82 protein-coding genes, 2 tRNA genes and 1 rRNA gene are annotated in these 91,848 nt (G+C 43.4%); 56 read left to right on the top strand and 29 right to left on the bottom strand.

Features of this window, described 5'->3' with window-relative positions; all coding sequences use genetic code 11:
* Nucleotides 1–173 precede the first annotated feature (173 nt).
* From rrf to AC1EK4_RS08210, 24 genes are all read left to right on the top strand, one after another.
* A 5S ribosomal RNA gene (rrf, locus tag AC1EK4_RS08325) occupies nt 174–286 on the top strand.
* Nucleotides 287–760: 474 nt separating this feature from the next.
* Nucleotides 761–1,999, top strand: coding sequence for a nucleotide sugar dehydrogenase (locus tag AC1EK4_RS08320; protein ID WP_062435445.1), 1,239 nt, complete (start codon nt 761–763; stop codon nt 1,997–1,999).
* A gap of 19 nt (nt 2,000–2,018) precedes the next feature.
* Complete coding sequence (locus AC1EK4_RS08315) at nt 2,019–3,380, top strand: lipopolysaccharide biosynthesis protein (protein ID WP_480357812.1); 1,362 nt, start codon at nt 2,019–2,021, stop codon at nt 3,378–3,380.
* A complete protein-coding gene (locus AC1EK4_RS08310; protein WP_480357811.1) occupies nt 3,368–4,060 on the top strand; it encodes a DapH/DapD/GlmU-related protein in 693 nt (230 codons plus the stop codon). The genes AC1EK4_RS08315 and AC1EK4_RS08310 overlap by 13 nt, the downstream gene beginning before the upstream one ends.
* Before the next feature lie 15 nt (nt 4,061–4,075).
* Nucleotides 4,076–5,512 (top strand): NDP-hexose 2,3-dehydratase family protein, encoded by a 1,437-nt coding sequence (locus AC1EK4_RS08305; RefSeq protein WP_480357809.1) that lies wholly within the window; start codon nt 4,076–4,078, stop codon nt 5,510–5,512.
* A gap of 120 nt (nt 5,513–5,632) precedes the next feature.
* Nucleotides 5,633–5,995: a serine O-acetyltransferase gene (locus tag AC1EK4_RS08300; protein WP_480357808.1), complete on the top strand. Its 363-nt coding sequence runs from the start codon at nt 5,633–5,635 to the stop codon at nt 5,993–5,995.
* Complete coding sequence (locus AC1EK4_RS08295; protein WP_480357807.1) at nt 5,995–7,020, top strand: Gfo/Idh/MocA family protein; 1,026 nt, start codon at nt 5,995–5,997, stop codon at nt 7,018–7,020. The genes AC1EK4_RS08300 and AC1EK4_RS08295 overlap by 1 nt, the downstream gene beginning before the upstream one ends.
* The gene (locus AC1EK4_RS08290) at nt 7,017–7,898 is read left to right on the top strand and encodes an NAD-dependent epimerase/dehydratase family protein (RefSeq protein ID WP_480357805.1); all 882 of its coding nucleotides are present in this window, start codon (nt 7,017–7,019) and stop codon (nt 7,896–7,898) included. Before AC1EK4_RS08295 ends, AC1EK4_RS08290 begins: the two co-directional genes overlap by 4 nt.
* Nucleotides 7,895–8,713: a hypothetical protein gene (locus AC1EK4_RS08285; protein WP_480357803.1), complete on the top strand. Its 819-nt coding sequence runs from the start codon at nt 7,895–7,897 to the stop codon at nt 8,711–8,713. Before AC1EK4_RS08290 ends, AC1EK4_RS08285 begins: the two co-directional genes overlap by 4 nt.
* A complete protein-coding gene (locus AC1EK4_RS08280) occupies nt 8,703–9,848 on the top strand; it encodes a hypothetical protein (RefSeq protein WP_480357800.1) in 1,146 nt (381 codons plus the stop codon). The genes AC1EK4_RS08285 and AC1EK4_RS08280 overlap by 11 nt, the downstream gene beginning before the upstream one ends.
* Nucleotides 9,848–11,059 carry a hypothetical protein gene (locus AC1EK4_RS08275; protein WP_480357799.1) on the top strand — a complete coding sequence of 404 codons (1,212 nt, stop codon included), beginning with the start codon at nt 9,848–9,850 and terminating at the stop codon, nt 11,057–11,059. The genes AC1EK4_RS08280 and AC1EK4_RS08275 overlap by 1 nt, the downstream gene beginning before the upstream one ends.
* Before the next feature lie 371 nt (nt 11,060–11,430).
* Complete coding sequence (locus tag AC1EK4_RS08270; RefSeq protein ID WP_480357797.1) at nt 11,431–12,135, top strand: glycosyltransferase; 705 nt, start codon at nt 11,431–11,433, stop codon at nt 12,133–12,135.
* Entirely contained in the window at nt 12,132–13,277 is a 1,146-nt protein-coding gene (locus AC1EK4_RS08265) for a glycosyltransferase family 4 protein (protein WP_480357795.1), read from the top strand. Before AC1EK4_RS08270 ends, AC1EK4_RS08265 begins: the two co-directional genes overlap by 4 nt.
* A gap of 62 nt (nt 13,278–13,339) precedes the next feature.
* The gene (locus AC1EK4_RS08260; RefSeq protein ID WP_480357794.1) at nt 13,340–13,816 is read left to right on the top strand and encodes an LbetaH domain-containing protein; all 477 of its coding nucleotides are present in this window, start codon (nt 13,340–13,342) and stop codon (nt 13,814–13,816) included.
* Between the two features lie 87 nt (nt 13,817–13,903).
* Entirely contained in the window at nt 13,904–14,659 is a 756-nt protein-coding gene (locus tag AC1EK4_RS08255; protein WP_480357792.1) for a glycosyltransferase family 2 protein, read from the top strand.
* Nucleotides 14,660–14,793: 134 nt separating this feature from the next.
* Nucleotides 14,794–15,672, top strand: coding sequence for a dTDP-4-dehydrorhamnose reductase (rfbD, locus tag AC1EK4_RS08250; RefSeq protein ID WP_480357791.1), 879 nt, complete (start codon nt 14,794–14,796; stop codon nt 15,670–15,672).
* A 279-nt stretch (nt 15,673–15,951) separates the two neighbouring features.
* On the top strand, nt 15,952–17,130 hold the full coding sequence (locus AC1EK4_RS08245) for a sensor histidine kinase (protein WP_480357789.1): 1,179 nt from the start codon (nt 15,952–15,954) through the stop codon (nt 17,128–17,130).
* Between the two features lie 199 nt (nt 17,131–17,329).
* Entirely contained in the window at nt 17,330–17,866 is a 537-nt protein-coding gene (locus AC1EK4_RS08240; protein WP_480357787.1) for a YceD family protein, read from the top strand.
* A gap of 6 nt (nt 17,867–17,872) precedes the next feature.
* Nucleotides 17,873–18,058: a 50S ribosomal protein L32 gene (gene rpmF / locus AC1EK4_RS08235; protein ID WP_084589749.1), complete on the top strand. Its 186-nt coding sequence runs from the start codon at nt 17,873–17,875 to the stop codon at nt 18,056–18,058.
* Nucleotides 18,058–19,056, top strand: a complete 999-nt coding sequence (locus AC1EK4_RS08230) for a beta-ketoacyl-ACP synthase III (RefSeq protein ID WP_036899508.1) — start codon at nt 18,058–18,060, stop codon at nt 19,054–19,056. Before rpmF ends, AC1EK4_RS08230 begins: the two co-directional genes overlap by 1 nt.
* Before the next feature lie 119 nt (nt 19,057–19,175).
* A complete protein-coding gene (gene era, locus AC1EK4_RS08225) occupies nt 19,176–20,057 on the top strand; it encodes a GTPase Era (protein ID WP_036899505.1) in 882 nt (293 codons plus the stop codon).
* A gap of 72 nt (nt 20,058–20,129) precedes the next feature.
* Nucleotides 20,130–21,443, top strand: a complete 1,314-nt coding sequence (der, locus tag AC1EK4_RS08220) for a ribosome biogenesis GTPase Der (protein ID WP_036899502.1) — start codon at nt 20,130–20,132, stop codon at nt 21,441–21,443.
* A 5-nt stretch (nt 21,444–21,448) separates the two neighbouring features.
* Entirely contained in the window at nt 21,449–21,847 is a 399-nt protein-coding gene (locus tag AC1EK4_RS08215; protein ID WP_480357784.1) for a hypothetical protein, read from the top strand.
* Between the two features lie 4 nt (nt 21,848–21,851).
* On the top strand, nt 21,852–22,172 hold the full coding sequence (locus tag AC1EK4_RS08210) for a TfoX/Sxy family protein (protein WP_480357782.1): 321 nt from the start codon (nt 21,852–21,854) through the stop codon (nt 22,170–22,172).
* A gap of 57 nt (nt 22,173–22,229) precedes the next feature.
* On the opposite strand, the gene AC1EK4_RS08205 is transcribed toward AC1EK4_RS08210, so the two are convergent.
* From AC1EK4_RS08205 to AC1EK4_RS08195, 3 genes are all read right to left on the bottom strand, one after another.
* A complete protein-coding gene (locus AC1EK4_RS08205) occupies nt 22,230–22,991 on the bottom strand; it encodes an ABC transporter ATP-binding protein (protein WP_036899497.1) in 762 nt (253 codons plus the stop codon).
* 12 nt (nt 22,992–23,003) lie between these two features.
* Nucleotides 23,004–23,750: an MlaE family ABC transporter permease gene (locus AC1EK4_RS08200; RefSeq protein ID WP_480357781.1), complete on the bottom strand. Its 747-nt coding sequence runs from the start codon at nt 23,748–23,750 to the stop codon at nt 23,004–23,006.
* A 77-nt stretch (nt 23,751–23,827) separates the two neighbouring features.
* Complete coding sequence (locus tag AC1EK4_RS08195; protein ID WP_062435430.1) at nt 23,828–25,174, bottom strand: ATP-binding protein; 1,347 nt, start codon at nt 25,172–25,174, stop codon at nt 23,828–23,830.
* Between the two features lie 630 nt (nt 25,175–25,804).
* Here AC1EK4_RS08195 and greA point away from each other — a divergent pair.
* From greA to AC1EK4_RS08175, 4 genes are all read left to right on the top strand, one after another.
* Nucleotides 25,805–26,272, top strand: a complete 468-nt coding sequence (gene greA / locus AC1EK4_RS08190; protein WP_036899485.1) for a transcription elongation factor GreA — start codon at nt 25,805–25,807, stop codon at nt 26,270–26,272.
* Nucleotides 26,273–26,307: 35 nt separating this feature from the next.
* The gene (locus AC1EK4_RS08185) at nt 26,308–26,703 is read left to right on the top strand and encodes an HIT family protein (RefSeq protein ID WP_036899482.1); all 396 of its coding nucleotides are present in this window, start codon (nt 26,308–26,310) and stop codon (nt 26,701–26,703) included.
* Nucleotides 26,704–26,870: 167 nt separating this feature from the next.
* Nucleotides 26,871–29,528, top strand: a complete 2,658-nt coding sequence (locus AC1EK4_RS08180; RefSeq protein WP_480357778.1) for a glycoside hydrolase family 3 N-terminal domain-containing protein — start codon at nt 26,871–26,873, stop codon at nt 29,526–29,528.
* A 90-nt stretch (nt 29,529–29,618) separates the two neighbouring features.
* A complete protein-coding gene (locus AC1EK4_RS08175; RefSeq protein WP_062435457.1) occupies nt 29,619–31,328 on the top strand; it encodes an ArnT family glycosyltransferase in 1,710 nt (569 codons plus the stop codon).
* Here AC1EK4_RS08175 and AC1EK4_RS08170 read toward each other — a convergent pair.
* From AC1EK4_RS08170 to AC1EK4_RS08140, 7 genes are all read right to left on the bottom strand, one after another.
* The gene (locus tag AC1EK4_RS08170) at nt 31,298–32,233 is read right to left on the bottom strand and encodes a glycosyltransferase family 2 protein (protein WP_480357775.1); all 936 of its coding nucleotides are present in this window, start codon (nt 32,231–32,233) and stop codon (nt 31,298–31,300) included. The genes AC1EK4_RS08175 and AC1EK4_RS08170 overlap by 31 nt on opposite strands.
* A 129-nt stretch (nt 32,234–32,362) precedes the next feature.
* Nucleotides 32,363–32,950, bottom strand: coding sequence for a porin family protein (locus AC1EK4_RS08165; protein WP_480357774.1), 588 nt, complete (start codon nt 32,948–32,950; stop codon nt 32,363–32,365).
* A 202-nt stretch (nt 32,951–33,152) separates the two neighbouring features.
* Entirely contained in the window at nt 33,153–33,713 is a 561-nt protein-coding gene (locus AC1EK4_RS08160) for a porin family protein (RefSeq protein ID WP_480357771.1), read from the bottom strand.
* 168 nt (nt 33,714–33,881) lie between these two features.
* Nucleotides 33,882–34,163, bottom strand: a complete 282-nt coding sequence (locus AC1EK4_RS08155) for a hypothetical protein (RefSeq protein ID WP_480357770.1) — start codon at nt 34,161–34,163, stop codon at nt 33,882–33,884.
* A 51-nt stretch (nt 34,164–34,214) separates the two neighbouring features.
* Nucleotides 34,215–34,472, bottom strand: a complete 258-nt coding sequence (locus AC1EK4_RS08150) for a hypothetical protein (protein ID WP_480357768.1) — start codon at nt 34,470–34,472, stop codon at nt 34,215–34,217.
* A gap of 627 nt (nt 34,473–35,099) precedes the next feature.
* Nucleotides 35,100–38,501: a DEAD/DEAH box helicase gene (locus AC1EK4_RS08145; RefSeq protein ID WP_480357767.1), complete on the bottom strand. Its 3,402-nt coding sequence runs from the start codon at nt 38,499–38,501 to the stop codon at nt 35,100–35,102.
* Nucleotides 38,474–38,971, bottom strand: coding sequence for a methylated-DNA--[protein]-cysteine S-methyltransferase (locus AC1EK4_RS08140; protein ID WP_480357766.1), 498 nt, complete (start codon nt 38,969–38,971; stop codon nt 38,474–38,476). Before AC1EK4_RS08140 ends, AC1EK4_RS08145 begins: the two co-directional genes overlap by 28 nt.
* Nucleotides 38,972–38,989: 18 nt before the next feature.
* Between AC1EK4_RS08140 and AC1EK4_RS08135 the strand changes: the two genes are divergently transcribed.
* From AC1EK4_RS08135 to AC1EK4_RS08120, 4 genes are all read left to right on the top strand, one after another.
* Nucleotides 38,990–39,247 (top strand): hypothetical protein, encoded by a 258-nt coding sequence (locus AC1EK4_RS08135; RefSeq protein ID WP_036899467.1) that lies wholly within the window; start codon nt 38,990–38,992, stop codon nt 39,245–39,247.
* A gap of 191 nt (nt 39,248–39,438) precedes the next feature.
* The gene (locus AC1EK4_RS08130; protein ID WP_480357765.1) at nt 39,439–39,891 is read left to right on the top strand and encodes a hypothetical protein; all 453 of its coding nucleotides are present in this window, start codon (nt 39,439–39,441) and stop codon (nt 39,889–39,891) included.
* A gap of 373 nt (nt 39,892–40,264) precedes the next feature.
* On the top strand, nt 40,265–41,083 hold the full coding sequence (gene lptB / locus AC1EK4_RS08125) for an LPS export ABC transporter ATP-binding protein (RefSeq protein ID WP_480357764.1): 819 nt from the start codon (nt 40,265–40,267) through the stop codon (nt 41,081–41,083).
* Between the two features lie 307 nt (nt 41,084–41,390).
* The gene (locus tag AC1EK4_RS08120) at nt 41,391–41,888 is read left to right on the top strand and encodes a thioredoxin domain-containing protein (RefSeq protein WP_480357762.1); all 498 of its coding nucleotides are present in this window, start codon (nt 41,391–41,393) and stop codon (nt 41,886–41,888) included.
* 209 nt (nt 41,889–42,097) lie between these two features.
* Here the strand turns inward: AC1EK4_RS08120 and AC1EK4_RS08115 are convergent, their stop codons facing one another.
* Entirely contained in the window at nt 42,098–42,874 is a 777-nt protein-coding gene (locus tag AC1EK4_RS08115) for a porin family protein (RefSeq protein ID WP_036899455.1), read from the bottom strand.
* A gap of 9 nt (nt 42,875–42,883) precedes the next feature.
* A complete protein-coding gene (locus AC1EK4_RS08110; RefSeq protein WP_480357759.1) occupies nt 42,884–44,014 on the bottom strand; it encodes a PCMD domain-containing protein in 1,131 nt (376 codons plus the stop codon).
* Nucleotides 44,015–44,272: 258 nt separating this feature from the next.
* Between AC1EK4_RS08110 and tig the strand changes: the two genes are divergently transcribed.
* From tig to AC1EK4_RS08080, 6 genes are all read left to right on the top strand, one after another.
* Entirely contained in the window at nt 44,273–45,628 is a 1,356-nt protein-coding gene (gene tig / locus AC1EK4_RS08105) for a trigger factor (protein WP_036899448.1), read from the top strand.
* Nucleotides 45,629–45,793: 165 nt separating this feature from the next.
* Nucleotides 45,794–46,459 carry an ATP-dependent Clp endopeptidase proteolytic subunit ClpP gene (gene clpP / locus AC1EK4_RS08100; RefSeq protein ID WP_036899445.1) on the top strand — a complete coding sequence of 222 codons (666 nt, stop codon included), beginning with the start codon at nt 45,794–45,796 and terminating at the stop codon, nt 46,457–46,459.
* A 12-nt stretch (nt 46,460–46,471) separates the two neighbouring features.
* Nucleotides 46,472–47,719: an ATP-dependent Clp protease ATP-binding subunit ClpX gene (clpX, locus tag AC1EK4_RS08095; protein ID WP_480357757.1), complete on the top strand. Its 1,248-nt coding sequence runs from the start codon at nt 46,472–46,474 to the stop codon at nt 47,717–47,719.
* A 77-nt stretch (nt 47,720–47,796) separates the two neighbouring features.
* Entirely contained in the window at nt 47,797–49,971 is a 2,175-nt protein-coding gene (gene recQ / locus AC1EK4_RS08090) for a DNA helicase RecQ (RefSeq protein ID WP_480357755.1), read from the top strand.
* 49 nt (nt 49,972–50,020) lie between these two features.
* The gene (locus AC1EK4_RS08085) at nt 50,021–51,064 is read left to right on the top strand and encodes a sialidase family protein (RefSeq protein WP_156958394.1); all 1,044 of its coding nucleotides are present in this window, start codon (nt 50,021–50,023) and stop codon (nt 51,062–51,064) included.
* A gap of 13 nt (nt 51,065–51,077) precedes the next feature.
* Entirely contained in the window at nt 51,078–52,217 is a 1,140-nt protein-coding gene (locus AC1EK4_RS08080) for an acyltransferase family protein (protein WP_480357753.1), read from the top strand.
* A gap of 93 nt (nt 52,218–52,310) precedes the next feature.
* Here AC1EK4_RS08080 and AC1EK4_RS08075 read toward each other — a convergent pair whose 3' ends face one another.
* The 3 genes from AC1EK4_RS08075 to AC1EK4_RS08065 form a co-directional block, all read right to left on the bottom strand.
* Nucleotides 52,311–52,736 carry a DUF2147 domain-containing protein gene (locus tag AC1EK4_RS08075; protein ID WP_036897962.1) on the bottom strand — a complete coding sequence of 142 codons (426 nt, stop codon included), beginning with the start codon at nt 52,734–52,736 and terminating at the stop codon, nt 52,311–52,313.
* Nucleotides 52,737–52,772: 36 nt separating this feature from the next.
* The gene (locus tag AC1EK4_RS08070; RefSeq protein WP_036897936.1) at nt 52,773–53,288 is read right to left on the bottom strand and encodes an isoprenylcysteine carboxyl methyltransferase family protein; all 516 of its coding nucleotides are present in this window, start codon (nt 53,286–53,288) and stop codon (nt 52,773–52,775) included.
* A gap of 393 nt (nt 53,289–53,681) precedes the next feature.
* Nucleotides 53,682–53,825, bottom strand: a complete 144-nt coding sequence (locus AC1EK4_RS08065) for a hypothetical protein (RefSeq protein WP_156431113.1) — start codon at nt 53,823–53,825, stop codon at nt 53,682–53,684.
* A 206-nt stretch (nt 53,826–54,031) separates the two neighbouring features.
* On the opposite strand from AC1EK4_RS08065, the gene guaB reads away from it, so the two are divergent.
* The 10 genes from guaB to AC1EK4_RS08015 all read left to right on the top strand — a co-directional run bounded on the left by guaB (nt 54,032) and on the right by AC1EK4_RS08015 (nt 65,668).
* The gene (gene guaB, locus AC1EK4_RS08060; protein ID WP_480357752.1) at nt 54,032–55,516 is read left to right on the top strand and encodes an IMP dehydrogenase; all 1,485 of its coding nucleotides are present in this window, start codon (nt 54,032–54,034) and stop codon (nt 55,514–55,516) included.
* A complete protein-coding gene (locus tag AC1EK4_RS08055) occupies nt 55,467–56,954 on the top strand; it encodes a peptidylprolyl isomerase (protein WP_480357750.1) in 1,488 nt (495 codons plus the stop codon). The genes guaB and AC1EK4_RS08055 overlap by 50 nt, the downstream gene beginning before the upstream one ends.
* Nucleotides 56,955–56,978: 24 nt before the next feature.
* On the top strand, nt 56,979–58,418 hold the full coding sequence (locus tag AC1EK4_RS08050; RefSeq protein ID WP_036897924.1) for a peptidylprolyl isomerase: 1,440 nt from the start codon (nt 56,979–56,981) through the stop codon (nt 58,416–58,418).
* Nucleotides 58,419–58,465: 47 nt separating this feature from the next.
* Complete coding sequence (locus AC1EK4_RS08045) at nt 58,466–60,118, top strand: OstA-like protein (protein ID WP_369793930.1); 1,653 nt, start codon at nt 58,466–58,468, stop codon at nt 60,116–60,118.
* Nucleotides 60,115–60,402, top strand: a complete 288-nt coding sequence (locus AC1EK4_RS08040) for a hypothetical protein (RefSeq protein WP_036897920.1) — start codon at nt 60,115–60,117, stop codon at nt 60,400–60,402. Before AC1EK4_RS08045 ends, AC1EK4_RS08040 begins: the two co-directional genes overlap by 4 nt.
* Before the next feature lie 201 nt (nt 60,403–60,603).
* Entirely contained in the window at nt 60,604–62,415 is a 1,812-nt protein-coding gene (gene mutL / locus AC1EK4_RS08035; protein WP_480357748.1) for a DNA mismatch repair endonuclease MutL, read from the top strand.
* A gap of 187 nt (nt 62,416–62,602) precedes the next feature.
* The gene (locus AC1EK4_RS08030; protein ID WP_480357746.1) at nt 62,603–63,748 is read left to right on the top strand and encodes an OmpA family protein; all 1,146 of its coding nucleotides are present in this window, start codon (nt 62,603–62,605) and stop codon (nt 63,746–63,748) included.
* A 782-nt stretch (nt 63,749–64,530) separates the two neighbouring features.
* Complete coding sequence (locus tag AC1EK4_RS08025) at nt 64,531–64,731, top strand: hypothetical protein (RefSeq protein WP_480357745.1); 201 nt, start codon at nt 64,531–64,533, stop codon at nt 64,729–64,731.
* A 30-nt stretch (nt 64,732–64,761) separates the two neighbouring features.
* Nucleotides 64,762–65,244, top strand: a complete 483-nt coding sequence (locus AC1EK4_RS08020) for a hypothetical protein (RefSeq protein WP_480357744.1) — start codon at nt 64,762–64,764, stop codon at nt 65,242–65,244.
* Nucleotides 65,245–65,254: 10 nt separating this feature from the next.
* Nucleotides 65,255–65,668, top strand: coding sequence for a hypothetical protein (locus AC1EK4_RS08015; protein ID WP_156958373.1), 414 nt, complete (start codon nt 65,255–65,257; stop codon nt 65,666–65,668).
* A gap of 59 nt (nt 65,669–65,727) precedes the next feature.
* Here the strand turns inward: AC1EK4_RS08015 and AC1EK4_RS08010 are convergent, their stop codons facing one another.
* Nucleotides 65,728–66,981, bottom strand: coding sequence for a glycoside hydrolase family 88 protein (locus tag AC1EK4_RS08010; protein WP_036897904.1), 1,254 nt, complete (start codon nt 66,979–66,981; stop codon nt 65,728–65,730).
* Nucleotides 66,982–67,006: 25 nt separating this feature from the next.
* Nucleotides 67,007–68,965, bottom strand: coding sequence for a heparin-sulfate lyase HepC (gene hepC, locus AC1EK4_RS08005; RefSeq protein ID WP_480357813.1), 1,959 nt, complete (start codon nt 68,963–68,965; stop codon nt 67,007–67,009).
* Nucleotides 68,966–69,218: 253 nt separating this feature from the next.
* Here hepC and AC1EK4_RS08000 point away from each other — a divergent pair, with 253 nt between their 5' ends.
* The 3 genes from AC1EK4_RS08000 (at nt 69,219) to AC1EK4_RS07990 (ending at nt 73,686) form a co-directional block, all read left to right on the top strand.
* A complete protein-coding gene (locus AC1EK4_RS08000) occupies nt 69,219–70,583 on the top strand; it encodes a sulfatase family protein (protein WP_052052882.1) in 1,365 nt (454 codons plus the stop codon).
* Between the two features lie 104 nt (nt 70,584–70,687).
* On the top strand, nt 70,688–72,745 hold the full coding sequence (locus tag AC1EK4_RS07995; RefSeq protein WP_480357741.1) for a DUF4962 domain-containing protein: 2,058 nt from the start codon (nt 70,688–70,690) through the stop codon (nt 72,743–72,745).
* Complete coding sequence (locus tag AC1EK4_RS07990) at nt 72,643–73,686, top strand: glycosyltransferase (protein ID WP_480357740.1); 1,044 nt, start codon at nt 72,643–72,645, stop codon at nt 73,684–73,686. The genes AC1EK4_RS07995 and AC1EK4_RS07990 overlap by 103 nt, the downstream gene beginning before the upstream one ends.
* A 473-nt stretch (nt 73,687–74,159) precedes the next feature.
* Here the strand turns inward: AC1EK4_RS07990 and AC1EK4_RS07985 are convergent, their stop codons facing one another.
* Nucleotides 74,160–74,555, bottom strand: a complete 396-nt coding sequence (locus AC1EK4_RS07985; protein ID WP_052052865.1) for a DDE-type integrase/transposase/recombinase — start codon at nt 74,553–74,555, stop codon at nt 74,160–74,162.
* A gap of 469 nt (nt 74,556–75,024) precedes the next feature.
* Between AC1EK4_RS07985 and AC1EK4_RS07980 the strand changes: the two genes are divergently transcribed.
* Nucleotides 75,025–76,188 (top strand): hypothetical protein, encoded by a 1,164-nt coding sequence (locus tag AC1EK4_RS07980; protein WP_480357738.1) that lies wholly within the window; start codon nt 75,025–75,027, stop codon nt 76,186–76,188.
* Nucleotides 76,189–76,385: 197 nt separating this feature from the next.
* Here AC1EK4_RS07980 and AC1EK4_RS07975 read toward each other — a convergent pair.
* The 3 genes from AC1EK4_RS07975 to AC1EK4_RS07965 form a co-directional block, all read right to left on the bottom strand.
* A tRNA-Lys gene (locus tag AC1EK4_RS07975) sits at nt 76,386–76,458 on the bottom strand.
* A gap of 71 nt (nt 76,459–76,529) precedes the next feature.
* Nucleotides 76,530–77,645 carry an AI-2E family transporter gene (locus AC1EK4_RS07970; protein ID WP_036896704.1) on the bottom strand — a complete coding sequence of 372 codons (1,116 nt, stop codon included), beginning with the start codon at nt 77,643–77,645 and terminating at the stop codon, nt 76,530–76,532.
* Between the two features lie 5 nt (nt 77,646–77,650).
* A complete protein-coding gene (locus AC1EK4_RS07965; protein ID WP_036896703.1) occupies nt 77,651–78,238 on the bottom strand; it encodes a thymidine kinase in 588 nt (195 codons plus the stop codon).
* Between the two features lie 93 nt (nt 78,239–78,331).
* On the opposite strand from AC1EK4_RS07965, the gene rsmI reads away from it, so the two are divergent.
* From rsmI to AC1EK4_RS07950, 3 genes are all read left to right on the top strand, one after another.
* On the top strand, nt 78,332–79,030 hold the full coding sequence (gene rsmI / locus AC1EK4_RS07960) for a 16S rRNA (cytidine(1402)-2'-O)-methyltransferase (protein ID WP_036896702.1): 699 nt from the start codon (nt 78,332–78,334) through the stop codon (nt 79,028–79,030).
* Between the two features lie 5 nt (nt 79,031–79,035).
* Nucleotides 79,036–79,890: a Cbp1 family collagen-binding glycoprotein adhesin gene (locus AC1EK4_RS07955; protein WP_036896701.1), complete on the top strand. Its 855-nt coding sequence runs from the start codon at nt 79,036–79,038 to the stop codon at nt 79,888–79,890.
* An 87-nt stretch (nt 79,891–79,977) separates the two neighbouring features.
* Nucleotides 79,978–81,213, top strand: a complete 1,236-nt coding sequence (locus AC1EK4_RS07950) for a serpin family protein (RefSeq protein WP_198025880.1) — start codon at nt 79,978–79,980, stop codon at nt 81,211–81,213.
* 436 nt (nt 81,214–81,649) lie between these two features.
* On the opposite strand, the gene tsaE is transcribed toward AC1EK4_RS07950, so the two are convergent.
* The 8 genes from tsaE to AC1EK4_RS07910 are packed head-to-tail and all read right to left on the bottom strand — an operon-like array spanning nt 81,650 to nt 91,338.
* Complete coding sequence (tsaE, locus tag AC1EK4_RS07945) at nt 81,650–82,063, bottom strand: tRNA (adenosine(37)-N6)-threonylcarbamoyltransferase complex ATPase subunit type 1 TsaE (RefSeq protein ID WP_036896700.1); 414 nt, start codon at nt 82,061–82,063, stop codon at nt 81,650–81,652.
* 30 nt (nt 82,064–82,093) lie between these two features.
* Nucleotides 82,094–82,885, bottom strand: a complete 792-nt coding sequence (locus AC1EK4_RS07940; protein WP_480357737.1) for a hypothetical protein — start codon at nt 82,883–82,885, stop codon at nt 82,094–82,096.
* Between the two features lie 11 nt (nt 82,886–82,896).
* Nucleotides 82,897–84,477, bottom strand: a complete 1,581-nt coding sequence (porX, locus tag AC1EK4_RS07935) for a T9SS response regulator signal transducer PorX (protein ID WP_480357736.1) — start codon at nt 84,475–84,477, stop codon at nt 82,897–82,899.
* 3 nt (nt 84,478–84,480) lie between these two features.
* Nucleotides 84,481–87,657, bottom strand: a complete 3,177-nt coding sequence (gene porW / locus AC1EK4_RS07930) for a type IX secretion system periplasmic lipoprotein PorW/SprE (RefSeq protein ID WP_480357735.1) — start codon at nt 87,655–87,657, stop codon at nt 84,481–84,483.
* Nucleotides 87,658–87,692: 35 nt separating this feature from the next.
* The gene (locus AC1EK4_RS07925; protein WP_036896697.1) at nt 87,693–88,526 is read right to left on the bottom strand and encodes a metal ABC transporter permease; all 834 of its coding nucleotides are present in this window, start codon (nt 88,524–88,526) and stop codon (nt 87,693–87,695) included.
* Entirely contained in the window at nt 88,526–88,912 is a 387-nt protein-coding gene (locus AC1EK4_RS07920; RefSeq protein ID WP_480357734.1) for a hypothetical protein, read from the bottom strand. Before AC1EK4_RS07920 ends, AC1EK4_RS07925 begins: the two co-directional genes overlap by 1 nt.
* Nucleotides 88,913–88,917: 5 nt before the next feature.
* Nucleotides 88,918–90,168, bottom strand: coding sequence for a 3-phosphoshikimate 1-carboxyvinyltransferase (locus AC1EK4_RS07915; RefSeq protein WP_480357733.1), 1,251 nt, complete (start codon nt 90,166–90,168; stop codon nt 88,918–88,920).
* A 24-nt stretch (nt 90,169–90,192) separates the two neighbouring features.
* Entirely contained in the window at nt 90,193–91,338 is a 1,146-nt protein-coding gene (locus AC1EK4_RS07910) for a zinc-dependent metalloproteinase lipoprotein (RefSeq protein WP_036896694.1), read from the bottom strand.
* Between the two features lie 187 nt (nt 91,339–91,525).
* Between AC1EK4_RS07910 and AC1EK4_RS07905 the strand changes: the two genes are divergently transcribed.
* A tRNA-Pro gene (locus tag AC1EK4_RS07905) sits at nt 91,526–91,598 on the top strand.
* Nucleotides 91,599–91,848: the final 250 nt, after the last annotated feature.

The following is a 91,848-nucleotide window of genomic DNA, read 5'->3' as shown; positions in this document are numbered from 1 at the left end:
GACGTTGATAGGGTGTAGGTGTAAAGGCGGTGACGTCAAAGCCGAGCACTACTAATTGCCCGAAACTTTCTTCGTTAGATGCTTTTACTTGATACGGTTATGTGAGAGCTTCATTTAGTTAAGTTTTCATGATTCGTAATAGTTTTTGCTTGTGTGCAATAGTCAACCCCATATTAGGTGGCTATGGCGGCGGTGTTCCACCTCTTCCCATTCCGAACAGAGAAGTTAAGCCCGCCTGCGCCGATGGTACTGCAATGCAATGCGGGAGAGTAGGTGGCCGCCTTCTTTTAACGAGAGCCTCGATTACTGAATGTAGTCGGGGCTTTTTTGTGTATATAAGATAGCGGTCTCTAAGTGAGAACTATGTACACTCAGACGGCTGATGTACTTTTGTACTTGTTGGTTGATTTCATTTGACTCTACAGATGTAACTTTTTTGAGCTTTTATATGGAATATTATTGCAACGTATTAGCTTTTTAGCTAACTTTGCAAAGATTGCATAAGTAAATGATAGGGAGCTATAAAGAAATGTATTATTTATCTGATGTTGTCCCTATATTACGAGCATGTACAGAATGCGACTCTGCGAGTTTCTAACTCTTAGGTGGAGATGTTTGTGTAGATGCTTCCTCTGCACATTAGTCATATTTGATTAATGGAGGAAGTGGAGTATCTGCCGGCATTGATGAGTAGAGTTGTTATATTTAGAATTCAGTACAGTCTATTTGGGAAAGCCAATATAATTATTTGTTTTATAATATGAAAATTGCAGTTGCAGGTACCGGGTACGTGGGCTTGAGTATTGCTACATTGTTGAGTCAGCACCATCAGGTTACGGCTGTGGATGTTGTACCAGGGAAGGTTGATAAAATTAATGCCCGTCGTTCTCCTATTCAAGATGAATATATAGAACGCTATCTAGCAGAGAAACCTCTAGACTTAAAAGCTACTTTGGATGGAGCAGCGGCCTATCAAGATGCCGATTTTGTAGTGATAGCTACTCCTACTAACTACGATCCGGTGAAGAATTACTTTGATACCCGGCATGTAGAAGAGGTTATAGAGCTTGTTTTACAAGTAAATCCCAATGCCATTATGATTATTAAGTCTACCATTCCGGTAGGCTATACTGCTAGTGTAAGAGAAAAATACCACAGTGAGAATATCCTCTTTGCACCTGAATTCTTGCGCGAGAGTAAGGCTCTTTATGATAATCTCTATCCTAGTCGAATTATTATCGGACGGCCAGAAGACGATATTCGTTTAGACCAAGCAGCCCATACTTTTGCTGCTCTGTTACAAGAGGGTGCTATTAAAGAGGATATAGATACGCTCTTTATGGGGTTAACAGAAGCAGAAGCAGTGAAGCTCTTTGCTAATACCTATCTTGCATTAAGAGTAAGCTACTTCAACGAGCTCGATACTTATGCTGAGATGAAAGGACTCAACACCCAATCTATTATTGATGGTGTAGGCCTTGACCCCCGTATTGGCAGTTTCTATAATAACCCCTCGTTCGGCTATGGTGGATATTGTTTACCCAAAGATACCAAGCAACTGCTTGCTAATTATCAAGACGTACCCGAGAATCTGATAGGTGCCATTGTCGAAAGTAATCGCACGCGTAAAGATTTTATAGCTGACCGTGTTCTCCGAATGGCTGGTTATTACGATTATTATAATCGGGGCGATTTTGACGTCAAGGAAGAAAAGCGTTGTGTTATTGGGGTTTATCGCTTAACAATGAAGAGCAATAGCGACAACTTCCGCCAGTCGAGCATTCAGGGAGTCATGAAGCGTATCAAAGCTAAGGGGGCAGAAATTATTATCTACGAGCCAACGCTAGAAGATGGTAGCACTTTCTTTGGCAGCAGAATAGTAAACGACCTGTCTGTTTTTAAATCAGAATCCCAATCCATCATTGCAAATCGTTATGATCCGTCACTTGATGATGTGAAGGAGAAAGTATATACTAGAGATATTTTCCGTAGGGATTAGGAAAATAATTTGGACTTATATGATTCCTCAAATTTTAGGAAATATAAAAAAACTACTCAATTCACATGATACAAGAAGTGCTGCTGTGAAAAAAAACATAGCGGCTTCTTTATTGATTAAGGGTGTCAGCATTATTGTTCAGCTTTTGTTAGTTCCATTAACTTTGGGTTATGTTAACTCTGAGATGTATGGAATTTGGCTAACTTTGTCAAGCATAGTATTATGGCTTAATTTCTTTGATGTCGGTTTTACATTGGGTTTAAAGAACCGTTTAGCAGAAGCTATTGCACTCAATGAATGGGATAAGGGACGCGAATTAGTTTCAACGACCTATGTAATGATGATTTTCATATTTGTTCCCCTTTTAGTGTTATTGGAACTTATTATACCATTGATAGACTGGGCGAGTTTTCTTAATGTTTCTAGAACTTATAATATCGAAATATCGAAGGCTTTATATATTCTTTTTGGTTGTTTCTGTCTACAGATGATAGTAAATGTATTTGTATCTGTAGTCGCAGCTTTCCAAAAGGTAGCTTTGTCATCGGCTTTTCCTGTTATTGGAAATATATTGTCTCTCTTAATCATATATATATTAACAAAAACTTGTTCACCCTCTTTATACTTGTTGGCTATTGCTATATCTTTGATGCCGGTTTTAGTGATTTTGATAGCATCAGTTACACTTTATCATGGGATTTTCAGAAAAATCAAACCTAGTATATCTTCCTTTCGGCGAGAACATGTAAAGGATTTGTTTGGGTTGGGGGTTAAATTCTTCCTAATCCAGATTCAAGTTGTGGTATTATTTCAAGCAACAAATATTCTGATTTCAAATGTATCAGGTCCCAATGATGTTACGGCTTACAATATTGCTTATAAGTATTTAAGTATAGCTATGATGGTGTATAATATTATGTTGACCCCATTATGGCCTGCGTTTACCGATGCTTATGCAAAGGGTGAATTTGGTTGGATGAAGCGCATTTATAAACGTATGAGTAAAGTATATTTGTATTCTGCTTTAGCAATGCTTATCATGGTGATTGTTTCTCCCTTTGTTTACGAATTGTGGGTAGGAGATTCAGCTCATGTTTCTTATATGATGTCAGTTTTGGTAGGTATATATATGATGGTAACTACATGGGACGGTCTGCAAGTGAATCTTATAAATGGTATCGGAGCTATTAAACTTCAAACTTATGTGACATTGTTAGGATTGCTTGTACATATTCCTCTATCATTATTTCTAGGAAGTCTTATCGGAGCTTATGGAGTAGTAGTATCAATGATAACGATAAATATTCTATATTCGACATGTTTCACTATGCAAATTAGGAAACTTATTTCAAACACCGCATTTGGTGTTTGGAAAAAGTAGATATATTACAAATATATAAAGGTATGCTGTATGATTTACTGCGAGATATAGTATTGTATATTAAAAATCTTTGGTGTATATTCAAAGTGCGAAGAAAAGCAGGAGTAGATGTGCATTATACAGCAAGGCTGGGGAAGGTCTTGTTTGAAGGTGGTAATCATGTTAGTCCTCATGCACAATTTAGTGGGCATCTTGGTTATGGATCATATATTGGGCACTATTCTGTTATTAATGCAACAGTAGGTCGGTATTGTTCTATAGGACAGTTTGTTCAATGTAATATGGGTCGCCATACTTATACGGCTCCGTTTGTCTCCACATCGCCTTGCTTTGTTTCTACTAAGAAACAGGCTGGATTTACCTATTGCACAGAAGACTTGTATAATGAGAATTCCGGACCAATAATAATAGGTAACGATTGTTGGATTGGTCAAAGAGTTTTTATAGCCGGGGGGGTAACGGTAGGTGATGGAGCCGTGGTATTAGCACATGCGGCTGTAGTAAAAGATGTCCCTCCTTATGCGATTGTTGGTGGAGTTCCTGCTAAGGTTATTTCATTTCGATACGATAAGGAGACAATAGATTTCCTTTTGAATTTTAAGTGGTGGGAAAAAAGCCCTGATTGGTTGCGTTCTCACCAGAAGGAAATGGTTAATATAGAATTGCTAAAACGTATATAATTTATTTTTCTATATATGAAAAGAGATATAAATGAAATCAAGTTAGATTTTTTAGTATCAGCGTTGCATCATGGCTTTTTTAAGTCTACATCCGATATTTTAAGTTGGATGAAACAACAAAACGAAGAGGTTGTAAGTGAAATTAATCAGATTCCTTTACAGAACCTTCGTGGATGGAGTTACCGTGATGACCGAATTCGCCATAACTCCGGCAAGTTTTTTAGTATAGATGGTATTCGTATCTCTACAAACTATAGAAATGTAAGTAGTTGGGATCAGCCAATAATCAATCAACCGGAAATAGGATTCTTAGGTTTTATAGTGAAAAAGTTTCGTGGAGTGTTCCACTTTTTGATACAAGCAAAGATAGAACCGGGAAATCTAAATGTAGTTCAACTCTCCCCAACTCTTCAGGCAACTCGTAGCAACTATACTAGAGTGCATCAAGGGGCTTCGCCCAACTATCTCGAATACTTCACAGGAGAAAAAGAAGTAGAAGTGTTAGTAGATCAGTTGCAGTCTGAGCAAGGGGCACGTTTCTTACAGAAACGAAATAGGAATATAATTGTGGAGGTGGCAGAGAATGAAGACATTGAACAAAAAGAAGGATTTATATGGGTGACGCTTGGGCAGATTAAAGAACTTCTATCTTTTCCTAATGTCATCAATATGGATACTCGTACAGTCATATCATGTATCCCATTTGGTAACTATTCCGAGCATTCTTTGGATTTGTTGTCAGCTTTCCAGTCGCTCAATACTGACATGCAGTTTAAGCCCAAGTCCTTTATGTATTCAGTATTAAGCCATGACAACCATTTGCATGAGATAACAGACATTATCAAATGGATGACTTCCCTGAAATTCAAATACGAATTGAATGTAGAAAAGATTGGAATTTCGGAAATGAATAATTGGGTCTATGATGGAAATACCATTCAGCATGTAGACCATAAGTATTTTGATGTGATAGGGGTGAATGTACAGATTGGTAATCGGGAGGTTGTCTCTTGGGATCAACCCATGGTGCGCTCTGCCCAGCATGGACTGATGGGTTTTATAGTTAAGAAAATTAACGGAATATATCATTTCTTAGTTCAAGCCAAATTAGAGGCAGGCAATTTTGATGTTGTAGAAATGGCCCCTACGGTACAATGTCTCACCGGCAATTATCGCAAGGGCGAAAATGAATATACTATTCCTTATTTGGATACGATACTCAATGCCCCTAAAGAGAATATATGGTATTCTACCAATCAGAGTGAAGAGGGGGGACGTTTCTTCAAAGAGCAGAACCTCAATATGATAGTAGAGGTTGGTGATGAGTTTCCTATTGATGTAGAGGAAAATTATTGTTGGCTCACTCTCAACCAAATGTTGTCTTTTGTAACATACAATAATTATTTAAATATAGCGGCACGTAGCTTGTTGTCTGCAATAAGATTCTATTAACTCCTTTTATGTTATGAGATGCTCTTGTTTTTTTAAAGCGAGATATAGAGCTCTTGCTATTAATAGATTGTATAAGAATGCCCCCCCCATGTTGTAAAATATTTTTGCAAAGTATATAGTTTGTTAATAGAAGAATTGTATGGGGTAACAATTCCTCCAGAAACTGTTATTGGAGATAATTTAATACTGCCACATTCCGGTCCTATAACAATTAGTCCTTCTTCTATAATCGGTAATAATGTAATTATTCATCCTTGTACATTGATTGGTGGTATGAGAGGGAAAGGTTTTCCTATAATCGGAAATAATGTATTTATTGGGCATGGAGTAAAGATAATAGGTAATGTGAAAATTGGTAATGATGTTTTTATAGCTCCGGGAACGATTGTTGTTAATGATGTTGAAGAAGGTTCCACTATAGTGGGTTGTTCTATGAGGCAAATTAACAAAAATGGAAAGGAGTATGTTAAAAGATATTTGTAATGATAAGAATTGGAATTATATGTCCTTCGGAGATTGCGTTTCGTAGGTTTTCTCCGGCTTTACTACAAAGCAAAGATTTTGTATTTGCCGGTATTGGTATTGCAAGTGCTGAAGAGTGGTATGGTAAGAAAGAATATTATATTACAGAAAATCAGCAGCGTGTTGAAACCGAAAAGAATAAGGCACAGAGTTTTATAGATTTCTTTGGTTGTGGCGAAATTATAGAAGGCTATGAGGCTCTTGTTTCCTCAAACTTAATTGATGCTGTTTATTTGCCCTTGCCACCCGCTTTACATTATAGATGGGCGAAACTCGCGCTAGAGCATGGTAAGCATGTATTTGTGGAGAAACCCTCAACAACAGAAAGCAAGGATACGAAAGCTTTAATCGAGCTTGCAGATTCAAAAAGCTTGGCCTTTCATGAGAATTATATGTTCGTTTACCACAACCAGTTACAGGCTGTAAAAGATATTGTTGCCAGTGGTGAGATAGGAGATGTTAGATTATATCGCATTTCTTTTGGTTTTCCGCGTCGTGCGCAAAATGATTTCCGTTACAACAAAGTGTTAGGTGGTGGGGCGTTGATAGATGCCGGGGGGTATACTTTAAAGTATGCTTCCTATTTGTTAGGCGAAACGGCTAAGCTTACAACTGCACATCTTAACTATCTTCCGGACGTAGATGTTGATATGTATGGTTCGGCTACAATGATAAATGAATTTGGTGTAACAGCTCAGCTTGCATTTGGTATGGACAACGATTACCAGTGTAAGATAGAAATATGGGGAAGTAAAGGTACTATAATCTCTGACCGCATACTGACGGCTCCTGCTGGGTTTGTTCCTACATACCTTATTAAGAAAAATCAAGATGTAGAAACGCGTAATCTTCCTGCCGATGATTCTTTCTTAAAATCTATACAGCGTTTTGCTGATTGTATATCAAGTGACATATTAAGAAGGGAAGAGTATAGTCTCATACAGAGAGAGGCAGACTTGATGACAGAATTTAAGAGGATGGCATGATGAGAAAAATCGCTATTATTGGAGCAAAAGGCTTTATTGGGAGACATTTGGAATGGTTTTTGTCACATGATGTCAATAATCATATCAGTACTTATGATTGTGTAGATGATAGTGCAAGCAATTATCATAAGATTGATATGACGCAATCAAGCTCTGTTGAGCAAATAGATGTTGATGTAGACTATATTTTTATGTTTGCAGGTCTGACAGGAACATTTGCGGGATTTGACAAGGCAGAGACTTATCTTGATGTGAATGAACGAAGTCTATTGTTATTGCTCAATCATATAAGGAAAAGCGGACATAAGCCTAAGGTAATATTCCCATCTACACGTTTGGTATATAAAGGCTGTGACAAGGCATTAACCGAAGAAGCAGAGAAAGAGACCAAAACCATATATGCAGTTAATAAGTTGGCTTGCGAGGGGTATCTTTATGCTTACCGGCAAAGTTTTGACATTCCCTATACTGTTGTTCGTATATGTATTCCTTATGGTAATCTATTAGAAGGAGGATACAGTTTTGGGACTATTGGATTTTTTCATAAAATGGCATCCGAAGGCAAGGATATTACGCTGTACGGAGGTGGTGAGGCTAAACGCACTTTCACCCACATGGAAGATTTGTGTAAGCAAGTCGTTGAAGTAAGTTTCATGAAAGATTCTGATGGTGAAATATATAATATAGGTGGAGAAACTTATTCGCTTAGGGAGGCAGCCGAGATAGTGGCTTCCTTATATGGTACAAAAGTTATTGCAACCGAATGGCCTGAGAAGGATTTGAAAATAGAAAGTGGGCATACCTATTTTGATGATACAAAGATAAAGAAGTTGATAGGAACCTATCAGTACCATTCTTTGATGGATATGACGGTATGAATATCTTTGTAACATATAGCAATGACCTTTATGCTAAAACTAGAGATTTTAGTGCTAAGATGGCAAAAAGGTTTGGTAGATTTGATAAGGTTATAGTCTATAATCCTAATGATATTGATGAAGAATTCAAACGAAAACATCATCATATCTTTGAGAACCCCATAGGAGCTGGTTTGTGGCTGTGGAAACCTTATGTCGTATTAAAGGTTCTTATGGAAGAGGCAAAAGACGGAGATGTTGTTTTCTATGCCGATGCCGGTTCTTTTTTTATACGCCATTGTAGCCATATCATAGACAGTATGCATCAACAGGATATTTGGGTGTCAGACATTCCGTTGGCAGAGTGTGAGTTTACCAAACCTGTGGCATTTGATATCATGAAAGTAGACCGTGAGATTTGGGGGTATACACCGCAGATTCAGGGAAATTTTATTGCTGCTCGTAAGACGGATAAGGGGGTGGACTTTGTGAGACAGTGGCTTGAATGGTGTACCAATTATGAATTAATGTCTCCAGACTCGGCAAATGTTACAGAGGGTGAGTTCGTTGCGCATAGAATGGATCAGTCGGTATTGAGTCTTTTGACAAAAAAAACAGGTCTCACCCCCCATTTGGATCCCACGCAGTATGGAATTTTTCCCTCCAAGTATGGACAAGGTATTCGCAAAATAGAATGTAAGCATACTAAAGAATACCCTGCAAGTATTGTACTGCATCGTAGAAGAGATTTATCTCTCGGAATTGTTTTACGACAGACGATTCTCACTATGTTTCCATGGGTGGGGAAATTGTATTATAGTAGATATGAGGAATAGGACACTTGTTTTTGATTCCACGATTACTGGACATCATCTTGAATATATGCACCATATTTATAAATATGGTGTGGAACATGGAGATTGTGCCGACTTGATCTTTGTGGTTCCTAAAGAATTTAATAAGATGAAGGACGTCTTTGAATGGCAGGAGAGTGCACGCATTGATATTGTGAGACTAACACAAGATGAGTTTTTGAAATGCAATCATCATAATTTGATGATTGCTGCATGGTACAAATCTTTAGTTTTGCGACGATATGTTAAAATGTACCAAGTTACACAGGTTGTTTTGATTATGCTGATGCAGTTTCTCCCTTTTCTTCCTTTTTTACTTCCGTCGAATGTAAAAGTGAATGGCATTATATATAAGATATATCTATATGAATGGAAAGAAATGCCTTTGCTAAAGAAGATACAAGAGGTAATCAAATATCTACTCTTGAAAGGTTCCTCCAAGATCCATACTCCTTTCATTCTAAATGATAATTCTTCGGCAATTTATTTAAATAAATTATATAGAACAAATAAATTCAGAAGTCTTCCAGACCCTATCAATGTTGATTTGATGCAGAGTGCTCAAAATATTAGAGAACAACTTGGCATAAGTGAGGGTGATAAGGTATATCTTCATTTTGGTGGTATGACAAAAAGAAAGGGTACTTTATTGATTCTTGATGCTCTGCATCTTCTTTCTGCGGAGGAATGTCGCGATAAGGTTTTTATCTTTGCAGGGAGAGTATACCAAGATATTCGGACAGAATTCTACGAGAAATTAAATTTACTTCACGATAAGGTGAGGATTATAGTTTATGACGAGTTTTGTTCGTACGACTGGTTGAACAGCCTTTGTTTTTCATCCGACGTTATCCTGCTGCCATATAGTAATTCTTCACAAAGTAGTGGGGTTTTAGGATATGCAGCTTATTATGAGAAACCCGTCATCGGACCAAATAAAGGACTTGTGGGGAAGCTTATCAGAAAGTATAAGATAGGTAAGGCACTGTCTTTGTTAGATGCTAAAACTTTAGCCAATGCGATAGGTATGTCCTGTTTAATAACAGAAAGGTCGTATTGGGAAAACAGTTTGTCGTTCTCTAAGTCTTTAATCTTTTTTACAAATATGAATAAGTAATGAAGAATAGTTTCTATTCTAGTTTACATCATGTAGGCTTATCTTTAGTATTGGTAGGCGTTCCTTATGGAATGTACTTAAATCAGTTTTTTAGAGGAATTGAATGGAGTAGTGTACTAATGGTAATTTCTATATTCTTGATTGCTAATTGGAGGAATTTATTTAAATTAAGTTTTCCTTCTTTTACAAAAAAGTTTTATATAATTTTACTATTTCAGTCTTTGATGATACTATATGGGCAGTTCACTGTTGAAATGGTAGACTCAATGAGGTTTTATGAATTCCATTTGTATGTTATAGCTTTAATACTTTGCATATCAACTATACCTCAAAGTTTTAAGATAGATTCTTTTTCTAAGTATTCCTTTTGGTGCTCCCTTGGATGTACCCTTCTAGGAGCTGCATGTATGTACACTGGGCTTTTAGTTGGTGAAGAAGTATATTATTTAAAGCGTTTTGATCCCGGATATTCTCTTGAGGTGTTTACAGCCTCTTTCGGATGTCTTGTAAATTTCTTTTCGGCATTATGCCTTGTGGGGGAAAGTAGGACTATGCGGTATAAACTTTTTTTAGGTGCTATCATGTTATTAGATATATATTTAATTCTTTTTTGTGGAAAGCGTTCCCCTCTTTTTGCTCTCTTGGTGGGGCTTGTTATCTACGTTTATTTATATAGAATTAAATTATATAATTGGAAAATTATACTTGCATTCATAGTTGTTATATGTGTATTATATAATATCAGTCCTATTATACAGCAACAGTTTCAGGAATTTCTTAGGAATATGTATAATGGAACCCTTAATATGTTGGGTGATAGAACGGTTAGTGATGCTTCTGGCTCGGGCATTCAAAGATATACAGCTCGTTTATGGGCTTATGACTATATAGCCCGAAATTTTTCTTATTTTTCTTATTTTTTTGGAGCCGGTTATATGACAAAGTGGTTGGATAATCCTATTTTACAATCTTTTTTAGATATGGGATTGTTAGGACTATATTTTTATCTTTTGATAATTGTTTATTACCCTCTTCGACTCATGTACAAAAGAATAAAATTTGCTCCGTTAGTTTTGATTGAATTAATTTCTTTGTATGCAATATTGACAATGTTTAATAGTGGGAATCCTTACCAGTATATAAAATATACTCCAGTCGTATTGCTTTTTTATTTTTATAAAAAAAGTGAGGATAAAAGAATTATTAGTTAGTTTTATATATGCGCATCGCTATTATACAGCCACTTGTTCCTCATTATAGAGAAGAGTTTTTTCAAGGCATATCTTCTAGTTTTGAAACAGACATATATGTCTATGAGAGCAGGGTAAGTGCAAATAATTTTAAAGTAGGGACTCTACCAACTTCGTTCATTAAACCTCGGAAAGTAGGCAGATTCCTATTCTTTAATTTTTTCCCATTGATGAAAGAAAACTATGACATAATAGTATATCAATTTCAAGTTATTAGTTTTTTTTCGAGTATATGGTTGGCCATATTATGTAAATTGTATGGCAAAAAACTGGTATTGTGGGGACATGGCATCTCGATATCTCGTTTTCTCAAAGAAGAGCGTACTCCCAATATGTTGTTGAAATTACAGTTGGCTACGGCTCATGGTGCGTGGGTTTACACAGAGAAAGAAAAAGTTTTGTGGCGCACTTTATTCCCCCAAAAGCCTATTGTAGCGTTGGGAAATACTGTTTCAGGTGTTGAGCATATTATCAAGGAAAGTCGTTTGTTCGATAAATATCAGATGCGCAAAAAATATGGTGTGAAAGAAAAGCGTGTTGTTATTTTTTGTGCTCGTTTTAATAATGCATATCGTCGTGTAGATCTTTTAGTTGATTTAATGAGTGGATGTCCTGATATTGGTTTTATTATTATTGGTGATGGCCCGACGAAACCGGATTTGTCTTCTTTTGATAATGTGTATGATTTCGGTACTGTATATGAGCAAATGAAGAAAAATGAACTGTTTGCTATGGCCGATTTCTATTTCCAACCGGCATGGGTAGGACTGTCTATTGTGGAGGCTATGGCTTATGGCAAACCCATTCTGACCTTTAGAAGATCGAAAGATGTTTTGCAATGTGTGGAGTATGCTTATATAGAGCAGGGGAAAAATGGATATATTGTAGATACGATTCCGGAGGTAGTACGAATTATTAGAGAACTCGATGCTGCTAATATTGAAACTTTGAGCGAAGGAGCACGTAGTTATGTTCAAGACCATCTAAAAATGTCCAATATGGTGTCTAATGCTGTTACAATGCTGAAGTCGATATGAAAAAGTTTTTAATCATTGGAAATACTGTAAAGGCAGAGCGAGGTTACGTTACTGGGCAAGCAATCATGATTGATTTTTTTGTTTCTATTGCGCAAAAGAGATTTAATTGCAAGGTTATCTCTTTGTCTCCTATTGTCTCAAATCCAAAAGTTGGGGGATTCTCTATTCTAAGATTGTTAGAATATATTTGGCTTTTAATAAGATGCTGTTGTGGTATCGTCACATTTCGAGCAGATATTGTCTATTTGAGTCCGGCTGCCTCTCGGTTTGGCCTTTGGCGTGATTATATTCTTACTAGGCTTATCGCCTTATGCCATTCCACTTTAATGCTTCAGCAGTTTAATGCACGCTATTCTTCTTTTTATGACAATCTGTCTAAAGTAGACAAAAGAAGAGCTGATTATATATTCAATTATGCAAGTCTGATTACGGTAGAGGGGGAGCTTGAGAAAGCGCAGTTGCCATTTGTGACCGAACAAGATAGAATAAAAATTGTGTCTAATGGCTTACCTGAAAAAAAAATATTTCAGACCAAAGAAGGAAAAACATACGACTTATCGACATTCCATCTGTTGTTCTTGAATAATATGATAGAGTCTAAAGGCTATTGGGAGACACTCGAAGCGGTGGATATATTGGTAAACCAACGAAAAAAAGATATATATTGTCATTTCGTAGGTAAATTTATGACGGCAATTGACGACATGCGTTTTAGTAATGCAAAGGAAGCCGAACAGGCCTTTCTCGACTTCATCCAATCGCGACAGCTAGAACAGTTTGTGACGTATAAAAAATGCGTATTTGGGAAAGATAAGCAAGAATTGTTTGAACAATCTCATGCTTTTTTACTTCCGTCGTATTATGTGATGGAAGGACAGCCTACGGTTATTTTGGAAGCGTTGTCGTATGGCAGTGTTCCTATTACGACACAATATCGTCTTATACCGGAAATGGTAACTGCCCATAATGGTATTTTTGTTAATCCAAAAGATGCTACGGCAATTGCCGATGCTGTAGAAATGCTGATAGATCATAAAGAAAAGTATCAGAACATGTCTCAACAAGGTGTTGACGACTTTCTTAGTCGTTTTACACGTGGGAAATACGAAGAGAGAATAAATCAATGTTTAGACGAAATATGATAGATATATATCCAATATCTCAAGTTCTCATATTTTGTAAAGGAGAATAAAAGCATATTAAAATGAATAATCAGAAGGTAGATTTCTGCAAATTTACAGTAGGTTCATTTGATAAAGGAGCAGGCATATTTAAACAGACTCTTTGGTTTTTTGTTAATGCTTTTGTAGTAAGAGCATCATGGAATCCATTGATGGGTATAAAAATTAGATTGCTGAAAATTTTTGGTGCTAAAATTGGAAAGAATCTTTGCATCAAGAATAATGTGACAATTAAATACCCTTGGAAGCTAAGTGTAGGCGATAATGTTTGGCTAGGAGAGAATTGTTGGATAGACAATCTGGATAAAGTATATATAGGTAGTAATGTCTGTATATCTCAAGGAGCACTTCTTTTAACAGGGAATCATGATTTTACGAAGGTAGATTTCCCTTATCGTAATGCACCAATTACATTGGAAGATGGGGTATGGGTTGGAGCAAAGGCTACGGTTGCTCCCGGTGTAACGATGCGTTCCCATTCTGTCGCAACAATAGGGTAGTGTTGTGACTCATGATACTTTAGCTGATGGAATTTATCAGGGTAATCCGGCTGTGTTGATAAGGCAACGTACGATAAAGTTATAAAAATGAAGGTATCTATTATTACAAGTTGCTATAATAGAGCGGCAACTATCAAAGATGCAATTGAAAGTGTATTGGGGCAAGACTATTCTGATATTGAGTATATCGTAGTAGATGGTGCAAGTAGAGATGGTTCATTAGATGTGATTAATCGTTATAAAGATAAAATCGCGAAAATTATTTCTGAACCAGACCACGGTATGTATGAGGCTATTAATAAGGGAATAAAAGCGGCTACAGGTGATATTATCGGTTTGGTGCATAGCGACGATTGCTTATACGATAACCACACTATCAGCGAGGTTGTTAAAGAGTTTGAACGTACTGATGCAGACTTTGTTTACGGTGATGGTTTGTTTGTCAATAGTGCGGATACCAGTAAGGTTGTTCGTAATTGGATAGGCGGCTCTTATTCAAAAAACAAGGTAAAACTTGGTTGGCTACCTTTGCATCCGACCTGTTATATTCGTCGAGAGGTGATGATGCGCGAAGGGCTTTATAATGAGAAATATAAGATAGCTGCCGATACAGATTTACTTGTGAGATATTTGTATCAAGCGCATTTAAAGGTATATTATTTGAAGCGGTATATCATTAAGATGCGTATGGGGGGGATGTCAACAGATAATGCCAAACGGAAATTGATGTGGCGGGAAGATATTGATGTCTATTCCTCTCATGGTTTTTGGGCTACACCTACCAAAATTATGAAAATGATGTGGAAGATTCCACAGTTTTTTACAGCGAAATTTATGCGCTAATTTGGGACACAAAAGATTATTAATCGAGTAATGATAAATGCAATCAAGGGCAGAAGATATTAAGTTGAATGCTAAGGATACGAAGTATCCACGCTTGAAAGATATGGTTTCACCTTTTGAATTTAAGAAGTGATATGAATATATTGGTAACGGGCGCCAACGGGCAGCTGGGGAATGAGATACAGATAGTCGCCAAGGAGAGTGAGCACGACAAGTATATATTTACCGACGTGTGCGATGGATATATGCATTTGGACATTACTTCTTTGGATGATATAAGGCGGATGGTACGTGAGTATGACGTGAAGTGTATCATTAATTGTGCTGCATGGACCAATGTAGATGGGGCGGAGGCACCGGAAAAGTATGAGTTGGTAGAGAAGTTGAACGCCAAAGCACCGGAAAATCTGGCAATGGTGATGAAAGAAGTAGATGGGTTGCTCGTGCACATCAGTACTGATTATGTGTTTGGGGGCGACCCTTATAACACGCCTTGCAAGGAAAATCAGAAAGGAACTCCCACTGGTGTGTATGGCCGAACAAAGTTGCTAGGTGAGCAATTGATTGCATCTACCGGGGTGAAGCATATCATTCTGCGTACAGCGTGGCTTTATAGTGAATTTGGTAAGAACTTCGTGAAGACGATGATTCAACTCACGGCTACGAAGCCTCAATTGAAAGTTGTATTCGATCAGTGCGGTACGCCGACCTATGCAGGCGATTTGGCGAATGTCATCTTTGACATTGTAGAGAGTCGTAAGTACGAAGGGAATACGGGAATTTATCATTTTTCTAATGAGGGTGTGTGCTCGTGGTATGATTTCACTATCAAGATTGCGGAGTTGGTGGGGAATACTGATTGTGATATTCAGCCATGTCATAGTGATGAGTTCCCCTCGCCTGTGAAGCGTCCGGCTTACAGTGTGCTTGATAAAACGAAGATAAAGGATACGTTTGGAATCAAGATTCCTTATTGGGTAGATAGTTTGGAGAGGTGTATAGCTAATATGTAGGAATCGTATTGTGTTTTCCTTGATTTACTGCCACGCCCTCGCAGCATTGCTGTGGGGGCGTGGCAGTTTTGTTGAAAGGGCGATACAGCGATACTGAGGGGCCATTGCAGGAGCCCCACCCCACTCCAATCGTTTTAGTAGACAAGTTAATAAGTTAACCAGTAAACAAGGTTTTAAGTTGATAAGTAGACGAGTTGGGAGTGAGAAGTAAGGAAATGGGGGTGTGGGTTGTGGCTTGATGAGATATAATATTTCACGAAGTACTGCGTTAGATAGTATATGCTGTGGACAGATAGAATTAGGCAAGTGAAGCTACTGTTGGTTAGTGGGGCTATCGTGATTGCGATAGTGTCGCTTGTCGTGTCGCATATCTTGACGTGTGACCTGTCTATGGAGGAGCGACAGAAGATGGAAGTGTGGGCGGAAGCTATGTCGGCGTTGAACCGAGCTGACCAGAATACGGACTTGGGATTGGTGTTGAAAGTGATGAACGGGAACAATACGATACCGGTGGTCGTGATGGATAATAGGGGAGAGGCGCAACTTTTCCGCAACGTGGAGATGCGAAAGGGGGCGTATGCGGATAGTTTGGAGCAGGCTAAGGTGCTTGGCAGACAACTGAAAGCTGCCGGCCGATGCATTCGTATTCAGTTGAACGACTCTGTAAAAAGTGATTACGTGGATATCTGTTATGGTGAATCGCTGATGCTCAAACAATTACAGCGTTATCCATATGTGCAATTGGGCGTGGTGATGTTGTTTGTCGTGGTGGCTATTTTCGCCTTGTTGACCTCGAAACGAGCTGAACAAGACAAGGTGTGGGTGGGACTCTCGAAGGAGACCGCACACCAGTTGGGTACGCCCATCAGTAGTTTGATGGCTTGGACAGAGATGCTGAAAGAGACTTATCCACAGGATGATTTGATTCCGGAGATGGATAAGGATGTGAAGAGACTGGAACTAATAGCCGATAGGTTTTCTAAGATCGGGTCGCTTCCGGAACTCGTGCCGACGAATATGGCGGAGGTATTGAGTCATGTGGTAGACTATATGGATCGCCGAACATCCAATAAGGTGAGGATAACGATGGAACTGCCCGACCACGATGTACAGGTAATGATGAATAGTCCGCTGTTTGAATGGGTGTTGGAAAACCTGTGTAAGAATGCCGTGGATGCGATGGCTGGCGAGCGCGGAAGCATCGTTTTGCATGTGGAAGAGGACGAGAATAGCGTGATACTCGATGTAACGGATACGGGAAAAGGAATTCGGAAGCGTGATGTGCATAATGTGTTCCGTCCCGGATTTACGACGAAGAAGCGCGGTTGGGGACTGGGATTGTCGCTCGCTCGTCGCATCATTGAGGAGTATCACAAAGGGCGTATCAGCGTGAAAGCATCGGAAGTGGGAGTGGGAACGACGTTTAGAATCGTATTACCTCATCTTAATCTACTCTAATGGATGAAGTAGAAAGACTTTATTCGGTGGTCGTTGCGAGATGAGGTTGTAGTAAATAGCTCTTTTCGGCTTTCTGTTCTTTTGTCTCCTTATATTATATAAAAGAGATGAGAAATGCACATTTTGGATGTTTTGTACATTTAGTTTTTCTCATTTAATTATTTGTATATCAGAATTTATTCGTAACTTTGCAGCCCGTATGGGTAGTTTAGAACCATTTAAGATAGACTTAAAGGGGCTGGAAGAGGGCGATACCAAGCTCGTCTTTCATCTTGACGATAGTTACTTTGAGGCGATAGACGCTCCCGAAGTGAAGCGAGGCGAGTTGCGTACAGACTTTTCCATTCATAGAGTGGGGGACTTCTTTGAACTCGACTTCCACACTGTCGGTACCATACAAGTACCATGCGACCTCTGTTTGGAGGATATGGCGCAGGCCATTGATACCCGGAACAAGTTGGTCGTGAAGTTTGGTGAGGATTATATAGAGGACGATGACCTAGTGACGGTGCCTGAGAATGAGGGTGTAGTCGACGTGTCATGGTTCATATATGAGTTTGTGGAACTCGCCATTCCGTTCAAGCATGCGCATGAGTCGGGGGAATGTGACCCTGCAATGTTGCAACTGCTGAAAGCACACTCGGCTACGGAAGGTGCTCATGAGGATAATGCTGAAGACAATATGGATCCTCGTTGGGCCGGATTAGAGAAAATAAAAACAACAATTAAAGAATAAATAAAAATGGCACATCCTAAAAGAAGACAATCGAAGACTCGTACACTCAAGAGAAGAACGCACGATAAGGCAGTAGCCCCCACATTGGCTGTATGCCCTAACTGTGGCAGTTACCACGTATATCACACAGTATGTCCTACTTGTGGATATTATAGAGGTAAGTTGGCAGTTGTAAAGGAAGTAGCTGAATAATGGAGAAAATTAATGCCATTATCACAGGTGTTGCGGGATATGTACCTGACTATGTGCTCAATAATGAAGAGCTCTCTAGGATGGTGGATACCAACGACGAGTGGATAACGGCACGCACGGGTATTAAGGAACGCCGCATTCTGACAGAAGAGGGGCTTGGTACGAGCTATATGGCGCGTAAAGCTGCTAAACTTTTGATACAGAAGACAGGTGTAGAACTGGATACTATTGATGCGGTAATCGTGGCTACGACCACGCCAGATTATATCCATCCGTCTACAGCATCTATCGTATTGGGCAAGTTGGGATTGAAGAATGCATTCGCATTCGATTTCTCTGCTGCTTGTTGCGGATTTATGTATGCTTTCGACGTAGCCTGCAATATGATTCAGAGTGGACGCCATAAGCGTATCATTGTGATTGGAGCAGACAAGATGTCGGCAATAACCGACTATCAAGACCGTAGCACTTGTGCGCTGTTTGGTGATGGTGCGGGTGCCGTAATGGTCGAAGGTACGACGGAAGATAATGTTGGTTTGATAGATTCTTATCATCGTACAGACGGTAAAGGTCTACCATTCCTGCACGTCAAAGCCGGTGGTTCGGTATGCCCTTCGTCTCATTTTACAGTAGACCATCGCCTACATGCCACTTATCAAGAGGGGCGTATGGTGTTCCGGTATGCTGTAACGGCTATGGGCGATGACTGCATGGAATTGCTGAAACGTAATGGATTGACTCGTGAGGATGTTAGTTATATCGTTCCTCATCAGGCTAATCTGCGTATCATCGAGGCGGTTGCAAAGCGCATCGAATGTCCCATGGACAAGGTACTTGTCAACATCCAGCGCTATGGTAACACCAGTGCCGCTTGCATGCCTTTGGTATTGTGGGACTTCGAGAAGCAGTTGAAGAAGGGCGATAACATCATCTTCACAGCTTTTGGAGCCGGATTTGTGAACGGAGCCAGCTATTATCGCTGGGCTTACGACTCATAGACAGCTTAGATTTGACTCTCCGTTGCGAGGGTAGAAGATTTTTATAATAAATAGAATACGGAGAGACGCATCTTTATATTAGTTAAGGATGCGTCTTTTTGTCCTAAAAGGAGGTAGAAATGCATAAAGCCGGATTTGTTAATATCGTCGGCAACCCAAACGTAGGGAAAAGTACTTTGATGAACCAATTGGTGGGTGAGCGCATCAGCATCGCCACCTTTAAGGCTCAAACCACGCGTCATCGTATTATGGGTATTGTGAATACCGATGATATGCAGATTGTTTTCTCCGATACACCGGGTGTTCTGAAGCCGAATTATAAGATGCAGGAGTATATGTTAGCGTTCTCTGAATCGGCCTTGACCGATGCAGATATCCTGCTTTACGTGACCGATGTGATAGAGAATCCGGAAAAGAATATGGAGTTTCTGGAAAAGGTTAGCAAGATGACAATTCCGGTATTGCTGCTCATTAACAAGATAGATGAGAGCAATCAAAACTCATTAGGCGACATCGTAGAGCATTGGCATCGCTTATTACCCAATGCCGAGATATTACCAATATCGGCTAAGAACAAGTTTGGTGTGGATGTATTGTTGAAGCGCATTAAAGAATTGTTACCCGATTCTCCCCCTTATTTCGATAAAGAACAGTTGACCGACAAGCCCGCGAGATTCTTTGTCTCGGAGATAATACGCGAGAAGATACTGCTATACTACGACAAGGAGATTCCTTACAGTGTGGAAGTGCGTGTGGAAAGTTTCAAGGAAGAAGAGAAACAAATCAATATCGGGGCGGTCATCTACGTTGAGCGCGATTCACAAAAAGGTATTATCATCGGCCATCAGGGTGTCGCATTGAAGAAGATGAACATGGAATCGCGCAAGACTTTGGAAAAGTTCTTCGGCAAAAAGATATTTCTGGAGACCTTCGTTAAGGTTGATAAAGACTGGCGCAGTTCCAAGAAAGAGTTGGAAAGTTTCGGATATAACCCGGAATAGGAGACCCATTAGCTCCTCTCCGTCCCTCCCCAAAGAGAGAGGGTGATATAATTCATGATTTATTATTAATATATGGCAAATTTAGTAGCAATTGTAGGACGTCCGAATGTGGGCAAGTCTACGCTTTTCAATAGATTGACACAGTCGCGTAGGGCGATAGTTAGTGATACCGCAGGCACCACACGTGACCGTCAATACGGCAAGTGTTCGTGGAACGGAAACGAATTCTCGGTGGTTGATACCGGTGGTTGGGTCGTAAATTCGGATGATATTTTCGAGGACGCTATCCGCAAACAAGTACTCATTGCCACCGAAGAGGCCGACTTGGTGTTGTTCCTTGTCGACGTAACTACGGGTGTAACCGACTGGGATCAAGACGTGGCTCAGATTTTACGTCGAGCTAAATTGCCTGTTATCTTGGTAGCTAACAAGGTTGATAACAGTGCAGAATATTATCAAGCTGCCGACTTTTATAGTCTCGGACTGGGCGATCCACAATGTATCAGCGCTGCTACCGGTGGCGGGACTGGTGACTTACTCGACCTGCTTTTGGCGAAACTAGAGAAGAAGGTAGATGAAGTATTGGAAGAAGATATTCCTCGTTTCGCTGTCGTTGGTCGTCCGAATGCCGGTAAAAGCAGTTTGATTAATGCTTTTATAGGTGAGGATCGCAATATCGTTACAGAGATTGCGGGCACCACACGAGACAGTATCTATACTCGTTACGATAAGTTCGGTTTCGACTTCTATCTTGTTGACACTGCCGGAATCCGTCGTAAGAACAAGGTTTCGGAAGATCTGGAGTTCTATTCCGTTATGCGTAGCATCCGTGCCATAGAGAATAGCGATGTTTGTATATTGATGGTTGATGCGCTACGTGGTATCGAAGCGCAGGATATGAACATCTTCCAGTTGGTTCAGAAGAACAATAAATCGCTCGTGGTAGTAGTAAACAAGTGGGATTTAGTGGAGGATAAATCGCAAATAGCCATCAAAACTTTCGAGAATGCGATACGCGAACGTATGGCTCCATTCGTTGATTTCCCCATCATCTTTGCTTCAGCGCTTACCAAACAGCGCATTTTTAAGGTGCTGGAAACGGCTAAACAAGTCTATTTGAATCGTACTTCGAAGGTGGGGACATCCAAGTTGAACGAGGTGATGTTGCCTATTATCGAGGCTACTCCACCTCCATCTATCAAGGGAAAGTATATCAAAATCAAGTATTGTATGCAGATTCCGAACACGCAGATACCATCGTTTGTATTCTATGCCAATCTGCCTCAGTACGTCAAAGAGAACTACCGTCGCTTCTTGGAGAATAAGATACGCGAGAATTGGAGCATGCACGGTTGTCCTATCAATATCTTTATTCGTCAGAAATAAGTGCGATGAAGATACTTCCTGTATTGCTATTGACCTGTATATTGCTCAGTTTTGCAGCCTGTGGTGGCAAGCAAGACGACCAAGGAGAGTTGGCTGCGCGTGCTGCTAAGCTCTATTACGACTATCTATTGCATGGTGATTACGATGCTTTTGTGGCCGGAACGTATCGCCCAGATAGTCTTCCTGCAAGTTATCAGAAGCAATTGGCCGACAACGCGGCCATGTTTATCGGACAGCAAAATGACGAACATCGTGGTATTAAGGATATTCGTATTGTCAGTGGTAAGGCCGATACGGCTAAGCATGTAGCTCAAGTGATGATGCAAATAGTCTATGGTGACAGCACCAACGAGCAGATAGTGGTGCCTATGGTGCAGCATAAGGGCGTGTGGTATTTAAGATAAAGATATGGCCAGTCAATTAGATTATGTACAGTATGTGGCCGACCAAGCTGCTGGAGCAGGCGTAATTACCTTCAGAAAGATGTTTGGTGATTACGGAATCTATTGCGATGGGAAAATTTTCGGCCTTATTTGTGACGATCGGTTCTTTGTGAAACCGACTCAAGCGGGAGCAACTTTGCTTGGAACTCCCGTATTGACACCACCCTATGATGGGGCGAAAGACTACTTCCTTATATCGGATGTGGACGATAGGGATTTTATCTCGGCTTTGGTAAAAGCAACTTGTGCTGAATTGCCTATGCCTAAAGTCAAGAAGAAAAAGTAATATTTGAAATTTTTATTAGGGATGGTATCCGCCAAGCGGATACCATTTTTTGTTTTATTATCCTGTAGTATTAGCGGCCTTTACTTTACGGAAGAGGTCGGAAGCAAACACCAATGCATTGAGTTTCTCGTTCGTCGAGTTCATCACCTCGTCTTTGCTACCCTGCCATTCTTTGTGCCCTTGATAGATAAAGAGAATATTCTCACCGATGCCCATGACTGAGTTCATGTCGTGGGTATTGATGATGGTAGTAATACCAAACTCCTTGGTGATGCCTGAAAGCAGTTCGTCAATGACAAGCGAGGTCTTCGGATCGAGTCCGGAGTTAGGCTCGTCGCAGAACAGATACTTGGGATTCAGCACGATGGCACGTGCTATGGCCACACGTTTTTGCATACCTCCGGATATTTCTCCGGGGAATTTGTTCTGCGCATCCAGCAAGTTTACGCGTGCCAAGCAGTCTTGTGCCCGCTTCTGTCGTTCTCTCAGTGTCATGGTAGAGAACATATCCAGTGGGAACATCACGTTTTCCAATACGTTCAGCGAGTCGAATAGGGCTGCACTTTGGAATATCATGCCCATCTCTCGACGCATCATGACGCGCTCACGCTTTGACATTGTCACGAAGTCGCGTCCATCGTAGAGCACTTGACCAGCTGTTGGTTCGAGCAATCCCACGAGATTTTTCATCAAAACTGTCTTTCCGCTACCGCTTTGTCCGATGATAAGATTGGTCTTACTGTCCTCAAACACCACATTGATGTCTTTGAGTACGGTCTTGTCTTCGAACGATTTAGTGAGATGTTTTACTTCTATCATTGTATGCGGAAATTAAGATAAGAGTTGAGTGAGGAACACATCCGAGAACAATATCAGCACACTGCTGCTCACAACAGCATCGGTACTCGATTTTCCTACTTCAACAGAACCGCCTTCGACGGTGTATCCGAAGTACGAAGACACGCTAGCTATGACGAAGGCGAAGAATGTACTCTTGATAATACTCATCCATACGAACCATGATTTAAATGCATGTTGCAGGCCCAATGTCAAGTCATCGGGCGACAACATGTGCCCTATATAAGCCGTGGCGTATGCACCTATGATACCCATGAACGAACTGAAAATGACAAGAAACGGCATGATGGTCATCAGCCCTAATATCTTTGGCAGGATGAGATAGCTTGCCGAGTTTACGCCCATGATGTCAAGTGCATCGATTTGTTGCGTCACTCGCATTGTTCCCAATTCGGAAGCGATGTTCGACCCCACCTTTCCGGCCAATATCAGACACATGATAGAACTGGAAAACTCCAGCAACATAATCTCGCGAGTAGTATATCCCGTTACCCATCGAGGCATCCATGGACTTTGGATATTCACTTTCATCTGAATGCAAATCACTGCTCCGATGAAGAAAGAGATGAGCAAAACGATGCCAATGGAGTCGATACCCAATTGCGACATCTCCTTCACGTATTGTTTGAAGAACATGCGCATGCGTTCGGGACGGCTGAATGTGCGCCCCATAAGCAGTAGGTATTTACCTAATGTATTGAGATATTTAAAGATAAGCATATCGTTGCAAAAATACGAAATAAAGAGGAAAACGACAAACGAAGCCTTTGTTTTATTATCGTGTTGGTTAATATGTATTATTTATTTTCGTATGAATGTTGGTCTCGGAGATACTTTTTCAGCAAGAAAGTGAGGAAATAAGGAAATGTATAGAACTTTCCGTTAAATCCAATGTTCTTGTTTCCTAGTTTGATTCCGTAGTGAATATCCGGATAGTGTGCACCCTCTATGAGCTTATTGAGTGATGGTGTGGAATTATCATTAGCTTTTACTTCGACAGGGATGAGCGATTTTGTGTCCCGAACAAAGAAATCCATTTCAATAGAGCTTTTATCATTGCGATAAAAATAGAGTTGGTACCCTTGTTTGACAAGCATTTCACCAACGATATTCTCGTAGAGTGCTCCCTTGTAAGTTCCGAAATTTTGGTTTAGGCGCAAGTCGTCTTGTGCCTCATCATCCAATGATGCAACGAGTAGACCGGTGTCATGGAAGTATAGTTTATAACAATTAGGCGAATAATTTCCTTTTAGTGGCAGTTCGGTATTTTCAAGCAGATAACATATATTGATGATTCCTGCATCTGCAAGCCAGTCAATGGTACCTACATATTCCCTGTTACGTGCCCCTTTGGCAATCTTTGATATTTGGAATTTTTTATAGTCTTTAGCTAGGAAAACGGGTATATGGCTGTATACTTGCTTTATTTTTCCTTTGTCCAAACCCTCTGCGTACTTGGTTATATCTTCTTCGTAGTCTCTTAGGAGCTGTCGTTGTAGATTTAGTGACCCGCTAAAATTTCCTTTTTCTATAAATTTGTTGACGACGGCCGGCATACCTCCAAGAATCATATATTCGTGGAATAGAGACATGAAGATATGCATTTCCCCCTCACTAAATGGCGTTAAGGTCGACATGTGTGTATACATGTCGTCGATAATCTGTGCATTATAGCCGCGAGCCCACAGGAATTCTTCGAAGTCCATGGAGTACATATCGTAGTCTTCTTTGTAACCTACGCTCACTGATTCAATCTCTTTGTAGCTGATGCCCATAAGTGAACCGGAGCAGATAACATCGTAGCGCCCATCTATGGCAAAGGATTTTAAGCAAGTCGCACAGCTTGGACAGGCCTGAATCTCGTTGAAGAAAATAAGCGTTTCACCAACTATGAATTGGAATTGTGGATTGCGTAGAGAGAGTTGTTTTAATATTTCGTCTACCTCGTAACCGTTTTCAAAGATAGATTTGAAATGAGGTTGCAAGACGAAGTTAACTTCTATCACACTGCGATAGTTTGCCGTGGCAAATGAACGAATAGAGGTTGATTTGCCTATTTGGCGTGCTCCTTTCACGATAATAGGAAGACGATGCTCCCGTTTGCGCCACTCTGCCAAGTATGTATCAATCTTTCTGTTAAGCATTCTAGATGTTATTAATCACAAAAAAGGAACTGTTTTTAACCGTAAAATCACATTTTATGCATACAAATATAGGTAAAAATCACAAAAATCAGACTGTTTTGGGGTTAAAAATCACATTTTCTGGAAAATAAAAGGCAAGGTATTAGTTTTGTAGAGCCTATCTTTATCTTCTTTAAACTTTTTATTTCTCACTTTTTACTTCTTACTATCAGCGGACTGCAGAGGTGGGGCAACGTTGCTGTTCGGGCTTGTCAGCAAGGCTGTCTAGGCATTGCAGCGTTGTTGTTGCGCCCATGCACTAACTTCTCCTCAGTCTTCTTTCAAGAAGAGGGAGAACTTTTGAGTTGGTAAGTAGGCGAGTTTGGAACGAGAAGTGAGAAGTCTGATTAGACCGAGGAGGATTATGGGAGTGTCACTTTGACTTTGGTAACAAATATGGACAAAAGTTTTAAAAGTGTAAATTTGGGAGAAATAATTGGTTGTTAACAAAATAATGTCTATCTTTGCCAACAGAATAGACATGAAGTAGACAATGGAAAGTAGGATTCCGACAACACAAAGGCTGTCGGAATTCGTCGTTTTTGTTGTATCTCGGAAAAACTTTAAGACAATTTTTAAAATTTATTTTATATGGCATACATGTCACAAGAAGGCTACGATAATCTCGTAGCACAGCTCAAACAGCTAGAAGCTGTAGAACGTCCTAAGGCATCGGCCGCTATTGCAGAGGCTCGTGACAAGGGCGATTTAAGTGAAAATTCGGAGTACGACGCCGCTAAAGAGGCACAAGCTCATCTTGAAGATAAGATTAATAAAATCAAGCTGGCTTTGGCTGAGGCCAAGATCGTAGACGTATCTCGCCTCAGTACTGACGCTGTACAGATTATGTCGAAGGTGGAGATGACCAATCTAGCCACTAAAACCAAGATGACTTACACCATCGTGAGCGAAAGCGAAGCCGACTTGAAAGCCGGTAAGATTTCGATTAAGACTCCGATTGCGCAGGGATTGCTGAACAAGAAGGTGGGCGATGAGGTGGAAATTAAGATTCCACGAGGCACTATCAAACTGCGTATCGACAATATTTCGCTAGACTAAATCGAAAGTTTTATCAACTTATAAACAGACACGCGATGGATATTTTTTCAAAGATTGCAGCCGGAGAGATTCCTAGCTACAAGTGTGCGGAAGACGAGAACTTCTACGCTTTCCTTGATATTAATCCCTTGGTGAAAGGGCATACACTGGTGATTCCGCGTCGTGAGGTAGATTATATCTTCGATATGGACGATGAAGAGTTGGCTGCTTTCCAGCTATTTGCCAAGAAAGTGGCTGCCGCTATCAAGACAGTTTTCCCTTGTAAGAAGGTTGCTCAGGTGGTATTGGGATTGGAAGTGCCCCATGCACATATCCATCTGATGCCAATTAACAGCGAGGCCGATGTGGATTTCCACAAAGAGAAGTTGCAGTTGAACGAAGAGGAATTCAAGGAAATAGCAGCTAAGATTTACGCCGAATTCAAGAAATAATTATCGTTCATAGCCCATCATAGGCAATTAGACCATCATACAAGAGCGGATGTATCAATTTTGATACATCCGCTCTTTGCGTATATACATTTTTCGATAAATTTATTTTGTCATTTTATTTTATTTTCGTAAGTTTGCAGTCAATCCTTATATACATAATAAAAACCATGGACAATACTAAGCAAAAGCAGCATTCCAAACTTTGTAAAAAAACTCTTTCGACCATGATGAACGGTGTCATGGGTATACTGTTGTTGTTTTCTACGACTCTTAATGTACAGGGACAAAGCAAAAAAGTCGATTCATCCATCCCACTATACAAGAATCCACAGGCACCTGTAGAGCAGCGGGTGGAAGACCTTTTGGGTAGGATGACGCTGGAAGAGAAAGTGGCGCAAATGCGGCATATACATTTTAAACACTACAATTCGGACGGACGCGTCGACATAGATAAATTGATCAAATCGACCGATGGTCTGAGTTTTGGATGCGTGGAGGCTTTTCCTTATTCATCGGAGCAGTATCTCAATGCCATGTACCAGATTCAGAAGCACATGCGTTATCACACTCGACTCGGCATACCTGTTATTCCTGTGATGGAAGGATTGCACGGAGTGGTACAAGATGGATGTACTATTTTTCCGCAATCCATAGCTCTTGGTGCGACTTTCAATCCGCAGCTGATACGAAAAGTCGGTCATTTTGTAGGCAAAGAGATGCAAGCCATTGGCGCCAAACAAGCGTTGGCACCCGACTTAGATATTGCCCGCGAACCGAGGTGGGGGCGCGTGGAAGAGACGTATGGCGAAGATCCGTTGCTCATTTCAAAGATGGGAGCTGCCTACATCAATGGGCTTCAAGACAATAAACAGATTCCTACGCTCAAACATTTCGTTGCTCACGGCACTCCGGAAGGTGGTCTGAATCTCGCTTCTGTACGCGGTGGGCGTCGAGAATTGCTGGGATTATACGCCAAACCGTTTGAATATGTCATCCGCGAATGCCATCCGCTCAGCGTGATGAACTGCTATAGTTCGTACGATGGAGAACCTATAACCTCGTCACCTTATTTCCTTAAATCGCTCTTACGCGACAGTCTGCACTTTAAAGGATATGTATATTCCGATTGGGGTTCGGTCTCTATGCTTGAATGTTTCCACCATGTGGCGGGCAACAATGCCGAGGCTGCACAGAAAGCGATTACTGCTGGACTGGATTTAGAGGCTAGTAGCGATTGCTACCAGTATGCATTGGAACTTATCAGACAAGGTAAGATAAGCGAAAAAGACATTGATGATGCTGTGCGACATATACTCTATACGAAGTTTGCATCGGGACTTTTCGAGGATGAGTTGCCCGATACGATGGGGCTAAAGAGGAATGTACACACGCCCGAAGCGATAGAGGTGGCACTCAATACAGCTCGTGAGAGCATCGTATTGTTGGAGAATAAAAATGATTGTCTGCCATTGTCGGCGGATAAACTGTCGAGTATCGCGGTGGTAGGACCTAATGCCGACCACGTACAATTTGGCGATTACTCATGGAGCGACCAAAAGAAAGATGGTGTAACACCGTTTGAGGGCATCCGAAAATTGGTGGGAAAGCAAGTACAAGTGAACTATGCCAAGGGATGCGACCTATGGTCTCAAGATAAAAAAGGCTTTGATGAAGCTGTCAAGGCTGTGCAGAAAAGCGACTTAACCATCGTATGTGTGGGTACGCAGAGCGCACTCTTGGCACGCGCTTCCGACCCTGCTACAAGCGGTGAGGGCTTCGATTTAAGCAATCTTACGCTTCCCGGTGTACAGCAGGAACTCGTAGATGAAATCGCTAAACAGGGTAAGCCGTTCATCGTTGTGCTGGTTACAGGTCGTCCGCTCGTTACGGGTAGTTTCAACAAGCGTTGCAATGCGCTGTTGGTACAGTGGTATGGTGGCGAACAAAGTGGCACTGCATTGGCCGAAGTATTATTTGGTAAGGTGAACCCTTCGGGACGCTTGCCCATCTCTTTCCCCAAGAGTGTAGGTCATCTGCCTTGCTATTACAACTATCTTCCTACCGATAAGGGCTTCTATAATAGAAAAGGTACGCTCGAAACACCGGGACGTGACTATGTTTTCTCCGACCCTTATGCCGAATATAGCTTTGGTTTTGGGCGTTCCTATACTCGCTTTGCCTATTCCAATCTGAAGGTACAGCGTCGTAAATTGGCAGAGAAAGACACGCTAACCGTCACCTTCGACGTGACCAATCAAGGCACACGCATCGGTATGGAAGTCCCGCAACTCTACATTCGTGATCTAGTTGGCTCAGTAACTACGCCTGTTAAGCAACTCTATGCTTTTGAAAAGGTGGCTATTGCGCCCAAAGAGACGAAGCAACTGACATTCAAAGTGCCTGTAGGCGAGTTGGCTTTATACAACAATGAATACAAGAAAGTGGTAGAGCCGGGCGATTTCTCGGTGATGATAGGCAGTTCGTCAGACAATATTTTGCTTACAGATACCGTCACGGTAGGGCAAAACAATCTTACTACGGCAACGGTTAGTAACAGTCAGAAAGGAATCAAGAAGGCCGATTTAGGCAAATCTATTAGCATCGTAGGAGTGGTAAGAGATGTGCAAGCAACCCCGATGAGACAGGTAAAGGTGTCGACCAATGGTGGTAAGACAACGGTGTTGACCGATAAGAAAGGTGTCTATCGTTTGCAAAGTCGCGTGGGAGACGTGCTCGTCTTTGAGGAAAAAGGGTATCAGACGGTCAGGCTCACCGTCACTCTCAATGCTATATACGATATAGAGATGATTTCTGCGGTTCAATAATAAGACGCTGTTTTGCTGCGAATTATAGGTTTATATGCAGCAATGTGGACATAAATGGCTATTTTTGCAGTCAAAATAAGCATTGAAGATATGTCAGAGAATAGAAGCGTATTGTTGTGGACACTCTTATTTGTAGCCTTCGTCACTACGTTGCCTTTCCTTGGTCTCACCGAATTTTATTCTAAAGGTGAACCGCGCGAGGCCGTGGTGGCGTTGAGCATGTTGAAAGATGGCAACTGGATATTGCCTATCAACAATGGTGGTGATATCCCTTATAAGCCACCATTTTTCCATTGGATTATCGCCCTCCTTTCGCTTCCGCAAGGCTATGTCAGCGAGTTTACAGCCCGTTTGCCTTCTGCTTTGTCGCTCATCGCTATGACTGTAGGTGGCTATCTGTTCAATTCGCGCCGCAAAGATGCAAGTATTGCCTTTATGACAGCGATGTTGACACTCTCGGCTTTCGAGGTTCATAGGGCTGGAATGGCATGTCGTGTCGACATGGTATTGACGCTTTGCATGGTCGGCAGTTATTGGTTGCTTTACCGTTGGTGGGAACGTGGTATGCGTGGATTCCCCATTTGGGCCGTTCTGAGCATGAGTGGGGCAGCCTTGACCAAAGGACCTGTAGGCATCATCCTGCCTTGTTTTGTTATTGGCGTGTTCATGTTGATTCGTGGAGTATGTTGGTGGAAGGTGTTTGGAAAGCTCACTTTGCTGGCTATTGCAGCCTGCATCATTCCCTCATTGTGGTATATTGCCGCTTATCATCAGGCCGGTGATAACTTCATCAGTTTGGTGATGGAAGAGAACTTCGGTCGATTCACCGGTACGATGAGTTATTCTTCGCATGAGCATCCCTTTACTTACAATTTCATGACACTGCTTGTGGGGTGGACCCCTTGGACATTATTGGCTGTCTTTTCGCTTTTCTCTATTAAGTGGAAACGTCCGCAAGGAATCGTCAACGGGTTACGCCAGCTTCGTACGTGTGACTCTTTCCAATTGTTCACGTGGTTGGCTTTCGGACTAACCCTGTTCTTCTATTGCATTCCATCAAGCAAGCGCAGTGTGTATCTACTACCCTGTTATCCGTTCATGGCACTACTGTTGGCTCAGTATATCGTCAGTCTTGTTCAACAGCATCGTCGTACTGTGAATACTTTTGTGGCTACACTGAGTGTTATCGGGTTTGTTGTTGTGGTTGCTTTCATCACTATTAGAACCGGCGTTATACCCGATACTGTTTTCCATGGGAAGCATGCCGATGAGAATATATTGATGCTTCGTGCACTGGAGAATGCCCCTCTGCATTTTGGAAACATTCTCTTGCTCGCACTTCCTGTGCTTATAGGGATTCCCGCTTTCTACACGGCGGTGCGCCATTCTCAACCTTATAGCACCCGCCATTTGATGGTGGCACACATGTTTAGTATTGTTTTTGTGATTTTCATGTTGCTTGATGGAGTCATTCTTCCTACTGTACTCAATGTGAAAAGCGAGCGTCCTTTGGCCGAATTTATCAATCATCGTTATCCTAAAGAGCCTGTTTACCAATATCTTGAGACCCCGATGCACCACTTCTTTGGAACTGATTTCTATGCCGGTGACCGCATTCGACAATTTGAACTAGACCGCCCGATGAGAGGTATTGTTATGTTGAAAGCCTCTGAGAAAGATGCTTTTGTGAGCAAACATCAAGATTATCGCTTTGTCAGTGATTGGCATTCGGCACGTCGAATAGCTGAGGTGAGAGATACGATATACTTCTATAGGTTTATGCGCTCGTCTACAAAATAACGTGGGCGGCGCTTTACTTCGGTATAAATCTTACCGACATAGATGCCCGTAACGCCGATACCGGTAGTCACGATGCCGCCAATAAACCATAATGAAGCCAAAAGTGAGGTCCAACCGGCTACCGTTTTGCCGGCTATATGCTCGATAATAGCATATATAATTGCCACCACAGATACTAGCATCATCGCTAATCCGATGACAGTAATCCACTTTAAGGGTGCAACAGAGAAAGAAGTGATGCCGTCTATAGAGAAAGCCAGCATCTTACGGAATGGATATTTCGACTCTCCGGCTACGCGGGCGGTGCGGTCATAATACACAAATCCCTCGTTAAAGCCTAATTGTCTCACCACACCGCGAAGGAATAAGTTGCGCTCGGAATACTGCATGAGCGCCTCAATAGCACGTGATGTCATCATGCGGAAGTCGGCATGATTAAACACAGTCTCCTTGTCTACCTGCTTCATCAAACGATAAAACAACTGTGCTGAGACGCGTTTGAAAGCCGTATCTGTGTCTCTGCGCTTGCGAACACCGTACACAATGTCTTTCCCCGTCTTTACTTGGCGAGCCATTTCAATAATGGCTGTCTCGTCGTCTTGTAAGTCTGCGTCTATCGAAACGGCTGCATCGCATTTTCCAACGGTCTGTTCCAGTCCTGCCCATAGTGCATTTTGATGCCCTTCGTTGTGCGATAGCTTCAGTCCCGATACGTTTTGATATTGCCGAGCATAGTCTGTGATGAGCTTCCATGTACCATCTCGACTACCATCATCGACGAATAAGAGTCGGGCTTCCACTTCCTCTTCTTGTTTGAGGCGTTCGGTGAGCGTCTGCAAATGGTTGATACTCCAAGGCAATACCGCCTCTTCATTGTAGCAAGGAACGACAATATATATTTTCATGCGACCTTAGTATATACGGTTTATCAATTACAAAGATAGCTACAAAATATGAGAAATATAGTTGATAATACCAACAAAAAGAGCTTTCGCATTAGCGAAAGCTCTTTTATATTATTAAAATTGCTGTTTTTAGAGGTCAAATTTATAACCCAATGTAATCTGGAATACGCTGTTCTTGGCTGAACTTTCCTTGATAATTTCTGTCAATCCCCAATTGTAACGAGCATCAACTACAAAGTTGTTGAACTCGTATGAGGCACCTACAGGAACAGAAAAGTCAAACGACTTAATTTCATCTATATCTTTAGAAGCTTTGATTCCGTTAGCTTTACCCTCTAAAGAACTACTTATTTTGAATGCCGGCTGGATTCCAAGTTTTACAGCGAATCCCTTAGCAACATATACATTGGCCATGATAGGGATATTGATATAATTTAATTTAGCTGTGGCTGCGATATTAATTCCATTAACTACCTCTGTTCCTTTTGCTCCTTGCATAGAATAAAGAGCTCCGGCACTGATACTAACCATATCGGTTACTTGGTATTCAAACTCAGCACCAGCTGCCAAACCTACCCTGATATCACCTTCAGATTTTGTAAAATTGGCAAGATTCAAGCCTACTTTTGGTTGAACAGTGATTGAACCGACAGCATGTTGTGCAAACATTGCTACAGAAGATAGCATCATGGCAGCTACTAATAGAGTCTTTTTCATAAGGTTTATAATTTAGAATTAATTGTTGTTACATTCGCAAATATAGTGTAAAGTAGCTTGTGTAACAAATTTTTATACAAATATCGTTACTTTATTTATATCTTTTAACAATAATGGACTGCCCATAGTTAGTGCCCATTATATAAATAAAAAGAGCTTCCACTAATGCGGAAGCTCTCTTATATCAGTATAATTGATATTTTTACAAACCGAATTTATAGCCCAATGTAATTTGGAATACGCTGTTCTTGGTGTCAGAAAAGTCTGAAATCTTGGTCAATCCCCAGTTGTAACGAGCATCAACCACGAAGTTGTTGTATTCGTATGACAGACCAACAGGGATAGAGAAGTCTACTGTTTTCACGTCAATGTCTTTAGTAGAACTTTCATCTCCAACTTTAAGCTTGTATTGGCTGTTCACGTTGAAGCCCGGTTGGATACCCAATTTTACAGCTAAGCCTTTAGCAACATATACATTTGCCAAGATAGGAACATTGATATAGTCGAGTTTAGTCGTCAAGTTATGAACCTTGGCTCCTTGCATTGAATACAACGCACCGGCACTTACGCTGACGATATCAGAAGCTTGATATTCGAGTTCTGCACCTGCTGCCAAGCCAATACGTGCATCGGCGTCTGACTTAGTCAAGTTAGCGATGTTTATACCAATCTTAGGTTGGATTGTCAACGAACCTACTGCGTGTTGTGCGAATGCTGCTACTGTAGTCAACATCAATGCTGCTGATAAAATGATTTTTTTCATACTTGTTTCTAATTTTTGTTATTTATAGATATATTATCTCTTTAAACTCTCTAAAGCAAAGAGGGGGTGACAAGCATGAAAGTTACAAATGACCTAACGATTTTTACTCAAATAAAACTTTATATTATTTTATTAACATTTGTGAGAGGCTGTGTACCTACGCTCAAATTATAGTTTCAGACGATACCCCACGCTTAGTTGGACTGCTATATTTTTGGCACTTGTGTTGGGATGGGCTGTGATTAACCCTTCGTTAATCATCAAATCAAGCATTATGTTACGGTTCTCATAGGCTATACCTACAGGCAATGAAATATCAAAGAGTCTGACACCATAAACAGAATATGGGTATGTGTCGCCTGCAAATCTTGTTTCTACTGCATTATTCAGTCTCACCCCCGGTTGTATACCAGCTTTAACAGAAAAGTGACGGACAAAAGTTACATTCATTAAAATGGGTATATTGATATAGTCGAGTTTCAAAGTGCTGTTAACACTATTTCACCCTTGGTTAATTATGCTGACTGCTCCTTGCATCGAATACAAAGCACCAATACTGAAACTGATACTTTCTGTATCTTGATACTCAAACTCTCCACCGGCTACTATTCCATATCTAGGGCCGGTAGCATCAGAGTTTGTTACATTGGCTATGCTCAAACCCACTTTGGGTTTAAACCAAAATGTACCTATATTGTATTGTGCAAACCCTGCTATTGAGCATAGCATGAATACTATAACTAATAATACTTTTCTCATAGATGTCTGATGTTTTAAATGGTTTTGAGCTTCTTATCTCTAAAGTGATATATTTGATGGGTTATTTACTACTTGCAAATATTAAGATATGTATGAATATTTTGTAAGTTTTTAGGATAGAATTTTTACATCTATATATAACCTTTATTTCGCTATTTCATTCTTGTTATCTATAATTTGTTTGTTACAAGCTTGCGTCAAGGCATCACATGGAAGATACTTGCACTAACGGCTCCAAGTTTCACAGTATGCTGTTTCTGATTATAGGTGGCTCTACCTACTGAGTATACCAATTGTAGCTGCCTACCGTTAAAGTCAATCGGTTTATCTACTTTGATTCCACTGGGATTTATGGCTACTATATATGCGTCCTTTCTCTTCGTTTATAAGTCCGTCATCCATTGTTACAACTGTAACAAAAGGTAGGTTTCCCACATCATGCACGGCATCTTCGCAAGTATCAATACTGAAGCCTAAACTCTCACCATAGGAGATATGAGTACACCCACATATAACTTATATAGGGTGGCAAAGGCTTCTTAAGCATGAATTTTGTATAGCAATTTATACACAAATGGAAATGCTTACAATATCAGAGTACCTAATAAACGAGATGATAGAATATTCTTATCTTAGCATTCCGCCTTTCTCTTTCACATATTTCATTAACTGTGAGAAAAGGCGATTGCCTTGTAATATGTCTCGATTGCCCGTCAATATCAGTTGTTGACGGGCGCGTGTCAACGCCACATTGAGTTTGCGGTCGATGATTTGTCCGTCTTCCAAGAAGCAAGTAGCAGCTAAGAAATCAAGTTGATAGCTATGTTGGATGGTAAACGAGTACACGATGACATCGCGCTGGCTACCCTGATAGCGTTCTACAGTGTCAATACTGATTTGTTCCAAAGCCGGGATACCCAGTTTCTCGATACATTTTCGTATCATGGCAATCTGATTACGGTAAGGCACAATGACCCCGATGGTCTTCGAAACATCAAACCGTTCGCCATAAAAACGATAGATGCGCTCTACTACATCGGCTACAATGGCGGCCTCGTGTGTGTTCACTTTATCCGAGAGATGAGGCTGCCGACAGTATTGGGAGGCAATAAATACCATGCGATGAGACTTTAATAGCTCGTCCATACTGTCTTTGGCAGGCGCTAAATAGGGCAATCGCGTCTCGCGCTGATGGGGGAGTGGCACGGCTTGCAACTGTTCGTTGGCATAGAATTGCTGTGCCGGGAAGTCGGCAATATCAGGGTGCATACGCCCTTGTCGATTCAATACGCCTACAAAGTCGGTACGATGTTCGTGGCGTTCCCAACGCACCAATCGCTCGAAAAGCGAATGGCGGCAGTTGTCTAGTTCTATGTCTACCAATTCAGGAATATCCACTTCCGACTCTGAAGCGTCTTGTTGCACCACGGCCGGCAACTGTTTGTGGTCGCCAATGAGTATAAAACGGTCGGGATAGGTGAGCAATCCCACCAGTCCGGGTTCCAATATTTGGCTTGCTTCGTCCACGATGGCGAGTGTGAAGTGCTTCAAATCGAAGATATACGACTTGTTCTGAATAGTGCTGGTAGTCCCTACAATGATGGGCATACCGAGCAATCGCTGCTTGATGACATCGAGTCTAGGACTCTCTTCTATCAGGTTGCTGAGCAGCTGGTCGTGGAATCTTGCATCGCAAGTATACTCATTACCTATTCTAATATAAGGAAGTCTATGCTCTGAAAGCATTCCGCAGATTTCGTCTACGGCTCGATTGGTGTAACTCATCAGCAGTATGGAGGGGTTCTCCTCTTGATGTGCGAGGAATTCGCGTACCAAATACTGTAGTGCCATGCTCGTTTTCCCGGTGCCGGGAGGCCCTACCAACAGGAAATAATCCATTGCCTGCCGAGCGTGCAACACAATATTGTCGTAGTCGGGATGATAGCTTTGTGAGAGCGTCACGCAACGGTCGATGCGTGGCGCACGCTGTCCCAAAAGCAGGTCGCGGCGCGATTGTGGTGCGGTAATAAATTTATGAAGGCTGCGGATAGACGAGGTAGCCCCTAGATTACCTCCATGCTCAATAGCATAGCACATGCCGTCGTCGGCTTCGGGCGATAAGATATGAGGATTTTGCTGTCCATCGTTGAGGTGCACGACGAGTCTGCCGGTCGTGATTTCCACCAATGCGCCCTTGAAAAGTAAAGCTTTACGCACATCGGGTACGTCTCCATGGCGATACGCATAGAGATAAATCATGTCGCCACGACGGAAGTTCGGCAAGAAGTCTTCGCCCTGTGTGGGTACGTCAAGGGTTATTGTGTCGTATCCATTGTAAGCCGAACTCTTCGTGCGTTTGATGATTTGCAAGTCAGTATAAATGTTGCCGGTCTCCTTCTTCTGTGCCAACGGCATGTTCCAAAGGTCGGCTGTAGAATTGCCAACACCTTCTTGAGCTCCCACCTTCGATACCAATTGCTCCCGATACACAAAGGTCATCATACGGCAATAGTATGCATGTTCCAGTCGGGAGAGTCGTGTCAACGGTTCGGTTACGGCTTTGATTTGTGGTAATATCCACTGTTGGAAAAAGCGATTGTCCAGTCCTGCTTCGTTCAAAGTAGCAGGATTGAGCTGTGGAAGTATTTTTTCAAAACCGTTCAAAGCCATGTCGTATTTCGCAGCTACCAGTCGGTTGCGAAGTAGAATGGCCTCCTGAAACAGTTTTCGGTAGTAGTTGACTACCACTAAACCGCCCGGTAAAGGGTACTTGGAGTAGAGCAGTCGTATGTCGGTCTTGTTGCTTCCGAGGTTGAAGTTCTGTCTCAATACTCCGTAATAGAGTAGCAACTGTACGTAGTGGTCTTCTTTTTGGAAGCTGCCATATTCATTAGGGCGGCCGGTCTGTATGCTGAAATTGCTGCCTGATTTCTGTTCCACCAACAGTTCAAAGTCGGTTGTCATCAAGTCGACACGTCCTTGGATACCGAGCCGCTCGCAAACAAACGAGGGTTCGAGAATCGCTTTTTCACGGTCGAAATCATGATCGAAGAGTTGGTCTACTGCCTCTTTTATATTTTCTACCTGTCGTTGCGCCGCCACTTTAAAGTTCTCCCGACGATTCAGGTCGTCGCATGTACAGTATTCCAGTGCCTTCTCTTTGAAATTATTCTTAAAAGTCTCGCTCCACGAATAGTTGCCCCCACAGTTGATAATGTCGTCGAGGGCGGCTCCGGCAAAGTTTCCCACGAGGATGGCTTGCGAGTTTGCGGCCGGAGACATGCTGTTGACGACGTATGAAAGAGGGTGATGGCCATAGTCGGTGAAGCATCGTGCAATGCTACTAATGTCTATCAGATAATCGGGTTCCACCACGATGACCGATGACGGAAGGGGTCTCAAGTGATTTTTCTCGCCACCGTCGGCCACGCTAAAGTCCAACAGATTGAGCTGTACCCCCTCGTGTAACAATTCATATATATATATAAGGTGTGGTTCGGTAGCATAGTCTACCGTCACCGTGTGCTCTTCTACATCGGCATCGACCACGGCTGTGAAGTGCTGTTCGTTATAGGTACGCACGATACAGCGCAAGTATCGATAGTCTATGTGGTGTATCTCATGTCCCGGTCGGGCAGAGAGGGTAGGCAATTTGCCAACCAATGATGAGGGAATATCTACATGGAAGATAGCTGATATAAATACGGCCAATGCACGTAAGTCGTAGCCTAGTTGTTCGGCAGAGAGCTGTTCATTGCGGTTACTGTCGTGTCTCATACGTTGGATTGCCACTGTATCGGCTATCGATACATGATGATGCCGACAGAGGAAGTCTACCTGTGCAAAGAGATTGCCGAAAGATTGGTGTGTCCCCATGAGCGCTTCGTGGCACGCAAGTACCAATACGTCGTGCATCATCTTGCTTACGGGTACTGTTCCATCGGCTCGCAGGATGTCGCCTACGAGCGAGAAGAGTTCGTCGGGAGTGACGGCCTGACGGCTTATCGAGTCAACTTCGACTTTTCCCATGCAATAAGTTGTTTCTTGAGTTCTGCCCCCCAATGGTATTGTCCGGTTGTTCCGTCTTTATGTACGACGCGATGACATGGCACTATCATGGCCAAAGGATTGCGTGCCACGGCTGTAGCCACGGCACGAACGGCACTCGGTTTACCCAGCCGGGTAGCAAGTTCTTGATATGACATAGTGGTGCCAATCGGAATCTTCTGTACCTCTTGCCACACCGAACGTTGGAAATCGGTTCCATAAAGCCGTATGGGCAACTCGTGCTGATAGCCTTCGAAGATGACGCGCTCAACGGTTTGGGCTATCGTGTCATTTTGTACCGTCTCTGTATAAGTACCCCAACGCGCTGCCAACTCGTGAATGACAGCCATGCGATTGGTGCCTAGAAACTGCACATCGCAGAATCCTTCGAACGTTCGAGCAACCACTATTTCGCCAAAAGGCGACTGGGCAAAACCATAGACTATTTTCATATTACGATACAGATTAGAATGGCCGAGGCTTCAAACTCGGTATCGACAAAGTTACAGCAAATCAAAGACATGTGCAAATTTAATGTTGATGGGGCTTGCTTTGCATTATTTTGTTGGGACAGCTGTGGTGTGTACACCGTCTCTCTTTGGGGATATGGACTTGATAATAACGAATTCTTTGTATATTGCGGAGGCTTGGCAGTATTGCTGCATGAACTTTTCAGCAGTGCTGAAGTAGCTTCTCAGCATCGTTGCTCCAAGCTTGCAGTAAATTAAGGGTGAAGAGTTAAGACTGAGAAGTGGGGATATATTAATATCTGAATGGGCTAGTTGAGATGTTAATAAAATCTCTTTCGCGATTCAAATTTTAAAAAAACATTTAAAAAAGTTGTGTGTATGGAATTTGCATATTAATTATTGCAGCGCAATAAACGCAAATGTTATTATTTAATTGAAAGGATAACAAAATGGACAATAACAAAATTTTCACGCTGATTTTCGCTCTAATTGTATCAGTAGGTATGGTTTCTTGTGATAAAAACGAAGTCATGAAAGCTGAGAAAAGTATGACAAAAGAGATGGTAAATCCTGTTACTTTGGAAGGTAAATGGACTAATATGGCAACGGCCGAAGAGGCTACAAATGTTATCACAGTGCCTACGGTCGCTTTCGACAAAACAAGCAATGCCGTCGTGGTTTGGGCTGATAGCAAGAATGAATTTAAGTCGAAAGATGAGAAATATCGTTTCACCTATGTTGATGGGAAGCTTCAGTTGGTAGATGAACCCACCGGTACGTCGGCCTACTATACACAAACTTTCTCGCCCGACAAGAAGAGTTTTACGCTCTCGGAGGTCAATGTGGCGAACGAGGATAAAGCTGATAAAATCGCTCAGAAACATTTGAGGCTGGTTCTATAAATTACCACCGCATATAGTCATTAAATTTTTATGAAATACGTTTTGTTATCTTTTGGCTTCTTTTTGGTTCAAAATGTAAGTTCGTTCAGTCGTGTAGCTCGCTACACTCCTTTACTCTCTTGCATTTTGACCTCAAAAAAAAGCTCAAAATATAACAAAGCTAATTTATAGATCCAGCCTTGAATATGCTTAACGAACGAGTTTTTTACAAACAATAATCAAAATCGGGATGTCTCAAACGGGCATCCCGATTTCGTTTTTGACGTAGATATGACATCCTGTTAATACTACAGAATAGCACTCTTTAGGAAAAATAGGACGACTTCCGATTTTTCTTTTTATCTTTGCATCGAAACAACGAAATGATAAAACGATGAACGAGACGGACAACGTACAGTTGCATGGCGATGAAGAAAGAATGGTGTTGCGCACCGAGGGACTGGTGAAGCGCTATGGAAAGCGCACGGTGGCCAACGGTGTAAGTATCAATGTGCGACAAGGAGAAATCGTAGGATTGTTGGGACCGAATGGTGCCGGCAAGACCACTTCGTTCTATATGACGACGGGATTGGTGGTGCCGAACGAGGGACATGTGTACATCAACGACGAGGAAATAACCTATGATCCGGTGTATAAGCGTGCCCGTAAAGGTATCGGATACCTGCCTCAAGAGGCCAGTGTGTTTCGTAAGATGAGTGTGGAAGACAATATCATGTCGGTATTGGAGATGACACAGCTCAACCACGAACAGCAACTTGAACGCTTGGAAACGTTGATTCGCGAGTTTCGCTTGGGTAAGGTGCGCAAGAATAAAGGCGATCAACTGTCGGGAGGTGAGCGTCGTCGTACCGAGATAGCGCGTTGTTTGGCTATCAATCCAAAGTTTATTATGCTCGACGAACCCTTTGCTGGTGTCGACCCTATTGCTGTTGAAGACATTCAGCACATCGTCTGGCAGTTGAAATATCGCAATATCGGTATTTTGATTACCGACCACAACGTGCAGGAAACACTCACGATTACTGATCGTGCTTACCTTTTATTCGAGGGTAAGATATTGTTTCAAGGTAATCCGGAAGAGTTGGCTAGTAATAAGATTGTACGTGAGAAATACTTGAGTAACAGTTTCGTGTTGCGCAAAAAAGACTTCCAAACGATAGACGAAGAGAAGAGAAAGCGCGAAGCGGAGTAGTTTTCTGGGTTGATGAGTTTGTAAGTTTACCCGATTTTCGCTTAGCATTCTCCCGCACCGGACGGCAAAGTTCGTACGGTTTTGGGCAATTGCATATTTGTAAGAGTTCGATATGTTTTGATAAACTATTTGTTTATTTGTGTCATTTCCTTTTTTTCGTGGCTTATAGTGTATTATAAAGGATAAAAAATGCTTTGAACACGAAATAGAAAGTTGTAAATTGCAATATTGTATATAATCACATAAACTAAATATAAAGTTTATGAGAAAAAGTAATTCGACTAGAATGCTCCTGTTCTTCATAATAATGATATTCAATCAAATAGATTCATTTGGACAATTTTCATCGTTGAAAGATTCTCCTATGTTTAAGAATAATAAGCATAATATATTTAGAGAGACTTTGACTAATACTTACTATGAAATGTCTGAGATGGATAGTTTGTATAAAACAGGTAAATCGCCTTTTCAGATACTTAAGTATATTAAGAAAGGAGATAGCATTGTTTGGATGATAAAATTTATTAATGAAGACGATTTTACGATTAAGTCTCAATGGCTAAATAAAAAGTTTCCTTTAAAAGACTTTGTTGATATTCATAATATTCAGATTAAAACTAGTGAATTGACAGGTAAGTTTTTAATCATTTTAAATAATGTTTTAGGAGTTAAAAGCTATCCAACAACCTTTATTGTTGATAAGAAAGGATTTATAAAGCAAATCATTGAAGGAGTTAACTTAGATGAACAAAAGAAGCCAAAGATATATTCAGAGATAATGGAAACTCTAAAAAGAATAGAATGAAATAAAACTGCATACAACCATGGTATATAAGTAATGGCTCTATGTTTGTCCGAAAGTATACTCCCGATGTAGCCGAATGCTTTTAGGTTTGCATTGTTTATCAATTGTTATTCTATTTATTTGATACGTAAACCGGGGCCAATCTCCATTTTCGTTAGATTGTCCCCGGTGCTCAATGTATGGCTTTGTAGCCCTTTGTTTCTGTCTGCTTAGAACTGATAACCGAACCCTACGTTTAGATATACAGGGTACATATTGAACGTAATGGTCTTGAAGTCGCCCTTAAAGATATTGGAGAAAGCCCATGTGAAGTCGGCATTTACCGAGAAATGTTTGTATGCTCGCCATGTTCCACCTATCTGTGCGCCCCATTGCCAACGTCGTAAGTCGTTGGTAAAATCGTAAGTTGCGGTCTTCCCATCGTTGAATACTATCTTCTCACCTGTGGGATTTCCTTGACGCAGATAACCGTCTGACACGTGTCCGGAGAAGTCGCCGTCGAGTCGTAGCGATGCGAATAGGCCTGCACGAACCTTCCAACGATTGTTGAAACGGTAGTTGGCCATGACTGGAAGAGTGAGCAACGTGTTGCTATATTTGGTCTTTACATAACCGGTCCAGTAGCCGGCAACGCGGTTACCGTCGTTGATAATCTCGGTACTGTAGTTCTTGACCGTGGCACCAGTTTCCATTCCCTTGTTCTCTAAACGCAATCCGGCAGACATGCCCCACTGCTTTTGGCTATCAAACCAGTGTGTGACGATACCTTCAATCGAACCTGCGAACTTAGGATTATAACTGTCGATGCTGCGAATCTCGACAGGAAGGGGGATAGGGGTAGCCCCACCGATGTTGATACCGGCACGAACTTCGTACTCCCATCCGTTTTTCTCGGAGTTGATAATGTTTTGATCGCGCTCTTGTTGCGCTTGTATGTTGGTGGCTACGGCTGCAAAGAGCAATGCCAAAGTGAATTTGATTTTCATTGTTTAAAGTTATTCGTAAAGCAATTCCATTTCGTCTATATAGAGCGTGCTGCCCACTGCTCCAATGAATTTTGCGCCATCGATGCTCGAAGACATGACGATAGCCAAACTGTATTTGCCCTCTTTGAGCTTGTTGGCATCAATGGTTTTGCCGTTCATGGGTTGGAATTTGATGGAGAAGAACGTCCATTCGTCGGTCTCTTTCTTTTCGGTGAGGCGTGCCATAGAGACGATATTGGGGCTTGTGAGCGAGTTTGTGCCGTCGAGAAAAGGTGTGTCTTTAGAAGTCTCGAAGAATACTGCATAGACGTCGAATGTATCTTTTTGACCTTTTACCTCGTCTAGATTGGCATCGGTAACCTTTGCTCCTACCTTGTATTTGTAGAAACCTGTCAGGTAAGTTGGAGTCTTACGGAAGGGTACACCAAAGTGGGTTAGTGTGGCCATATTGGCTACAAAGAGGTTGCTGGAGAACTCTCCTGTGAATAAGTTGCCAGCTGCTATCGGTGCTTTGAACCTCTTACCAAGCTTGCCAGTATCCTTTGTCTCCAGCTTGACGCATTTTCCGATGAACCCATTTTCGGCTTGACAAGTGGGGTAAGTGTCGGGGGCGTCTTGGCTATGTGTTATCTTGTAACCGGCATTTCCGCTAGCCCAATCCATGATTCCGCCGTCGGATGTGTTGTCAGTAAATATTTGGTAGTACTCTTTATCTTGACCATTCCCGTGTACATAGTCTTTTGCGACGAAGTATTTGATTTTTTCAAAATGATACGTTGTGGCCGGGTCGTCAGAGATGAAAGACACTTTGTAGGTCTTTTTCCATTGTCCGTCTTGCGAAGTGACGGTGTAAGTTTGGGGTGTCATGAAGTTTCTTACAGTTCCGCTTGCTGGTTCTATAGTTGCTCCATCGGTGAGTGTAAAAGTGGGAGCGAGCTTGGTTACATCGTTCCAACCGTTGATATAGAACTTCACCTCGTCGTTGGTGATAACCGGAGTACGAATGAGCATGCTTGTATTGGGCAAAGCACAAGCTGTAATGTCGGCTTCTGCATTCTGTGCTTCGTCCTGAATACAAGACGTAAATGTGCACGATAGCAGGGCCATCGCTGCTAAGAGCGAGTACTTGAATTTCAACATAATCTAATGCCTATTATATTTTGTATTGCGTATATATAGACCGCAAAAATAATAAAAGATACGGAGAAAAGCGGCGCGGCGTCTATAAGATTTGTAAGAAATACTAAAAAAGAAGTTAACTTATTGCAGGAACACAGTTAATTTTGTAATTTTGCATCCCATTGTAAAGTATTGGCAGTTACCGGCTTTTGGCATGGTCTTTGCTTAATGAAAGAACAAGAATAATAAAAAACATAAATAATAAACAAAACATCGAAGATGAATATCTCATTTGAAAATCCCGACAAGATCAATGGTCTGTTGACCGTTACAGTCGAAGAAGCAGATTACAAAGAGCAAGTCGAGAAGACATTGAAAGATTATCGCAAGAAGGCTAACTTCCCGGGGTTCCGTCCCGGTATGGTTCCTATGGGACTTATCAAGAAGCAATTCGGCGAGTCTGCCAAGATGGACGCTATCAACAAGTTCGTAGGTGACCAACTTTACAAGTATATCCAAGACAATAAGATTCAGATGTTGGGCGAACCTCTTCCTTCAGAGAAGCAGGAACCACAAGACTTATCAAAGGAAGCTCCTTACACATTCGCCTTTGATATTGCCGTAGCACCTGAATTCCAGTGCGATTTGAATGGTCATAACAAGATTGACTATTACAATATTACCGTAGACGATGCGCTTATCGATCGCCAAGTAGATATGTTTGCGTCTCGCTCAGGCAACTATGGTAAGGTTGAAGACTATCAAGAAAACGATATGTTGAAAGGCGATTTGCGCGAGCTCGACGAGCAGGGTAACACCAAAGAAGGTGGTATCACGGTTGAGGCTGCGGCGTTGATGCCTAGCTATATCAAGGTAGACGACCAGAAGAAACTCTTCGATGGTGCTAAGCTGGGTGATATTATTACCTTCAATCCTCGCAAAGCATATCCTGAAAACGACACAGAAGTATCTTCATTGTTGAAGATTGATCGTGCACAGGTGGGCGAACATACCGGTGATTTCAGCTATCAGATTACAGAAATACAGCGCTTCCAGAAGCATGCAGTAGACCAAGAATTGTTTGATAGTGTCTTCGGTAAGGATGCAGTAAAGGATGAGAAGGAGTTCCGCGATAAGATTGCTGAGGGCTTGAAGGCTCAGTTGGCAACCGATAGCGATTACAAGTTTATCCTCGATGTACGTGCATACTGCGAGAAGAAAGTTGGTAAACTCGAATATCCTGATGCATTGTTGAAGCGCGTTATGCTGCAAAACAACAAGGAGCGTGGCGAAGAGTTCGTAGAAAAGAACTATGAGCAGAGCATCAAGGAGTTGACATGGCACTTGATTAAGGAGCAGCTGGTGGCAGCACATAATATTAAGGTGGAAGATGCAGACGTACTTGAGTCGGCTAAGGAGACCACTCGTGCTCAGTTTGCACAGTACGGTATGAACAATATTCCTGAAGAATATATCGAGCAGGGAGCTCAGGAATTGTTGAAGAAGCGTGAGAATCTCGATGGCTTCGTGAACAGAGCTGTTGACCGTAAGCTCGGTGCTGTCTTGAAGAATGTTGTGAAGTTGAACGAGAAAGAAATCTCTCTTGACGACTTCAACAAACTGATGGAAGAATAATTCAAGGAAGTTGTCGGTGCGAAGTTTTCGCATTTGTCGACATAAAAAAACTTCTTATCATTAAGAGGTTATCGACTTTTTTTATTATCTTTGTTCCTACAAGATTTGAAAAGAGGGTCGTTAACCTCTATTTTTATCTACATAAACGAAAGGAAAAAATAACAAATGAACGATTTTAGAAAGTATGCCACCAAGCATCTCGGTATGAACGGGATGATGATTGATGATGTGGTAAAGGCGCAGGCACAATATTTGAATCCCTATATTTTGGAAGAACGCCAGTTGAACGTGACACAGATGGATGTGTTCTCGCGTTTGATGATGGATCGTATCATCTTCCTTGGAACTGAAATTGACGACTATACCGCCAATACATTGCAAGCACAGTTGCTGTATTTGGACTCTGTAGACAGCGGAAAAGATATTTCTATTTACATCAATAGCCCCGGTGGAAGCGTCACAGCCGGCTTGGGTATCTACGATACGATGCAGTTTATCTCCAGCGATGTGGCTACTATCTGTACCGGTATGGCTGCTTCGATGGCTGCCGTATTGCTCGTTTCCGGTCAAGAAGGCAAGCGCTCGGCATTGACTCATAGCCGTGTGATGATTCATCAGCCACTTGGTGGCGTGCAAGGACAGGCTTCCGATATTGAGATTGAAGCCAAGGAAATCCAGAAGTTCAAAAAAGAACTCTATACCATTATATCAAATCACTCGCATACTCCCTTTGAGAAAGTATGGCAAGACTCGGATCGCAACTACTGGATGAACGCGGAAGAGGCCAAGGAGTATGGCATGATAGATACCGTACTTGTGCGTAAGAAATAAACGAAGGCAAAAATGTCAACACAGAAAAAGGTATGTAGCTTCTGCGGAAGAAGTGAGAAAGAGGTGAAATTGTTGATTACAGGGCTCAACGGATACATCTGTGAGAACTGTGCACAACAAGCCTATGAGATTGTAAAGTCTACAGGCATCACTACTCCTAATGCTCAGGAAAAGAAGGAGGGAGAAGCCTTCAAACTCAAGAAAGTGCCGAAGCCGAAGGAAATCAAGAAATATCTTGATCAGTATATCATAGGCCAAGATGAGGCCAAACGCTATCTGTCGGTATCGGTCTATAACCACTATAAGCGTCTGCAACAACCGAAAGACGAGAGTGGAGTGGAGATTGAGAAGAGCAATATTATTATGGTGGGAAGCACAGGAACAGGTAAAACTCTTTTGGCTCGCACCATAGCGAAGTTGCTTGACGTTCCTTTTACCATTGTAGATGCTACCGTATTCACCGAAGCAGGATATGTAGGAGAGGATGTTGAGAGCATTTTGAGCCGCTTGTTGCAGGTGGCTAACTATGATGTTCCAGCTGCTGAGCGCGGTATCGTGTTCATCGATGAGATAGATAAGATTGCTCGTAAGAGCGATAATCCATCCATTACGCGCGATGTCAGTGGCGAAGGTGTACAGCAAGGACTCTTGAAACTGCTCGAAGGAACGATGGTAAACGTACCTCCACAGGGCGGTCGTAAGCATCCGGATCAAGAGTATATCCACGTAGACACGAAGAATATTCTATTTATTTGTGGCGGTGCGTTCGATGGAATAGAACGTAAGATAGCGCAACGATTGAATACTCATGTGGTAGGATATAACTCTGTGCAGAACGTTCGTAACGTAGATAAGACGGATTTGATGAAGTATATACTCCCGCAAGACCTGAAATCATTTGGTTTGATACCTGAGATTATCGGTCGTTTGCCGGTACTTACTTATCTCAATCCGCTTGATAGAGATGCTTTGCGACGCATTCTTGAAGAACCGAAAAACTCGATTATCAAGCAATACGTGAAGCTCTTTGAGATGGATGGCATTGAATTGTCGTTCGCTAAAGATACGCTCGACTTCATCGTAGACAAGGCTGTGGAGTACAAACTTGGTGCTCGTGGACTGCGTTCTATCGTTGAGTCGGTGATCATGGATGCCATGTTCGAGATTCCATCGAAACATGTGAAGAACTTTGAAGTGTCACTCGACTATGCAAAAGCACAGTTGGACAAGGCTCATCTGCAGGGACTAGCCTCGGCTTAAGGCTGAGTCCCTACAGTCCTTTATACTATTTTACAATGAAAGACATTCCTTATTCGGATAAGTAGTTGCTTATTGACATGACGAAAGAAGTTAATCTAACCCAACAATTGAAAAATTACTTCGGCTTTGATAAGTTCAAAGGCGACCAAGAAGCTATCATTCGTAATCTCATGGCTGGTAACGATACGTTTGTATTGATGCCCACCGGAGGTGGCAAGAGCTTGTGTTATCAGTTGCCATCTCTTATCATGGAGGGGACAGCTATCGTGATTTCTCCATTGATTGCACTGATGAAGAATCAGGTAGATGTGGTCAATGGCATGAGCGAGAATGGCGGAGTGGCTCACTATCTGAACTCATCATTGAACAAAGCTGCCATCCAACAGGTGGTAGATGACGTGAGAATGGGGAAGACCAAGCTGCTCTATGTGGCGCCGGAGTCGCTGAATAAGGATGAGAATGTGGAGTTTTTGAGAACCGTTAAAATCTCTTTCTACGCCATAGATGAGGCACATTGTATCTCTGAATGGGGACATGACTTCCGTCCTGAATACCGAAATATTCGTCCAACAATTGCTAGAATCGGCAACGCTCCGGTCATAGCGCTCACTGCTACGGCCACCGATAAGGTGCGTACAGATATTAAGAAGAGCCTTGGTATCATGGATGCGAAAGAGTTTAAGAGCTCTTTCAATCGTCCAAATCTTTATTACGAAGTACGTCCGAAGACGAAAGAGATAGATAAGCAAATCATTCGTTTCATCAAGCAGAATGCCGGTAAGAGCGGTATCATCTATTGTTTGTCGCGTAAGAAAGTTGAAGAGTTGGCTCAGGTGTTGCTAGCCAATGAAATCAAGGCGGCACCTTATCATGCTGGACTAGACAGTGCGACGCGCTCACAGACCCAAGATGACTTCTTGATGGAAAAGATTGACGTCATCGTGGCGACTATCGCGTTCGGTATGGGTATTGATAAACCCGATGTAAGGTTTGTCATTCATTACGATATTCCCAAGAGTTTGGAAGGCTACTATCAAGAAACCGGTCGCGCGGGGCGTGATGGTGGCGAGGGTATGTGCATTGCTTTCTATGCTTATAAAGACTTGCAGAAACTCGAAAAGTTTATGGAAGGCAAGCCATTGGCAGAGCAAGACATCGGCCGACAACTCTTACAAGAAACCGCAGCATATGCAGAATCTTCTGTATGTCGGCGTAAGATGCTCCTCCATTACTTCGGTGAGGAGTACCCACATGATAACTGTCATAGTTGTGATAACTGTCTACATCCCAAGACAAAGATTGAGGGTGAGACGGCATTGTTGGTCATTCTGAAGGCTGTGAAAGTTCTGAAAGAAGATTTCAGACAAGAGTATATCATCGATTTCGTGAAAGGTCGTGGTACCGATGACATTGTTTCGCATAAGCACGACCAATTAGAAGAGTTCGGAGCCGGTGAAGAAATCGCTTCCAAACTATGGAATCCGGTGATTCGGCAAGCCTTGATAGCCGGCTATCTCAAGAAAGATGTGGAGAATTACGGGCTTCTAAAACTTACCGCAGCAGGCAAGAAATTCATCAAGAATCCGCAATCTTTCATGATTGTAGAGGACAATGAATTCAACAAGTATGACGAGGATGAGGGCGAAGAGTCTACATGTGCGCTCGATCCTCAGTTGTTTTCGATGCTTAAGGATTTGCGTAAGACGCTCGCGCAGAAGATGCAAATACCGGCTTACGTCATCTTCCAAGACATCTCTTTGGAGCAGATGGCAACGATGTATCCCATCAGTGTGGATGAATTGAAGAACATCCAAGGGGTGGGTATCGGCAAAGCCAACCGGTATGGAAATGAATTTTTGAAGCTTATCAAGCAATATTGCGAAGACAACGACATTGAACGTCCCGAAGAACTGCGTGTCCGTACGGTGGCCAAGAAGTCGATGATTAAGGTGAAAATCATTCAGAATATCGACCGACAGGTGGCGTTAGACGACATTGCAGATGCTCTTGGCATCGATTTCGACGCCCTGCTTGAAGAGGTAGAGGCCATTGTTTACAGTGGAACGAAGTTGAATATCGACTACTTCTTGGAAGAAGTGATGGACGAAGACCATGTAGATGATATCTACGACTATTTCCATGACAGCGAGACCGACGGCATGGAAGCGGCCTTAAAAGAACTAGGTCAGGACTATTCCGAGGATGAAATCAGACTTGTGAGAATCAAGTTTATGTCTGAAATGGCTAACTAACTAAGTATCAGAAACCTTGAAACGGCTCTTTTTAATCATACAGTTTATCATGATACAGTTGACTTTGTGTGCGCAACTGTCAACTGTTTTTTCTCGTGGTGAGGCTGGGTATGCTTGTTTTCGCATACCTTCCATCATCCGCACTCCTAAATATTTATTGGCATTTGCCGAAGGACGGCGTCATGGATGTTCCGATACGGGGAACATAGATATAGTGATGAAGTCGTCTAAAGACAATGGGAAGACGTGGAGCGACCTCTTTGTTGTGTGGGATGCAGGCGACGATGTTTGCGGAAATCCGGTTCCCATCTACGATTCACAGCGCAAGCAGGTGGTGTTGGTGTGTTGTTGGAACGATGGCAAAGATACCGAATCTCAGCTGATGGCAGGCTCTTCGCGCTATCCACGTCGCGTTTATGTGCTTACGTCTACGCCCGATGGACGACATTGGTCGGCCCCTAAGGAGATTACCGATAGCGTGAAATCGCCTGCGTGGGGATGGTATGCCACTGGTCCTTGCCATGGTATACAGTTGCGATATACGCATCGTGGGCGCTTGGTTGTGCCTGCCAATCACTCTTCTTTGGGCGATAATACCTATAATTCTCATCTTATTTATTCAGACGATGCCGGTAAGACGTGGCATTTAGGTGGCCTTGTAGAAGAGAAAGGTGGCAATGAGAGCAGCGTTGTAGAGTTGTCCGATGGCCGTTTGATGCTTAATATGCGCAACTACAATCCACAACATCCCCATGTCCGCGCCTATGCTTTAAGCCGTGATGGGGGTAAGACGATGGGGCAGATGCAGTTCCACGACGACTTGATAGAGCCTGTCTGTCAAGGTAGTATTTTGGCATTCAACAAGCATACACTTCTTTTTTCCAATCCTCATTCGTTACAGCGAAAGAATCTTTCCATTCATAAGAGTGTTGATGGAGGCCGACATTGGCAATTGATGACGACCATATATCCCGGTCATTCGGCTTATTCTGACATCGTAAAGCTCGATGCTCATCACGTTGGGGTGATCTTTGAACATGGCATCAACGATGCTTACGAGGAGATAAGTTTCGTGTCTATCCCTGTGAAATAAACCAAACTACAATATGACTAAACTCGTTTCGGCTGCATCTTTTGCAGACACGAAACCGCATTATGACATTCTTGACGGCTTGCGTGGGATTGCTGCCCTCATGGTTTTAATCTACCATCTGTTTGAAGGATTTGCTACTAGTCCCTCCGATCAGATTTGGAACCACGGTTATTTGGCCGTTCCTTTCTTCTTCATCCTTTCCGGTTTCGTTATCGGTTATGCTTACGACGACCGTTGGAATCGCATGTCGATAGGTGAATTTTGTAAACGCCGACTCATCCGTTTGCATCCGATGGTGATTGCTGGTGTCGTTTTGGGCACCATCTCCTTTCTCGTGCAGGGCAGCGTGAAGTGGGATGGAAGCCATGTAGCCACCTCTTTGGTGATGTTGGCCATGCTTTGTACCATGTTTATGATACCCGCTGCGCCCGGTGCCGGAATCGAAGTTAGAGGCAATGGTGAACTTTTTCCGCTCAACGGACCGTATTGGTCGCTTTTCATGGAGTACATCGGGAATATCTTGTATGCCCTCTTTATCCACCGATTACCAACCAAAGTGCTGGCTGTTCTCACCGCTTTGATGGGTGTCGGCTTGGCTTGGTACTCTATCGGAAATGGTTCCGGAAGCTACCATCTTGGTGTAGGTTGGACCATGGCCGACGGCCTCCACTATGCCGGAATGCTCTTAATGCTCTTCTGTTATACGGCCGGTCTGCTCATGTCGCGTGTGTTCCGACCGGTCAAAATACGCGGTGCTTTCTGGATTTGTGGTCTGTTTGTCGTGGTATTGACGGCTATGCCATACTTGCAGTTTGGTGAAACGGCTGTGGCCAATGGTATCTACGATGCTGTAGCCGTGGTTGTATTCTTTCCCATTTTGGTGTGGTTGGGTGCATCGGGCAGCGTTACCGACGAACGATCGGCTTGGATTTGTAAGTTCTTGGGCGACGTCTCTTATCCTGTTTATGCCATCCATTACCCCTCGCTTTATCTCTTCTATGCGTGGGTATGGAATAATCATGTGCCCTTGGAGCAGGCTTTGCCGGTAGGCGTTCCTATTCTTATCGCCAACATTATTCTTGCCTACGTGCTGTTGCATTACTATGATATGCCCGTACGTAAGTGGTTGTCGAAAGTCTTTCTCAAGAAGTAAGTAAGTTGTTTCCCTATAATAAAGGCCGCAAATCGTATTGAAGCGATTTGCGGCCTTTGTCATTTCTATGTGTATAGCAGGAATACCGGGCTCTTATTTTGCTCGTTTCCACTCGGTGTTTCTGCCCAGTAGCGAGATGCCGATGAATCCTCTTACGATGAGGTCGCCATTAGGTTTCATGGTAATCTTGCACTTGTAGGTTTTCCCACTTTCAGGGTCGTATATCTTCCCTTTCTCCCATACGTCGCCATCGGTATATTGAAAGCCTGTGATAATGTTCTTTCCAGCCAGCTTTTTTGTACGTTCGGCAGGAACGGGATTGTGTTTGTCGAGTGCACCGGGCGTGATAGACCATACCAATTTACCGTTGTATACGTTGCCGTTTTTGCTGATGACCACCTTGCCTTTGTCGCCCTCGGTCATGTAGGTACCGATGATTCGGTCGGCTTTGGCATGTTGTGCCGATACAGCTAGATTGATACTGAATAGTAATGTGATAATCGTGATGAGATGTTTCATATTGATTGAATTGATCATGCGATGAATATTAGTTTCTTATTGTTTCCACAAATCGGCCATAGCTCTTTCCTCTTGACGTATTCTGACAGCCAATAGACAGCAGTAGAGTGGAAATCCGATGGTCAATGTAAACCAAGACTGGCAGAGTAGAGCCACACCGATGAGCTCCGGAATGATGTTAAGGAGATAGTTGGGATGGCGCACAGTGCGGAATAAGAAGCTTGTGACGATGTGGTGGTTGGGCACGATGTAGAGCTTCACCGTCCACACGTCGCGTAGTTGGTAGATGACGTAGAAAAGCATGATGTAGGCAAATGTCATGACACCGACACCTGCCCAAGCCCATGTACCGAATGTATGTCCGCCAACATAGGCCTCGTACAAACTACCAAAATAATAGGCAATGTGGGCAAGGGTGAGTAACAGGGAGTTTGTTTTGCCGTATTGCACTGCTCCGGCCTTGACAATTCGTTTCTCGTTGTAGATGGAATAAGCCAATGATACAAGGCGTAACGCAAAGAAAATAGTGAATGCTAAAATAATTGTGTTCATTTTTTTGAGTGATTAATAATTACTGTTTTGGGTTGCAAAGATAAGAAATAAACGGGAAAATGACAAGAACTTGCATCCTAAACTCATTTTCCTTTATTTACTGATGAGCCGTAGCAGTGTTGCTGTATAGGCTTTTCAGTCTTTCTGTTCGGGCTTTACAACAATGCTGCAAAGCCGTTGCAATAACCTCTCTCCAGTCCTCTCCCGAAGCAAGGGAGGACAAATGGGGAGTGGGAAGGGAAGAACTTGTCTATTGATTTGACTAGTAGACAAGTTTACAAGTAAACAAGAATAAGACATATCTTTCGATACGAATCCTCTATTCCCTTGCAAATGCGGGGGCGAAGGTCAATGGGGCTTGTCAGTTGATGGCTATTTCGTTGAGTGAAAATTCTACTTGGTCGTTTTTCCTATTAGTTGTTTGACACCAAGACCGGTGATAAACGAACAACCATCATAGTTGCGACCGAAGAGGTGGGTAATGGTATCAAGTTCCGTTGTATGGTAGTTGGCGTTGTCGGTGAGTCGATAAGCCACATCGCTATTGCTAGTTTGTTGTGCTGTGACGATAATACTTTCTTGCTACAAAACGGTACTTGAGGATGAAATATTTACTTGTTGTAGATACCCTCTGCACATGGTCGTTAAATAGCATTAATAAGATTTGAAATCTTCAGAGGATAGAAGGGCTATGTGGAAAATTATTACTATATTTGCACGCAATAAATTTTTAAAATTACAATATGTCATCATTTGTTGCAGATAAAATTGTAATGGACGGCCTCACTTACGATGACGTCCTCTTGATTCCAGCTTATTCGAATGTACTACCTAAAGAGGTAGAGTTAAAAACACAGTTATCACGTAACATTACGCTTAATATTCCTTTCGTTACAGCGGCTATGGACACTGTTACGGAGTCGGCTATGGCTATCGCTATTGCCCGTGAAGGAGGTATCGGTGTTATTCATAAGAATATGACGATAGAGGATCAGGCGCGTCAGGTGGCTATCGTGAAGCGTGCTGAAAACGGTATGATTTACGATCCAGTGACAATTCGTCGTGGTCGTACGGTACGAGATGCGCTGGAAATGATGCACGAATATCATATCGGCGGTATCCCCGTGGTAGACGAAGAAAACCACTTAGTAGGTATCGTCACCAATCGTGACTTGCGTTTTGAGCGTCGATTGGACAAGAAGATTGACGAAGTGATGACATCGGAGAATCTTGTTACGACTCATCAGCAGACCGACTTGACGGCTGCGGCACAGATTCTTCAGGAAAATAAAATTGAGAAATTACCGGTAGTTGATGCTGCCAACCATTTGGTAGGATTGATTACTTATAAAGATATTACCAAGGCTAAGGACAAGCCAATGGCTTGTAAAGACGAGAAAGGTCGTTTGCGTGTGGCTGCCGGTGTGGGTGTGACGGTCGATACCTTGGATCGTGCGCGTGCATTGGTGGAGGCCGGAGCCGACGCTATCGTCATTGATACGGCTCACGGACACTCACAAGGCGTGATAGAAAAGTTGCGCGAGGTGAAAGCAACGTTCCCACAAGTAGATGTAATCGTGGGTAATGTGGCTACGGGAGAAGCGGCTAAGCTATTGGTAGAGAATGGTGCCGACGGTATCAAAGTGGGTATCGGCCCGGGTTCTATTTGTACAACGCGTGTTGTAGCCGGTGTTGGTGTACCGCAATTGAGTGCAGTTTATGATGTATATTCTGCCTTGAAGGGTACCGGAGTGCCATTGATAGCCGATGGCGGACTGCGCTATTCGGGCGATGTTGTGAAAGCATTGGCAGCCGGTGGTAGCAGTGTGATGATAGGTTCGTTGGTAGCCGGTACCGAGGAAAGTCCCGGTGAGACCATCATTTTCAACGGTCGTAAGTTTAAGAGCTATCGTGGAATGGGGTCGCTTGAGGCCATGGAGCAGAAGAACGGTTCAAAGGATCGCTACTTCCAAGGTGATACGAAAGATGTTAAGAAGCTTGTGCCGGAGGGTATTGCCGGTCGTGTACCTTATAAGGGAACGGTTCAGGAGGTTATTTATCAGATGACCGGTGGACTGCGTTCGGGGATGGGATATTGCGGTGCAGCCTCTATAGAGAAGCTTCATGAGGCCAAGTTTACTCGCATTACCAATGCCGGTGTGTTGGAGAGTCATCCTCATGATATTTCCATCACGAGTGAAGCTCCAAACTATTCTCGCTTCGAATAAACTGATGGTGCGTACACCTTCTGCGTTGTTGCTTGTGGGTATACTCCTGATGGGGAGCATATCGTTCGGACAAACCGTCGACCCTGTTGTGATGACTATCAATGGAAAGGCTGTTACACGTTCGGAATTTGAATATTCCTACAATAAAGACAACGCAGCAGGCGTTTTAGATAAGAAAACGGTCGAGGAATATCTGCCTCTTTTTGTAAACTTCAAGTTGAAGGTAGAGGCAGCCCTTGATGCGCGTTTAGATACATTGGCGTCATTTCAAAATGAATTGGCTTCTTTTCGTAGTGGTTTAATGGCGTCGATGAGAGTATCGAATACGGATATGGAGGCTGCGGCTCGCAGTCTCTACGAAGCCGATAAGGTACAAGCTATATGTAATGGTGGACTATACAGGGTCGCTCAGATTTACTTGCATGTGGGTCAACGTGAACCTCGGAGTGCAGAAATGGTGGCGCGAGCGCGGATAGATTCTATTTATCGCGCGTTGCAGCAAGGTGCTGATTTTGGTATGTTGGCACGTCGTTGTTCTGACGATAAGGTCACGGCTGCACGTGGTGGAGAACTACACTGGGTGCAACGTGGGGAGACGATGGCTGAATTTGAGGCGGAGATGTCGGCATTGAAAGTCGGCGAGATGAGTAAGCCATTCGAATCTCCTGCAGGTTTTCACATCATCAAATTGCTGGAGAAGTGCGATTATCTGCCTTATGAGGCTGTGCGTACGGAATTGCTGAAGACCGTGGAACGGCAGAATGTGTTGCGCAGAATGAAAGGGATGAATTCCCAACTCGTGGCAGAAAAACGGCAAATGAATATGGACTCGATGTCGAAAGAAAATCAAATGACATTGGAGGAAATGTTGCCGGAGCAACTTTATTTGCTACAAGAATATCGTGAGGGGCTGCTATTATATAATATGTGTAGCCGTACGGTTTGGGATAGTGCTGCTCGTGATGAAGCAGGATTGGAACACTATTTCCGACAAAATAAAAAGAAATATCGTTGGGGACAGCCACGTTATAAGGGCATTGTCTACTATGCGAAGACTAAAAAAGACCTGTCGGCTGTGAAGAAACTCCTCAAATCGACAGATTCTAAGGAATGGATGCGTGCAATCAAGCGTACGTTTCAAGAGAATGGGGGAGTAAGTGTACAGGCAGAACAGGCATTATTCAAACCGGACGACAATGCCTTGATAGATAGCAAGGTGTTTGGTTATGTTGATGGAAAGTCTGCCTTGAAAGACGGTTATCCTTATATGGCTGTCTACGGAAAGAAGTTGAAAGTCCCCAAGTCTATGGATGATGTGCGCTATTTGGTGGTAGCCGATTATCAAGAGGAACTGGAAAAGGCTTGGGTGGAAGGTTTGCGGAAGAAGTACACAGTGTCTATAGACCGCGATGTGTTGCTCACCGTGAACAAACATTAATGTATATTCTGAAACATAAGATACATGAGAAAAGGAAATAAAATATTGATGGGCTGTCTGGCTGTGATGTTATTGGCCGGCATGTCGGCTCGCGCTGGTAAGACCGGTAAGTGGCTCGGTGCTCAGAAAGATACGACTTCGGCAAAGTCTGAAGTCCAAGCTCCACAGCATGCTGTGGTAGATGAAGTCATTTGGGTGGTAGGTGATGAGCCTATTTTGAAGTCGGATGTTGAGGCCGCACGCCTGCAAGCCGAGGTGGAAGGTGCCAAATGGGGTGGAGATCCTGATTGTACTATCCCCGAACAGATAGCTGTTCAGAAGTTGTTCTTGCACCAAGCTGCTATCGATTCCATAGAGGTTTCTGAGGCAGAGGTAAATCAAAGCGTTGACCAGCAGATTAATTTTTGGATTAACAGTGCCGGTTCGCGTGAAAAACTTGAGGAATATCGTAACCAGACTGTTGCACAGATGCGTGAACAGATGCACGATGAATTCAAGAATAGGGAATTGATTGACCGTATGCGTCGCGAACTTGTGAAGGATGTAACGGTTACTCCTTCTGATGTACGCAACTATTTCCGCAATGTTCCGGAAGATAGTCTGCCTTTTGTTCCTACCGAGGTGGAAGTGGAAATTATTGTTCGTCAGCCTCGTATAGAGCAGACTGAGATTAACCGGGTGAAAGATCAATTGCGTAATTTCACGGAACGTGTGAACTCCGGTGAGACCTCTTTTGCAACTTTGGCACGCCTTTATTCTGAAGATCCGGGGTCTGCTCGTATGGGTGGAGAGATGGATTATATGGGGCGTGGTATGCTTGATCCTACCTTTGCATCGGTGGCTTTCAACTTGACCGACCCTAAAAAGATTTCCAAAATCTGCGAGAGTGAGTTCGGTTTTCATATCATTCAGTTGATTGACAAGCGCGGTGATAAGGTAAAGGTACGCCATCTCTTAATGAAGCCGAAGGTGTCTGCCGATGCACTGGCAAAGGCTCATGCCCGTCTAGACTCTATCAGTGATGATATCAAAGCAGGTAAATTCAGTTTTGAAGAAGCCGCTACCTATATATCGGAAGATAAGGATACGAAGAACAATCGAGGTTTGATGGCTTTCAACGATGTGCAGAATCAAATTATGACTTCTAAATTTCAGATGAAAGACTTGCCTACCGAGGTGGCTCGACAAGTTGAAGGAATGAAAGTGGGAGACATCTCTGCACCTTTCGATATGATTAATAAAAAGGGTAAACAAGTGGTGGCTATCGTGAAGCTGAAGAGTAGAACGGAGGGTCATAAGGCTAAGATTACGGAGGATTTCCAAGTTATGAAGAACGTGGTCTTAGCTAAAGAGAAGGAGAAAAAACTCCACGATTGGGTAGTGAATAAGATCAAACACACCTATGTGAGGATGAACGATCGCTATAAAAATTGCAACTTTGAATATCAAGGATGGGTTAAATGATCAACCTGAACGATAGAAAACAATATATAAACAGCGGGCATAAAACCATGATAGGCATGGTTTTATGCCTGTTTGGACTATGCCTGTTTCAAGTAGTGTGGGCTATTCGGCCACCCAAGAAACCGCATCAGGACGACCGTGTGTATTTGGTTCACTCGGATGAATTGAAGTTTGACATGTATGGAGAGGTGCCTGATGCCCAAATAGTCAAGGGACATGTACACTTCACACACCAAGGTGCGCAGCTATGGTGTGACAGTGCGTATTTCTACCAACAGTCTAATTCGGTGAAGGCATTCGGACATGTGCGGTTCAAACAGGGCGATACACTCTCTTTAACATGCGATAGAGGAGTGTACGATGGTCAAAGTCAAATGCTCATGGCGCGTAGCAATGTCGTGTTGAAGCATCGTCGACAAACGCTTTATACGGATAGTCTGGACTATGACAAGTTGTATGATTATGCTTATTTCTTCGAGGGTGGACGATTGATAGACGGTAAAGACCGATTGTCTTCGGACTGGGGAGAGTATAGGATGGATACACGTGAGGCCACATTCCGTTTCAATGTGCGTATGACGAATGCCGGTAGGCTTATCACAACCGACACCTTGCACTATGATACGCGTAGCTCGAAGGCTCATGTTACAGGTCCGTCGAAGATTACACAGAATGGAAGTGTGATAGATACGGAGAATGCTTACTTCGATACAAAGACCGATCAGGCAGAGATGTATGGCCGTTCGACGGTGGTAGATAAGGATAAAACCATTACTGGTGATAGTCTGTTTTATGACAAGAATACCGGGTTGGCACGCGGATACGGAAATGTCATCTATATAGATAAGGTGAACAAGAATCGCTTGGAGTGCGAGCGTATGAACTATAATGAGAAAACCGGCTACGGTTGGGCGACTCAAAAGGTACTCGCCAAAGATTATTCTCAGAAGGATACGCTCTATATGCACGCTGACTCCATGAAGATATATACCTTTAATATCAATACGGACTCGATGTATCGAAAGGTTCATTGCTTCAATCACGTAAAGGTTTACCGTGTGGATATGCAAGCTATCTGCGACTCGCTGGTGGCTAATTCGCAAGATAGTTGTATGACTATGTACAAGGATCCGATAACTTGGAATGGCGAACGACAGATATTAGGCGAGAAGATATTGGTATACATGCAAGACAGTACGATACGCGATGCCCATGTAGTGGGGCAGGCTCTGTCTGTAGAACGCATGCCTGATGGGAAAAATTACAATCAGGTGTCGTCGAAATTGATGGATGCTTATTTCACGGACGGGGTGGTTCGGCGCATTGTTGCCACCGGAAATGTAAAGGTGATATACTATCCTACAGACGATAAAGATTCTTCGTTGATAGGCTTGAACTATGTGGAATCGGACACGATGCGCATGTATATGAACAAGAATCGGCAATTGGAAAAGATTTGGATGCCCAAACCGCAGGGTACGTTATATCCCATGACGCAGATACCTCCGACCAAGTATAAGCTTCCAGAGTTTGCTTGGTTCGAAGAACTACGGCCGACTAGTCCTGCCGATGTCTTTGAATGGCGTGGCAAAGCTGCCGATTCTACACTGAAGGTCGTGAAGCGTCAAGAGGCACCATTGCAACATTTGAATAGGCAGAAGCCAGCAGTGACGAAACCAAAAGAAAGTGAAAAGCAATGAGTTTCTTCAAACAACCCAAGCCACGCGGTTTCCATCATGAGATGATATATGTGGATGAACGCAGCGAACGACTCGCAGAGATAGAACAACGAGCCAAGCGTGAATTGGGGATAGAAAAAGAAGAAGGCTATTCTTCAGAAACGATACGACAGGCTTTTCAACAAGCAACGCCTCGTGTACAGCGGCGTAGACAGCGCAGGCTGATGCAAGAGAATACATTAATTTTTGGATTGTTGGTGATATTGATACTACTCTTGGTGCTGCTATGGGTATACCTTATATAATAATAGAATGTACGTTTCGCATGAATGCTCAACTTAGGAGTTATCGGGAGTTAAATGTTATCAAGACATTGGAATCATAAAAAGGAGTAAATGGACATATGTCTGTTAACTTCAAGCCTTAAATAGGCTTTAACTTCTACTAATTTCTGTCCATACATTAACTAACGAAACTAAAGTAATAGACTAAAAGAAAGAACATATATGAGCGACATTATACAACTTCTACCGGATTCGGTGGCCAATCAGATAGCTGCCGGCGAGGTGATACAGCGTCCAGCCAGCGTCATCAAAGAGTTGGTGGAGAATGCTGTGGATGCCGGTGCTAAGAATATACATGTCATTGTGGTGGATGCCGGTCGCACCTCTATTCAGGTGATAGACGATGGGAAAGGAATGTCGGAGACCGATGCCAGACTCTCGTTCGAGCGGCATGCGACCTCTAAAATTCGTAAAGCCGATGACCTCTTTGCGCTACATACGATGGGATTTAGGGGAGAGGCACTGGCTTCTATTGCTGCTGTGGCTCAGATAGAATTGAAGACACGTCGGCCGGATGATGAACTTGGAACGTCATTGACCATCTCTGCGGGTAAGTTTACCAATCAGGAAGCATGTTCATGTGCGGTAGGCAGCAACTTCAAAGTGGAGAACCTATTCTTCAACGTGCCTGCGAGAAGAAAGTTCTTGAAGTCAAATTCCACCGAACTCAATCATATTATTGCTGCTTTCGAGCGCATCGTATTAGTTTATCCCGATGTAGCTTTCACGTTACATAGCAACGATTCAGAAGTATTTAACCTACGTCGAGGAAGTCTCAAACAGCGAATAGTCGATGTTTTTGGTAAACGTCTCAATCAAGATTTGTTGCCGGTGGATGTCGAAACGAGCATGTGCGATATTCATGGATTCGTGGGTAAACCGGAATCTGCCCGTAAGAAAGGTGTCTACCAGTATTTCTTTGTCAACGGTCGTTACATGAAACATCCGTATTTTGCTAAAGCTGTGCAAACAGCCTTTGAGAGATTGGTTCCCATGGGAGAGCAAGTACCTTACTTCATATACTTCCAAGTGAACCCCGAAGATATTGATGTGAACATCCATCCTACGAAGACTGAAATCAAATTCGAGAACGAACAGCCTATTTGGCAGATTCTAATGGCTGCCGTAAAAGAATCTGTAGGGATGTTCAACGATATTCCTGCTATTGATTTTGATACCGAAGGGCGTCCCGATATTCCCGTATTCACGCAGAATCATCAAGTGGAAGTGCCGAAAGTGCAATACAATCCCAACTATAATCCGTTTAAAACAGAGAAGTCTATTACGACTCCTAGCCAGTGGGAAGACTTGTATCAAGGATTATCACAGCCTCATGAGGAAGACGTGTTTGCTTCCCAACAATCTGAAGAAGCGACCATGGAATCGTCAGATGATAATGTAATGGCCGAAAAGTCGCCTATACATTATCAATATAAAGGCAAGTATATCATGACAGCTGTCAAGTCAGGTCTGATGATTATCGACCAATATCGGGCACACATACGTATTCTTTTCGAGCAATACATGCGCCAATTACAGACTCGTCATGCTCTCTCGCAGAAGGTTTTGTTCCCGCAGACGGTTCAGTTGTCGACAGTGGAGAGCCTTACATTAGATAAGATTCAGGATGATTTGGATGGTATGGGCTTTGAACTCTCCGCGTTAGGTGGTAATAGCTATGCAGTTAATGCCATTCCAGCAGAGTTGGAAGGTGTCGATATAACTATATTATTAAAAGAAATGGTAGTAGCTGCCATGGAAAAACCTATCGATATGCGAACCGACCTTCATGAAGCGTTGGCTTTGGTGATGGCTCGAAAGGCAGCGATACCCTATGGACAAGTACTGAGTAACGACGAGATGGAAAGCGTTGTTAACAACCTTTTCGCTTGTCAGAATGCCAGTTATACACCTGATGGCAAAAATGTACTTTGTATATTGAAACAAAGTGAAATAGAACTTCTATTGAAGTGAAAAGATAAAAAACTATCAAAAAATTGCGTTAAATCAATAAAATAAATGGCTTTTATCATTTTTTCTTAATAAAAACATACTTTGTTTGAAATTAATTATTATCTTTGCTCCCAGATTATCAGCTAGCGATAGTATGAGAAATTATGTTAGAGAGCAATATTTTTTTGATTATAAATAGTAATAGATTATGAAAAAGTTATTCATGGTACTGGCTTTCGCCAGTTTATCAATGGCTACAATGGCACAGGACGCTGATCCTGTTGAAAAGTACAGTGTAGCTACAAATTCATTCTGGAGCAATTGGTTCATCCAAGTAGGTGCTGATTGGAATGCTTGGTATTCTCAGGAAGAACATGGCTTGAATTTGAGCAATAGCCCAATCAAGAAGTTCCGTTCTAATCCTGGTGTCTCTGTAGCACTCGGTAAGTGGTTTACTCCCGGTCTCGGTCTTCGTACTAAAGTACAGGGTATTTGGGGTAAGACTGTAACTGATGCTAACAATGCTGGTAACGGTAACAAGTATTGGTTGGCTAACGAGCAGGTTATGTTCAACTTGAGCAACATGCTTTGTGGTTACAATCCTAGCCGTGTTTGGAACTTCGTTCCATTCGCAGGTTTGGGTGTAGGTCGCTCTATGACTTACAACAGATACGCTATGGGCTTCAGTGCAGGTATCTTGAATCAGTTCTATGTAGGTAAGAAAGTCGCTCTTAACGTTGAACTTGGTTGGAACAGCATGAGCAGTGATATGGATGGTAAGGTTGGTAAATTAGCTCGCCATCGTGGTTGGGACAATCGCGACAACAACCTTTATGGTGAAGTTGGTTTGACTTTCAACTTGGGTAAAGCATCTTGGGATAAGACTCCAGATGTTGACGCTATCAAGGCTCTTTCACAGTCTCAGATCGATGCTCTCAATGCTCAGCTCAACGATGCTAATGCAGAGATCGCTCGTTTGAAGGATATGTTGGCTAACCAGAAGCCTGTTGAGAGCAAGTCTGTTAAGGAATATGTTACAACTCCTGTATCTGTATTCTTCAACATTGGTAAGAGCGTAGTAGCTTCTAAGAAGGATCTCGTTAACGTTGAGGCTTTGGCTAAGTATGCTAAGGACAACAACACTAACCTCCTTGTTACAGGTTATGCTGATAGCAAGACTGGTACTCCAGCATTCAACCAGACTCTGTCTGAGCGTCGTGCTAACACTGTTGCTGATGCACTTGTTAACATGGGTGTTGATCGTGATAAGATCCAGACTACTGGTAAGGGTGGTGTAAACGAACTTTCACCAGTTTCTTACAACCGTCGTGCTACTGTTCAGGTTGCTGAATAATCTAGAATTACGATTCATATATAAGAGGGTAAGTTTCAAACTTACCCTCTTTTTTGTGCCGTTATCTCGTTTGTGCTTATTGAGGATGAGATGTAAGATGTGTTACTAGATATTGTTTTTTGAGGAAGAAAGCAGGCTTGTCAGCTTTACTCTCAAGAATATGTGCTTTATTCTAATTTACTTGGAAACTTAATATGTCCCATCTCTTCTTGGAAAAGGGGCGAGGTGAGGGCGCTGCAAGGTGATAGCAGCATTTCTGTTTAGGCTCTGCAGTAATGCTGAAAAGCCTAGACAGTGATGTTGCTAAGTGGTTGCATAGAGTTGAGAGGTGGAGTTTGGCGTGTGAAGTTGATACTAAAAAGTGAATAGTGGAATCATTTTAGCTCGTAAGTCTTTGCGTGAACGCGTAAAGATAAATTAGTATCGTTTTAGAAATAAAGTGCAAGACTTATCTTCTTTTTTTTGTTTTTATCTGTTTTTGCAATCGTTATCTTTATGAGATATTTTATATCTATTTAATATTTATGTGTAATGGACATTCAACCATTATACTTTAGTATAAATAAAACAAGAGTTAAGCAGGTAAAAAAAATATATGTTATATTTAAAATAATATAAAATAGTATGTATAAATGTTGCATATAATGGGAAAATTTCATAATTATTGTAACATAAATCAGATGATAACACGAATGTCATGGAGAGTTGTGCTTTCGCAAACTATAAGAGACTGATAACTAAAGGATAAATAATCTAATTTAGATAGTTTTGTAATCACTATTATGGAACGGAAATGTTATGTGAAGCCTGAGATGGAAATCTTGGAGCTTTGCTTAGATTTTCAGCTATTGGCGGGTTCTACTCCGTCGGTCAAAGGTGTGTCCCGCCCAAACGGGTATGTGGAAACAAGTGACTTTAATAAGGTAACTGATTTTACACAGGAAAGTGAAGATGGCTTAAAACACAGTTCCATCTTCGATTAAACTTTGGTAATCGCAGTGTATTACAGTAAGATGAAAGATTCTAAATTCAGTTTGAAAAGATTGATGATGGCCTTTGTGGTCGTTATCTTATCTAGTTGTGGTGGGAGTGAAGGTATTGAGCCGGATGTTCCTACACCACCAACTCCTCAGCCAACGGTAGTGGAGCGTGAACTCACCATAACGGTAGAGCGTGATACGCTAGATGCTCCTACGCCTACGACCAAGGCGCTTTCCCGTACACTTCTTACAGAGAAAGCTGCCGGCATTGAATGTCTGTGGGTCAAAACCGATAAGGTGCTTGCTTATAATATTACTTCCTCGTCTGTTTTCAGTAGAGCTCTTGCGGTCATTAATCTAGATGGTGAATCTACAAATACTCAAGGTCGCAAGGTTGCACTTAGAGGGATGGGAAGTTGTAACGAGCATGATTGGATAGCATTGTCTTATCCTTATCCTAATGGAGGAAGTGTGATGCAGGCTGATAAGGTGTTGAATCTGAGTTTGGAAGGGTAAGAAATGGGGAGTGGGTAATTTGATGTATTATGATGACTCATGGGGATTGGCTGAGGAACAATGGCAATTTTATAACTATAAAATAGTGTATCCCGATAAGATTACTCTTAAGAATACCGAACAGTTGGAACCTGTTGACGAGGCAGGCAATAAGATGCACGACCACTTCAATTGGGGCGTAGTAGGAGAGAAATCACTCACGTGGGGAGATGATAACTACGCTACGAAAGCTTCGGGAGAAATAAGTGGTAAGATGTATTTGGATTGTGCTTGCACTCAAGAGACAAAAGATTTCGGTCAAGCTAAGTATGGCGATGTGGCTTATTGGGCAACAAAGGGAAAGTATCGCATGCCGACTGAACAAGAGATGCGTGAACTTACTGCGGCCGGATACATCTCAAATAAGTGCAATACCACCATATAAAGTACAGGGGAATAGGAGGATTATCCTCTCACTCCCCCTGTATGATTAAAGAGCGGTTGTTATTTCTTAATATCGATGTAGCGCTTTAAAGCTTCTAGATAGTAGTAATCGGCGTAGTTGATAGGTGTGTCGATTTCCGAACCGTTGGGCAGTGACCCTACGGAGTGCATGAGGATAAAGCCGTTGTTGGTACCTTTAGCAGCTAAATATTGCGGAGACGACAGATTGCGCAGAATCTTTTGGGCGTAGTCCAAATATTTTTTGCCTGTTGGTGCCAGCCTGCTGAGTTCTATGAGAGCTGACGCTGTGATGGCAGCTGCCGATACATCGCGCGGTGTATTGGGCAAGGTCGGAGCGTCGTAGTCCCAATATGGGATGTTGTCAGAGGTCTTTACGCGCTGCATAATCATGTCGGCTATGTTCACGGCTTGCTTTAAAAACACGTTGTTGCGCGTTTCTCTGTAGCAAGCTGTATAGCCATATACGCCCCATGCTTGTCCTCTAGCCCATGCCGAGTTGTCGGCTTTGCCTTGGAATGTACATTGTTTCTCCACGCTACCGTCGGCATTGTAGCTTACCACATGGAACGAGGTGAAATCCGGACGGAAGTGATGTTTGATAGTCGTAAGTGCATGCTTGATGGCTATGTCGCGGTATTTGTTGTTGCCGGTGAGCTTACTTGCGTTGAACAGCAGGTCTAGATTCATCATGTTATCGATGATGACGGGGAAGTTCCATGTACCGAAATCCCATGAGCGGATGCATCCTATGCGTGGGTCGAAACGCTTACAGAGGTTGTCGGCCGTCTCTATGATGACGGCTTTGATGGTGTCGTTGTGGGTCAATCTCAGCGCATTGCCATAACTACAGTTTATCATGAAGCCTATGTCGTGGGTTTGGGTGTAGTGGCGTATGGGGTTGAGCATGGTGGTGAATCGTTCCGCTTGGGTTTTCAACTTGCCATTTTGGGTCAACTCGTAAGCATACCATAGCGAGCCGGGATAGAATCCGCTGGTCCAATCGTAGATGTCGCAAGTGCGTAAAGTGCCCACTTTTTCGGTCGGAGTCTGTTTCACTAGTTCACGAGCAAAGGCTGTGCTGTCTGCTTCCATCTGCTTCTCAAGGAAAGCTATGTCGTATCCACGCCACGACGAACGGGGCATCGTGTTAGGTGTGTGAATCGTTTTTGCGGTGTATAGTAACTGATGGGTGGCGGTGCGTAGAGCATTGTCCACCCATTTTTCGTTTTGTTTATTGGCGCCTATCGAGTAAGTTGATACTAATAAGCAAGCCGATATAATTTGTAGTTTCATGATGAATAAGAGTTTTTTAAGCTGTTTACCACTGGAGTTGACGTTTCTTTCCGTCAATATTGATATTGATTTTGAGTGATTTCTCGCTCGCTTCCACGATGTCGGCTTTGAAAGATTTCACTGCTCCTTGTTCTTGACAAGGATATACGAGCGTCACGAAGCGCACGGGAGCATCACTCTGTTTCTCTGTTCTGAAGCTGATAGCGGGGCGTGCTGTCTTATGTCTGTAGGCCAGCGAGTACCAACCTTCTTCTTGAATTGTTTTGAAAGGTTGTGAGCCAATAGCCTGTATCACCATGTTGCTCCGGCCGTCATAGCAGGTGGCTACGCGATGTTGAGCCTCATCGACAGCCAGTTTGCCATCGCCGGGGAGGAAGTGTACGTCTATCATTCCCCTTGCTTTACCCAGTGCTTCGTCTACTATTACAAAGTAAGTCTGATCTACGAAGAACACCGTGCGCCTATGCCGTAGGTCTTTGTAGCTGGGATTCTCTGTTACGAGTGTCTGTATTTGTCCGTCGGGTTGCCACAATATGGTCTTCGATTGGGTAGTTTCTAGGTTTTGGTTGTTCAGTGTCAACGTGTTGTGAACGGCCGTTTGGCGGAACCAGTCGCGTTGTTTTTGCACAATACTGTCGCCGGCGTAGATGTAAGAGCCGCTATCGGGGAAGATATTTCGCCCGTTATACCATATATCAAATGTGCCATTGTCGGGCTGACAATGCCATTCTCCCTTCGGTCCGGCTTTGACAACCATCACAGTGGCATCCTGTTTCCAGCTGTTTCTGAATACGAAGAAGCCCGATTTGAGGAATCCTTTCGAGAGATAGGGTGGCAGTTCGCCTTTCTTTCCCTCCGAAGCGAAGTAAGCTATCTGTTTGTTTTTGGGGAACAGTTTTGTCCATGCTCGGTAGTCTTTGATGACTTCTTTGTAGTTTGTAAGTTTGGCATCGCTGAAGCACGGGTTCGAGTAATCGGGGAAACAGATGTTACTATACATCTCAATCATCTTTTCCACAGTGTCTATATATGATTGTGGGATGACCTGTTGCAGATGATTTGCTTGTGCTATTTCGATGGCACGGCAGAAGATATTGATACATGCCAAATGATAATGGGGGTCTAACTCGAACTGTCCACCGTCGTCGTACACCTGCATATGTATTTCTTTGTTCAGTATGTCTATGCCCTCTGTCTGCCACCGCTTGGCCTCTTTGAATTCTGGGAAGAATGTTCCTGCAAAGAAGATGCGTTGTGCTTCGAAGAGCAAATGGTTTCCCCGTCCCGAATAGTTGCGCGTGATGTGCACGGCATGTCGGTGATAATTGTCGAGGAACAAGGTCAGAAATTCGGGTGTGAAAGCCGGTGAGTTGAGGAAAAGTACAAACTGGTGTATCTGGTCTTGCAGTCTATGGCTCACCTCCAGAGGACGCCATGCAAACCGAACGTTTTCCTTTTGTTGGTCTGAGAGTTTGATATTGTCCTCGTACACTTTCTTCTGAATCTTTAGAAGTGGATTTTTTGCAATCCAGTCGGCATACTGGAGAGCCCACTCTTTGGCATAGTTCACGTTGCGAGTGGTCTGATATGCTTTGCCCATAGGAGTGAACCATTTGTGCCGATGCAACTGCCATCTCAGCTCATTGTCTTTTACCGGCCAGTATTGCCAGTTAATATCCTTACCATAATTAAATGAAGGTTGGTATCCATCGTGTACATAGAAAGTATGGTCGAGTGCTTCCTGCGCCCATTTACGTTCCTTGTCGCTGAGCTTTATTTTGGATAAATCTATGTCGGGATCGGTTATCCCTTGGCGCGACCGATAGTATTTGAGCAGTTCTTTAGCCGCTCCTTTCATATTCTTCTTTTGATAGTATGCCTTTACTTTCTCCAGTCCGGGATAGTCAAGATTGAGCTCTTGAAATACCTCTTCGGTGACATGGTCGACATTTCCCGCCCATGCTGCCCGGATACCGACGCTCATCAATAGCAAAAGCGATACACCGAATGTTCTTAATTTCATAGTTGCGAATGTTTTTGATGGTTACTTTTATGTTTAGGCAAAGATAGCTTAAAAGCCTCGTTTATATCAACTCATTTGTTGAAAACAATGTCAGTTTTGTGCAGTAATAGCCCTATTATAGGCATTTTTGCACGATATTGTTAATTGTTTGTACAATATTGCTAGTGTGAACGGAATGCTTTGTGTACTTTCGCTACATAGTAATACCATGCCTATGAAAGCAAGAATCATCATCTGTTCATTGACTGTGACATTGCCTTTATTGTCTATGGCGCAGAAACGTCCTAATATTCTCTACATCATGACCGATCAACAAGCGGCCATGGCCATGTCGTGTATGGGCAATCCTTACGTCAATACTCCCCACATGGACCGTTTGGCAGCCCGTGGTATGATGTTTGTCAATGCCTATTGTGCATTCCCTTTGAGTGGTCCCTCGCGTGCTTCGATGTTCACCGGTTACATGCCTAGCGAGGTAGGGATGCAAGAAAACGGTAAACCCTTGCCCGATTCATTGTGCCAAGAGACCTTGGGTACGGTGTTAAGAAGTGGCGGCTACGAGTGTGCTTACGCCGGTAAGTGGCATGTCAATACGAATGAACTGCCTGCAAAAGAGGCCTTTGGCTTCGATAAGTTGCATGGACATGATGACAAAGGGCTGGCTGAGGCTTGTGTTTCATTCCTGCGTCGTAAGCATGATAAGCCATTCTTTTTGGTGGCTTCGTTTAATAATCCCCATGGTATATGTGAGTTTGCTCGCGGACAGAATCCTCCGGCCGGTCGTATAGAGGAACGAAAGGCCGATGACCGACCACCTTTGCCGGCCAATTTTACACGGAATCCTTACGATGCTTCGGCTTTGACATACGAGAAAAAGTTTAGTCTAAAAATGTATCCTACGGCCGATTACACCCCTGATGATTGGCGTAATTACTTGGATGCTTACTACCAATTGGTGGAGAACGTGGATGCCGAGATCGGTAAGATAGTCGACGAACTGGATCGACAACGTCTGTGGGATAATACGTTGGTGGTGTTTACCAGCGACCATGGCGACGGTTGTGCAGCTCATCAGTGGAATCAGAAGACGGCACTCTACGAGAATGTGGCCAGCATTCCATTGATAGTGTGTATGCCTCGTGGTAAAAATCGTGGTAAGGTAATGACGCAATTAGTCAACAACGGTGAAGACCTAATGCCCACCCTGTGCGATTTTGCCGGTATAGCCATGCCCAAAGGGCGCAGTGGAAAGAGTTGGCGTGTAGCCTTGGAGCGCGGAGATAGCAGCGTGACGATTCATCCTTACGTCGTGACGGAGACCAATTTCGCTCAGACGGCAGGCACATTGGGCTGGATGGTGCGCACTCCTCGATATAAGTATGTGATGTATGATACCGGTAAAAACCGCGAGCAATTATTCGATATGTCGAACGATAGGGGCGAGATGATCAATCTTGCTGTGACATCAAAATACCGAGATGTGTTGCGGGCACATAGGCGGATGTTGGCTGAATGGATGCAAAAACATCCGTCGGGAGCTACACGTTTGAAGGCAAAATGGTTGCCCACAGACCGATAAAGGTATACAGGCATGTTGCTGCAAGGCCTTGGCAGCATCGCTGAAAAGGCTCGACAGCAATGCTGCCTGATTGAGACAACATTGCTGCCAAGCCGCAGCAGCACATGAAGAATGAATCTATGATGAAAAGCAAAAGAATATATATCGCAGTATTAGGGCTGTGTTTGATGGCACTCGGTGTAGCAAGAGTGCAGGCACAGACGCGCGTTGTGCTTGGTGATGTGACGTTGATGCACGAGATGAGAGCAACACCATCGCCTGCCGATGGCGCTGAAATCACGAATCGGGCAGTGGCTTTCCAATGGCCTTTGCCTGTGGAAGACCCTGTAGAGACAGGGTTGGACGGGCTAGAGAGCGACCGCCCGGTTTCTAAGAGGGCCTTTACCTATAAAATAAGGTACTCGCGTAAGAGTACTTTTCCTAGTGGTGAGACTACAGAACACACCACGAAATATCCCTTTTACAATACCGAGAAGACCTTGGCACGTGGTACGTGGTATTGGCAATACGGCTACGTGGAAGGAAAGAAAGTGCGTTGGAGCAAGACGTTGCGAGTGGTCATGAATCCCACAGTCGATTATTTCTGTCCGCCATCTGTCGAGACTTTGCTATCTAAGCTACCTGCGATGCATCCTCGCGTGTTGGTGTTGAAAGATGAGTGGAAGCAGTTGCGCAACCGCAAAGACATGCCCGAATACCGATGGTATTGTAAACGAGCCGAACGAGTGATGCAAGGTCAAATGCAACAGATAGAGGATATACGTACCAACCGGCTGAAACATCTGAAGAACGAGATGCAGATGAAAGCCTATCTGACGCGTGAAAGTCGTCGTATCATCGACAAGGAGGAAACTAATTGCAACGCATTGATGCGCGCCTACCTATTGACGAAGAATACGGCCTATGCTCATGAGGCTGTGAAACGTATTTTGGTGATGATGGATTGGGACAAGAATCCCAATGTGAAGGGCGATTTTAATGATGCTACCTTACTTTCGCTGGCTTCAACAGGGTATGATTCGTTTTACGATTTGCTTACAACTGCCGAGAAAAACAAGTTGCGCGAGGTTATTTGTGCGAAGGCTAGAAAGATGTATAAGCACGACCAAAACCGATTGGAAAATCATATTGCCGACAACCATGTGTGGCAGATGACACTTCGTATCTTGACCATGGCTGCCGTGAGTGTGTATGGTGAGAAACCCGAAGCAACCGAATGGTTGCGTTATTGCTACGGTGTGTGGGTGACACGGATGCCGGGGTTGAATGCCGATGGAGCATGGCATAATGGCGATTCTTATTTCACGGTGAATACTCGCACGCTCATAGAGTTGCCCTATTTTTATAGTAAGATTACCGGCTTCGATTTCTTTGCTGACCCTTGGTATCGAGGTAATGTCTATTATACAATGTATCAGCAGCCGCCTTTCTCTAAATCGGGCGGTAACGGTAGCTCTCATCAGAAGAAACTGAAGCCCGCTGGGGCTCGAATAGGCTATTTGGACGCCTTGGCTCGTTTAACGAATAACGGCTATGCTGCCGATTTCGTGCGTCGGACGGTACGTGAAGACTCCACCATATTAAAAGAAGCGTTCGGTGGAAAGTCGGCCGACTTGTCGTGGTTCCGCCTGCTTTGTCATCGCCCTTTGCCTGTTGGAGACGGCTTGGACAAGTTGCCGCTGAGCTATATTTTCCCTGAATCGGGGCTGGCTTCGGGCATGACCGATTGGAACGACTATCGGCAGAATGCTATGTGGAGCTTCCGTTCCAGTCCGTATGGGTCTACCTCGCATGCACTGGCCAATCAGAATGCATGGAATACATTCTATGGTGGCGAGTCGTTGTTTTATAGCAGTGGACACCATGTGGCGTTTGTCGACCCGCATAGTATCTATTGTCATCGTGGTACACGCGCCCATAACACCATTTTGGTTGATGGGATGGGACAGCGCATCGGTACGGAAGGCTATGGATGGATGCCTCGTTGGTATGACGGCACAGAGGTGTCTTATGTGCTAGGCGATGCATCTAACGCCTATGGCGAGGTAGTCTCGGAATTGTGGAAGAACCGTGGTGTGTGCATGCCAACACGCCCAAAGGGTCGTTGTTGGCCATGGTGGCCGCATGGGCCGCACGCGTGCCGAACCGTATATACACCGTGACGGGGCTGCGCTACCAAGCTATGACTGGTATGCTGCGGACCCTATTGAAGACGATGGAGCGCGTGACATGCTGCTGCGCAAACCATGTCATACCCGAAGGCGAGGGCGTGAAACGAGCGTTGAGGGAGGATAGAATCACGGGGAAGCAACTGCAGGTGGTACATCATGGCAACATCAATGGGAAGGACACATCCTATCTGTCACGCGAGGCGACGAGTGAGTTGTTGCGTTCGGAGAACAAGGAGACGCGGTTGATGGAAGATGCCACGCCTTTTGACGGGCGCCGGTATATGCGCCAAAAGTTGGGATATACAGCCAATGATTTTGTTTTTATCCTTATAGCTCGCATGGTGAGAGACAAGGGCATTAACGAGTTGGCGGAGGTGATGAGGCGATTGGTGGGGCATTCCGCTGACCTGCCGCGGCAGCCTAAGCTCCTGATTGTGGGAGAAAAGGAGGTGCAGAGTGGTGGCCATATTACTATGGAGGCGCAACGTTTTTTGAACGACTCCGCTGCCGTGTTCTATGCAGGCCACCAGAGAGATGTGCGCCCTTACCTGATAGCGGCCGACGCATTGGTATTTCCGAGTTACAGGGAGGGTTTCCCCAATGTGCCCATGGAGGCGGGAGCGATGGAGTTGCCTTGTATCGTCACCAACATCAATGGTTGCAACGAGATCATCATCGATGGTGAGAATGGTGTCGTCATCCCGGCGCCGCTCGACAGTCGCGGCCATCTCATACAGTTTGCTTCGGACGACCTGCAAGCGGACGGTTTCTCCTCGCCCATGGTCAAAGCCCTCTACCAGTCGATGTGCGATTTTATCAAGAACGCCGACAACACCAACAGGATGGCTGCCAACAGTAGGAGGTTAATCCAAGAACGCTATGAGCAGCGCGATGTGTGGGAGGCGCTGAGGCAAATGTATGCTGAGCTGTGATTAAGAAAATCCCTGTGTGAGGGACGAAACCACACAAAACCATCCCTCACACAGGGATTGTTTTTACACAAATGGTCACTGTATGAGGGATTTTTGCTAACTTTGTGGGCAATCAAGACATTAAACGATGATAGACACCATATTGCACTTCGTTTTTGAACTTGCATACAGCCTATTGTTTCTTTGACAATAAGCCGGAAGCACTGCCGGTACACGTAGAGAAATCAAGGCAATTGGAACTTTTCTAAAGCTTTTCTTATCCCGAACTCGCGTATGATATGACTGTCAAGTCCGAAATAATGAGGTTACACGGGGTGTGTATGGACACAAAAAACCGCCCACGGCTTAAAGCGGTGGGCGGTATCTCTCATTTTTCTTTTCGTAGAATTCAGAATTACTCTGAAACAACAGTTGTGTCTGTTGTTGTTGTAACAACTGCAGTATCAGTGATAGTTGTGTCAGTTGTTACGGTGTCAACAGTATTGCTCCATAGCCCTTGCTATGTCATATTCATTTCTCAACCTGTCGATGTGAAAGTCTATCATTAATTCTTCCTTGATCCATCCGTTGAGTGATTCGTTGACAGGGTTGTCAGTGGGCTTGCCCGGCCTCGACATCGACCTTGTGATGTTTGCCTGCCTGACCAGTTCCCCATAAGCCATTGAAGCATAGACGCTTCCCCGGTCGGTATGTAGGATGACGGGCTCGTGCTCCCTGCCAAGCAGGCTGATGACATCCTTCAGTCCCTCGAGGTACTGAAACCTTGAACCCCGCTTGTCTGCAATCCTGAAGGTGAGTATCTCCTTGGTGAAGACGTCAAAGTAAAAGGTTACCTCTATATAGAATACCGAAAAACGGAAGGCTGTCATGTCTGAGACGATGACCTATCTGGGTCTGTCCACGGTGTCCCACGTGGAAAATATGAGATTGGGATATTCCCTGGCTGCCTTGGTTTTGGGACGATGGTGTTTGGCATGTCTCCCCTGCGACTTGATCCCCAAGCACTTGCAGCACTTGAAGACATAATTGTCGCGCACGTCGATGTTCCTGCGTCTGAACAGGAACAGAATAAAATCATTATGTAAACCTTTGGAAATAGAACTTAAATAGAACTTTTTTGTGTAAACTTTTGAGGGCTGTTACACAAGGTTATACTGTTGTGTTATGGAGTGGTAGTATAGAGATATGATGTGGCCATATTCCCATACATGGTTTACTGCGCATGGTCTTTTCAGCTGTACATTCCTAAAAAGGTGATGATAGAATCATTTTGATTATTTTTCTTTTGCTATCTTTGCATATACTTCTGATATTATAAATATAAATGCAATACCATATATGTCTTCAGTATTTCGCCGACTGTTCTATATCATCTCATTTATATTAAAGGTGAGTGTCTGCTTTTACTTTATATCTATTGGTGGTATAGGTCCGGGTATCGTCGCTTTGTTTGTTGGTGGACTGATTCTCTGGATGGAGTATGCACCGAAATTTAAATTCGTAAGGTTGATAGAAAACTTGGCCGGTGAGCGGATAGGCCATAACGAAACAAGAAAAGAATATACGATTGATTCTATAAACTGTTCGTTTGAACTGATAGGTAAAGGGAGAAAACGGAATCAGGTGGTTTTCTCTGTCATGCAGCCTTTGAAGCGAAAGCATTGGAAAAACGATTTTGAAGAAATTTATGACTGTCTTGTAAAAGGATGGGATGAGCTAAAGATACATTACAAGTTTGATGCACAGGCTTTATGTTTACAACATTCCCATTCTCTTTCTGTCACGGTTATGGTACCAATAAATGATGGCGAGGAAGTGATAGGGGGCACATTGACGGTTATTCGTGAGTTGATAAACAAATATCATTTGTTTGGAATAAAATCATTCTTGCGTTTCAAAGATTATGATTTCAAGACTTATATATACCAAAAAGGAAACGTCATAGAGCATGCTTTCAAAACGGAATTTTCGTATGCTTATATTGTACAACATGCTGATGCTGCTGGGATGATAAAAAACATGATTCGGCAAGACTACTTATATGAACGTATCACCGAGGAAGAGTATTGGAGAGATTTCAATCGATTTGCCTCTTTACCTTTTGTTTTTGATAAAGTAGAATATGTCTATGATGACAAACATTATGGTAAGGCTGTTATTCTTTCTGCCAGCAGTCGTTGGTGGTGTTTGGTTTGTACATACAAGAAAGTGTTTTTCGCGCCGGATCAAAGTGGGTTTGATAAAGTGGGTTCTTTGCATTGGAATATGAATAGAGTGGTCGAAGTACGCCTTTTATCAGAAGGTTTGCCCATGATGTTATGCGAGGATGGTTCGCTCATTGGTCTAGAGAAAGATGTTGATAGAGGAAATGTGGATTATTATATAGTTACTTGTACACCGGATGAGGACTATTATAGTCGGCACAAAGCTGATTTTGATGCTGCTCAAGAGATGCCAGAGATTGAGAAAGTACGAGGATATGATGAAAGTATGGTTAGATAATTACTGAAAGGAAACGCACTTTTAAGGGTTGTCGGATATGATAAAGTTATTATTTTTATATCCATCAAAGTCAGGAAAGGCACATCAAAGTTTGTGAGATGTATGATAATCCTATAAACTAACGAATTTGAAACACAAGTGTCTATGTATCAAACGTAAAAAGGGGATTCGTGAAGAATCCCCTTTTTCGTGCTTTGTGATCCGCATGGGGCTCGAACCCATGACCCCAACATTAAAAGTGTTGTGCTCTACCAGCTGAGCTAGCGGATCAAGACTTGATAGTCCTTAAAAGCGTGTGCAAAGGTAGTTAATTTTGTTGAGAAGAGAAAATAGAAGTTAAACTATTTATTCTCTTTTACATCTTTTAACGATATACCTGCGTCTTCAAGTCTTCCTTCTTCCTTTGTTACGTATCGTTGCCAGTAGGCTATAAGTAGGGTAGTGAGAGGTAGGGCTATAATTAATCCGATAAAACCGAGGATAGCACCCCAAATAGAGAGGGAGAGAAGCAGGATAGCAGGATTGAGTCCCATTGCCTTACCCATAATTTTGGGTGTTACTATCATATCGGTGATCACTTGAACGAGGCAGAATAATCCTATGGCAAGGCCGAAGATGACCCAAAAATTCTGTCCGGTATCAGCTGCTTTCAGCATGGCTAAAAAGGCAGTAGGGATGAGTGCGAAGGTATGTAAATAGGGTACTAGGTCGAGGATTCCTATAAGAATACCTAGACCGATGGCCATGGGGAAGTCTAAAATGGTGAATCCTATGCAGAACATAATGCCCATACAGAGAGCTACCATGCCTTGGCCACGGATATAATTGTTGAGTTCACGAGCTACGTCTTCGCTCAATGATTGCCAGAAAGGACGATTCTTCTCCGGAAATATACGAATCCAGTTGGTCGTCAGATATTCGTAATCCATGAGGATGAAGAACATGTAGAGCAGGGCGATGAGCGAGGCTATGATGCTAATCAAGATGCTAGCTGTTTGTCCTACAAGCGAGAAAACCTTGGGCATAGCCGTCTTTAGAGTTTCCGTGAAGTCGCTACTCTTGAAAAATGTCTCTATCGCTTCTTGATTTTCCTGCACCCAATGCGATATATAATTGGTGAGATTGTTGGTGTGTGCCGTCTTATGTGCCCAAAGACTGATAAAATCTCCCAGTTTATTAAACTGTTCAATCATGGGCGGAATAATCATATAGACTAAGAGACCGATAACCAACAGCACCACAAGCATGGTCAGTAGAATGGCTAATGCACGTACTTTGACGTGCAATTTATACTGGAAAAACTTAACCAGTGGATATAATAAATAGGCGAAAAGCCATGCAATAAAGAATGGCAGTAGTACACTACTGAGGTAGTTAACCATGTAGAGCACACCGATGATGAGCAGTCCTGTGCCTGTCCACCGGATGAATTTGTCGAATGTTATCTCCTTTCTCATTCAGTTTATATTGATACTTCTTCTTCCAAAGCTTTCTGATAGCAGTCACGACATAGCGGTTCGTACTTCTCTTGCTCGCCCAGCATGACGCGCTTATCGCTCTTCACCAGTCTATGACTGACGTAAGCCAAGGCTCCACACTTTACACAGATGGCGTGCACTTTGGTCACTTCATCGGCAATGGCACATAGAGCTGGAATCGGTCCGAAAGGTATTCCTTGATAATCCATGTCCAGTCCGGCTACGATAACTCGCACTCCTCGATTAGCCAATTGGTTGCAAACATTGACCAAACCATCGTCCAAGAATTGCGCTTCGTCGATACCTACCACGTCAATATCCTCTGCCAATAGCAGTATCGAACCCGAAGATTCGATGGGAGTAGACTTGATTACGTTTTTATCATGGCTCACTACGTCCTCTTCAGAATATCTCGTGTCCATCGCAGGTTTGAATATTTCTACTCTTTGATGGGCAAAGTTAGCTCGTCTCATGCGACGGATGAGTTCCTCTGTTTTACCTGAGAACATGGAACCGCACACCACTTCTATGCGTCCGGGACGGTGTGATTCCACTATCATATTGTTTGTCATATAGACGCAAAATTACGAAGACGTTTTAAAAATTGCAAAGAAACAGTGGCTTTTTTTGCGGTAATAGATTATTTAACTACATTTGTGACCAGTATGGGTATATTGTACATTGTGCCTACGCCTGTAGGAAACTTGGAAGATATGACAATGCGTGCGATCAGAATCTTGAAAGAGGTCGATCTCATTCTTGCCGAAGACACGCGTACGTCGGGCATTTTGTTGAAGCATTTCGACATCAAGAATCGACTCATGTCACATCATAAGTTCAACGAGCATGGCACAGCCGATGGAATTGTAGAGCGACTCAAGGCTGGGCAAAACGTGGCTCTCATTAGCGATGCGGGCACACCGGGCATCAGCGACCCCGGATTTTATTTGGCTCGCGAGGCTGCTAATGCCGGCATAGAGGTACAAACGCTTCCCGGGCCAACGGCTTGTATACCGGCTATCGTGTCATCGGGATTGCCTTGCGACCGCTTCTGTTTTGAAGGATTTCTACCGCAGAAGAAAGGTAGGCAGACACGTTTACTCTCATTACAGGCCGAGACGCGTACGATGGTGTTCTATGAATCGCCCTATCGATTGCTCAAGACGTTACAGCAATTCGCAGAGTTCTTCGGTGAAGAGCGACAGGTGAGTGTGGCACGAGAAATATCCAAAGTACACGAAGAGCACGTACGTGGCTCTTTAAAAGAGGTAATAGAGCATTTCACAGTTACAGAACCACGAGGTGAAATCGTGATAGTATTGGCTGGAGCAGATGCAAAAGCAAATAAAAAAACAAAGGAATAAATAATATGAAACAGTTTTTGTTGTTAGTAGCAGGCGCATTTATGTTGACGCTGACGGGGTGCAAACAGGGTAAACCGCAGTCGGGTCTCGCCGATATGGCACAAACCGATTCACTTCAGAGAATCATTGCTCAGAAAGATGATGAGGTGAATGATATGATGGCAACGCTGAATGAGATTCAGGAAGGATTCCGCGAAATCAATGAGGCAGAAAATAGAGTCAGCATTGTCAAGGATGGTGAGGGTGCTAACAAATCTCAACAGATTCGTGAGAACATCCAGTTTATCTCTCAGACTATGAAGCGTAACCGCGAACTCATTGCTAAATTGCGTAATCAGGTGAGTCAAAGTAGTATGCAGGGTACGCAGATGCAGAGTACAATAGAGAATTTGGTGAAGCAGTTGGATGAGAAAGATCAACAGTTGCAACAGCTTAGAGCCGAACTCGATGCAAAGGATATTCACATCTCAGAGCTTGATGAGACCATCAATAACCTTAATACGAATGTGAACAACTTGGCTTCTGAGAGTAATTCTAAGAGCCAGACCATCAGCGCACAAGACAAGCAACTCAACACGGCTTGGTATGTTTTCGGTACGAAGAAAGAGTTGAAAGAGCAGCGTATTCTCGATGATGGTAAGGTATTACAGGCCAATTTCAACAAGAGTTACTTCACTAAGATTGATATTCGTGTAGACAACACCATCAAACTGTATAGCAAGTCGGCTAAGGTTATGACCACTCATCCGTCTAGCAGTTACACTTTGACCACGGATGCTAATAAGCAATACGTGTTACGTATCACGAATCCTAATCTCTTCTGGAGTACAAGTAAGTATCTTGTCATTCTAGTTAAGTAAATCGTATTAACAGATATTATGCCCGGTAAACCTATGGTTTGCTGGGCTTTTTCGTATATTTGCGATGTAATCAAAACAGTATTTTGTATGAAAAGAATGAAGTTTATCATGTCTATGTTTGGGTTTGCGAGCCTTAGTTGCCTATTGACAATTGGTTGCAAGCCAAAGATGAGTACTCAAAAGGTAGATAAAGACAGTGTCACTGTGCTAAATATGCGACTTGACAAGGTTGCTCAAGACTTTCTTGACTCGCGTGCACCGTCGGCTAAAGACAGTGCGTTGGTGCAGCAAACGAACAATCGAATGGCCTTTCAACTCTTCAAACAACTGTTTAATAAGACATCGAAGAAGTCTGTTTTCCTTTCTCCGCAGGGGCTCACCTATGCCCTTAGTATCATCAATGATGGTGCGGTCGGAGATACGCGTAAGGCATTTGAGCGGGTATTGGGCTTTGACAACTCACTACAGATGCGTGTCTTGCAGCATGAAATGATGTTGAGTCAAGCTTATAGGGGACATGGCAAACAGGAACCAAAGTGGTCGTTTGCAGAGGTTGCCAATACGATAGACGTGCCGGATGGTCTCGTTCTATCGCCCGCATTTAAAGAAAATGCAACAAAGTATTATTTTGCGAGCATGCGAAGTGTTGAAAAGCAGAATATCACATTGACTTCCGAGGTTCGTTTCCACGGTTTTTGGAAGTATCCATTCGATGCTGCTGATACAGAACCCGATGCCCCTTTCTTTGATGGCGAACAGAAGATTGCTGAGGTACAGATGATGCATAATACGCTGCGTCAGTTATTATACTACGATGCTGGTGACTTCCGAATCTTGCAAATACCCTATACGGCCGGTTATCACATGTATGTATTACTGCCCAAAGAAGGTGTAGTGTTGGCAAAAGTCGTTCGTCAATTGGATACAAAGTCATGGGGATTGTTACAGAAGAATATGCACAAAATGGCACAGGTTGAGTTGGCTTTGCCGCGCATGGCATTGGAGACGTCTTATACACTCAATGATTATCTGGTGTCAATGGGGCTTGGAATTGCTTTTGGAGTGGCAGCTGACTTCTCTAAGATGACTGAAGGTCAGGTACCACTCTATATAAAGGAGGTGAAACAAAAGTCGAAGTTAATTGTGGCAGAGAAGAAGACGGAAGCACAATCTGTCACAACTGCCGAGATAGCTGTGTTGAGTGCCACGGTAGAAAATCCTCGGCCGGATCAAGTAAAGTTCTATTGTGACCATCCGTTTGCCTATGTTATTACCGATAAATATGGTTCCGTCAATTTCGTCGGCACGTTTTGGGGAAAATAAGAGGAAGTGTTGATATGAGGAGAGAATAGAGCTCGCCCTATATAGTCTGCGGTTTTGTCTTATGACTCAAGAACTCCTAAAATCAAAAACTTACAAACTTAATTGGCTGCAAGGTTGTGGCAGCATTACTGTTAAGCCTGTTCAGCGATGCTGCAAAGTTGAGGCAGCAATGTTGCCGGAACGATGCAGTCTGGTAGTAGATAAGTTGACAGGTAGACGATTTGGGAGTGATAAGTGAGGAATGATGAGTTATGAGTGAGGGGTTATGAGTGAGGAGTGGGGAATCTATGGGTTAGAAGTTAAGGTATTGTTGCTTACGGTGGAGTACTTGTCGGCATGTTATTTAGTTGCAGAATGTATTCATCTTTCCCAATAGTTGTCTTGCGAAGAGATACTTTATCTCCCCCTCCCCTTGGGAGAGGGGACGGGGGAGAGGTTAAAACTCCACGCTCCTAGAACCGTCTTCTTCGGTCGTGATAGTCACCTTCGTGGCATCGCCGGGAAGTATTTCCTCGATGAGTTCGGGCCATTCCAAGAAACAGAGGGCTCCACTATAGAAGTAATCTTCATATCCCATGTCGTAGACTTCTTCCAGTTTCTTGATGCGATAGAAGTCGAAATGGTAGATAATTTCTTCGGTTGTGTTCGACCGATATTCGTTGACAATGGCGAAAGTGGGTGATGTAATGACGTCTTCCACGCCCATCTCTTCGCATATAGCTTTGATGAATGTGGTTTTTCCGGCACCCATCTTACCGTAGAAAGCGAATACTTTACCTTCGCCCATGTGCTCGATAAATTGTTTGGCAGCCTCGTGGATGTTGTCTAATGAGTCGATTTTAATTTTCATATTCTGTGATTTTAATTTGTTGTTTCATTGCTAAGAAGTACTGATACAGTAAAATATGCTAACAATTATTGGGAGAATTAAACTCGCGATAAGATATATTCGCGCACTTTTCGTATCTTCTCTATTGTAGATAATATAGAGTGGAATACTGAGAATGGGTCCAATAACAAAGCATAGCACGGTCAATAATAGATTGGGTGAAGATGGCTGAACGGACTTTTCAAACACGAGTTCATCTCTATTGCGTTTGAAGTGCATGGCTATCTTGTCTCTGACATCAAGGTCGTGGGTATCATGAAAAGCATAATATGTACGCTTCTTGGTTATAATCTTGGCGTAATGGCGATATAGGAATACCCGCTTTACATTGCTCCAACTATCTTCCATATAGCATACAGCAGCATCGTTTAGGGTGGTAATGAGTCTGATACCCTCGGCAGATAATTCCACTGCGGGTATCTTAGAGCTTAACCGGCGATAGTGTACAATTAGTTTCCCTAATTTATATATCATGACTAGCAGCATGAAGCTAACAGTTATCATGATACTAAAAAACTCGGTGGGGGAGAGAGTTACCAGTCCTATGGCTGTATAATAAGAAGTAAAATTGATATCTTGAGGGTCAAAGAATACACGATATAGAAATTTTGTCAAGTTGTCCGGGTAGTAACATGTGACAGGCGTGTTGATATTGCGCCCTAAAGCCAATGGACGTACAGAGCGCCAATTGTTGATGAATCGCTTTATCATCACGGTAACAGCAATTATACCAAGTATGAAGGCGATACCACGTGTCAAGTATAATAATAGTTGTTCTTGCATGTATCAAGGAATTAACGTTTGCGTGGAGTGAGTGTTACCAACGGTATGAGCATCTCTTCCATAGAGATGCCGCCATGTTGGAACGTGTCTTTGTAGTACGACACGTAATAGTTGTAGTTGTTGGGATAGGCAAAGAAGTTGTCGCCTGTAGCAAATACGTAACTCGTACTGATGTTGGGTGAAGGCAATAGAGCCTTGCGTGGCTCCTTAATGACGAACAGTTGTCGGTCGTCGTAGGCTAGATTGCGTCCCAACTTATACCGCAGATTGGTGTTGGTGTTACGGTCGCCGATGATTTTTACTGGCTTTTGGGCACGTATACTACCGTGATCGGTGGTAACGATGACGCGACATGACTGCCCGGCAAGGTGCTTGAAGAGGTCAGCCAGCACCGAGTGTCTGAACCAACTTCGTGTGATGGAGCGGTAGGCACTTTCGTCTTTGGCAAGTTCGCGTACCATACGCGACTCGGTACGAGCATGGGATAGCATGTCGATAAAGTTCACAACAACTACGTTTAGATCGTAGTTTTCTAGTTCGTTGAGATGACTCATGAAGTCTTTTGCACCGTCTGAGTCATTGATTTTATGGTAGCTGAACGTGTCACGACGGCGAAAACGCGCTATTTGTGTGGCTATCAACTCGTCTTCTTTCAGGTTTTTTCCCTCGTCTTCTTCCTCATCTACCCACAGTTCCGGGTACATTTGAGCTATTTCGGCAGGCATCAATCCACTGAAAATAGCGTTACGTGCGTATTGAGTAGCAGTGGGTAGGATGGATTGATAGAGGTCTTCGCTGATTTCAAACTGGTCGCTGAGATCGGACATGATAGTACGCCATTGGTCGTAACGAAAGTTGTCTATGACCACGAGATACACTTTTTCGCCTTGGTCGAGCGGTGGAAATACACTGTGTTTGAAAATGTCGGGGCTCATCAGAGGTCTGTCTGTGGCCTGTTGTCCCGTCTTGCGAGCCTGTGCTAATTGCTCCATCCAGTCCATATAATGCTGTTTGACGTATTTGGCATAGCCCTGATTGGCCTCGTCTTTCTGTATACGTAGCATGTCGGTCATGGCACTGTCGGCGTGGCTCAGTTCCAATTCCCAGTGCACCAGTCGGCGATAAAGTGTTGTCCAATCATCGTGTGTACGACAGTCTTGCATTTGCATGGAAATCTGTTGGAAGTTTTGTTGGTAGCCGGTCTGTGTTACTTCGCTTACAATCTCGCGACTATGGATGTTCTTTTTGAGTGATAGGAGTATCTGATTGGGATTCACCGGCTTGATGAGATAGTCGGCTATCTTTTTCCCGATAGCCTGTTCCATGATATTCTCTTCTTCACTTCGCGTCACCATAACAACCGGTGTGGCCGGCGAAATCTCCTTGATGCGCTGCAAAGTCTCCAATCCGGAGAGACCGGGCATCATCTCATCGAGTAAGATAAGGTCGTAAGTGCGTTGCGAAACCATGTCTATGGCGTCGCTGCCGTTGTTGGTGGTCTCTACTTCGTAGCCTTTCTTGGTGAGGAAGAGAATGTGGGCGCGTAGCAATTCTATCTCGTCGTCCACCCAAAGTAACAATCCATTGCTCATATTCTAGAATCCATCTAAGTCGTAATATTCGTCTTCCAAGTCTAGCGGCTTGGACTTTTTCTTATCTTTTTCGTTCTCTTGTGTACCCTTTTTCTTACTCTCTGTCTTCGGCAAACCATTGTCGAAGTAGATGCCAGTATTCTCTTTTCGAGGTTTGGCAGGCTGGGGGAGTGGTTTGGGTTTCACTATTGGTAGCGCGTTTTTGTCGACCGTTGGTTGCTTTACGGGTTGACCTATCGGGATGGTGATGCCTCCCTTGGATGGCTGCTGTGTTGGTTTAACAGGTTCAAGCGGAATCGTTGTGCCCGTATTGAGAACTTGTGTTTTAGGTTTCTCATCTTCTAACGGGATGAAAATACCATTGTTGATGTCGTCGCTTTGGTCGAGTATGCGGTCTATTTCTTCCTCTGTTTTTGGTGCGGCTGGCTGCTGTTTGTCTGTTGTTATCTCTATCGGCTCGGTCAAGAGTTGATAGAGCGACACTTTGAGCCGGGCGAAATGTTTCGCATAGAAGGCTTCGTAGTCGGCATAACTGAACTGTGTACCGAGTAAGGGAAGATTGATGTCGCTGATGATAACAGGATGTGCGTTGCCTTTTAGTGCGTTGATATGCTCTTGTTGGCGCAGTTGTCGAGCATATTGTAAAGCTTCATCGAAGTTTCGGAAGCCTGTTACCATCATACGACGAAGGCCGTCGGCATCTTCAATCTTGATGTCAAAGTTGCGTACCAGATAGTTGGTGAAGTTGTATTTTGCCAGTTCAAAGAGTAATTGATTCTCCTTTATGGAGTCAGGATGATACACCATCATGAAGGCGAATGGGATATTTCGCTCGGTCGAGAAGCCTTGTATCTGTGTTGTGTCGCTTTCGTTGAGCACCACGCTGCGGCGATTCCACATGTCACTCATGTCGAAATGGCTGCTTCTAACCTGCCTGCCTGCCTTCACACCGTTGATAATCATGCCGGCCATGGTGCTGAGCTGACTCTCCGGATATTTCTCTACGAGCATATTCAGGTCGCGTAGGCACTCGTCGAGATGGCCGTTGTTGAGTTTGTTAAGTGCTCCGATGAAGAGGAATTTGTCGCGATTGGCTCCAGCGGGGAAACGCCTGTCGGAGATGGAAACATTGTTGCTGACTTCGTTGTAACGGTTGTTACGGAAGGCGTTATAAGTGGCTGTATAGAGCGAATCTTCCAATTGTTCGCCTTGTCGAGCATTCTCTTCGAAGTTTGGATCGGCTATGAGGCGCGTCCATTCACTTTTGGAATGGTTGTGTTTCAACAGCTCCAAGTAGGTTTGGGCGCGGTCTTTACGTCCTAATCGAGAATAAAGTAAGAAGAGATGATAGTAGGCTTCGTCCATTTTCTCAAACTTTGGAAAATGCGTAATGAGCCTGATGAGGGTGCGTTCGCTTAGAGATAGGTGGTCCATCTTATCTTTAAAGATGACACCGGAGCCGAAAAGACCGTCGGCCAACAGCTTATTGCTAGCTGCTAACTGCTCTGCGGATAATGGAATTTGGGCGAGATAATAAGCACGAGTGTGCGGATCGGCAGCTGCACTGTCGGCATTTTGGTGTGTTTGAGTGTGGTATTCCTGCCTTTGGAGTGTAGAATCAGCAGGCAAAGTATTGGTGTTTCCGTCGGCATGCACAACAGTTTTGTTGATGCGTTGCCAGTTGTCTACGTTGTCGCGCTTGCCCCATAGGCGTTGGAAAGTCTCTTTTCCCTGTGCCACAGCCATCGGATTGTAGAAATACCATTTGCTGTTTTGTGGAGTTGTAGGTCGTGTTTGGGGTGTTGAGATTGGGCCCGATTCGGTTTGACCACCACTTTGTTGTCTGGCCATTTCAGCCTGCATGTCACGTTCTTTACGCTCTTTCTTCTTCAAATCGCTGATGATTTGGTCGATAATCTTGTTTCGATCGGTATCGGACATGAGTGCCAAACGTTGCAAGGAATCCTGTAATTCTACGGCATTGGTATGGGGTACCAACTCGTCTAGGACCTTGGTGCGTTCTGATAGTTGCTTATAATCCTTGCGATCTTGGTCGAGTAAGCCCAAAGCCTCGTTGTAACAACGCTGGGCATCAGCAAATTTCTCGCGGTTCCAATACAAGTCTCCTAATCTCAAAAGGAGCACTCCTTTCTCTATTCCGCTGCGTTTAGCCTTTTCGTTGCCTTGTTCGTAGGCGTCAATAGCGTGCAAGGTGTCGCGCCGTGTAAGGTAAATGTTGCCGATGGCATAGTATATTTGGTCGAGATATTCGGCATTGTTGGGCGATGAGGCCATGTGCTTGAGGTACGAAATCATTTTGTCCGACGGGCCTTCGGGCATTACCTTCGTCATTGATATGCGTGCATTGAACTCCAAATTGTATGGCGGATTTAGTCGGATTACGTGCTGATAAGCCTTTAAGGCCTCCGCTTTATTGCCCTGAAGTTCCAATAGTTGACCTAGCAGATACCACTCTCTAGCCCGTTGCTTGCGCCGCATCTCATGGCGAATCACCCGTTGTAAGTAGGGAATAGCCTTGTCGTATTCCCCCGTATGGATGTAGTAATCGGTGTAGGTATAGTCCCATTCCTTTTGGGCTGTCCAATGAATAGAGTCGCGTTGTATGTTGCGAATGACGTCTTCAGCATCGTATAGCCACCCTTCTTCAATGTAGGCCTTGGCCAACCAAGCCCGTGCTTTTCCGTAAATGGCGGGTTGCGAGCGATAGAGGCGACTCATATAAGCGAATGTGGAAGCTGCATCGTCGAACGCACCTTCATGGAATTGGGCACGCCCCATGAGCATCCAAGCCTTCCAAAGAAACGGATTGTATTCGCGACGCCTCAACCATTCAATATCTTTAGCAGTCTTATGACGCCCCGGATTCCACTCCGGTCGGCGCTTGATGCTATGCAGATGGATGGCTTTCTTGCTCTTTTCGATGGCTCTGTCGAAGTTCATTTTGCCCAGTTCGCGACTATTCTTGTTGCTAACAGGATAGAGAGGAATGAGCTCGGTGAAGTTGTCTACGTTGCCATTCTCTTTTTCCAAAGAGCCGTCTATGTAGGCTTGGCTACCGTTGTAATACACATTGTAGCGTGTATTGAAAGCATGCCACCATCTCGACTTGGCAGTATTATGCTGCGTGGAGCAACCTGCCAAGATCATAAATGCCATCATAGGCAGGGTAAGGGCGATATGTCGGCAACTTGTTTTCAGCTTTGTGAGAGGGCTTGTTGGACAATCCACTTCGACCGAAGTGTTACAAATACTTTCATGATGACAAGAATGATGATGCTCATAAAGATGATGGAAGCGCCCGATGGTACGTTGAGACTATAGGAAAGTGTCAGTCCCAACAAGCAATCTATCCATCCGAAGAGGATGCTGAGAGCCACGATGCGCTTGAAATTGAAGGTGAATAGATTGGCAGTCATTTGCGGAATGGTGAGCAAACTAATCGCCAATACGATACCGACCATGCGCAATGTGGCGACGATGGTCATGGCAATGAGTATCATCATCATGTATTCGATGAAATCGACAGGTAGCTTTTGCGACCGCGCAAAATAAGAATCGAACGAAACAGTGAGTATCTGTCGGTAGAAAATGGTAAATATTGCGATGGTCAAAAGGGTGAGCAAGCCGAGTAACCACAGGTCGGGCGTGTCGATGGTGAGGATACTTCCGAAGAGGAAAGAAGATAAGTCGGGCATGAAACCGGGCGTTAGGAAGCTGCAGATGATACCCACACTCATGCCAAAGGTCCAAAAGACGGCTATGGCTGAATCCTCTCTAGTATCGCCTTGGTGCGACATCCATTGTACACCACAGGCACTTAAAACCGAGAAAATCATGGCCGAGAGTATCGGGTTGATACCTAAATACACGCCCAGTCCGACTCCGCCAAACGACGCATGGGTAATTCCCCCACTGATAAATACCAGCCGGCGTGTCACGATATACGTTCCTACGAATCCGCAAAGAATGCTCGCCAGCAGACTACCGAGTAGTGCATTCTGGAAGAAACTATAACTGAGAATATCCATTATTCGGCTAATGCTATGAATTCATCCTTGATTTGGTCGGGCATATTGATGCCTCTGAGGATGAGACTACGGTTCCATGCCTTCACTTCTTCGGGTTTCATGGTGTACATAATCTCCGAAAACTCATCGGCTTCTGTGTCAGAATACTGGTTGGAAGGACGGTCGTGATAGGCATCGAGTTCCTCATCGTCGAAGTATTCTATATCTTTCATTGCAGCTTCGAGCATGCAATCTTGTTCGCACATATCATTATCGCCAGTGCAAGTGGCACAACTTGCCGTGGCCGGATGTACGATGTCGTCGCCTCCACCACGATGGGAAGAGATGATTCCCAGCAGTGCTGTGAACACTCCTAGGGCTATAAGAATGAGTATGAGATATATCATAATCGTTAATCTTGTTTGATAATGCGGAATCCGGCAACTTGTAAATCGTCCCAATAATGCGGGTACGACTTGCTGACAACCTCCGGGTTGCGAATCTCGATATGCTCTAAAACGAGGGCGGCAGGGGCAAATGCCAAGGCCATACGGTGGTCTTCGTAGGTGTCTATCGGTTCGAATGTTGGTTCACATCGTTCACCTTCCCACGACAATTCGCTGTCGTTATGCGATTGAATGGCGTAGCCCAACTTGCGAAGTTCTTGTTTGAGGGCTTCAATGCGGTCGGTCTCCTTAATCTTCAGACTTGCTAATCCCGTGAAATGGAAGTGGATTCCCATGAGCACACAGGTCACAACGACCGTTTGGGCAAGGTCTGGAGATCCTGTAAAATCGTAATCAAGTCGGGGCAACATGCAGCGATGATGTGATAATTTGACTGTTGTCAATTCGCCTTGTTGGGTCGATTCAAAAGTAGTTTTCACGCCCATGAGCGAGAATATGTATTTTACCACAGAATCACCTTGCTTGCTTGCATCCATCAGACCAGTTAAGTTGACGACCGCCTCGGTGTCTTTCGTGAGTGCCATCATCTCATACCAATACGAGGCAGCGCTCCAATCGCTCTCAATACGGTAAGGCTTTTGTGTATAGGGATGTGGTTTGACGGTGACAGTGTCCACGTCCGACCAGTCGGCTTCGGCTCCAAACTCGCGCATTGTGCACAATGTCAGGTCGATATAAGGGCGCGATACAATCTCGCCGGTCATGCGTAATTCAAGTCCACGAGCCAATACCGGTCCTATCATGAGTAGTGCCGAAATGTATTGCGAACTGATATCGCCCGGTATTTCGAGCTGTCCGCCTTCTAAGGTATGGCCCTTGATGCGGAGTGGTGGGAATCCTTCTTCACCTTCATAAGTGATGTCGGCACCTAGATAGCGCAGTGCGTCGACCAGTACACTGATGGGACGGTGCTTCATGCGTTCTGTTCCGGTAATGGAATGCTCACCCTCCATGACGCTTAGATAGGCCGTCATGAAGCGCATAGCTGTTCCAGCGGCCTTGATATCCACGGTTTCCGGCAGATCATCGATAATGCGTAAGATGACATCGGTGTCGTCACAGTCGGATAAATTATCCGGTAATATGTTGCCTCCTGACAATGCATGGATAATCAGCGCGCGGTTGCTGATGCTCTTAGAAGCCGGAGGCGTGATGTTGGCCTGCAATTGTTGCGGAGCGATAATGTCGTATATCATGTGTTAGGATATGATTCTTTCGGATTATTTACGAAGTTTCATAGGCAGATTGACGACGCCCTCAGGGGGTGCAATGATGCCCCGAACCTTGTTTAATGGCTTTTTGGGGCCGGGAATCAGTAATCCGTAGTAGAGCACGGTGCGCATGCGTTTCACCTGATTGTCGGTGAATTGAAAGCCTAGATTCAAATCGTAGTCCATGAAATTAGATGCTCGGAACGGTGCACCTGTACACGGTTGGCGTTCCAACATCTTATAAAGGTCGAACTGTTGGCCATTGAGTGTGGCTAAATAGTCCTTCAATTGTTTCTCGTATTCCACTCGGTTGTAGCTTGGAGTGTCTTTGCAATAGTCGGTATCGGCGCAACTATCTAATGTCGCTGTGTCGTTTTCGGTGAACACATGGTGTAGTCCCAAGTAGTGACCTAGTTCGTGTGCTAGCGTCACATTGACGTCTACCGATGAAAATTGATACCCTTTGGCGCCCTTGTCGGCAGCCGTATAGCGCGTGGATTCGTCGTAGATATAATCGCTATTGATAGATGTACAGAAGGGATAACTAAGATTTTTCTTGCTCAACGACGTATAGTCCACGCGACTCAAGCCCTCCAGCGAGTCGGTCAGAGCCTTTGGCATGAGGGGCAGATGGCTGATACCGAGTGTTCCGCTCTTTTGTTCGCCGTCGTCGGTCTTGAATGGATAGACCATGATATTGATGTAATCGTTCGGTTCCCACAGATATTGTACGTTACTTTTAGCCGACATAAACTTCTGGAAGTCGATGGGATACTCGCCTGTCCATTGGATATATTCCACACCGGGGGTACTGAGTAAGTTGCCTTTCTCGTCTTTCTGAGCCAGTTGGAAATTTACGTTGACGGCACTACTCGAACCGTAAACACCGCCCTTATATAATTCATTGAGATAGCCCACCATTGTCTTCAATCGCTCGGCCTTCACATGTTGCGTCATGTTGGTAGCGTCTTGATAAAACACGTGGAAGATAATGGGCAGTTGATATGTATAAGTATCTGTGATGGTTGCTTTGTCGTCGTCTTGTTTGGTGGTTGTCGGCTCGCCGGTTTTAGGGGTTGTCACGACGTCGTCCTTAGTACAAGAGGCCAATAAAAGAAGTCCTGAACATAGCCATAAAAATATATTATTCTTCATCTACCTATTTATATATAATGTAAATACAAAGGTAAACGAAAAACCATGAAACACAAAATAAACTGCTGCTTTTTCGTGTTGGCATAGTGGAAGTCGGTGGCTGAAATCAAAAAAGCATAGAAAAAGTGGCGTGTAAATTTGCAGATGTCTATACTAATTCATACCTTTGCAGTCACAAATAAGAGTTCGGGATTTAGCGCAGTTGGTAGCGCACACGTCTGGGGGGCGCGAGGTCGCTGGTTCGAGTCCAGTAATCCCGACTGAAAAAAAGCAAAGGGGTTGGTTATCAACCCCTTTTGCGTTGTCGGGGGTAGTTTGGTCGGCGAAAAGTCGGTGAAGTTTAACTCCGTTTTAATTTGATAGTTCAATAGGGCATTTCACTCAAAATTTAGAAATGCCTAAAAAAAATTTTTCTTTTCAGAACAAGCAAAAGGTGGAAAAGCCACACTAATTTGACCCACGCTGGCAAGTATTTTAGACCCAGTAAGGTTAAAATAATGAGACCCACCT

The sequence above is a fragment of the Prevotella sp. C0026C3 genome (genome assembly GCF_056590795.1).
The sequence above is the reverse complement of the archived record's forward strand: the minus strand, read 5'-3'. Positions and strand labels throughout refer to the sequence as shown.

Coding starts and splice junctions, on each gene's coding strand:
- AC1EK4_RS08320 (WP_062435445.1), top strand. CDS start 761: ATGAAAATTGCAGTTGCAGGTACCGGGTACGTGGGCTTGAGTATTGCT.
- AC1EK4_RS08315 (WP_480357812.1), top strand. CDS start 2,019: ATGATTCCTCAAATTTTAGGAAATATAAAAAAACTACTCAATTCACAT.
- AC1EK4_RS08305 (WP_480357809.1), top strand. CDS start 4,076: ATGAAAAGAGATATAAATGAAATCAAGTTAGATTTTTTAGTATCAGCG.
- AC1EK4_RS08295 (WP_480357807.1), top strand. CDS start 5,995: ATGATAAGAATTGGAATTATATGTCCTTCGGAGATTGCGTTTCGTAGG.
- AC1EK4_RS08290 (WP_480357805.1), top strand. CDS start 7,017: ATGATGAGAAAAATCGCTATTATTGGAGCAAAAGGCTTTATTGGGAGA.
- AC1EK4_RS08285 (WP_480357803.1), top strand. CDS start 7,895: ATGAATATCTTTGTAACATATAGCAATGACCTTTATGCTAAAACTAGA.
- AC1EK4_RS08280 (WP_480357800.1), top strand. CDS start 8,703: ATGAGGAATAGGACACTTGTTTTTGATTCCACGATTACTGGACATCAT.
- AC1EK4_RS08275 (WP_480357799.1), top strand. CDS start 9,848: ATGAAGAATAGTTTCTATTCTAGTTTACATCATGTAGGCTTATCTTTA.
- AC1EK4_RS08270 (WP_480357797.1), top strand. CDS start 11,431: ATGTTGTTGAAATTACAGTTGGCTACGGCTCATGGTGCGTGGGTTTAC.
- AC1EK4_RS08265 (WP_480357795.1), top strand. CDS start 12,132: ATGAAAAAGTTTTTAATCATTGGAAATACTGTAAAGGCAGAGCGAGGT.
- AC1EK4_RS08260 (WP_480357794.1), top strand. CDS start 13,340: ATGAATAATCAGAAGGTAGATTTCTGCAAATTTACAGTAGGTTCATTT.
- AC1EK4_RS08255 (WP_480357792.1), top strand. CDS start 13,904: ATGAAGGTATCTATTATTACAAGTTGCTATAATAGAGCGGCAACTATC.
- rfbD (WP_480357791.1), top strand. CDS start 14,794: ATGAATATATTGGTAACGGGCGCCAACGGGCAGCTGGGGAATGAGATA.
- AC1EK4_RS08245 (WP_480357789.1), top strand. CDS start 15,952: ATGCTGTGGACAGATAGAATTAGGCAAGTGAAGCTACTGTTGGTTAGT.
- AC1EK4_RS08240 (WP_480357787.1), top strand. CDS start 17,330: ATGGGTAGTTTAGAACCATTTAAGATAGACTTAAAGGGGCTGGAAGAG.
- rpmF (WP_084589749.1), top strand. CDS start 17,873: ATGGCACATCCTAAAAGAAGACAATCGAAGACTCGTACACTCAAGAGA.
- AC1EK4_RS08230 (WP_036899508.1), top strand. CDS start 18,058: ATGGAGAAAATTAATGCCATTATCACAGGTGTTGCGGGATATGTACCT.
- era (WP_036899505.1), top strand. CDS start 19,176: ATGCATAAAGCCGGATTTGTTAATATCGTCGGCAACCCAAACGTAGGG.
- der (WP_036899502.1), top strand. CDS start 20,130: ATGGCAAATTTAGTAGCAATTGTAGGACGTCCGAATGTGGGCAAGTCT.
- AC1EK4_RS08215 (WP_480357784.1), top strand. CDS start 21,449: ATGAAGATACTTCCTGTATTGCTATTGACCTGTATATTGCTCAGTTTT.
- AC1EK4_RS08210 (WP_480357782.1), top strand. CDS start 21,852: ATGGCCAGTCAATTAGATTATGTACAGTATGTGGCCGACCAAGCTGCT.
- AC1EK4_RS08205 (WP_036899497.1), bottom strand. CDS start 22,991: ATGATAGAAGTAAAACATCTCACTAAATCGTTCGAAGACAAGACCGTA.
- AC1EK4_RS08200 (WP_480357781.1), bottom strand. CDS start 23,750: ATGCTTATCTTTAAATATCTCAATACATTAGGTAAATACCTACTGCTT.
- AC1EK4_RS08195 (WP_062435430.1), bottom strand. CDS start 25,174: ATGCTTAACAGAAAGATTGATACATACTTGGCAGAGTGGCGCAAACGG.
- greA (WP_036899485.1), top strand. CDS start 25,805: ATGGCATACATGTCACAAGAAGGCTACGATAATCTCGTAGCACAGCTC.
- AC1EK4_RS08185 (WP_036899482.1), top strand. CDS start 26,308: ATGGATATTTTTTCAAAGATTGCAGCCGGAGAGATTCCTAGCTACAAG.
- AC1EK4_RS08180 (WP_480357778.1), top strand. CDS start 26,871: ATGGACAATACTAAGCAAAAGCAGCATTCCAAACTTTGTAAAAAAACT.
- AC1EK4_RS08175 (WP_062435457.1), top strand. CDS start 29,619: ATGTCAGAGAATAGAAGCGTATTGTTGTGGACACTCTTATTTGTAGCC.
- AC1EK4_RS08170 (WP_480357775.1), bottom strand. CDS start 32,233: ATGAAAATATATATTGTCGTTCCTTGCTACAATGAAGAGGCGGTATTG.
- AC1EK4_RS08165 (WP_480357774.1), bottom strand. CDS start 32,950: ATGAAAAAGACTCTATTAGTAGCTGCCATGATGCTATCTTCTGTAGCA.
- AC1EK4_RS08160 (WP_480357771.1), bottom strand. CDS start 33,713: ATGAAAAAAATCATTTTATCAGCAGCATTGATGTTGACTACAGTAGCA.
- AC1EK4_RS08155 (WP_480357770.1), bottom strand. CDS start 34,163: ATGAATGTAACTTTTGTCCGTCACTTTTCTGTTAAAGCTGGTATACAA.
- AC1EK4_RS08150 (WP_480357768.1), bottom strand. CDS start 34,472: ATGAGAAAAGTATTATTAGTTATAGTATTCATGCTATGCTCAATAGCA.
- AC1EK4_RS08145 (WP_480357767.1), bottom strand. CDS start 38,501: ATGGGAAAAGTCGAAGTTGACTCGATAAGCCGTCAGGCCGTCACTCCC.
- AC1EK4_RS08140 (WP_480357766.1), bottom strand. CDS start 38,971: ATGAAAATAGTCTATGGTTTTGCCCAGTCGCCTTTTGGCGAAATAGTG.
- AC1EK4_RS08135 (WP_036899467.1), top strand. CDS start 38,990: ATGGCCGAGGCTTCAAACTCGGTATCGACAAAGTTACAGCAAATCAAA.
- AC1EK4_RS08130 (WP_480357765.1), top strand. CDS start 39,439: ATGGACAATAACAAAATTTTCACGCTGATTTTCGCTCTAATTGTATCA.
- lptB (WP_480357764.1), top strand. CDS start 40,265: ATGAACGAGACGGACAACGTACAGTTGCATGGCGATGAAGAAAGAATG.
- AC1EK4_RS08120 (WP_480357762.1), top strand. CDS start 41,391: ATGATATTCAATCAAATAGATTCATTTGGACAATTTTCATCGTTGAAA.
- AC1EK4_RS08115 (WP_036899455.1), bottom strand. CDS start 42,874: ATGAAAATCAAATTCACTTTGGCATTGCTCTTTGCAGCCGTAGCCACC.
- AC1EK4_RS08110 (WP_480357759.1), bottom strand. CDS start 44,014: ATGTTGAAATTCAAGTACTCGCTCTTAGCAGCGATGGCCCTGCTATCG.
- tig (WP_036899448.1), top strand. CDS start 44,273: ATGAATATCTCATTTGAAAATCCCGACAAGATCAATGGTCTGTTGACC.
- clpP (WP_036899445.1), top strand. CDS start 45,794: ATGAACGATTTTAGAAAGTATGCCACCAAGCATCTCGGTATGAACGGG.
- clpX (WP_480357757.1), top strand. CDS start 46,472: ATGTCAACACAGAAAAAGGTATGTAGCTTCTGCGGAAGAAGTGAGAAA.
- recQ (WP_480357755.1), top strand. CDS start 47,797: ATGACGAAAGAAGTTAATCTAACCCAACAATTGAAAAATTACTTCGGC.
- AC1EK4_RS08085 (WP_156958394.1), top strand. CDS start 50,021: ATGATACAGTTGACTTTGTGTGCGCAACTGTCAACTGTTTTTTCTCGT.
- AC1EK4_RS08080 (WP_480357753.1), top strand. CDS start 51,078: ATGACTAAACTCGTTTCGGCTGCATCTTTTGCAGACACGAAACCGCAT.
- AC1EK4_RS08075 (WP_036897962.1), bottom strand. CDS start 52,736: ATGAAACATCTCATCACGATTATCACATTACTATTCAGTATCAATCTA.
- AC1EK4_RS08070 (WP_036897936.1), bottom strand. CDS start 53,288: ATGAACACAATTATTTTAGCATTCACTATTTTCTTTGCGTTACGCCTT.
- guaB (WP_480357752.1), top strand. CDS start 54,032: ATGTCATCATTTGTTGCAGATAAAATTGTAATGGACGGCCTCACTTAC.
- AC1EK4_RS08055 (WP_480357750.1), top strand. CDS start 55,467: ATGATATTTCCATCACGAGTGAAGCTCCAAACTATTCTCGCTTCGAAT.
- AC1EK4_RS08050 (WP_036897924.1), top strand. CDS start 56,979: ATGAGAAAAGGAAATAAAATATTGATGGGCTGTCTGGCTGTGATGTTA.
- AC1EK4_RS08045 (WP_369793930.1), top strand. CDS start 58,466: ATGATAGGCATGGTTTTATGCCTGTTTGGACTATGCCTGTTTCAAGTA.
- AC1EK4_RS08040 (WP_036897920.1), top strand. CDS start 60,115: ATGAGTTTCTTCAAACAACCCAAGCCACGCGGTTTCCATCATGAGATG.
- mutL (WP_480357748.1), top strand. CDS start 60,604: ATGAGCGACATTATACAACTTCTACCGGATTCGGTGGCCAATCAGATA.
- AC1EK4_RS08030 (WP_480357746.1), top strand. CDS start 62,603: ATGAAAAAGTTATTCATGGTACTGGCTTTCGCCAGTTTATCAATGGCT.
- AC1EK4_RS08025 (WP_480357745.1), top strand. CDS start 64,531: ATGGAACGGAAATGTTATGTGAAGCCTGAGATGGAAATCTTGGAGCTT.
- AC1EK4_RS08020 (WP_480357744.1), top strand. CDS start 64,762: ATGAAAGATTCTAAATTCAGTTTGAAAAGATTGATGATGGCCTTTGTG.
- AC1EK4_RS08010 (WP_036897904.1), bottom strand. CDS start 66,981: ATGAAACTACAAATTATATCGGCTTGCTTATTAGTATCAACTTACTCG.
- hepC (WP_480357813.1), bottom strand. CDS start 68,965: ATGAGCGTCGGTATCCGGGCAGCATGGGCGGGAAATGTCGACCATGTC.
- AC1EK4_RS08000 (WP_052052882.1), top strand. CDS start 69,219: ATGAAAGCAAGAATCATCATCTGTTCATTGACTGTGACATTGCCTTTA.
- AC1EK4_RS07995 (WP_480357741.1), top strand. CDS start 70,688: ATGAAGAATGAATCTATGATGAAAAGCAAAAGAATATATATCGCAGTA.
- AC1EK4_RS07985 (WP_052052865.1), bottom strand. CDS start 74,555: ATGACAGCCTTCCGTTTTTCGGTATTCTATATAGAGGTAACCTTTTAC.
- AC1EK4_RS07980 (WP_480357738.1), top strand. CDS start 75,025: ATGTCTTCAGTATTTCGCCGACTGTTCTATATCATCTCATTTATATTA.
- AC1EK4_RS07970 (WP_036896704.1), bottom strand. CDS start 77,645: ATGAGAAAGGAGATAACATTCGACAAATTCATCCGGTGGACAGGCACA.
- AC1EK4_RS07965 (WP_036896703.1), bottom strand. CDS start 78,238: ATGACAAACAATATGATAGTGGAATCACACCGTCCCGGACGCATAGAA.
- rsmI (WP_036896702.1), top strand. CDS start 78,332: ATGGGTATATTGTACATTGTGCCTACGCCTGTAGGAAACTTGGAAGAT.
- AC1EK4_RS07955 (WP_036896701.1), top strand. CDS start 79,036: ATGAAACAGTTTTTGTTGTTAGTAGCAGGCGCATTTATGTTGACGCTG.
- AC1EK4_RS07950 (WP_198025880.1), top strand. CDS start 79,978: ATGAAAAGAATGAAGTTTATCATGTCTATGTTTGGGTTTGCGAGCCTT.
- tsaE (WP_036896700.1), bottom strand. CDS start 82,063: ATGAAAATTAAAATCGACTCATTAGACAACATCCACGAGGCTGCCAAA.
- AC1EK4_RS07940 (WP_480357737.1), bottom strand. CDS start 82,885: ATGCAAGAACAACTATTATTATACTTGACACGTGGTATCGCCTTCATA.
- porX (WP_480357736.1), bottom strand. CDS start 84,477: ATGAGCAATGGATTGTTACTTTGGGTGGACGACGAGATAGAATTGCTA.
- porW (WP_480357735.1), bottom strand. CDS start 87,657: ATGATGGCATTTATGATCTTGGCAGGTTGCTCCACGCAGCATAATACT.
- AC1EK4_RS07925 (WP_036896697.1), bottom strand. CDS start 88,526: ATGGATATTCTCAGTTATAGTTTCTTCCAGAATGCACTACTCGGTAGT.
- AC1EK4_RS07920 (WP_480357734.1), bottom strand. CDS start 88,912: ATGATATATCTCATACTCATTCTTATAGCCCTAGGAGTGTTCACAGCA.
- AC1EK4_RS07915 (WP_480357733.1), bottom strand. CDS start 90,168: ATGATATACGACATTATCGCTCCGCAACAATTGCAGGCCAACATCACG.
- AC1EK4_RS07910 (WP_036896694.1), bottom strand. CDS start 91,338: ATGAAGAATAATATATTTTTATGGCTATGTTCAGGACTTCTTTTATTG.